The organism is Pseudaeromonas paramecii (assembly GCF_039540575.1).
Classification (GTDB): domain Bacteria; phylum Pseudomonadota; class Gammaproteobacteria; order Enterobacterales; family Aeromonadaceae; genus Pseudaeromonas; species Pseudaeromonas paramecii.
Genome location: NZ_BAABFC010000006.1, coordinates 1 through 115,343, shown reverse-complemented (window position 1 = coordinate 115,343; position 115,343 = coordinate 1). Strand labels below are relative to the sequence as shown.

Below are 115,343 nucleotides of genomic sequence, written 5' to 3'. Positions count from 1 at the left end.
GAGCTGGAGCTGGATGTGGAAGCCGAGTTGCGCCCCCTCACCCGCTCCCTCAACCAGTTGCTGGAGAATGAGCGTAAACAGAAGTTGCGTTACCAGAACACCCTCAACGATCTGGCCCACAGCCTAAAGACGAGACTCGCCCTGATTGAGGCCACCTTTGACGAGGCCAAGGTGACGCCTAAGTTGCGGGAGCAGACCACCCAGCAGGTCAAGCAGATGGATCAGATGATCCAATACCACCTGCGTCGTGCCGTGGCCGGCCGTCAGGCCCTCAACAACCAGGGCATAGACCCCATTCCCCTGCTGCAGAAGTTGCAGGCCACCATGAGCAAGGTTTACCGCCATAAGCAGGTGCAGATCGAGCTGACCTTCGAAGACGGGCTGCAGTTTGCCGGCGAGGCGGACGATCTGTTTGAGCTGATGGGCAATCTGCTGGACAACGCCTGCAAGTTCGCCATCAGTCAGGTGGTGGTGCGGCTGCGCCGGGTGGCCAATCAGCTGATCATCCAGGTGGAAGATGATGGCCCAGGGATCGGAGAAGCCCTGCGGGCCAGGGTGACACAAAGGGGCGTGAGGGCCGATAACTCAGGTGGTCAGGGGATTGGACTCAGCGTCTGTGCCGAAATCATCGACAGTTACGGTGGCCAGCTGCTGATCGGCGACTCCCCCTTAGGGGGCGCCAGCATCCAGCTCAACCTGCCTTGTCTGGAACCCAATAACAAAAACGCCGTCAGATGACGGCGTTTTTGTTTCCCCTTGCTGAGGCTCAAACCGGCTAGGCAGCCTGTTTGTTCAAGTTGGCGATGGTCTGGTTGATCTCCTGCACCGTGTGCTTGTGCAGGGTATCGGCTTGCATGGGCATCATCAGCTTGCCCTGTTCAAACTGGTAACCACCGCGCCCCTGGATATACAGACGACCCTTGAAGAAGGTTTTGACATAACGGGCGATCATCAGAGGCAGGTACTTTTTGAAAATTCTCATTATTGTTCCTTGTCACTGTCAGAGCTGGCTCTCACTCTGTTAGTCGCACTTTATGCCAAATAGTTCCCTCTGATGATTATTAAATCCTCATGACCACGCAAAAGTCCGATGAAAATCACAAGATTCAAACAATGTCATGGGGAGAGGTCATTCGGATCAGTCGTCCCTGTCCCTGCTGCAGAACCAGCTCGGCCAGCCCTGAGGTCACAAATAAGGGCGGCACCAGCCCAGGACACAGCTCGCTGGCGACATAGCCCACCAGCGGCAGGTGGCTCACCAGCAGCACATTCTCCACCCCCTGGGTGGCCAGCACCTGCAGGTAATCCGCCACCTGGCGGGCATGACCATGGGGCACCAGTTCTGGCTCCGGCTGGACCGCGCCTGGCGCAGGCAAGCAGGTGGCCATCACCTCCCAGCTCTGTTGCGCGCGCAGATAAGGACTCACCAACACCAGATCCAACCCCTGGAGCTGCGGCGCCAGCCAGCGCGCCATCTGCAGGGTTTCTTCCCGGCCTTTGGCGGTCAGGGCCCGCTGGCTGTCCGTATCGGCCACCAGCTCGGCCTCGCCATGACGCAGGATATAAATGTTCATCGGTAACCCGCCTTAACGGTTATGGAACCCAGGGGGATCTTACTGGCTTCCCCCGGGTCAGACAATCTTTGTCCCACAGAGAAACGGTTTGCGCCCAATCGGGGACAGGTCAATAATACTTGTTATATCAAGACTCTGGCGATGGCCCTCTCCTCATGCATCCTCATACCAGCCCGAATGATCATCGTCGATACCACTACTTTGTCCTGGCCAATCAGCTCAAAGTCCTGCTGATTGAGGATCCGCAAACCGATAAGTCTGCCGCCTCCCTGGCGGTGCAGGTGGGACACTTCAGCGATCCCCTGGATCGGCAAGGCATGGCGCACTTTCTGGAGCACATGTTGTTCCTGGGCACCGCCACCTATCCCGAGCCCGGCGAGTACCAGGCCTTCATCCAGCGACATGGCGGTAGCAACAACGCCTGGACCGGCACCGAATACACCAACTTCTTTTTCGATCTGCAGCATGAGTTTTTCGAGCAGGGGCTGGCGCGCTTTGCCCAGTTCTTCATCTGCCCCACCTTTGATGCCCGCCTGGTGGACAAAGAGCGGCAGGCGGTGGACTCGGAATACCGGCTCAAATACAAAGACGAGGTGCGGCGGGTCTATCAGGTCCACAAGGAGACGGTCAATCCGGCTCACCCCTTTGCCAAGTTTTCCGTGGGTAACCTAGATACCCTGGCTGACAGGGCCGGCACTGAACTGCGAGAGGAGCTGATTGCCTTCTATCGCAGCCACTACAGCGCCGATCGCATGAGTCTGGTGTTGCAGTCTCCGGCCCCGCTGTCCCAACAGGCCGCCTGGGTCGAGCACTATTTTAGCGAGATCCCCAACCAGCAGTTGGGCGCACCGGCCCCCTGCCCGCCCCTCTATCTGGCGGCACAGCTGGGGATCCGGGTCGAGATCAAACCCATCAAGGAAAGCCGCAAGCTTACCGTCACCTTTCCGCTGGCGGGGGTGGAGCAACACTACCGCAGCAAGCCGCTGACCTTTCTTAGCCACCTGTTGGGGGATGAAGGCCCCGGCAGCCTGTATGCCTATCTCAAGCGTCAGGGCTGGGTCACCACCCTCTCCGCCGGGGGAGGCTTATCTGGCCATGACTTCAAGGATTTTTGTGTCAGTTTCGGCCTGACCCGGGATGGCCTCCATCAGGAAGTCACCATCATAGAGAGTCTGTTTGCCTTTCTGGCCCTCATCCGTGAGCAGGGGTTGGCAGCGTGGCGGTATGACGAGAAGAAACAGGTGCTGGATGCCATCTACCGCTTCCAGGAGGGGATCCGGGCCATCGATAATGTCAGTCATCTGGCCATGAACCTGTTCCACTATCCTGCCGAGGAGGTGGTGCGCGGCGACTATCTGATGGAAGGCTTTGATGAGTCCTTGGTCGCCCACTATCTCGAACAGCTCACCCCCGATAACATGCGGCTACAGCTGGTGTCCCCCCTGGCAAAGACGGATCGCCAGGCCGCCTGGTACGACACCCCCTATCGGGTGGAACCCATCGACCCCATCTGGCTCAAGCTCTGGCGACAACCTCGGCAGGCGTTATTTTGTCAGCACCTGGCCCTGCCAGCGGTCAATCCGTTTATCTGTCAACAGCTGGAACCACAAGCCGTGTCAGAGGTTCATTCGCAACCGCAACGCCTGGTGGGCCGTCCCGGCCTGCGGCTGTGGCATCTGCACGATGCGGATTTTCGGGTGCCCAAAGGCAACCTGTTTATCGCGGTAGACAGTGAGCATGCGGTGCGCTCTCCCCGCCATATCGCCACCATGCGGCTTATCATCGAGTTATGGCTGGATCACCTCAACGAGCTGACCTATGCCGCCGGCATGGCCGGGCTCAACTACCACGCCTACGCCCATCAAGGTGGCTACACCCTGCAGCTGGGCGGTTTCAGCGCGCCCCAGGTGCGCTTGCTCGGCCTTATCCTGAAGAACCGCACCTTTGGACGGGTGGATCCACAGCGGTTTAACCTGATCAAGCAACAATTGACCCAGAGCTGGGAAAACCAGCTCAAGGGCCGCCCCATCAGCCTGCTGTTCAACCACCTCACCAGCGTGCTGCAACCCAACAACCCGCCGGTGGAGGATCTGCTGCCACAGCTGGAGGGCATCAGTCATGAGCAGTTGCCCGAGTTTGTGCAGCAGCTTTACAAGGCCGTGCACCTGGAGGTGCTGGCCCATGGCGACTGGACACAGCAGCAGGTGCGGGAGATTGCCGGCCTGCTGGAACGGGAGATGACCCCCCTGAGTCTGCCCAGCCGCGAGACCCGCCGCGCCCTGATGGACTTGCGTGGCCAGGGCAGCTTGTTACGTCAGCGCCACTGCCCTCATCAGGACTCCGCCGTACTCATCTATTACCAGAGCCCGGGTACCAGCCCCCGGGACATAGCGCACTTCACCCTGGCCAACCACCTGATGGGTCCGGTCTTCTTCCACCATCTGCGCACCGAGCAGCAGCTGGGCTATGTGGTGGGCACAGGCACACTGCCACTCAATCGCCATCCCGGCTTGATCCTCTATGTCCAGTCGCCTGTGGCCGGCCCCCAGGCGCTGCTGGATGCCATGGACATCTTTATCGATGAGTTCCCCACCCTGCTGCAGACCATGTCGGAAGAAGAGTGGCAGCAAAGCAAGGCGGGTCTCATCAGCCAACTGGCCGAAAAGGATGCCAACCTGCGTAGTCGTAGCCAACGGCTGTGGGTCTGCGTCGGTGGCCGGGACTTCTCCTTCGATCAAAAAGAGCAGGTGGCCCTCTATCTGGAACAGATCAGCCGGGCCCAGATGCTGCGCTTTTTGCGCAAGCTACGCGCCAGCTTTGCCGATCGTCTGGTGCTGTTCAGCCAGGGCGAAGCCCACCAGGAGGAGGCCCCCCTGGCGCAAGGGCGCTACATTGACGATTTGGCCGCCTTCCGCCAGACCAGCCAGTACTTCTTCAATCTCTAGTCTCTCGTGGCTAGAGGCAGCCCGAGGCCTACTCCTCGGGCTGCCCTTCCAGCCAGGCCCGTAATGCCACATTGGGGCTGAAACGCTCCCCCGCCTGGGCGGCCAACGCTGCCATTTGTGTCAGTAAGGTCTCGCCTCCCAGTTGCCCCATGGCGGCAAAGGGCCCGCCCAAGAAGGGCGGAAAGCCGATCCCCATCACGGCCGCCAGATCGCCTTCTTGGGCACTGCCGATCACCCCTTCGGCCAGGCACAGGGCCGCCTCGTTATACAGCGGGAACAGGCAGCGCCGCACCAGGGTTTGCCCATCCATGGGGGCAGCCTTGGGCAGATCCAACCGCGCCGGCAGGCGATCATCAACCCGCCGCTTGCCACCTCGGCCATCATAGCGGTAGAAGCCGGCCCCGCTCTTGCGCCCCTGCCGGCCAGCGGCTTGCAGCCTGGGCACCAGATCCGGCGGCTGCATCCGGTCGCCAAACGCCTCGGTCAACACCTGCGCCACCTTGGCCCCCACGGCAAATCCCACCTCATCCAGCAGCGCCAGGGGGCCTACCGGAAAGCCAAATTGCCGCAGACACTGATCTATGTGTGCCACCGCCTGGCCTTCGGCCAGCAGACGCAGCGCCTCATTCAGATAGGGGGTGAGAATGCGGTTGACGTAAAAACCGACACTGTCTTTGACCACCACAGGAGTCTTGCCCTGTGCCAGGGCCAGGGCCAGCACGGTGGCCACCACCTGGGGATCGGTGCCGGCATGGGGGATCACCTCCACCAGCGGCATCTTCTCCACCGGACTGAAATAGTGCAGCCCTATGATGCGCTCCGGGTGCGCGGCCTGGGCGGCCAGTTGCGCAATTGGCAGCGAGGAGGTGTTGCTGGCAAAGATGAGCGGCGTGCCCAGGGCTTCTATCTCCGCCACCATCTGCTGCTTGAGGGTCAGATCCTCAAATACCGCCTCCACCACCAACTGTCGGTTGGCAAAGCCGCGATAATCCAGGCTGCCGCTGTAGCGCGCCAGCAGGCGGCGCACCTGGGGCGGGCTTAGGCGCCCCTGGCGGGCCTGGGCCAGGATACGCTGCTTGCCATAGGCCATGGCCTGGGCAAGTCCCTCATGACTCAGCTCCTTGAAACGCACGTCCAACCCGGCCTGCTGCACGCTCACGAGGCCAATGCCGCCGCCCATCAGACCGCCCCCCAGCACGCCAATGGCACTGACCGGCAAGGGGCTCGCCTGCTGGTATTGCACCTGCTTGGCCTGCTGGCTGGCATGAAACAGCCCCCGCAGCGCCCGGCTTGGACCACTCATCAGCAGCTGACCAAACTGCCGGGCCTCCTCCTGCTGCCCCACCTCGGCCCCCTGCGTCAGTCCCAGCGTCACCGCCTGCAAAATGGCCGGGATGGCCGGATAATGCCCCTGACTCTGGCGCTGAGCTTGACGGCTGGCCAGCTTGAGCAAGAGAGGGCGCCAGGGCCAGCGCAGACTTTGCCGCGCCAGCCAGCGGGGCTTGGGCGCCGGCTGCCTCAGCAGGTCGGCCGCCACGCGGTGTAAGGACGCTACCGGCACCACAGCCTCCACCAGCCCCAGCCGCTTGGCCTGGCGGGGCTTGAGTGTGCGTCCGCTGAGCATCAGATCCAGGGCGGCAGGCAACCCGATCCGTGCTGGCAACCGCTGGGTGCCGCCCGAGCCAGGCAGCAGTCCCAGCTTCACCTCAGGCAGACCCAACCGGGTTTTGTCATCGTCGCTGCAGATCCGCCTGTCGCAGGCCAATGCCAACTCCAGCCCACCGCCCAGACAAGGACCATGGATCAGGGCCATGGTGGGGAATGGCAAGGCAGCCAGCCGCGCAAACAGCTGCTGCCCTTGGCTGGCCAACTCGCTCCCGGCCGCGGCGTCGGCGCAGGCGTCCAACATCTTGATGTCGGCCCCGGCGATGAAGCTGTCCGGCTTGCCAGAGCAGATGAGCAGCCCAGCCGGCGACTGATCGGCCAGCAGATCCAGCACGGCGGCAAATTCTGGCAGGAGCGCCATGTCCAGCACATTCATGCTTGCCCTGGGGTTGTCTATGGTCAGGATCAGCAGGCCATCGGGGCCCTCACTTAAGGTCAATGCCTGGTTCATCATGCCCCCTCCCATACCATGGCCACACCCAGGCCACCGGCGGCACAGGCACTGGTCAGTGCCAGGCCACCCCCGCGGCGTTGCAACTCCCGCAGGGTCTGGGTGATCATCCGCGCCCCGGTGGCGGCAAAGGGGTGGCCGTAGGCAAGGGAGCCACCCAGCACGTTGAATCGCTCGGCGGCAACCGGCGGCACGGGTTCCGCCAGCCCCAGGGTCTGAGTGGCATACCGCTCGTCCGATAGGCACTGCAGGGTACAGAGCACTTGGGCGGCAAAGGCCTCGTGCATGTCGACGAGCGTCAGCTCCTCCCAGCGGCAGCCGGCCAGCGCCAAGGCCTTGGGAATCGCCATGGCCGGCGCCAGCAGCAGATCCTCCTGCACCGTTTTGGCGGCAAAGGCCAGGCTGCGCAAGTAGCCTAGCGGCGTCAGTCCCTGGGCCCTGGCCAGGCTCTCCTTCATCAGCAGCACGGCGGCGGCGCCATCGGTCAGCGCCGAGGAATTGCCCGCCGTGATGGTGCCCCCCGGTCGCACAAACGCCGGCTTGAGGGCCTGATAATCCGCCAAGCGGGCCTCAGGGCGGATCAGGTTATCCTGAGTCAGCGGCGGCCCGTCCGCCAGCAGATGGCAGGGCGCCACTTCGTCATCCAACCAGCCCGCCGCCCAGGCCGCCGCCGCCTTCTGGTGCGAAGCCAGGGCATATTCGTCCTGGGCCTCGCGACCGATGCCATAGCGCTGGGCCATCTGTTCGGCACTCTGTCCCATGCTCAGGCCGGTGGCGTATTCGGCCACCGGCGGTGGCACCGGCTTGAAATGGCGTGGACGCAGCGTCTTCACCGCCTGCCAGCGCTGGCGCCAGCTGCGGGCTTTTTGCAGATCCAGCAGGGCCACGCTCAGGGGATCGCTCAGGCCGATGGGCAGCAAGGAGCACGAATCTGCGCCACCGGCGATGCCCGCCTGGCTCTGACCCAGCCAGATTGCCTGGGCCACATTGGCCACCGCCTGAAAGCTGGTGGCACAGGCGCGGCTGACGCTGTAGGCATCGGTGGTGGGAGGCAGGGGCGAGAGCAGGACGATCTCCCGGGCGATGTTGGGGGCGGCGGGCATCTGGATCACCTGCCCGAACACCAGCAGATCCACCAGCGCCGGATCCAAGTCCGAACGTCGGATCAGCTCATTGACCAAGGCCGAGCCCAGGGACAAAGCCGAGCAACCGCGATAGGCCGTTGCCTGTTTGGCAAAGGGAGTTCTGAGTCCCGCCACCAGGGCGATACGCTCATTTTTTACCGCTCGACTTGCCTGAGTCATGGTCAGACCTCCTACCCCTTGATTACTTAAGCTAGGTGTAGCTCATATTCTTCGCAGGCAATACTCGGCACGCCTCACATTGTGTCCGCCCTCGCCCCCCATCCACGAAAAATGCGTGTAGACTGCCCCCATCCGTTTCATAACTAAGATATTGAAATGCCGAAACAAGCGATCAATGCCGTGCGCAGTTACCTGCACCAGCAGGTACTGGGTCAACCGGAACTGGTGGAGGGGCTGATGATGGCCCTGCTGGCGGATGGGCATATCCTGGTGGAGGGCCCGCCGGGCCTGGCCAAGACCCGGGCGGTAAAGAGCCTGGCCCGTTGCATCGAGGGTCGCTTTCATCGCATTCAATTCACGCCGGATCTGCTGCCGGCCGATCTCACCGGCACCGACATCTATCGGCCGCAGGATGGCAGCTTTGTCTTCCAGCCCGGCCCCCTGTTCCACCATCTGTTGCTGGCGGACGAGATCAACCGGGCGCCGGCCAAGGTGCAAAGCGCCCTGCTGGAGGCCATGGGGGAACACCAGATCACCATAGGCCGCAAGAGCTACCAGCTGCCTGAGCTGTTCTTGGTGATGGCCACCCAGAACCCCATAGAGCAAGAGGGCACCTATCCGCTGCCCGAGGCCCAGTTGGATCGCTTCATGCTGCACCTGCAGCTGGATTACCCCGATGCCGCCACCGAGCTGGCCATACTGCGCCTCAATCACGATGAGAACCGCCATGCACAGGAGGCCGAGCCTCCCCGCCTCAGCCAGCAGGATCTGTTTACCGCCCGCAAGGCGGTGCTGGAGGTCGCCCTGGCCCCGGCGGTGGAAAACTACCTGGTGGCCCTGGTGATGGCGACCCGCCGACCCGCCGCCTACGATGCCGAGCTGGGACGCTGGCTGGCCTACGGTGCCAGCCCCCGCGCCACCATGGCCCTGGCCCGCTGTGCCCGGGTGCGGGCCTGGTTGGCCGGCCGGGAGTTTGTCACCCCGGATGATGTCCAGCATTGCGTCTACCCTGTACTGCGCCACCGTCTGCTGCTGAGCATGGAAGCCGAAGCCGACGGCATCGACAGCAACCAGGTGATTGAGCGCCTGTTGCAACGGGTTGTTGCCGCGTGAGTGACGATGGCATCCAGCTGAGCCTGGAGCAGCTGCTGCAGTGCCACCGGCTGGGCGGCATCCTGGCCGCCCGCTTTGGCGGTGGCCTGCGCCTGGGACAACACAGATCCCGTGGCAAAGGGCGCGGCATGGAGTTTGCCGAGGTTCGCCCCTATCAGCAGGGCGACGATGTGCGCACCATCGACTGGCGGATCACCGCCCGCACCGGCCGCACCCACACCAAGCTGTTTCGTGAGGAGCGGGACAGGGCCGTCTATCTGCTGCTGGATCTCTCCCCTGAGATGTATTTCGGCTCCCGTGGTCAACTCAAGGCCCGCCTGGCTTGCGAACTGGCGGCCGCCCTGGCCTGGCAGGCCCAGCAACACGGCGACAAGGTGGGCGGCCTGCTGCTGGTGGAGCAGTCGCGCATTCGCCTGGCGCCGGGGGGCAATCGCAAGGATGTGCTCATGCTGCTGAACCAGCTGCTGAGTGCCTATCAGCGCGGCTTGTCGCGCACCCCCCTGGCGACCCCCCTGGATCAGGGCCTCGCACAGCTTAACCTTGTCGTACGTCCCGGCAGTCAGATCCAGGTGATCAGTGATTTTTACCGGCTGGCCAACGAGGGCTGGCACTGGCTGCGCCGGCTGAACCGCCAGCATGAGGTGCGCTGTTGGCAGGTGCGGGATCAGCTGGAACTGCAGTTGCAAGGCCAGGGGCATCTGGCGGTGGACAACCTGCGCCAGCAGGGGATGATCCATGCCAGTGATCCCCAGTTTGTCCGCCACTACCAGCAGGTTGGCCACTTCCGTCAGCAACAGCTGCGTCTGCAGCTACGCAGCAGCTGTAGCCAGCTGTTTGAGCTGGATGCCAGCCTCACGCTGCCAAGCCAGTTGCGGGGGCTATGATGGGCTTTCCCTTGCAGCAACTCAGAGACATCCATGAAGCCCCGCTCCCCGATGGCGCCATGCCCAGCGGTGAGTTCTGGCTGCTGTTGGCCAGCCTGACCCTCTGCGGCCTGTTATTACTCTGGCTGGCGGTGAGGCTGTACCGTCAGCGGGCCTGGTGGCGCCATTACCTGATCTGGCGCCAGTTGCAGCGCACCGATAACCTGACGGCGCTGGCCATCAACCAGTTCCTCAAATCCCTGCTGCTGTGTTATCGGCCCCGGGAAGAGATAGCCGCGCTCACAGGGCCGGCCTGGCTTCTTTATCTGGATCAGCTGGGCCACACCCGCTTCAACCAGTTCGCCGCCCAGTGGGAGGCCTGGCTCTACGGCGGTCACCCCCTCACGCCGCCAGCGCGTGGGGCCCTGCTGACTCAATGCCACCTTCTCTTGTTTGCCTTGCGGAGACAGATCCCATGCTGATCCTCGCCTGGCCCTGGTTGCTGGGGCTCGTGTTGTTGCCCCTGCTGGTACGGCGCCGCCTGCGGGCCGTCCCCTCCATGCTGGGGGATCCCCTGGTGATCCCCACCCTGCCCTATGTGAGCGAGCGCCCGGTGGCGGCGCACCGCTGGCAACCCCTGCTGCTGATGATGGCCTGGCTCTGCCTGTGCCTGGCCCTGTCACGGCCCCAGTGGTTGGGCGAGCCGGTGGCCCTGGAGCAGGCCCATCGCGACCTCCTGCTGGCGGTGGATCTGTCCGACAGCATGCGCACCCAGGACATGGTGCTCAAGGGGGCACCGGTGGATCGCCTGAGCGTGGTCAAACAACAGCTGACCCAGTTCGTCAACCGTCGGCAAGGCGATCGCATGGGATTGATACTGTTTGCTGACCATGCCTATGTGATGATGCCCCTGTCCGCCGATCACGCCACCCTGGCCCAATTTATCGATGAGCTGGACTTTGGCCTGGCCGGCCATCTCACCGCCATCGGCGAAGCCATCGGCCTCAGTCTCAAGCGCCTGGAGCAGCAGCAAACCCAGCGGAAGGTGCTGATCCTGCTGAGTGACGGCCGGGATACGGTGGAGACACTGCCGCCGCTCACCGCCGCCACCCTGGCCGCCCAGGCGCAGATGCGCATCTACACCATAGGGCTGGGTGCCGAAGACCCGGAAGATCCCGAAGGCAGCAACAGCGATCTGGATGAACAGACCCTGACGCGGATCGCCGCCGTCACCGGAGGGCAATATTTTCGCGCCCGGGATCCCGACAGCCTGGCGCAGATCTACCGGGCCATCGACGAACTGGAGCCCAGCGAGATCAGCGCCCGCTTCTATCAGCCGCGGCAGGAGCTCTACCCCTGGCCCCTGGCGCTGGCCTTGACCCTCTGCCTGCTACTGCTAGTGAGGCGCCTGCATGAGTGATCTGGTGTTGTTGCGCCCCTGGTGGCTGTTGGCCCTGCTGCCCCTGGGACTGCTGTACTGGCAGCGCAAGCGGCTGCTCTTTCGCCGGCAGGATCTGATCCGGCCCAGTCTGCTGGCCTACCTGAGCCCGGAGGCGGCCAGCCCACAGTCCCGCCGGCGCCATCGTTGGCCCTGGTTGGCGGCCCTGCTGGCCCTGCTGGCGTTAAGCGGGCCGGCCGTCCAGAAAAACGATGCCTTGTATGAACAGGAGCAGTCCTGGTACTGGTTGCTGGATGTCTCCCATTCCATGCTGGCCGACGACCTGCCCCCGTCGCGCCTGATCCGCAGCCGCTACAAGCTGCTGGAGCTGTTGGAGCTGGCCCCCACCGCCAAGGTGGGCCTCATCGCCTTCGCCGGCGATGCCTTTGTCATCAGCCCGGTGACCGACGATCACGACACCTTGCGCCACATGCTGCGGGAGCTGGAACCGGGCGTCATGCCCCAGGCCGGCTCGGATCCGGTGGCGGCGGTGCGCCTTGGCCTGCGCCAGTTGACCCAGAGCCAAACGCTACGGGGGCGCCTGCTGCTCATCACCGACAACCTCACCGCCGCCCAGGCACAGGCCATCCGCCAGTTGATGGCCAACCAGCCCTGGCCGCTGGATCTGCTGGTGGTGGGCACCCCTCCCGGCGCCGCCATTCCCCTGGCGGATGGCCGCCTGCTGCGCAATGCCCAGGGGCAACTGGTGATTGCCAAGACAGACTACATTCAGTTGCAACAACTGGCCGACCAGGTGGGCGGTACCCTCTATCGCCTGGATGGTGATGAGAGTCAGTGGGCACGACTGCTGCGCCCGGATGCCGGCCAACGCCGCGGTGCACCGGTTGGTCGCCAGCAGGTGGATCTTGGCTACTGGCTGCTGTTACCCCTTATCGGCCTGGCCTTGATGTTCCGCCGCGGGCTGCTGTGGCTCTGCCTGCTGACACTGTTGGGACCGGTTTTGCCCAGACCGGCCATGGCGGATGAGGGCATCGCCCTGTACCAGGCCCAGCGCTATGCCGAGGCCGCGCAACATCTTGACGATCCCCTCTGGCGCGGCAATGCCTTCTACCGGGCGGGTAACTACCAGGCTGCCCTGGGGGCGTATGGACTGCTGGACGGGGCCCAGGCTCGGTTCAACAGTGGCAATGCGCTGGTGCAGCTGGGCCGCTATCAGGAGGCGTTAAGTGCCTATGATGCGGCCTTGGCGCTGGACGCCAACCATTTTGATGCGCGCTTCAATCGCGACCTGGTGGCCAACTGGCTGGCCAATCAAGATCAACACAGTGGTGAGGCCCCCCAGCCACAAGACAGCTCGCAACAGGATACGGATCCCCTCAAGGTGGTGGCCGAGGCACCGGGCAACCTGATGAAAAACCGTCTGCGGCTGCAGGCGACCAAGCGCCCCAGCCGATTGCAGGAGGAGCCCTGGTGAACCGCTGGTTACTGATGCTGCTGATGCTGAGCCTGCCCCTGCAGGCCGCCACCCGGCTCAGCCTCTCGCCGCCCCCCTATCGGTTAGGTCAAAGCCTGCAATTGACGCTGCAGGCGGAGGGACTGCTGCCCGCCGAAGCCCTGGATATCAAGCCGCTGTTTGCCAGCTTCGTCATCGGCCAGCTGCGCTGGCAGCAGGATCCGCAGCGCCAGAGTACGCAATGGCTGATCCCCCTCGTCCCCCGGCTCAGCGGTACCGTGGAACTACCCGCCCTGCAGGTCGGCCAGGAGCGCACCGCTGCCCAACCGCTGCAGATCGATTTGCCCCCTGCCCCCCGGCTGCCAAACCTGAACCGACAGGCTGCCCAACTGCAGGGACAACTGAGCCGTGATCACGCGCTGGTGGGGCAACCCCTCATCTATGAAGCCCGGATCTGGATGCACCCCGGGGTGCAGATGGCCAGCCTCACGGCCCCCAGCCTGGAGGGCGCCAACATCTCACTGCTGGGCGAGGACGAGCAAACCAGCGAGCTGATCCAGGGGCAACGAGTCTTGAGTCTGCTGCGCCGCTATCTGGTGGTACCCGAGGTGCCCGGCGAGGTACGCGTCTTTGGTGCTCAGGCCCAGGGGGAAGAGCTGGAGGATGCACAAGGTTTGCAACTCAAGGCCAGCCCGCTGCGGCTTGAGGCTGCCGCCCAAACCCTCAAGGTCACAGCCTTGCCGGCCGATGCGCCCGAGCTGGTGGCCAATGCGGTGAATCTAAGCCAGCACTGGGAGCCGGCCCAGGGGCCCTATCGCCAGGGCGATCCCATCATTCGGGTGCTGACGCTGGAATTGGTGCAGGCGGATCCGCGGCGCGTGCCCACCTTGGATCTGCCGCAACAGGCCGGCCTGCGCAGCTATGAAGATGGACAACAGACGCAGATCACCCTGCAAGGCGGCGAACTGCAGATCCGGCAGACCCTGCGGCAGGCGCTGATCCCGGTGGCCGGCGGCGACCTTTCGCTGCCCGCCGTAGAAATCACCTGGTGGAACGCACTCACACAGCAATCAGAAACCAGCCGCCTGCCGGCCATTAGCCTGCCGGTCCTGGCACTGCCTGCCGTCACATCGGCGACCCAAGACAGGCCAGCCCCCACCGTTTCTTTGGCCTGGTGGGGCGTCCTGCTGCCGCCCCTGCTGGCACTGTGGTGCTGGCGGCGCCGGGACAGGCTCCCCAAGCCCCGTTGGCTGGCGCTCCTCTGGCACAGCCTGAGTCTGCTCCAGGCCAGCCGCCAACCGGACGCCCGGCACCTGCACGCCTGCCTGCTGGCCTGGGCCAGATGGCGTTGGCCGCAGACGCCGCCGACCTGTGTTGAAGCGCTGCCTTGCTATGCCGATTTCGCCACCCAACTGGATCCGCTGCTGGCGGCTTGTTTCGCCAATCGCCCCACCGATTGGCGCTGGTCGCTCGACGTGACCCGCCGCCTGCTGATCTGGCAGGGGGGAAACAGCCGGCAATCCGAGGGGTTGAACCCGAACGCCCTCGACTAAATAGATTCGCTTGGTTCCCAAACAGGCATCGTCTTCACATTTTTACATTCACAGAGTGCGATAGCCTGCTTTTTAACCGCTGGTCTGATTTCCCACCAGTCAGCCCCCCCGTACAATCGCGCCTCCTGTTAATGATTATCAAGTTGTGAACCGATAATGCAAAAGACCAAGCTTGCGACTGTTGCCCTCGCCGTCTCTGCCAGCCTGTTGGCCGGCGGCGTTCAGGCCGCTGCGTTCAACCTCAACGAGCACTCAGCCTCTGGCTTGGGTCGCGCCTTTGCTGGCGAAGCCGCCATCGCGGACAATGCCGCCGTGCTGGCCCGCAACCCGGCCGCAATGACCCGCTTCGAGCGCGCCGAGATCAGTGTGGCGGCCACCTATGTGGCACCCAATGTAGACTTGCAAGGCAACGGTGATGCCCTGGGTGGACTGGTGTCCTCCAGCAGCCTGGATGCCAGCAATGTGGCCCCGTCTGCGACCATTCCGGCCTTCTACTATATCCAGCCCATCAATGCACAATGGGCCGTCGGCCTGGGCCTGTTCTCCAACTTCGGTCTCTCCACCGAATATGATGAGAACTATGTTGCCGGGGCCCTGGGTGGCAAGACCGAGCTGACCACCTACAACATCAATCCCAATGTGGCCTATAAGCTCAACGATCAGTGGAGCCTGGGGGCCGGGATCAGTGCCATCTATGCCGATGCCAGTCTGGTGCGCCGTGCCGGCGCCCTGGCCTACCTCAATCCGGCACTGTCTACCGATACCGCCATCGTGGATCTGAAAGGGGACACCTGGGCCTGGAACTGGAATGCCGGCGTCCTGTACGAATACAACGCGGCCAACCGCTTCGGCCTGAGCTATCGCTCCGGCACCACCTTGAAGCTGGAAGGTGAATATTCCGGCAGCAGCACCGCCTTTAACAAGGTGCCTGGCAAGCTGGATCTGGAACTGCCCGCCATCGCCGAGTTCTCAGGCTATCACCTGCTCAATCCGCAATGGGCCCTGCATTACTCTGTGCAGTGGACCGACTGGAGCGTGCTCAAAGAATTGCGGGCCACCAGCGATCAGTGCAGCGGCGACTGCTTCCAAAAGGATCTGGAGTTCCACGACAGCTGGCGTTATGCCATCGGTGCAAGCTGGTATCTGGACCCGCAGTGGACGCTGCGCGCCGGTCTGGCCCTGGATCGCCAGGCGGCCTACCACGTGATCAGCATCCCAGATACCGAGCGCCTCTGGTATAGCCTGGGCGCCAGCTACCAGGTCAATGAGGATTTGAGCCTGGATCTGGGCGTCGCCTACCTGCAAGGGGATGATACCCAGCTGCAAGAGAGCATCGCCACTGGCGTGGACGTAAACTACCGCACGAGTGCGTCTGCCTGGCTCACCTCACTGCAAATGAACTACCGCTTCTAAGCCCTTATGACCACCGGTGTTTTTCCGCCGGTGGTCTGTTTTTTGAGATTTGTGACAGCAGCGAATTATTGTATCTAGCACAGTTGCAGCCCCCTTCTGCCACTGTTACTTTGCCGACTTGAGTTCCTCGGATCAGCTCCCGGGCTGATCGTTTAGCACCCTGGTCGTCTATGTATTCATTTGTTGCCCGTCAACCCATTCTTAATCGTCAGCAGCAGCCAGTTGCCTACGAACTCCTGTTTCGTCAAGGGTTGGAAAACGTCTTCCCCAACATCAGTCCAGAGCAAGCCACCAACAAACTGATTGCCGAGCAGTTCCTCACCCAGCCCATAGAACACCTGATTGGCGATCACCCTTGTTTCATCAACTTTCCCGAGAGTCTGCTGCTGCAAGGACTGGCCGATAGTCTGCCCACCGATAAGGTGGTGATAGAAATCCTGGAGACGGCCACCCCCGATGCCCCCCTGCTGCAGAAGGTGCAACAGATGAAGCAACAGGGCTATCGCATCGCGCTGGATGACTTCACCCTGGATGCCCGCTGGCAGCCGTTTTTGCCCTATATCGACATCATCAAGTTTGACTGGCGAACCAGTCCGGTGGAGGAGATCCGCCAGTTTATCGATAGCCACAGCCACCTGAAGCTGCAATATCTGGCGGAGAAAGTCGAAGATCAGGCCGAATTTGAAGCCGCCATGGCCATGGGTTGTCACTTCTTTCAGGGCTATTTCTTCAGCCGTCCCGAGGTGGTGCAACAAAAGACCCTCAATGCCAGCCAGCTGACCCTGATGCGCCTGCTCAAGGAGGTGAACAAGGAGGAGCCGGATTTTGACCGCATCGAGGCGCTGCTGAGCAGCGATGTCAGCCTCTCCTACAAGTTGCTGCGTTACGTCAACAACATGCGCTATGGTGCCGGCAAGCCGATAACCTCGTTCCGCCAGGCCGCAGTTTTTCTGGGCAACCGCGAGCTGCGCCGGTTTGTCTCCTTGGTCACCACCACCAGCGTGGGCGAGCATAAGAGCCCGGAGCTGTATCATATGTGCCTGGTGCGCGCCCGCTTCTGCGAGCTGCTCTCCTTGCATCGGCCGCAGTGGACCAATCCGTCCGAGGCCTTCCTGTGTGGCCTCTTTTCCTTGCTGGAGGCCCTGCTGGAGCAGAGTTTCGAACACCTGCTGCAGGATGTACCTGTCTCGGCGGCCATAGTGCAGGCCCTGGTGCACAACCGCGGTGAGCTGGCCTTCTATCTGGCCTTTATCCGGGACTATGAAGCAGCTAACTGGCCACGCATCGCCAAGCGGGCGGAGAAGATGGGATTGAATGAAGCAGAAGTGGCTCGCCTCTACCTGGAGGCGAACCAGTGGGCCAACCTGCTCAGTCAGCCGGAGAAGTGACCGCGGGGTAGGCCTGCCCCGCCAGAAAGTGCTTGCGGCACAGGGAGACGTAGCGATCCGCATCGCCGATCTCCACTTGTGCCCCTTCCCGCACCACGTGTCCCCCCTCGCCCACCCGGGCATTCATGTGTGCCTTGTTGCCACACCAGCAGATGCTCTTGAGCTCTTCGACCTTGTCCGCCAGACATAAGAGGTGATAGGAGCCATCAAACAGCTCACCGCGAAAATCCGTCTTGAGCCCGTAGGCAATCACGGGGATCCGCAGCTCATCAACGATCTGAGCCAGCTGATATACCTGGGCCCGGGTCAGAAACTGGGCCTCATCCACGATAAAGACATCGGGTCGGCCAGGGCTCTGAGCCAACAGCGCAAACAGATCCGTCTGCTCGGTGAAGACAGGCACCTTCAGCTCCAACCCCACCCGGGCGGTGATCACTCCCACGCCAAAGCGATCGTCAATGGCAGGGGTCATGGCCAAGGGCGTCATGCCCCGCTCCAGATAGTTAAAATGGGCCTGAATAAGCTGGGTGGATTTGCCGGAATTCATGGCGGCAAATTTATAGTGCAGGGATGCCATGTTGCTCCTTGAGTACGACGCAAGGGCCGCATGATGTCAAAAAAAAGGGCGCCCGTCAGCCACGGGCGCCCGATTGAGATGATGAGGCTCAGGCCGGTTGCAGCACAGCCCGCCGCCCCCACCACAGCAGGCAAGGCAGCAAGACTAGGCCCGTCACCGCCAGCCCCAGCAAGGCCGAGCCGCTAAAGCCCAGCGCCAGGTAACCCAGCACAGAGGCCAAGGCGATCAAGAGTGCATAAGGCAACTGGGTCACCACATGGTCCATATGATGACAACCGGCACCGGTAGAAGAAAGGATGGTGGTGTCCGAGATGGGGGAGCAGTGATCGCCAAACACCGAGCCTGCCAACACCGCGGAGAGCATGGGCAGCAGCAGGCTAGGCTCGCTGGCCATGGCCAGATCCCCCGCCAGCGGCAGCATGATGCCAAACGTGCCCCAGCTGGTACCGGTTGAAAAGGCCATGATACCAGCCAGCACAAACAGCATGGCCGGCAGCAATGCCACCGACGGTCCGGATTGGGTGAGCGATGCCAGGTACTTACCCGTCTCGATGTCGCGGATCACGGCACCGATAGCCCATGCCAGGATCAGGATGCGGATGGCTGGCCACATGGCCAGCAGCCCTTGTTTGAGGGCCAGGCCCCAGTGGGCCAGCGGCAACCCCAGGCGCAAGGCCAAACCACAGGCCACCAGCAGGGCGCTTGCCCCGCCCTTAACCAGTGACAAGCCAACATCGGTATTCTCCAGCGCCTTCAACAGTGAGAAGGCCGTGCCATCGGCGGCCAGCTTGCTCGCCCCGCTCGAGATCATGAAGAACACTGTGGCCACTACCAGGGTAACGATGGGCCAGGCCAAGTCCTTGACCTGCCCCCGTTCGGACTCCGGCAGCTCGGCAGAGGCCCCCGGCGGTATGCCACGGGCGGCATCGAACAGCTGCCCCTGGGCGGCGGCCGCCTCATGACGGGCCATGCTGCCCAGATCCAGATCCCGCAACACCACCACTGCCACCATCAGCAGCGTAAAGACGGCATACAGGTTCATGGGGGCCATGGCCACGAAGGTCGCCAGTGGGCTATGACCGGTAAGGCCATGGGAGGCCAGAATGCCGCCGATCAAGGCGATGATATAGGCCCCCCAGGAGGAGACCGGCATCAAGACGCAAACAGGGGCCGCCGTCGAATCCAGCAGGTACGCCAACTTGGCGCGAGAGATGCCATGCCGATCCGTCACCGGCCGGCAGATGGTGCCCACCGCCAAGCTGTGAAAGTAGTCATCAATGAAAAACAAAAAGACCAGCAGCCCCGTCATCATCTTGGCCTGCCGACGGCTGCGGATCCGCTGCTCGGCCCATAGGGCAAAGGCCCTAGTCCCCCCAGAGATAGCCATCAGGCTGATTAAGCACCCCAGCAGCAACAAAAAACCGATGATATTGAGATTCCAGCTGTTCCAGCTCTCCTCACTCCAAACGATGTTGATAAATTTGTCGGCCAGATATTGGGTCGTAGCACCAGGGGCGCCCATATTTAACAGCATGGCACCGGCCAGTATCCCGACGCCAAGGGAAAGCAAAACCCGCCGCGTGGTAATGGCCAACGCCACCGCCAGTAACGGGGGCAGTAGGGACAGCACAGAATCAGAATATTGGGCTAAAGCCATGATCTCATATCACCTATATCTAGGCGGAGATCTACAGAAGAGGGATGCAAAAGCAACCTGCTAGGCAGGTGATATACAGAACCCCTTCGGTAGCGCTCCATAGTGTTCAACTATGACAGTGCCGTTCCTTTTCGAAACGGCCCCAGCAGGCGATGATGATGCATACACCCACTTCGGCGTCGACTCCTTTCCCGGAACTTCACAGGAATCACCCTCTGAACCGGTACTTTTAGGCAACGCGCCTCTACTAAAGGTAAATCGCAGTGATTCTATCCACTAAAGCAGCGGTGTCAAGATAATCATGCTAGCAAAATCAAGTCTCACATGAATCGCATTTCTGGGTTAATGCCAATTGAATTTATTAAGTTAATATCTACGAGACTTTATTAAGAGTGAATCCTTGACTAATTAATATATTGTTTATAAATTTCGTTTAAATCCCCGCATAACACCTATCTGAGAGTTTTGATCATGTCTGAATTTCTGAAAGTTTTAATGAACATTCGCAGCTTGCGCGCTGCGGCACGCGAAGTCTCACTAGAACAGCTTGAAGAAGGACTTGAAAAGCTGACCGCTGTGGTAGAAGAACGCCGCAATGAGGAAGCTAGCCAGCGCGAGGCCCAAGAGGAGCGCAAGCGCAAGATCAACCAATATATGGACATGCTTCGCGCCGATGGCATAGATCCGGTTGAACTCAAAGAATTGATGGGCGACATTGAAAAGCCGGCAGGCAAACGCGCTCCTCGCCCGGCTAAATATCGTTATACCGATGAAGCTGGCCAAGAGAAGACCTGGACCGGTCAAGGTCGTCAACCGGTTGCTATTCGCACGCACATTGAAGCCGGTGGCAAGCTCGAAGATTTTCTCATCGAGAAGAACTAATTTTTATTTCGTCATTAAGGCCGCAATTGCGGCCTTATTTTTTACAGTCGAACACCCATGCCCCTCATTGAGCATCGCCCCCCACAAATATTCAGACGACGGCATATCGACATCATCTTGATGCTGGGTTTTTCGCTGTCGCTGATACTGTTGCAGCTGATCCACAGTCAGGTGATGGATTTAGCCTATCAACGGCAGGCCATTCTCCACGGCGCCTGGTGGCGGCTCATGACCGGTGGGCTGGTGCATAGCAACAGCCTGCATCTGTTGATGAACCTCATAGGCTTGCTGCTGATCAGTTGGATTTACCGCCCCAGTTGCAACCTGCTACAGCAAGTTGGCTGCTTGCTGCTTCTGGTGCCCTTGATCAACCTGACCATCTTGGGCTTCGATGCCCATCTCAACCGGTATGTCGGACTATCCGGGGCCCTGCACGGCCTGTTCTGTTACGGAGCCCTGAGCAGTCTGCGCAGAGGAGATCGGCAGCAGATCTATTGGCTGCTGGGGCTGCTGATCAAATTAATATGGGATCACTGGCATCAGGATGGCATCACCGCCGGTCTGATCGGGGTGGCCGTCTATGATGGCGCCCATTGGCTGGGCGCACTGTTTGGTCTCTTGCTGGGGGGGGCTCAGTGGCTCAGATCAGGCTGGCGTTAATGGCTTGCAAGGTGGCAACGGGATCTACCGCCTGAGTGATGGGGCGCCCTATCACCAAATAATCCGCCCCGACAGCAACCGCCTCGGCTGGCGTCAATACCCGACGCTGATCGCCCTGCTCACTTCCCGCCGGCCGTATCCCCGGGGTGACCAGTAAGAACTCGGCTCCCAGTCGCGCCTTGAGCAATTGAGCCTCCTGTGCCGAACACACCACCCCGTCCAACCCGGCCTGGTGGGTCAGACTGGCCAATCGCAATACTTGCTCCTGCGGTGCCAGATCGAGCCCTATCTGGGCCAGATCCCCTTGTTCCATGCTGGTCAGCACGGTGACGGCTATCAGTTTGGGCGCTCGCGCCCCATAGGGTACCAAGGCCGCCTTGGCGGCTTCCATCATCCGCAGACCACCGCTGGCATGCACGTTGACCATCCACACGCCCAACTCGGCGCTGGCCGCTACCGCCTTGGCCACCGTATTGGGAATATCGTGAAACTTGAGATCAAGAAATACATCGAAGCCCTTGCCCACCAACTGGCGCACGAACTGAGGGCCAAACAGGGTGAACATCTCTTTGCCCACCTTAAGACGACAGAGGCTGGGATCCACCTTTGCCACAAATGCCAGGGCAGCGGCCTCGTCCGCATAATCTAGCGCCACAATCACCTTGGGATCTGTCATAACTACTCCTGCTTTTATTCCCCATCCAAACCACGGATGGGCTTGATGGTGCCCCACCCCTTACAGGAGGGACATTGCCAAAAAATCACGCGGGACGAGAAACCGCAACGCCGGCAGCGATGCACCGGCTTGACGTTGATCTGTTCCTGTACCAAAGAGGCCAGCAAACCGAGGCTTTCTCTCGCCTCCTGGCTTCTGGCCTCGGCCAATTGATAACGGATCAGTCGATGAAACCCCTTCATGGTGGGATGGCGTTTCAGCTCGTCCAGCACCAGCTGTTCCGCCGCTGCGCGGCCCAGCAACTTTTCTTGTTCATCGGCCAGGGCCAATAGCACACTGGCGGCATGGGTCTGTTGCAGCCACTGCTGCAGTATCACCCCCAGCTCGGTTTCATCCTGCTCGCTCAGGCATTCCAGCAGCAGAGGGAGCGCCTCAGGGGCAAAGTCAGCGTCCAGGGTCGGCAGGGGTTGCAATGTCTCGATGGCCAAGTCGGCATTGTGCTGCTGCCAATAGGCCCGGGCCAGCATGAGTCGCGCCCGAATACAGTGATCGTCCGTCTGCAAGGCACGCTTGAGCTTGTAGATAGCCTTCTTCTGTTCCTGGGCCTTAAGCAACTGTTCGGCTTGCTCGCAATAAAAATGGGCGATGGACGGAATCACCTTGTTTCCCAGCTTGCGCTTGCTGCGCTCGGCCACCGCAATGGCCTTGTCCCATTCCCGCATCTGCTGATAGATGTCGATTAGCAGATTAGCGGCAGACTCTTCATGTTCTGAGTCTTTAACAAGTTCAGGCAGTATGCTCTCTGCCCGGTCCAATAAGCCGGCAGCAATAAAATCCCGCGCCAACTCCAGCATGGCTAGATTGCGCTGTTCATAGGTTAAATGGGGACGGGCTACCAGGTTCTGGTGAATACGGATTGCGCGCTCCACTTCACCTCGTTGGCGAAACAGATTGCCGAGTGCCAGGTGAGTTTCGAGTGTTTCCTCATCCACCTGTAACATCTCGATAAAGAGATCCACGGCCTTGTCGGGTTGTTCGGAGAGCAAAAAGTTAATCCCGGCAACATAGTTCCGGGAGAGTTTGTGGCCTAGATTTTCTTTGTCTAGCCTGGCGCTTCGCTGGCCCATATACCAGCCATAAGCGACGGCTATTGGCAACAACAGGAACAGCAGTTCCAGCATGTGAAGATTATTCCTTGCCTAACTGGCCCCGGAGGCTATTGAGTTCCTTGGCCTGGCGTTGCAGTTGTTTTTGCAGCTTTTGCTGACGAAATTGCTGGCGAAAATACCCCCAGGACCAGACCAGACTCGCGAAGGCAAAACCGCCCAGAAAGACCAGGGCGAGCAGTGTGGAAAGATAGAATTCACCGCGGGCGATCAGGAAATTAACGCGGACGAGCTGGTTGTTTTCTGCCCCCAGCGTTAAGGCGATGGCACACACGACCACCACCACGAAAATAATAGCCAGATTACGCATGCAAAGACGTCCTCAGATAAACGAACCCAAACCCGGTGCGGTTGCTGAACCGCCGTTTATCAAGCAAGGTTCACGCGCTCTCTGAGCTCCTTGCCGGGCTTGAAGTGAGGCACCGACTTGCCTTGCAGCTCCACCTTCTCCCCGGTCTTGAGATTACGACCCACTCGTGGGGCCCGATAATGGAGAGAAAAACTACCAAAGCCACGGATTTCAATCCGCTCACCGACCTGCAATGTGGAAGCCATTTGTTCCAAGATCTCACGAATGGCCGCCTCCACCTCTTTGGCAGATAAATGCAATTGCTTGCTGGCAAGGCGCTCAATCAAATCGGATTTGGTCATAGCGAGGCTCCTGTATATGTCGAGGGCAAACAATGGTCTTAAAAAAAGGGCGGTCAAGACCGCCCTTTTTGTGCCGAAGGGGAACTTATTCGCCCTTGGCAGCCTTGAACGCTTCGGCCATGGCGTTGGTGAAGCCAACATCATCTTGTTGTTGGTTCAGAGTATCGATCGCAGCCTTCTCGTCAGCTTCGTCCTTAGCACGGACAGACAGGCTAACGGTGCGGTTCTTGCGGTCTACACCCATGAACTTGGCTTCAACGTCATCACCCACGGACAGAACCAGAGAGGCATCTTCCACGCGATCGCGGGAAACGTCGGAGGCACGGATGTAACCTTCTACGCCTTCTTCCAGCTCGATAGTGGCGCCCTTGGCATCAACGGCGGTTACCTTACCGGTAACGATAGCACCTTTCTTGTTGTCAGACAGGTACTTATTGAAGGGATCTTCTTCGATCTGCTTCACGCCCAGGGAGATGCGCTCGCGCTCCGGATCCACTTGCAGAACAACGGCTTCGATTTCGTCGCCCTTCTTGAATTCGCGAACGGCGTCTTCGCCGGAAGCGTTCCAAGAGATGTCAGACAGGTGCACCAGACCATCGATGCCACCGTCCAGACCGATGAAGATACCGAAGTCGGTGATGGACTTGATCTTACCAGCAACGCGGTCGCCCTTGGCATGGCTTTCAGCAAACTGCTGCCACGGGTTGGCCTTGCACTGCTTCAGACCCAGGGAGATACGACGACGCTCTTCGTCGATGTCCAGAACCATGACATCAACCAGATCGCCCACGTTAACAACCTTGGACGGGTGGATGTTCTTGTTGGTCCAGTCCATTTCAGACACGTGAACCAGGCCTTCCACGCCTTCTTCGATTTCAACGAAGCAGCCGTAATCGGTCAGGTTGGTCACGCGGCCAGACAGACGGGCACCTTCCGGATAACGCTTGGCAATAGCCACCCACGGATCTTCGCCCAGTTGCTTCAGACCCAGGGATACACGGGTACGCTCGCGGTCGAACTTCAGCACCTTGACGTTGATTTCGTCGCCCACGTTGACGATCTCGGAAGGATGCTTAACGCGCTTCCAAGCCATGTCGGTGATGTGCAGCAGGCCGTCAACGCCGCCCAGATCCACGAAGGCACCGTAGTCGGTCAGGTTCTTGACGATACCCTTAACTTCCATACCTTCTTGCAGGTTGGCCAGCAGGCTGTCGCGCTCGGTGGTGTTTTCGGTTTCGATCACGGCACGGCGAGAAACCACAACGTTGTTGCGCTTCTGGTCCAGCTTGATGACCTTGAACTCCAGCTCTTTGCCTTCCAGGTGGGCAGTGTCGCGCACCGGACGCACGTCAACCAGAGAACCGGGCAGGAAGGCACGGATGTTGTTCACTTCAACGGTGAAACCACCCTTGACCTTGCCGTTGATCAGGCCGGTAACGGTAGCCTGTTCTTCGTAGGCCTTCTCCAGTTGCAGCCAGGCTTCGTGGCGCTTGGCCTTTTCGCGGGACAGTTGAGTCTCGCCGAAACCATCTTCAACGGAGTCCAGAGCCACATCAACGTAGTCACCCACGTTGATTTCCAGCTCGCCTTGGCTGTTCTTGAACTGTTCGGCCGGGATGGCAGATTCAGACTTCAGACCGGCGTCAACCAGAACGATACCGTTCTCGATGGCGACAACCAGGCCCTTAACGATGGCGCCCGGACGGGTTTCGAGTTGTTTCAGAGACTCTTCAAAGAGCTGAGCAAAAGATTCAGTCATGTTAGATTAAGGTTTTAAAGTTAACATCCACATGGCAATCCGGCCGATGCGGGGTTGTTTCAGTAAGTCTTTTTCATCCTTGAGAAAGACACCGAACCGGACTAGTGCCCGGCGCGAAGTTTAGTTTCAGCGTAAGACAAAACCCGCTCAACCACCTCATCAATGCTCATCTGGGTGGAGTCCACCACCAGGGCATCGTCGGCGGGTTTGAGCGGCGCTACGGGGCGGTTCCGATCCCGGTCGTCCCGTTCTTTTATCTCGGCTAAAAGGTGCTCAAAGTTAACATCAAAGCCCTTGGCCTGCAACTGTTTACAGCGCCGGTTGGCTCGCTCCTCGGCACTGGCATCCAGGAAGATTTTGACCTGGGCATCCGGGAACACCACAGTGCCCATATCACGCCCATCGGCGATGAGGCCTGGGTCGTTGCGAAAGGCCCGTTGGCGGCGCAACAGGGCCTCCCGGACCGCCGGGTAAGCCGCGACCTTGCTGGCGGCATTTCCCGTCTGCTCGGTTCTGAGCTGCTCGGAGACCACCTCCCCTTCCAGCACCACCTTGACGCCGTCCGCCGTGGGCGTGAACTGGACGTCCAGATGTGACGCCAGCGCCATCAGAGCCCCTTCGTTCTCCAGATCCACCTCGTGATGCAAGGCCGCCAGCGCCAACACTCGGTAGATGGCGCCGGAGTCCAGCAGATGCCAGCCTAGGTGTTGCGCCAGCCGTTGACAGACGGTGCCTTTGCCGGCCCCGCTCGGCCCATCTATGGTGATGACAGGTGCCAAATCCGCCATGGGATTCCCCTTTCAATTGGATTGCCAAACAATGAGATTTCTCCCGACGGGAGAAAAGCGCGCGCAGTATACCCTAAGGGGGTCGGAGGGGGCACGATGATCGCCAGGAAAGACCGGCAAATGGAATCAACTATTGCCACCGGCGGATAAATACGGTGAAAATCCCCCATTACCCATGGCGCACACAGACGCCGTTTGCAGTTGAAGTCTTCAGAGGTTTTCCATGAGCAGTGTTACCCTCGTCGCCCAATCCAAACTTCCCACCCCCTGGGGCATCTTCACCCTGGTGGGCTTTGAAGAAATGGCCACTGGCAAGGATCACGCCGCCCTGGTCATGGGGGATGTGACCACGAATGAGCCCGTGTTGGCCCGCATCCATTCTGAATGCCTGACCGGCGATGCCCTGTTCAGCCTGCGCTGTGACTGCGGCTTTCAGCTGCAAGCCGCTCTGGAGCGCATCGCTAAGCAAAAGCGTGGCGTGCTGCTGTATGTCCGCCAGGAAGGTCGTGGCATTGGCCTGCTCAACAAGATCCGCGCCTATCACCTGCAGGACCAGGGTGCCGACACCGTGGACGCCAACGTGGCCCTGGGCTTTGCCGCCGATCTGCGGGACTACACCATCTGTGCCGACATGCTGAAGGCCCTGGGGGTCAATCAGGTGGATCTGATGACCAACAACCCCCGCAAGATCAAATCCTTGCAAAAGCTCGACGTCCAGGTCCATGCCCGGGTACCCCTGCAGGAGGGGCGCAACCCCTACAACAACTTCTACCTCAACACCAAGGCGGGCAAGTTGGGCCACATGTTGGAGCAGGATGACAAGGAGGCCTGAACGGCCGCCCTCTCCAGCCTGGCAGGCTTGGCTAAGTTGGCCAGATAGCAACAAGGCGAGGTTTCCCTCGCCTTGACTGTTTTTACGTCCCTGCCACAGGTAGTTAGTGGTGCAGGATTTGGCTCAAGAACAGCTTGCTGCGCTCGGACTGCGGGTTGTTGAAGAACTCCTCCGGGGTGTTCTCCTCCACAATCTGGCCGCGGTCCATGAAGATCACCCGATCGGCCACCTGCTTGGCAAAACCCATCTCGTGGGTCACGCACAACATGGTGATCCCCTCATTGGCCAGCTCCACCATGACATCCAGCACCTCACGCACCATCTCGGGATCCAGCGCCGAGGTCGGCTCGTCGAACAGCATCACCTGCGGACTCATGCACAGACTGCGGGCAATGGCCACCCGCTGCTGCTGACCACCGGAGAGCTGCCCCGGGTACTTGTGGGCCTGATCCGGAATGCGCACCCGTTCCAGGTACTTCATGGCCAGGGCCTCAGCCTCCTTGCGGGGGGTCTTCTTGACCCAGATGGGCGCCAGGCAGCAGTTCTCCAGCACCGTCAGGTGCGGGAATAGATTGAAGTGCTGGAACACCATGCCCACATCCCGCCGCACGTGCTCTATGTTGCGCAGATCGCCGGTGAGCTTGGTGCCCATCACATTGATATCACCGGCCTGATGCTCCTCCAGCCGATTGATGCAGCGGATCATGGTGGACTTGCCGGAGCCGGACGGCCCACAGATGACGATCTTCTCGCCGCGGCGCACCTGCAGGTTCACCTCCTTGAGCACATGGAACTCGCCATACCATTTGTTGACGTCTTTGAGCTCGACCACGATGTCATTTTTTTGCGTGTTCATGGCGTAATCCTTAATGCTTGTGACCGGTATGCAGCTTCTGTTCAAGGAACAGGGAGTAGCGGGACATACCAAAACAGAAAATCCAGTAAATCAGGCCGATAAAGACATAGGCCTCGACGGAATAACCCAGCCAGTTGGGATCGGCGAGCCCCGCCTTGCCTACTGCCAGCAGATCAAACAGCCCTATGATGGTCACCAGGCTGGTGTCCTTGAACAGATCGATGAAGGTGTTCACCAGCGAGGGGATGGTGATCTTGAGGGCCTGGGGCAGGATGATGAGTGCCATGGACTTCCAGTAGCTCAGCGCCAGCGACTCCCCCGCCTCATATTGCCCCTTGGGAATGGCCTGCATGCCACCGCGGATCACCTCGGCGATGTAGGAGGACTGAAACAGTACTATGCCGATCACCGCCCGCAGCAGCTTGTCCAGCTCCACCTCGGCGGACAGGAACAGCGGCAGCATCACAGAGGCCATAAACAGCACAGTGATGAGGGGCACCGCCCGCCAGAACTCGATAAATACCACGCACAGGCTGTGGATCACCGGCATCTTGGATCGCCGCCCCAACGCCAGCAAGATGCCGAGGGGCAAGGCGCCGCAGATGCCCACGGTAGCCAACAGCAGGGTCAGCATCAGGCCGCCCCAGTAGTGGGTGTCCACCACTGTGAGGCCAAGGCCGCCGTGCAGCAACCAGAGCACCAGCAAGGGGAAGGGCACGAAGAAGAACAGGGCGATCCAGCCCTTAGCCGGTGTCTTGGGATAGAGCAAGGCGGCCACCAGCAGAGCACTGACGGCAAAGACGATGTCCACCCGCCAGCGCTCGGCTTCGGGATAGAAGCCATAAATAAACTGGGAAAACCGGGTGTTGATAAACACCCAGCAGGCACCACCGGACTCACAAGCCTCGCGGCTGCTGCCCACCCAGTCGGCCTGAATAAGGCTCCACTGGATCAGATGCCACAAGGATGGCACCACCAGATAGAGCAACACCAGAGTCAGAATGCCGTTGGTCCAACTGGAAAACAGATTACGTCTGAGCCAGCTCACCAGCCCCCCTTGGCGACCGGGGGCCGGCTTGGCATCAATAGTGTCGAATACGGCCATGTTAACGCTCCACCAGTGCCTTCTTGGCGTTGTATACATTCATCAGATAGGAGATCACTAGGCTGATGAGCAGATAGACCGCCATGGTCATGGCGATGACTTCCACCGCCTGGCCAGTCTGGTTCAGGGTGGTCCCCATGAAGACGGACACCAGATCCGGATAACCGATGGCGGTAGCCAGGGAGGAGTTCTTGGTCAGGTTCAAAAATTGGCTGGTCAGCGGCGGTATGATCACCCGCAGCGCCTGAGGCACGATCACGAGCCGCAGGGTCTGGCCATGGCTCAACCCCAGGGATTCGGCCGCCTCATGCTGCCCCTTGCTCACCGCCAGGATGCCAGAGCGGACAATCTCGGCGATAAAGGCCGCGGTGTAGATGGACAACGCCACCAGCAGGGCTGCCAGCTCGGGGATAATCGTGATACCACCCTTGAAGTTGAAGCCCTTGAGGGTCGGCAAGTCCCACTGCAGCGGGGCGCCAAGCGCATAGAAGTGCAGCAGAGGCAGTACGACGATGATCGCCAAGCCCACCCAGAAGGAGGGGAAGGTCTGGCCGGTCAAACGCTGCCGCCGGCGTGCCCAGACGGACACGGCGATGGCCAGGCCGATGGCGAGCGCCAGGCTAACGCCCAGCCAGCCAAAGCCGACCTCGGGTACCGGCGCCGGAATGTAAAGACCGCGGATATTGAGGAAGACTGCCTCCCCCAGGCTGATGCTCTGCCGAGGCGTCGGCAGGGTGCGCAGCACAGCGAAGTACCAGAAGAAGATCTGCAGCAGCAGCGGAATGTTACGGAACAGCTCCACGTACACGGCAGCCACCCGGCTGACCAGCCAGTTGCGTGACAGCCGCGCCACCCCCAGCACAAAGCCCAGGGCGGTGGCCAACACTATGCCCAGTACCGAGACCAGCAGGGTGTTGAGCAGCCCCACCAGAAAGGTGCGGCCATAGGTATAGGTTTCGTCGTAGGGGATCAGGCTCTGAATGATGCCAAACCCCGCCTTGTTGTCGAGAAAGTGAAAGCCGGTGGAGATGCCACGGGTTTCCATGTTGTGAAAGGCGTTGCTCAAAAAGTAGTAGATGAAGCCCACCACGGCGGCGATGGCCAGCACCTGGAACAGGATGGAGCGCACCCGACTGTTGTAAAACCAGCGCTCACGGTGCGGCAGCCTGCTGATGAGGCCTGGCGTCAGTTCTATTGCCATCTTGGTTTCCTGCAGTTGCAAAGACAGGTTGAACTGAGGCCGGCCAGGGCCGGCCTCCATAGTACTTAACGAACGACCTGCTTAGCGAATGGGCGGTGCGTACATGAAGCCACCCTGATTCCACAGGGCATTGATGCCGCGGGCGATCTTCAGCGGTGAGCCGGCACCGACGTTGCGCTCGAACACTTCGCCATAGTTGCCCACCTGCTTGACGATCTGGTAGCCCCAGTCCGCCTTCACACCCAGCACGCTGCCGGTGGGTTCTTCCAGACCCAGCAGACGACGCACGTCGGCGTTGTTGGACTTTTTCATCTCGTCCACGTTCTTGCTGGTCACACCCAGCTCTTCAGCGTTGACCATGGCAAACAGAGTCCACTTCACCAGGGTCTCCCACTGATCATCCCCCTGACGCACCACCGGGCCCAGCGGCTCCTTGGAGATGACTTCCGGCAGCACCAGGGCTTCGTCCGGTTGCGACAACTTGATGCGCAGGGCATACAGCTGGGATTGATCGGAAGTCAGCACGTCACAACGACCGGACTCGAAACCCTTGACGGTCTGGTCAGAGGTATCGAACACCACGGGAGTGTACTTCATGCCCAGCACGCGGAAGTAATCTGCCAGGTTCAGCTCGGTGGTGGTACCAGCCTGGATACAGACGGCGGCGCCATCCAGCTCCTTGGCACTCTTCACCCCCAGCCCCTTCTTCACCAGGAAGCCTTGACCGTCATAGTAGTTGGTGGAGGTGAAGGTCAGGCCCAGGGTGGCATCGCGGCTCATGGTCCAGGTGGTGTTGCGGGCGAGCATGTCCACTTCGCCGGACTGCAGCGCGGTGAAGCGCTCCTTGGCGTTCAACGGGATGTATTTCACCTTGGTGGCATCACCAAACACGGCTGCGGCCACGCCGCGGCACATGTCCACGTCCATCCCTTCCCAGGCACCCTTGGCGTTGGGATTGGAGAAACCCGGCAGACCATCACTGACACCGCACTGCAGCTCGCCGCGCTTGATCACCTGAGCCAGAGTATCGCCGGAGGCAGCTTGTGCGCCGGAGGCCATAGACAGCAGGCCGGCTGCAACAGCCAGTGCCGCGAGAGTTTGCTTATTCACCATAGATTCTTCCCTGCAATTAATGAGTTGTAACCCAAGACACCCGGTAAGGCGTCGTTAGTGGCAGGCCATCAAGAAGTCGGGATTAGCGAGACTTCCACCAGGCTTGACCTGTCTGTGGCAAATAGTGGGCCAACTTTTTAGGCAGTTAACCGGGGGAAAACCGGCAGAACAAGACGAGATTGCACCAGATTGGCGCCCCACACCGATCCCAAGCTAACCAGGGTGATGAAATAGGGCATTCGGCGACGTTACCGGTCAAATATTCAGCAGCAGGGCGGAAATAAAACTGACACAAACTAAAGACACCCGCTTTATCAGCAGGAAATCAGGCCAGCCACCGGCAAGTGATGGCAACGGTGGCGTGAAAATGACAAATACGCCGCTGGAGCAGCAGCTTATCTCCGGGAACAAGGCGCGCATGGTCGGGGCCGCTAGCCGGCCGGCGCAGCCAGGATCCAGTCGGCCGGCAGCTGCGCAAACCCCTCGCCAGGGCCGGGGGCCACCTCGAACTGCCAATCCTGGCCGGCATAGGGAAAACTAATGCGCCAGGCATGCAGGTAGACCCTGTCGGCCGGACTGCCACCATAGAGGGCATCCCCCAGGATGGGGGCCCCCAGGCTCTTCATGGCCACCCGCAGCTGGTGAGTCTTGCCGGTCAGCGGGTTCAAGAAAAACAGCCGCCGCCCCGTCCCCAGGCTTAAGGAGGTGAAGCGGGTGATGGCCGGGTTCTCCAGCGTGCGGGTCAGCAGCCAGGCGCCGCGCCGCCCCTTGGCCATATCGCCCTGAATGAGACCCTGCTTCTTCTTCGGCTTATGATCGCTGATGGCCAAGTACTGCTTCTTCACCAGCCGCTGGGCGAAGGCCTGGCTCAGGGCCTGGTTCGCCGCCTTGTGTCGCGCCACCAGCAACAGGCCAGAGGTGACCTTGTCCAGCCGGTGCACGGGATAGAGTTCCAGCCCCAGCTGTTGTCGGGCCAGGTTGATGAGGCCCGGCTCGCCCTCTTCATCGTGGATGCCAATGCCGGGCGCCTTGTTCAGCACCAGGAAGTCCGGATGGGTAAAACAAACGCTGAAGGCCGAGTCCATCATCCTGTGCTCCCTCTGTGACTGTGCGGCGCCCATAGCAAAAGAGCGAGCCCTAAGGCTCGCTCTTGAAATCTGGCGGAGGGGGTGGGATTTGAACCCACGGATGGTCGCCCATCGACGGTTTTCAAGACCGTTGCATTAAGCCGCTCTGCCACCCCTCCGGCTTGGGGCGCATACTACAAAGCCCGTGGACGCTTGTAAATAGCCCCGCCGGTTTAGACCGACAGTTTGCCTACGCTTTAGACAAATGCCGACGGATCTGCGCCTTGGCGGTTGAAATCCCATCACTTCATCGCCACATTACTACATCTTCGCCACCATCAGCCTGTATGTCTCCATCTACAACATCTTTGTCAGCCTGCTCAGCTTGCTGGGCATGAGCCGCGACTAAGCGCCCATGGAGTGCCGCCTGTAGCAGGCGGCATCTTTGAGCCCGTCACCCAGGGTCGGTTCGCCGGCCCTTTTATTTGGCAGCATCATGTTCCCTATCCCTGAGCCGATTGCCGAGTTTTTGTTGCAGCACCATGTGCTGAGCCTGGCCACCCAGGATAAAGACGGCCTGTGGGCCGCCAGCTGTTTCTACGCCGCTGATCTGACCAAAGGGCGCTTGCTGCTGCTGAGCAGCCTCAACACCCGCCATGGCGCCGCCATGCTGGCAAGCCCCAGGGTGGCAGGGACCATCAGCGGCCAGCCCGAGACGCTCACCGAGATCGCCGGGGTGCAGTTCACCGCCCAGGCCACGCTCTTGAGTGATGGCGACGCCAAGGCCGCCCTGGCACTGTATTGCCGGCGCCATCCCCTGGCCCGGCTGGGACGGCACCCGATCTGGAGCCTGAGCCTGCACAGCCTCAAACACACCAGCAACCGCTGGGTGTTTGGCCAGAAGACCCATTGGCACAGGGATGCCGGAGAGATGCTACCTCAAGTGGTTGATGACGCTGGCAAAAGCCAGTAGTGTGAGGCCATGGCCTGCGGGCAGCCCAGCCCCCGAATTCGGATCTTCTTGTGTCGCACTCCGCCTCGCCGCAACCCGGCCCCCTTGGGGGGCTCGCCGCCGATGGCGTGCCCATGCCACAGCGCATCGGCGCCATCGTCACCATAGCCCTGGGGATCATGCTGGCGGTGCTGGATGCCAGCATAGTCAACGTGGCCCTGCCCACCCTCGCTGACGAGCTGCATACCAGCGCCGCCGCCTCCATCTGGATCGTCAGCGCCTACCAGCTGGTCATCACCATGACGCTGCTCTCCCTCTCCTCCTTGGGGGACATCATCGGCTATCGCAAGGTCTATCTGGGCGGGCTGGTGCTGTTCACCCTGATGTCCATCAACTGCGCCCTGTCCGATAGCCTAATAGGCTTGACCCTGGCGCGGGTGCTGCAAGGCCTGGGGGCCGCTGCCCTGATGAGCGTCAACACAGCCCTGGTGCGCCTCATCTATCCCAAGCGCCGCTTAGGACGGGGCATGGGGCTCAATGCCCTGGTGGTGTCGGTGGCGGCAGCAGCCGGCCCCACGGTGGCTGCCGGCATACTGGCGGTGGCCTCCTGGCAGTGGCTGTTTGCCATCAATGTGCCCATCGGCATCCTGGCCTTCGTGCTGGGCCTGAAGTACCTGCCCGGTAACTGTGGCGCCGAGAATCATAAATTCGACAAGCTCAGCGGCCTGCTCAATGCCCTCACCTTCGGCCTCTTCTTTATCGGTCTTAACGGCCTGGCCCATCATCAGCCCCTCTGGCTGACCCTCCTGGAGTTGCTGGCCACCCTGCTGGTGGGCCTCGTCTTCGTGCGGCGTCAGCTCAGCCGGCCCTTCCCGCTGCTGCCGGTGGATCTGCTGCGCATCCCGGTCTTCGCCTTGTCCATCGCCACCTCCATCGCCTCGTTTTGCGCCCAGATGCTGGCCATGGTGTCCGTGCCTTTCTACCTGCAGCGCAACATGGGGCTGAGTGAGATCGACACCGGCCTGCTGCTGACCCCCTGGCCCATCGCCACCATGTTGCTGGCGCCCATCGCCGGCCGGCTCATCGAGCGCTTCCATGCCGGTCTCTTGGGGGCCATCGGCCTAGGCGTCTTTGCCATCGGGCTGTTCGGTCTGGCCGCCCTGCCCGCCCAACCCAGTTATCTGGCCATCTGCCTGTGTATGTTCATCAGCGGTGCGGGCTTTGGCCTGTTTCAGTCGCCCAACAACCACACCATCATCAGCGCCGCACCGCGCCATCGCAGCGGCGGCGCCAGCGGCATGCTGGGCACCGCCCGCCTGGTGGGGCAAACCACAGGAGCAGCCCTGGTGGCCCTGGTGTTCAACCTGCTGCCATCCGGTGGCACCCACGCCTGCCTCATCACCGCCGGCGGCTTTGCCAGCCTGGCGGCCCTGGTGAGCAGCCTGCGGCTCACCCAACCCCGTCCGCTCTGATACGCTCTGCCCCCACGCAGGGGCAGAGTTGTGATCGAGCGCATGCTATACTGCCGCCCATTCTTTTCCCGATAGGATATTCCCGTGTTAGTCACCAGCAACATCACCATGCAGTTCGGCAGCAAACCGCTGTTCGAGAACATCTCCGTCAAGTTCGGCGAAGGTAACCGTTACGGCCTCATCGGCGCCAACGGCTGCGGCAAGTCCACCTTCATGAAAATCCTCGGCGGCGATCTGGAGCCCTCCGGCGGCAACGTCTCCATGGATCCCAACGAGCGCATCGGTAAGTTGAAGCAGGATCAGTTCGCTTACGAGGCCATGCGGGTGCTGGACGTGGTGATGATGGGCCACACCGAGCTGTGGGCGGCCATCGCCGAACGCGACGCCATCTACGCCAATATGGAAGCCACCGACGAAGACTACATGCGTGCCGCCGAGCTTGAAGGCAAGGTCGCCGAATACGACGGCTACACCGCCGAGGCCCGCGCCGGCGAGCTGCTGTTGGGGGTGGGGATCCCGCTGGAGCAACACAACGGCCCCATGAGCGAGGTAGCCCCCGGCTGGAAGCTGCGGGTGTTGCTGGCCCAGGCGCTGTTCTCCAACCCGGATATCCTGCTGTTGGACGAACCCACCAACAACCTGGACATCCACACCATCAGCTGGCTGGAGCAGATGCTCAACAGCCGCAACAGCACCATGATCATCATCTCGCACGACCGTCACTTCCTGAACATGGTGTGCACCCACATGGCGGATCTGGACTACGGCGAGCTGCGGGTCTACCCGGGCAACTATGACGACTACATGACCGCCGCCACCCAGGCCCGCGAGCGCCTGCTGGCCGACAACGCCAAGAAGAAGGCCCAGATCGCCGATCTGCAATCCTTCGTCAGCCGCTTCAGCGCCAACGCCTCCAAGTCCCGGCAGGCCACCTCGCGCCTGAAGCAGATCGACAAGATCCAGCTCGAAGAGGTGAAGGCCTCCAGCCGGCAGAACCCCTTCATCCGCTTCGAGCAGGAGAAGAAGCTCTACCGCAACATCCTGGAGATCGAAGCCCTGGCCAAGGGCTACGATGAAGGCCCCCTGTTCCAGGACTTCCGCATGATGATGGAAGTGGGCGAGAAGATTGCCGTGATCGGTACCAACGGCGTGGGTAAGACCACCCTCATCAAGACGCTGGTGGGCGAGCTGACCCCGGACGCCGGCAGCATCAAGTGGTCCGAAAATGCCAAGATTGGCTACTATGCCCAGGATCATGCCGAAGAGTTCGACTGCGATCTCACCGTGTTTGACTGGATGAGCCAGTGGCGTCAGCCCGGCGATGACGAACAGGCGGTACGCAGCGTGCTGGGTCGCCTGCTGTTCGGCCAGGACGACATCAAGAAGAAGGTCAAGGTGCTGTCCGGGGGGGAAAAGGGCCGCATGCTGTTTGGCAAGCTGATGATGGAAAAGCCCAACGTGCTCATCATGGACGAACCCACCAACCACCTGGACATGGAATCCATCGAGTCCTTGAACCTGGCGCTGGAGATGTACCAGGGCAGCCTGATCTTCGTCTCCCACGACCGGGAATTCGTCAGCTCCCTGGCTACCCGGGTGCTGGAGATCACCCCGGAGAAGATCGTCGACTTCGGCGGCAACTACGAAGACTACCTGCGCAGCCAGGGCATCGAGGGCTAAGCCCCACAGCGTTGCCAGAAACACAAAACGGGCGTCGTAGACGCCCGTTTTTTTTATGTCGCCAGCCTTCTGGCCCGACAGGGCGTCGTTTACCGAATATCCACACCACTAAGCCAGAAAAAAGACTGTGCTTATCTATACTTGTGCCGATAAACACAGGACGCAGCTAATCCGTCTGCCCAGTGAATCCCCCCACCTTGCAAGGATGTCCCCGTATGCAGATCACCTCGCTTAAGACCAAAATTCTGCTGGCCATGGCCACCGCGCTGTTTATCGTGGTGGCCCTGATGAGCTGGAACAGCTACCTCACCCTCAAGGGCCAGTTGATGCAGCAGAGCTTCCTGGCGGTTAAGGGCATAGGTGAGCAGAGTGCCATCACCCTGGAAACCTGGCTGGCGGGTAAGAAGACGGCCGTGCAGACCCTGGCCAAGTTTTATGACCAGGGGGACATAACCCAGAACCTGCAACAGGCCCAGCAGGCCGCCAACCTGGCCCTGGCATTCTACGGGGATGACAGCGGCAGGATGTTCGACGCCGACCCCAGCATAGACCGCACCGGTTATGATCCGCGCCAGCGGGACTGGTATATCGATGCCAAGAAGGCCGGCGGTATCCTGTTGACCAAGCCCTACGTCAGCGCCTCCTTGAAGGAACTCATCGTCAGCTATGCCCAGGCGGTGGACAAAGGAGTGGTGGCCGGGGTGGTGACCCTCTCCCGCCTGCTCAATACCCTGGAGAAGACCCCGTTGCCGGCCAACGGCCAGACCCTGGTGATCCACAAGGACGGCACCGTCATCGCCTTCGCCGACAAGCAATGGGTACTCAAGCCCGTCAGTGAGCTGGATCCCCAACTCTCCGCCGACCAGATCCAGCAGATTGCCCGTCAGCCATCACTGACTCCCGTCGAGTTTCTGGGGCAGAAGAAGCTGGTCTGGGCCATTGAGGAACCTTCCAGCCAGTGGGTGCTGGTGTTCCTGCTGGATGCCGACACCCTGCTCGCCCCCCTGAAAACCCAACTGCTGCTGCAGCTGGGGGTGGCCTTGGCTGTGCTGGTGGGCAGCATACTGCTCACCGGCCTGATGCTGAATGTGCTGTTCCGTCCCCTGGCCCAGGTCTCCCAGGCCCTGCGCAATATCGCCAGCGGCGCCGGGGATCTGACCCAGCGCATCAGCATCCGCATCAACGACGAGATAGGTGCCCTGGCCACTAACTTCAACCAGTTTGTGGAGAGCCAGCACCAGTTGATCGGCCATATCCGTCAGCAGGCCGGGGAAATCGGCGAGAGCGCCGGTCTGGGGCTGTCACGCAGCGAGCACTCGGCCGAAGAGGTCCGCCGGCAGCAACACGAGATCGGCATGGTGGCCACGGCGGTGACCGAGATGGCCGCCGCCACCCAAGAGATCGCCAGCAATGCCGAGAACACAGCGGCCATGGCTCTGGAAGCCTCGCAACACAGCGAACATGGCCGCAGCACGGTCGTGCAGACCGGTGAGTCCATCGGTCGCCTCAGCGACGAGGTCAGCCGCGCCACCGAGGTGATCGAGCTGCTCAACCGGCACGCCCTGGAAATTTCCGGCGTGGTGACCACCATTCAGGGGATTGCCGAGCAGACCAACCTGCTGGCCCTCAATGCCGCCATTGAGGCCGCCCGGGCCGGTGAGCAGGGCCGCGGCTTTGCGGTGGTGGCGGACGAGGTGCGGGTGCTGTCCAAACGCACCGCCACCGCCACCAGCGAAATTCAGAACACCATCAACACGCTGCAGGGCACCACTCAGGATGCGGTAGACTCCATGACCACCAGCCGCAAGCTGGCGGAGCTGTCGGTGGACGATGCCCGTCAGGCCCGGGATGCCCTGGAGCAGATCACCCTGGCGGTCACCCAGATCACCGACATGTCCGCCCAGATAGCCACCGCAGCCGAGGAGCAAACCAAGGTGTCGGATGAGATCTCCAGCAACCTCACCGCCATCTCGGATGCCGCCGACCAGGTGGCCGAAATCGCCACCCAGAGCGAACAAACCGCCCACGAGCTGCAAAAAATGGCCGCCGCCCTCAACGGCAAGGTGGCCCATTTCACCCTCTAACCCCAGGGGCCGGGAAACCGGCCCGTTTGGAACTTTTTCCGTTGATAAATAAAAAAGGTATCCTGCTCTCATCCATCGGCGGGCAGCCCAGATACACTCATCAGTAGCCCCCTCATGCCGATCGCCTGGGGGTACCATAACAAGAATGCATATTGCAGTGACAAGGAGTCGACACCATGGATGTCGAACCATTGAAGGCTTGGCAGGCAGACGCCCCCCAGCCACTTGAGCATGAAAAAGAGACCGACGCGGTTGCCATCCGCCCCGCCCGCACCCGACGGCGGATTCGGCTGCGGTTTATCCTCCCCCTGAGCCTGCTGCTCTTGCTGATCGGGGCCATCGCCGGCGAGATGATGACCGGTTGGGGCGAGGCTCACTGGCTGCACCAGTATGCCCAACGCCTCACCTGGCAGCTGGGTCCTGGCCCCAGCCCCCGCATTCAATTTCCCACTGAAGGCCCCTACGATGCGCGCCTGGGTTATACCCGGCTGCCGGATTTTCAACAGCGGCTGACCCGCAGCGGCTTCGCGCTGACCCAGCAGGTGCGCCACAGCCCGGCGCTGTATGGCTATCTGCGCCACGGCCTGACACCGCCCTATGCCGAGAAGGGCCAAGCCGGCCTGACCCTGCTGGAGGATGGCGGGCAGATCTTCTATCAGGCCCGCTTCCCGCAGCACCAGTTGGATGGTCAGGCCGCCGTGCCGCCCCTGCTGGCCGCCAGCTTGCTGTTTATCGAGCAAAAGGATCTGCTGCAGGATGACTATCCGCTGCGCAACCCGGCGGTGGACTGGCCGCGCTTTGGCAATGCCCTGCTGGCCCAGGGGGCCAAGCTATTGGGGGTAACGGTGCGCAGCTCAGGCGGCAGCACCCTGGCCACCCAGATGGAGAAGTTCCGCCACTCGCCGGAAGGTCGCACCGTCTCCGCCAGCGAGAAGCTCAGGCAGATGGCCGCCGCCTCGGTGAAGGCCTATGGCAGCAGTGTGCTGACCCTGGCCTATCGCCAGCAGCTGTTGCGGGATTACCTCAATGCCGTGCCCCTGGCCGCCGCCCCCGGTTATGGTGAAGTCCATGGCATCGCCGATGGCCTCTGGGTCTGGTATGGCGCCGATCCACAGCAGACCCTGACCGCCCTGGCTGCCCCGGCTGACGATGACCGTCAGCTAGCCGCTCAGGCCCTGGCGTTGCGCCAGGTGCTCAGCCTGCTCATCGCCCACCGTCGCCCCTCCTTCTATCTGCTCTCCGGCCGCCAGGAGCTGGCCCGGCTCACCGACAGCTACCTGCGGCTGCTGGCTCAGGAAGGGTTACTCTCCCCCGCCCTGCAGGCGGCAGCCCTCGCCAGCCAGGTAACCTTTCGCCAGTTTGCCCAGGCGCCGGCCTATCAGGAGGTGGCCGGTAACAAGGCGCTGTTTGTCACCCGCGGCCGCCTCAGCAGCCTGCTGGGGCTCTCCTTGTATGAACTGGATCGGCTGGATCTCAGGGTCCGCAGCTACCTCAAGGTACCCCTGCAGCAACAGATCACCGCCTACCTGCACTCCCTGGCGGATCCGGCAGTGGCCGAGCAGCTGGGCCTGTATGGCGAGCGGCTGCTGTCGCCGGAGAAGACCGACCAGGTGCGTTACAGCTTCACCCTGTATGAGCGCACCCCGGATGGCTTCCTGGTGCGGGTGCAGACCGACAACACGGATCAGCCGTTTGATATCAACGAGGCCAGCAAGCTGGAGCTGGGCTCCACCGCCAAGCTGCGGGTGCTCACCACCTACCTGCAGATCATCAGCGAGCAGCATCAGAGCATGAGCCGGATGAGCCGCGAACAGCTGCGCCAGTTGAAGCTCGATCCTCTGGATAGCCTCAGCCGCTGGTGCCGCGACTACCTGCTGATGCAACCCGATGCCAGCCTGGAGCAGATCCTGGCGGCGGCGCTGGAGCGACGCTACTCGGCCAGCCCATATGAGAGCTTCTTCACCGGCGGTGGCCTGCACACCTTCAGCAACTTCCGCAAGGAAGACAACCAGCGGCGCCCCACCCTGCGCCAGGCCTTGCAGGAGTCCATCAATCTGCCTTTCATCCGCCTGTTGCGGGATCTGGTACGCTACACCCTGGCCCAGGACCCCACCCGCCGCGCCCTGCTGGAAAATGACAAGGATCCCCGCCGGGAGCAGTACCTGCATCGCTTCGCCGACAAGGAGGGGACCGTCTATCTGCAGCGCTTCTGGCGCAAATACCGGGGCCAGGATGAGGCCGCCCGGCTCACCACACTGCTGCAAGGCTCACACCTGAGCGCCACCAAGCTGGCCGTGATCTACCGCTATCTCTACCCGCGGGCCGACGAGGCCGCCCTGGGCGCCTTTATCCAGCAGTGGCTGCCCGGTAAGGTCACGCCAAAACAGCTGGCGAGCCTGTTCCGCCGCTATGGCCCGGAGTCCTTCTCCTTGCCGGATCAGGGCTATCTGGCCCGCATCCATCCCCTGGAGCTGTGGCTGCTGGGCTACCTGATGCAGCACCCGGAGGCCGCCTTCAGCCAGGTGGTGGCCGACAGCAGTGAGCAGCGTCTGGAGGTCTATGGCTGGCTGTTCCGCTCCCGCCACAAGGGCGCACGGGACAAGCGGATCCGCATCCTGCTGGAAAACGAGGCCTTCCTGGATATTCATCAGCGCTGGCAACAGCTGGGCTATCCCTTCGACCACCTGGTGCCCTCCCTGGCCACCGCCATCGGCAGCTCGGGGGACAGACCCGCCGCCCTGGCCCAGCTTATCGGCATCATACTCAACGATGGCGTCCGGCTACCGGTACACAGGTTGGCCAAGCTGGATTTCGCCGAGAACACGCCCTACGAGAGCCACTTCACCACCCCCAGCGCCCAACCCCAGCGGGTGTTGCCCCTGGCGGTGGCCCGGGCGCTGCGCGACGTCCTGGCCCAGGTGGTGGAGGCCGGCACAGCCCGGCGCATCGCCGGCACCTTCGCCCAGGCCGATGGCACGCCGCTGCAGATGGGCGGCAAGACGGGCACCGGCGATAACCGCATCGAGACGGTGGGCCGCTACGGCCAGGTGCTCACCTCCAAGGCCATGAACCGTACCGCCACCTTCGTCTTCTACCTGGGGGAACGGCATTTCGGCACCCTCACCGCCTTTGTCGAGGGCAGCAAGGCGGACAACTTCCGCTTCACTTCGGCCCTGCCGGTGCAGGTGCTCAAAGGCATGGCCCCCCTGCTCGGCCCCTACCTGAGCGCGGCGCCCCCGGCAACAGCCGGCGATACGGACCCGCCAGTGACGACGCCCTAAAAAAAACAGCCGCGGCATGCCGCGGCTGTTTTTTGGCATCAAGTCAGCGCTAGTTGGCCTGCAGGCTGCGCAGGCGCAGCTCTTCTTCCTACACGGCGGCACTGGGGTCGCCGTAGACGGCCAAGTCCATCTCACCCTCGGACTTGGCCACCACACAGGTCACCATGCAGTCGCCGGTGATGTTCACCGCGGTCCGGGTCATGTCCAGCAGGCGATCCACCCCCATGATGAGGGCGATGCCATCCACCGGCAGGCCAACCTGCTGCAGCACCATGGCCAGGGTGATGAGCCCCACGCCGGGCACGCCGGCAGTGCCGATAGAGGCCAGGGTCGCGGTGGCGATCACCGTCATGAACTGGCCCAGGCTCAGGTCGATGCCGTAGACGTTGGCGATGAACACGGTGGCCACCCCTTGCATGATGGCGGTACCGTCCATGTTGATGGTGGCGCCCAGGGGGATGGTGAAGGAGCTGACGCTGTTGCTGACCCCCATCTTCTTGGTCACCGTCTCCATGGTCACCGGTATGGTGGCGTTGGAGGAAGAGGTGGAGAAACCAAACAGCACCACATCCCGCATCTTGCGCAGGAACAGCATGGGGTTGAGGCCCGACAACAGCTTGAGCAGCACGGGGTAACAAACCAGACCGTGGAGCAGCAGCACCCCCAGCACAACCAGGAAGTAGCTGGCCAGGCTGCTGATGGCCTCGAAGCCCTGGGTGGCGAACAACTTGGCCAACAGGCAGAACACGCCATAGGGGGCGATGTTCATCAAGATGGTCACCAGCTTCATGATCACCACGTTGAGATCATTGAACAGGCCCGCCACCCGCTCCCCGGCCTCGCCGGCGATGGCAATGGCCACCCCCACCAGCAGGGCGAAGACGATGATCTGCAGCATCTTGCCTTCGGCCATGGCCTGGATGGGGTTGCTGGGGAAGAGATCCACCAGCACCTCGGCCAGGCTCGGCGCCTGTTTGGCATCGAAGCTCACCGCCGCGGTCAGGTGCATGCCGGCCCCCGGGCTGAACAGCTGTGCAACAAAGATCGCCAGGGCGACCGCCAGGGCTGTGGTGGCCAGGTAGAGCAGCAGGGTCTTGACGCCCAGACGGCCCAGCCGGCTGGTGTCCTTCAGGGAGCCGCTGCCACAGACCAGGGAGACAAACACCAGGGGCACCACCAGCATCTTGAGGCTGGTGACGAAGATCTGGCCGACGATGTTGAACAGGCCATTGATCAGATAGTCGTTGGCGAAAGGACTGTCGGCATACAGTTGCCGCAGCAGCACCCCCACCAGGATACCGGCGATCATGCCCAGCACGATCCGGATGGTTAACTTGGTTTTATGGGCTTTTTTGACCATATTATCATCTCCATATCTCGCATTTTTCCAGGCGCACAGACTATGGATCTGGCGCCAGATAGCAAGGAATACCTATGCAAATGGTGAAGATGTGAACAATTTGCGGGGTCAATAGCGCCAATAACGGGGTGAGATCACGATGAGGATGGGCAAGATCTCCAGCCGGCCGAACAGCATGGCCAGGTTCATCAGCCATTTGCCTGCGTTGCTCAAGGGGGCAAAGCCCGCCGCCGTGACCCCGTAGCCGATGCCCATGTTGTTGATGCAGGCCGCCGTGGTGCCGATGGCGCTGAGCAAGTCCAGCCCGGTAAGGCTCAGACCCCAGATAAACAGCAGGGTGCAGACCAGATAGATAAATACGAAGGCCGACACAGATTCGAGTATGTCCACCGGAGCCTTCTTGTCCCCCAGCTTCAAGGGCGCCACCGCATAAGGGTGTATGGCTTCCAGGATCTGTTGATGCAGCTGGCGGTAGAGGATCAGCAGACGCATGATCTTGAGCCCACCACAGGTGGAGCCGACGCAGCCGCCAAAGAAGCTGGCCAGCACCAGCACCAGGGCGGTGGGCAATGGCCAGTCCGGGTAGCCCGCCGCCCCCAGGCCGTTGTCGGTCATCATGGAGGCGGCCTGGAAGAAGCCGTGCACCAGGGCCTCCTGCCAGCCAAACTGGCCGGCATGCCACAGCCAGAAACAGGTAAACAGGATGACAGCCGCCGCCAGCACCAAGAAGCCCCGCAGCTCGGAGTTACGCCACAACAGCACCAGACTGCGCCGCCGCAACGCCATGAAGTAGAGGGCAAAGTTGACCGCCGCCAACAGGGAAAACAAGCCGGCCACCAGCTCGATGCGCAGGGAATCAAAGTGCGCCAGGCTATCGCCATAGGTGGAGAACCCGCCCAAGGAGACGGTGGCAATGCCGTGGCACAGGGCGTCGAACCAGCTCATGCCCGCCAGCCAGTAGGCCAGGCAACACAAGAGCCCCAAGCCGGCGTAGACGGACCAGAGGCTGCGGGCCGTGTCGGCCAGACGCGGGGTGATCTTCTCATCCTTGGCGGCGCCGGGGGCCTCGGTCTGGTACAGCTTGGCGCCCCCGGTGCCCATGATGGGCAGCAGGGCTACCGCCAGTATGATGATCCCCAACCCACCACAAAAATTGAGCTGGGCCCGGTAATAGAGGAACGCCTTGGGCGCCCCGTCCACGTCCTTGAGGGCCGAGGCGCCCGTGGTGGTTATGCCGGAGATGGCCTCAAAAAAGGCCGAGGCCAGATCCAGCCCCAGCTCATGACTGAGCAGAAACGGCAAGGCACTGACCGCCGAAAACAGGCACCAGAACAGCACCAGCACCCAGAAGCCATCCCTGTGTTTGAGCCCCACCCTGTGCTGGCGCGTCAATTGACTGCCAATCCCGCCGACGAGGGCCACCAGGCCAAACGTCTGCAGGAAAGGCCAGATGGCCTGCTCGTGAAAGAAGAGCCCGATGAAGACGGGCGGCAGCATGGTGACGCTGTAGAAGAACATCAGGGTGAGGCTAAGATGCAGCCCCAGCATCAGCTGGCGAGTTTGCAGCACGGTTGGCTCCCTGGCAGGCAGATCGGGCAGCAGCTGCCCGGACCGAATCGCCCTCTTATACCCGATCTAGGGTCGTTTGAACCAGATTTTCCAACACATGGAAGTCCGACCGCAGCAGACGCTGACGGATCTGCCCCTGGCAAGGCCCCACCAGACTGTCCAGGGTGTGGCGGCTCAGGGCCGTCACGAAGGCCTCCATGGCTTCCGCCAGCACCCCCTTGAGACGACAGACAGGTAGGAGCGCGCAGCGGGGCTGCTCGCAATCAATCAGCGGTCCTTGCCCCTCCAGCGCCAAGACCACCTCCCCCAGGTTGATGGCCTCCGGTGGCAGGGCCAGACAGATGCCACCGCCCTTGCCACGTCGGGTCAACACCCAGCCCAGGCGCCCCATCAGATGCACTATCTTATTGATATGATTACGGGGTAGATCAAATGCCTGGCACACCTCCTCGATGCTGGCCAACCGCCCGTCTGGCAGCACCGCCAGGTAGATGAGGATCCGTAAGCCATAGTCGGTAAAGCGCGTCAGTTGCATCTGTCATTCCTGGATGAAGTGGGCTCGTTCATCACACCGCCAAAGGTGTCTTGCCATTGCATCTTACCCGTCCGACGCCCGGTTCAACAGCCTGATAACAAAACACCCCGCACCAGGCGGGGTGTTTTGCCCAAGGCGGGCTTACTTGGGCAGGCTGGCCACCCCGTATTGGGCGCCGTAATTGGCCACCACGAAGTCAATGTCCTTGTCGCCACGGCCGGAGAGGTTTACCAGCAGGCTGCCGGTCTCCCCCTGACGGGCCAGCTTAAGGGCATAGGCCAGGGCATGGGCCGACTCGATGGCCGGAATGATGCCCTCCATGCGCGACAGGGTGAAGAAGGCATCGATGGCCTCCTTGTCGTCCACCACCCCGTAGCTGACACGGCCTGCATCCTTGAGGTAGCTGTGCTGCGGACCCACCGCCGGGTAGTCCAGACCGCTGGCCACGGAATAGACCTCCTGGGGCTCACCCTTGGCATCCTTCAACATATAGGACTTGAAGCCGTGCATGATGCCGGGCTCGCCCTTGGTCAGGGTGGCGGCGTGCTCACCGTCCTGCGCCAGGCCGCGCCCGGCCGGCTCCACCCCATGCATCTTGACCTCGGTATCCTCCAAGAAGGCACTGAACAGCCCCATGGCGTTGGAGCCACCGCCCACGCAGGCCACCAGGTTATCCGGCAGCTTACCCGTCATCTGCTGGAACTGCTCCCGGGCTTCCATGCCGATGATGGACTGAAAATCCCGGACCATCATGGGGAAGGGATGGGGTCCCACCACGGAGCCGATGGCGTAGAGCTGGGTCACAGGATCCTGGAGATAGGCGTCAAAGGCCGCGTCCACCGCCTCCTTCAAGGTCTTGCGGCCATGGGTGGCGGGGATCACCCGAGCCCCCAGTATGCCCATGCGCACCACGTTGGGGTGCTCCTTCTTGATGTCCACCTCCCCCATGTAGATGTCACACTCCAGCCCCACCAGGGCCGCGGCGGTGGCCAGCGCCACGCCATGCTGCCCGGCGCCCGTTTCGGCGATCACCTTCTTCTTGCCCATCTTCTTGGCCAGCAGGGCCTCACCCAGACAGTGGTTGATCTTGTGGGCGCCGGTGTGATTGAGATCTTCGCGCTTGAGGTAGATGGGGGCACCAAATTCCGCCGACAGGTTGCGGGCATGAAAGATGGGACTGGGGCGGCCAACGAAGTGCTGATACAGGTGAGTCAGCTCCGCCAGGAAGGCGGGATCCTGCCGGATATCCAGGTAGGCCTGGGTGATCTCATCGATGATGGTCTGCAGCTGAGGTGGCACGAAGCTGCCACCATACTGGCCGAAATAGCCCTGGGCATCGGGTTGGGGAAAATCGAAACGGTTGTGCATGCTCACTCCTGACTGCGGGGATCCGACAAAGCAATCAGGATAAAAATAATCAGTAAATCAATTTGTTACGCATGACACACTTTCACCAAGCGGCTAAACGTAAAAAGCCCCCAATCGGGGGCTTTGCAAAACAATCCGAGTGCGGGGTCTGGCTTACGCCGGGTCGCTGACCTGGCTCAGGGGCGCGGCCTTGGCGTCGGCGCGCCGCTTCACCAAGTAGCCGACCCAGATCAGCAGCAGCCAGCACGGCATCAGGTAGACGGAGATCTGCTCGCCCAGCAGGTAGAGGATCACCAGCATACCGGCCAGGAAGGCCAGACACAGGTAGTTGGCAAAGGGGAACCAGAAAGCCTTGAAGCTGGGCTCCACGCCTTCGGCCTGCTTGGCACGGCGGAACTTGATGTGGGTCAGGCTGATCATGGCCCAGTTGATAACGAGCGCTGCCACCACCAGTGCCATCAAGAGCTTGAAGGCTTCACCGGGCATCACATAGTTAATCACCACACAGATGAGGGTGGTCAGGGCCGACAGGCCGATGGCCACCACGGGCACACCGCGCTTGTCGGTCTTGGCCAGCAGCTTGGGCGCATTACCCTGCTGGGCCAGACCATGCAGCATGCGACTGTTGCAGTAGACGCAGCTGTTGTAGACCGACAGGGCGGCGGTCAGCACCACCACGTTAAGCACGTGCGCCACCGGCGCCTCGCCGATGGAGTTGAAGATCATGACGAACGGGCTGCTATCGGCGGTGATCTGCTGCCAGGGGTAGAGGCACAGCAGCACGGCCAGGGCCCCCACGTAGAAGATCAGGATGCGGTAGATCACCTGGTTCACCGCCTTGGGAATGGTGCGCTTGGGATCGGCGGTTTCTGCCGCCGTGATGCCCACCAGCTCCAAGCCGCCGAAGGAAAACATGATGAGCGCCAACGACATGATGAGACCATGCCAGCCATTGGGCATGAAGCCGCCGTTGTTCCACAGGTTGCTGACGGACGCCTGCTCGCCACCGGTGCCGCTGATGAGCAGCCAGGTGCCAAAGCCAATCATGCCGATGATGGCCACCACCTTGATGATGGCAAACCAGAATTCCAGCTCACCGAACAGCTTGACGTTGGCCAGGTTGATGGCATTGATCACCAGGAAGAAGACGGCGGTGGAGACCCAGGTCGGCACCTCGGGGAACCAGAACTGGATGTACTTACCCACCACGGTCAACTCGGCCATGCTGACCAGCACATACAGCACCCAGTAGTTCCAACCGGACAGGAAGCCGGCAAAGCCGCTCCAGTAGCGATAGGCAAAGTGACTAAAGGATCCGGAGACCGGCTCTTCGGCCACCATCTCACCCAGCTGACGCATGATCAGAAAGGCGATGAAACCGGCCAAGGCATAGCCCAGCAACACGGCAGGACCCGCCATGGCAATGGTGGAGCCAATGGCATAAAACAGGCCGGTACCTATGGCACCGCCCAGGGCAATGAGCTGGACATGACGATTGCTCAACCCGCGGTGGAGCTCGTCAGTCTGGTGTTGTGCGTCCATCAAACTTGTTCCTCAAAATTTACCGATGGCCGGACGGACGGTCCCGGCGCCATCTTAGGCTGACGGCGATCTCCTCCCCCTACCCTCGCCTATCGGGGCAAGTGGACATCGTATCCAGCCTGGGTTCTCCTTCATCTGGCTAAACCGCCGGCTAGAATACCTATCCACAGAGGACTTTTCAGCATCCTTTTTGGGAGCCAGGCCAGATATCTAGTGAATTAGGGCAAGAATTGGTGCCTATTGGGGACATTCCTGTTGGCAACTGCCGACGCTTCGACACAAAAAAGGGCATCCCGCAGGATGCCCTCTGTGATGCTCCCATCTCGATCAGGCTCAGACCCTGACCTTGAGGCAGGAGACGGCATGCTCCTCGCTACCGGAGAGCTGCGGCCGCTGCCGGGCGCACTCGCCATCTGCCAATGGGCAACGGGTACGGAACACGCAGCCGGAAGGCGGATTGATGGGCGATGGCAGATCCCCTTCCAGCAGCTGGATGGTCTTGGTCCGTTCCAGAGCCGGATCAGGAATGGGTACCGCCGACATCAAGGCCTGGGTGTAGGGATGGGACGGATTGGCATACACGGCCTCACCGGTACCCAACTCCACCGCATTGCCCAGGTACATCACCAGCACCCGATCCGAGATGTGCTTGACCACCGACAAGTCGTGGGCGATGAACACCAAGGACAAGCCCATCTCCTTTTGCAGGGACTTGAGCAGGTTCACCACCTGCGCCTGAATGGAGACATCCAGCGCCGAAACCGGCTCATCGCAGATGATGAGCTTGGGTTCCAGGATCAGGGCGCGGGCGATGCCGATGCGCTGGCACTGACCACCGGAGAACTCGTGGGGATAGCGGTTGATGAGATTCGGCAGCAGACCCACCTTCATCATGATGGCCTTGACCCTGTCCATGACCTCCTGCTTGCCCAGCTTGGGATAGAAGGTCTGCAAGGGCTCGGCGATGATGTCACCTATGGTCATCCGCGGATTCAAGGATGCCAGGGGATCCTGGAAGATCATCTGGATTTCCTTGCGCTTCTCCCGCAGCTCACCCGCTGGCAACCGGGTCAGATCCTGGCCCAGCCACACCACCTGACCTTCGGTGGCCTCTACCAGTCCTATGATGGCCCGGGCGAAGGTGGACTTGCCGCAACCGGACTCCCCCACCACCCCCAGGGTTTCCCCTTCATAGAGCTTGATGCTGACCCCATCCACTGCCTTCAGGGAGAAGGGTTTGGCCCAAGGCCAGGCCTTGTCGCTCTTGATCTTGAAATGCACCTTAAGGTTGCTGACATCCAGCAACAGTTTCTTATCACTCATCCGCCTTACGCCTCCCAATCCCAGTGACAGGCACGACGACGGCCATCGCCGAAGTCCTGCAATGCCGGCGCCACCTGGGCGCAGCGCTCATGAACCCGATGACAGCGCTCCTGGAAGGGGCAGCCCACCGGCAGACGCAGCAGGTTTGGTGGATTACCGGGAATGGTGGCCAGCACCTCCCCTTCGGTATCCAGCCGGGGAATGGCCTTGAGCAGCCCTTCGGTATAGGGGTGGGACGGCCGGTAGAAGATGTCGTCCACCTTGCCGTACTCCATGGTCCGACCGGCGTACATCACCAGCACCTTGTCACACAGCCCGGCGATGACCCCCAGGTCGTGGGTGATCATGATGATGGCGGTGTTGAAGTCGCGCTTGAGTTCGTTGAGCAGCACCATGATCTGGGCCTGCACCGTCACATCCAGCGCCGTGGTGGGTTCATCGGCGATCAGCAGCTTGGGGTTGCACAGCAAGGCCATGGCGATCATCACCCGCTGCCGCATGCCACCGGAAAACTCATGGGGGTACATGCCCATCCGCTTGCGCGCCTCGGGGATCTTCACCGCATCCAGCATGCGTACCGAGGCCTCAAACGCCTCGGCCTTGCTCATGCCCTTGTGCAGCATCAGCACTTCCATCAGCTGGGGCCCCACCTTCATGTAGGGGTTCAGCGAGGTCATGGGGTCCTGGAAGATCATGGCGATCTCCTGGGCCCGAATGCGGTTGAGCTCCGGCTGCGGCAGGTTGAGGATTTCCCGGCCATTGAACTTGGCGGAGCCGGTGATGACGCCGTTTTTGGCCAACAGGCCCATCAGGGCGAAGGCGGTCTGGCTCTTGCCGGAGCCGGACTCACCGACGATGCCCATGGTCTCGCCGGCCGCCAGGGAAAAGTTCAGATCGTTGACCGCCACCACGTTGCCGTCCGGGGTCTTAAACTCCACGCGGAGATCCTGTACATCGAGCAATTTCATCCGTCTCTCCTCAGCGGTCCTTGGGATCCAGGGCGTCACGCAGACCGTCACCCAGGAAGTTGAAACAGAACAGGGTTACCACCATGAAGCCGGCCGGGAACAGCAGTTGCCACAGGGCCACCTCCATGGACTTGGATCCCTCGTCCAGCAGGGCGCCCCAGCTGGTCATGGGCTCCTGCACCCCCAGTCCCAGGAAGCTGAGGAAGGATTCAAACAGAATCATCCCAGGCACCAGCAGGGTGGCGTACACCACCACTATGCCCAGCACGTTGGGCACGATATGGCGGGTGATGATCTTCCACTTGGAGACACCACAGACATGGGCCGCCTCGATGAACTCCTTGCTCTTGAGACTCAGGGTCTGGCCACGCACGATCCGCGCCATGTCCAGCCAGCTCACCGCACCGATGGCGATGAAGATGAGCCAGATATTCCGCCCGAAGAAGGTCACCAGCATGATCACGAAGAACATGAAGGGGAAGGCGTAGAGGATCTCCAGGGTCCGCATCATCAGGCGATCCAGACTGCCGCCGACAAACCCGGCGGTGGCCCCGTACAGGGTGCCGATGACCACGGCCACCAGGGCGCCCAAGACGCCGACCATCAGGGAGATACGGCCACCGATCAGGGTGCGGACAAACAGATCCCGCCCCAGGCTGTCGGTACCGAAATAGTGTCCTGACGCCCAATCCGGCGCGCTCTGCATGGCGCCCCAATCGGGATCATCAAAGGTAAAGGGCGCCATCAAGGGACCCAGGATCACCAGCAGGGCGATCACCGTCAGCACCACCATGCTCAGCACGGCGGCACGGTTCTTCAGAAAGCGGCGACGGGCATCCTGCCACAAGGAGCGCCCCTCCACCTCCAGGCTATCGGCAAACTGACTGACCGCCTGTTGCTTTGCTTTGCTTACTACCATGGCTACCTCGGTCAGTATCGGATCTTGGGATCGATGAAGGCGTAGAGAATGTCCACCACCGCATTGAAGGTGATGGTCAGAGCCCCCACCAGTATGGTCAGCCCCAGCACCATGGAGTAATCCCGGTTCAGGGCGCCATTGACAAACAGCTGGCCGATCCCCGGCAGGCCGAAGATGGTTTCTATGACCACGGAGCCGGTAATGATCCCCACGAACGCCGGGCCCAGATAGGAGACCACCGGCAGCATGGCCGGCCGCAGAGCGTGACGCAGAATGATGTAGTGCAGCGGCAGCCCTTTGGCCTTGGCGGTGCGGATGAAGTTGGAGTTCATGGTCTCTATCATGCTGCCACGCATGATACGGGCGATGGCGGAGACGTAGTACATCATCATGCCGATGACCGGCAGTACCATAAACTGCAGCTGGCCGTGCTGCCAGCCTCCCGCCGGTAACCAGCGCAACGAGATGGCGAAGATCAGCACCAGTATGGGCGCCAGCACGAACGAAGGCACCACCACCCCGAACATGGCACTGGACATCAGGCCATAGTCAATCCATGTGTTCTGCCGCAGGGCCGCCAGGGTGCCGAAGCTGACCCCCACCAACACCGCCAGGCAGAACGCAGCCAAACCGATCTTGGCGGAAACCGGCAGCGCCTGCCGCACCAGATCGTTGACCGAAAAATCCTTGTATTTGAACGAGGGGCCCAAATCGCCCTGCAGCAGGTTACCCAGATAGGTCAGGTACTGCTGGTGAACCGGCTTATCCAGTCCGTATTTCGCTTCGATGTTGGCCTTCACCTCAGGCGGCAAACCGCGCTCGCTAGAGAAGGGATTGCCAGGGGCAAAACGCATCATGAAGAAGGAGACGGTGATCAGCACCAGCAAGGTGGGGATCGCCTCCAAGATTCGCTTGAAAATGAATTTTAGCATTATGAGAGTTCCAACCGGTTGCAAGTAGCGCCCGGCAGTGAGCCGGCAAAACAAGCCCGCCATCTGGCGGGCTTGATAGCACAGGCTAGGCCCGACTCTTAGTGGGCCAGAATGTACATATCCTTGGTGTAGAGGTTATCCAAGGGGTTGTTGGGGTAGCCACCGACATAGGGCTTCACCAGACGAGCCGTCACGTACTGATAGATGGGCGCGATGGGCATGTCTTCGGCCAGCAGGCCCTCCGCCTCGGCATACAGCTTGTTGCGGGCCTCGGTATCCATCACGGTACGGCTTTGCGCCATCAGCTCGTCGTACTTGAGATTGGAGTACTTGCCGTCGTTGTTGCCATGGGTGGTCTGTTTGAGATCCAGCATGGAGGAGGCTTCGTTGTAGTCGGCAATCCAGCCGGCACGGGCCACGTCAAACTGGCCACCAGACTTGGTCTCCAGATAGGTCTTCCATTCCTGGTTCACCAGGGCAACATCCACCCCCAGGTTCTTCTTCCACATGGCCGCCACGGCCACGGCCACCTTCTTGTGGTTCTCGCTGGTGTTGTACAGCAGCTCGAACTTCAACGGATGCTGTTCGTCAAAACCGGCGGCCTTGAGCAGCTCCTTGGCCTGGGCGTTGCGCTCGGCCTGGGTCAGCTTGGCCCACGCCGGCTCGGTGGCCACAAAGCCATCCACATACTCCGGCACCAGGGTATAAGCCGGCTTCTGGCCTTGCCCCATGACGGAGTCGGCGATCACGTTACGATCGATGGCAAAGGACAGGGCCTTGCGCACACGAACGTCATCAAACGGAGCCTTCTTGCAGTTGAACTCGTAGTAGTAGGTACCGACATAACCGGTGACCCGAACATCCTGCGGGTGTTCTTTCTGCAGACGCTTGAACTGCTCGATGGGAGTTTCGTAGGTCATGTCCACTTCACCGGCCAGGTAGCGGTTCATGTCCGCATTCTGGGATTGGATCGGCAGATAGGTGACCTTGTTGATGTGGGTATGAGCATCGTCCCAGTAGGTCTTGCTACGCTCCAGCACGATACGCTCGTTCACCACCCACTCCTTCAGGGTGTAGGCGCCGTTGGTCACCATGTTGCCCGGGCGGGTCCACTGGTCACCAAACTGCTCGATCACCTTCTGGTTTTCCGGATAGGTGGTGGTGTGCGCCAGCATGCTGACGAAGTAAGGCACCGACTTCTCCAGCGTGATCTCCAGAGTATGGTCATCGATGGCCTTGATGCCCAACTCCTCAGGCGCCTTCTTACCGGCAATGATGTCGGTGGCGTTGACTATGGTGGGGATTTCCAGATACCAGGAATAGGGCGAGGCGGTCTTGGGATCCACCACGCGACGGAACGCATAGACGAAATCACCGGCGGTCACGGGATCGCCATTGGACCACTTGGCGTCCTTGCGCAGATGGAAGGTATAGACCTTGTTATCCGGGGTATCCCAGGACTCGGCGACGGCAGGACGTACCTCACCGTTGGGGCCAGAAGTCACCAGGCCTTCGAACAGATCGCGTTGAATATTGGATTCCGGTACACCTTCGGTCTTCGCCGGGTCCAGGGTGGCCGGCTCGGTACCGTTGCCCTTCACCAGCTCCTGTACCGCGGCCAGGGCCGGGGTGGCATCCCCCTTGGCTTCCGGTGCGGCAGTTTCCTGCTTGGCCGGTGCGGCGGCAGTCTCGCTGGTTTGCTGGGGCTTGTCGCAGCCGAACAGGGCGAAGGCAGAGGCCACAGTCACGGCAAGCAATTTTTTATTATGGGTCATGTCCTTACTCCGAATGAGAAGATTCCTTGGTTTGAAGCATCACAGGTCAGACCTGGTCCGCCTGCGTTCAAACGTCTGAATAATTCCCTTCTCATCGTAATAATTCAACATATTTTGTTGTGAAATCCCCCACTAGCATTCTATTTACGAATGAAGCCCGCAATTTGACAGAAGATATGAAACACAACGGCGCAGAGGCACCATATTAAAGCTAGCAATGCGCCAAAATGGTGCCTTCAGGATGGCGGATGGGCTCAGGTCAAGGCCGGAAACATATGCTTAAGACCCGCCACGATAATCTCGATGCCCAGCGACATCATGATGAGCCCCATGATACGGGTGACCACATTGACCCCTGTCTTGCCCATGATGCGAAACAGCAAGGAGGCCGACCGGAAGATGCCCCAGGAGCACAGGGCGAAGATCACCACCACCAGGGCCAAGCCCAATAGCTCGGTGGGGCTACGATGTTGACTGGCATAGACGATGGTGGAGCTGATGGCGCCGGGACCCGCCATCAGCGGTAATGCCAAGGGCACCACGGCGATGGACTCCTTGGCCTCAAACTCTCCCTTTTCTTCCTTGTTGTGCCGCACCTCCCCCAGTTTGCCTTGCAACATGGACCAAGCAATCAGGGTGATCAGTGCGCCACCGGCGATGCGAAACGAGGCGATGGAGATACCGAAAATATCCAGAATGACCTGACCGAACAGCATGGAGACCCAAAGGATCACCATCACCGCCAGATTGGCGGTGGTATTGGTCTTCATCCGCTCCTGGGCTGTCTGCTGGCTGGTCAGGCTGACGAACACCGGCAGCAAGCCCAGCGGATTGATGATGGCCATCAAACCGATAAAAAATTTCAAATAGACGGGCAACACATCCAGCATGGCGCCAATATCCTCAATTTTGGAGAAAGTTGACTACAGAGTAGTCAATAAATGACGGCAAAAGATACGCGCTCAGTTGCCGGTTGACCAACGAGATTTAGTAATATCTCCCCAGCTTCTGATTAGTTATTTTTATCCGCCGCTGGCCGCCCTGGCCTGCTCGACTTACGGTTAACTTCGCCATAGATGGTTGATTACCCTGCTAATACCCGATTCGCCAGCTAGCGCCCCCACAGCAAGGTAAGCCGATAGGCCATGCCATGCGTAACGAGACGTCAGCTTTCCCACACCCTAAGAATGGGTTTTATGGCATGAAGCTGGCTAGAAAAAACCATGTGGAAACCGTAAGTTGCCGATTCCCGGCACCCGAAAAACCATGGCTTTATTGCAGGATTTACGACATGAAAAGATTTTTCTTTTGTCATTTTACAACAATTGATGCAAATCAAATTTCTCCGGTCTACCAACTCCTATAATCGCCGTGAAAGTTGTTTCCTAAGCACAAGAGAACATAAGGAAAGCGCTTTGAGTCCCGCTGGACTATACTGCGCAGACTTCATTGCTCCGCCTTGTTTTCTTGCAACACCTTAGTAAACAGTTTTCAAAACTCAGTAGGAGAAAGATATGGCAGTTACAAATCTTGCCGAATTGGATGATCTGGTTGCGCGCGTCAAGGCCGCACAGCGTGTGTTTGCTACCTACTCTCAAGAGCAAGTAGACAAAATCTTCCGCGCTGCTGCCCTGGCTGCCAACAATGCTCGTATTCCCCTGGCCCAAATGGCCGTTGAGGAATCAGGCATGGGTATCATCGAAGATAAGGTTATCAAGAACCACTTTGCCTCCGAGTACATCTACAACAAGTACAAGGACGAGAAGACCTGTGGCATTCTGAGTGAAGACGATGAGTTCGGTACCGTCACCATCGCCGAACCTGTGGGTATCATCTGTGGTATCGTTCCGACCACCAACCCCACCTCCACCGCCATCTTCAAGTCTTTGATTGCTCTGAAGACTCGCAACGCCATCATCTTCTCCCCGCACCCCCGTGCCAAGAACTCCACCAATACCGCTGCCAAGTTGGTACTGGACGCGGCCATCGAAGCGGGTGCACCGGCTGACATCATCGGTTGGATCGACCAACCGTCTGTTGAGCTGTCCAACGCGCTGATGAAGCACAACGACATCAACCTGATCCTGGCCACCGGTGGCCCCGGCATGGTGAAGGCTGCTTACTCTTCTGGTAAGCCGGCTATCGGTGTTGGCGCCGGTAACGTGCCTGTTGTTATCGACGAAACCGCTGATGTGAAGCGTGCCGTTGCCTCTATCCTGATGTCCAAGACCTTCGATAACGGTGTGGTTTGTGCTTCTGAGCAAGCCGTCATCGTGGTTGATGCCATCTACGACCAGGTCAAGGAACGTTTTGCTTCCCACAAGGGCTATGTTCTGTCCAAGGAAGAAGCTGACAAGGTTCGTAAGGTTATCCTGATCAACGGCGCCATGAATGCCGCCATCGTGGGTCAGCCCGCCACCAAGATCGCCGAAATGTCTGGCGTCAAGGTTCCTGCTGACACCAAGATCCTGATCGGTGAAGGCGTGAAGATCTGTGAAGAAGAAGAGTTCGCTCACGAGAAGCTCTCTCCGACTCTGGGCATGTTCCGCGCCAAGAACTTCGAAGAAGCCGTCGACATGGCTTGTGACATGGTCAACCTGGGTGGTATCGGTCACACCTCCGGCCTGTACACCGACCAAGACTTGAACGCCGATCGCGTCAAGTACTTCGGTGACAAGATGAAGACCGCTCGTATCCTGATCAACACCCCCACCACCCACGGTGGTATCGGTGACCTGTACAACTTCGCAATGGCTCCTTCCCTGACTCTGGGTTGTGGTTCATGGGGTGGTAACTCCATCTCCGAAAACGTTGGTCCGAAGCACTTGATCAACAAGAAGATGGTCGCTAAACGGGCTGAAAATATGCTGTGGCACAAACTTCCGAAATCTATCTACTTCCGTCGTGGTTCTCTGCCCATCGCTCTGAGCGATCTGGAAGGCAAGAAGCGCGCCATGGTGGTCACCGACCGCTTCCTGTTCAACAACGGTTATGCCGATGAGCTGGTTCGCCTGCTGAAGGGCATGTCCATGGAAGTGGAAGTGTTCTACGAAGTAGAAGCTGACCCGACGCTGTCCATCGTCCGCAAGGGCGCCGAGATGGCCAACTCCTTCAAGCCGGACGTCATCCTGGCGCTGGGTGGTGGTTCACCGATGGACGCCGCCAAGATCATGTGGGTAATGTACGAGCATCCGAACACCGCCTTCGAAGATCTGGCCATGCGCTTCATGGACATCCGTAAGCGTATCTACAAGTTCCCGAAGATGGGTCAAAAGGCCGAGCTGGTGTGTATCACCACCACTTCCGGTACCGGTTCTGAAGTGACTCCGTTTGCGGTAGTCACCGATGATGCCACCGGCGTCAAGTACCCGCTGGCTGACTACGAGCTGACCCCGAACATGGCCATCGTTGACGCCAACCTGGTTGCCAACATGCCCAAGTCCCTGTGTGCCTTCGGTGGTGTTGACGCCGTGACTCACGCCATGGAAGCCTATGTATCCGTTATCGCTAACGAATACTCTGACGGCCAAGCGCTGCAAGCCCTGAAGATGCTGAAGGAATACCTGCCTTCCAGCTACAAGAACGGCAAGGCTGACATGGTGGCTCGCGAGAAGGTTCACAACGCCGCTACCATCGCCGGTATCGCGTTTGCCAACGCCTTCCTGGGTGTGTGCCACTCCATGGCCCACAAGCTGGGTGCCGAGTTCCACATTCCGCACGGTCTGGCTAACGCCCTGCTGATCAGCAACGTGATCCGTTACAACGCTAACGACAACCCGACCAAGCAGACTGCGTTCTCTCAATACGACCGTCCGCAAGCTCGTCGTCGTTATGCCGAAGTCGCTGACCACCTGGGTCTGACTGCTGCCGGCGACCGCACCGCCGCCAAGATCGAGAAGCTGCTGGCCTGGCTGGACGGCCTGAAGAAGGAACTGGACATCCCCATGTCCATCCGTGAAGCAGGCGTACCGGAAGAGAAGTTCCTGGCCAAGGTGGATGCCCTGTCCGTCGAAGCCTTCGATGACCAGTGCACCGGCGCCAACCCGCGCTACCCGCTGATCAGCGAACTGAAGCAGGTTCTGCTCGACTCCTACTACGGCCGTCCTTATGTTGAAGGCGCTGTGGTAGAAGCCAAGGAAGAGAAGAAAGAAGAAGGCAAGAAGAAGAAGTAAGCTTCTGCCTGAGTAAATAAGAAGGTCCGCACAGGTTGCGGACCTTTTTTTTGCTGTTCTGCCAAGGGTTTGCTAATTTTGCTGAACGATCAGGAGAGTTTGAATGCCCGATATCAGCATCGCCGTAACCGACCTGCGCATAGGCCACTTCGTCAAGTTGCCAGGCAGCTGGAAAGATCATCCCTTCTTATTTAGCTCCTTTCGCATCAAGGACGAGGAGCAGCTGCAGATCATTCGCAATCTGGGCCTGGCTCAGGTGACCATAGACCCCTACCGCAGCACGGGCAACATTCCCGAGCCTGTCACTGGTGAGGTGGTCAGCGCGACGCCAAGTGAGGACGTTGCCCCCGCCCCTGCCGCCCCCGCAGATCCCATCCGTCAGCAACAACAGGATCTGCGCCGCTCCATGCGCTTTGCCGACCGGCAATTTAGCAATGCATTGAGTCCGCTACGGGAGTCCCTGGGGCAGCTCAACCTCAAGCCCGATGAGGGGCTGGCCACGGTCGCCCAACTTATTCGCACCGCCGCTGCTCACCTCACCCAGACCGAGGAGCCCATCGGCTTACAGCTGGTTCGCTCGGTACAACAAGGCGACGTACTCTTGTTGCACAGCCTCAACACAGCCTACATCGCCATGCTGATGGCCCGGGAGGCTGGCTGGTCGCCATTGGAGATTGAAAACGCCGGACTGGCCGCCTTGGTCCATGACATTGGTGAGTTAAAGATCCCGACGCAGATCAGTCGAAAGCGGGTGGAACTGACCAAGTCAGAGATCAACTTCATGCGCATGCATGTGCAGTATGGTTTCGATCAGCTCAGCCAACTCAAGGCCTTCAGCCCAGAAATCCGTCAGGCGGTATTGCAACACCAGGAACGGCTGGATGGTTCCGGCTACCCGAATGGTCTCAAGGGAGAACAGATAGGTGCCCTCGCCCGCCTGATCTCCGTCGCCGATTATTACGAAGAGCAGCTGCATCCCAGATCAGCAACCCGCCCAGGCCAGCCAAATCAGGTCGTCGCCAGTCTGTTCAAGAAGGCGGACATCTGGTTTGACGGTGGCTATATCAAGCTGCTTATCAAGGTGCTGGGCATCTATCCTCCCGGCAGTCTGGTGCGCCTGAGCGATGATACCCTGGCGCTGGTGATGGCCAGCGATCCCCAGACGCCACTCAAACCCATAGTCCTGCCCTATGAAAGAGGCCGAGTCAGCGAAGGCGTGGATCTGATCCCACTACAGCAGGATGAACGCCAGATCAGTGGCTTGTGCAAGCTTGAAGAGCTGAGCCAGGCCCAGCATGACTTCTTCAACCTCGGTAAGCACTTCTGCTACTACTACACCAGCTGAACCGCTCACCAGGATGACAAAGGGCTCCGAAGAGCCCTTTTTTAATCCCCGAACTGGGTCACTCAGTAGCGGAAGCGGCGGATCAGCTCCCGCAGACGGCGTCCAGCCGACGACAGAGATTGGGTGGTCTGCTCGGTGGACGCCGCCTCACTGGTGAGTTGATCCACTATCTGGCTGATGGCCACCAGGTTACGGTTGATCTCCTCAGAGACGGCATTTTGCTCCTCCGCCGCCGAGGCAATTTGCAGGTTCATGTCGTTGATGGTGCCAACCGCATCACTCATGCCGGACAGGGCCTCACCGATGCGCGCCGCCTCCGTCACCGTCTGTTCACTGCGCAACTGTCCGGCTTGCATGGCCTCTACCGCGTCTTTCACCCCGGCTTGCAGGCGTTGCAGCATATCGTTGATCTCGTGTGTACTCTGCTGAGTACGCCCCGCCAAAGAGCGCACCTCGTCCGCCACCACCGCAAAGCCGCGGCCCTGCTCGCCGGCCCGGGCCGCCTCGATGGCCGCATTGAGCGCCAGCAAGTTGGTCTGCTCGGCAATGCTGCGGATCACCTCCACCACAGAGCCGATGTTGGCGGTCTGCTGGGACAATTCACCGATCACCTCGGAGGCCGCATTCACCTCCGCCACCAGACCATGAATGCTGGCAACGGCGTTATCCACCACACTGCGGGCGCTATCCGAGGCCTGGGCGGCAGCGCCCGTGGCCTCGGCGGCCCGGGCCGCGCTGCCAGCCACCTCTTGGGCCGTACTGCTCATCTCAGTCACCGCCGTGACCACCTGTTCTGTCTCCTTGCGGTGAGCCTGCATCTGGCTGTTATAACGCTCCGCCACGCCGCTGAGCTGCTCGGAGACTTGCGCCAGCTCCTCACCGGTCCCCCCCACGTCACGCACCAGCGCCTGGATTTGCTCGACAAAGTGGTTGAAGGCCCCGGCCACCTGACCCACCTCATCCTGGCTGAGTACCGGCAGTCGCTGAGTCAGATCCCCATCCCCGGAGGCAATGGCCTTCAAGGCCTCGGCAATGCCGCTTAGCGGCCGGGAAATCCGGTTGGCCACCCAGAGGGTCAAGAGCACGGTGAGCAATAACAGCAGCAAGGAGACCAGCAGGCTGCGCAGCAGTTGCTGACGCAGCTCGTCATTGCGCATCTGCTGGGTGTTGGCCAGCTGCTGGTCAATGTCATCGATATAAAAACCCGTGCCCAACACCCAGCCATACCGATCCAGTGTCTGACTGAGGCTCAGCTTGAGCACTGTCTTGCCGGTGGAGGGTTTCGTCCACAGATAGGAGTAGAAGCCATCGCCCTGACGAGCAGCCTCTATGATGCCGCGGATAAAGGGACGCCCCTCTTCATCCTTGAGCCCGGACAAGTCCTTTCCCTCCAGCTCAGGCTTCGGGCCCAGTACTTGGTTGATCCCCTGGTAGTCGTAGACAAAGAAATAACCATCGGCCTCATAGCGCAGGGCCCGCAAAATCGCCTTGACCTTCTCCCGTCGGGCCGGCGTATCCTCGCCCTCATACTCGGCCGCGATGGCGGTGCGAGCCAGGGTCATGTAGTTGGTCAGTTGGGCACGCCGCGCCTCCATCAGCTTGCCCCGGGACAGTTGCAGTTCCTCTTGCAGAGCCCGTTGGCCGATCCAGTAGCTGGTCAGGTTGATCGCACAGACAGCCAGCACCAGCGGCAAGCTGGCCAACAGCATGATCTTTTGTTTTATGGTCATACTCGATTTCCTTGTTCACAACGAGTCATAGATCCAGAGACTCAGTGAAGGCAGTATGCACGATAGACTGGTTACATGCTGTTACAGGGATCGCCTAAACAACCATTTCCGCCCGCCGCCCCTTATAATCGACATTTTTGGGAGAGTTAGATGCAAACCTGCCCCTGCGGAGGAACCCGCCCCTTCGCCGCCTGCTGCGGCCCCTTCATTCAAGGTGATCAATGGCCGGCAAGGCCGGTGGAGTTGATGCGCTCGCGCTTTAGCGCCTTCGTGTTGGGCCACTGGGACTACATCCTGGCCAGCTGGCACCCCGATTACCGTCCTGATCTGACCGCCGAGGCGCTGGGCGCCGAGCAGGACGGGCACTGGGTACGTCTGCAGGTGTTAAACGAGCAGGGCGGGCCAGAAGATACCCAAGGCACGGTGGAATTTATCGCCTGGTACCGCCAGGCGGGCAGCCTCCACCCCCATCACGAACGTTCCCGTTTTGTCAGGCTGGCGGGCCACTGGGTCTATACCGACGGGGATCTGCTGCCTCTGCTGCAGGCCAAGCCCAATGCCCCCTGTCCCTGTGGTAGCGGCATCAAGTTCAAAAAATGTTGCGGACGGTAAAATCCTTGTAAATTCTGATAATTAGCTCGGCATTGTCATGGTGCTGTCATCTGCCTTGCCTAGAGTGCCAGGCCATGAGCCAAGTCATCCGAGGATGCCCCATGCAGGCCGAGCTCGAACGAATCCTAGCCAACCGCCAGATACAGACACTGCTGCAACCCATCTTCGATTGCCAGCAGCAGTCTCCCCTGGGTTATGAAGCCTTAAGCCGGGGCCCCTCGGACAGTCCGCTGCACTCGCCATTGGAGCTGTTCTTCCAGGCCGAGCAGCAAGGTCGCCTCAAGGAGATGGAGCTGTTATGCCTGCAACAGGCGCTGAGTTGTTTTGTCCAGCAGCGCCTGCCGGGCCGGCTGTTCGTCAATCTCTCCCCCCGCGTTTTGCTGGCCTGTCAGGTGCCCGAACTGGTGGCATTGACCCAAACCGCCGGTCTGAGTTGTCAGGATCTGGTGATCGAGTTGACCGAACACCACCCGGTCAACTGCTGGGAAGACATCCAAAGTCAGGTGGCCCTGCTCAAGCAGGCCGGCTTTGGCGTGGCCATCGACGATCTGGGGGCCGGCAACTCAGGCCTGCGTCTGTGGTCCAGCCTCAAGCCCGACTTCGTCAAGCTGGACATCTACTTCACGGCAGATCTGGACAAGGATCTCACCAAGCGTCAGTTCGTCGCCAGCCTGCGGGATCTGGCCGGCAACCTGGGCTGCGCCATGATACTCGAGGGCGTGGAGCGGGAAGAGGAGTACCAGTGTCTGCGTCAGCTGGGCATCCGTTACTGTCAGGGCTACCTGCTGGGCAAGCCCGCCCAGCGTCCCGGCGCCCTGTTTGGCGCGCGTAGCGATCCCGCCCCCAGCGAGCAGGAGGTCATTCACAAGGTGGGGCAACTGGCCCAAAGCGCCCCCGTGCTGAGTCCAGATCTGTTATGCGAGCAGGCGCTGCAGCTGTTCAAGCAGCAAAGTGAGTACGGCTGTCTGCCGGTGCTGGGCAAGGATGACAAGCCCATCGGGCTACTGCGGCGCCAGAGCCTGCTGAGCCATCTGGCGGAGCGCTTTGGCCACTCCCTCTATGCCAAGGCGCCGGTGAGCCGGTTGATGGACACCCAGCCCATACTGGTGGAAGCCGAACAGAGCCTGATCCAGGTCAGCCAGCAACTGGTGGCCAAAAACAGCGATGAGATGGATGCCTGGTTTGTCATCTGCCAACAGGGTCGCTACCTGGGCATGGGGCGGATCCGGGAGTTGATGCGCCGCCTCACCGACTACAAGCTGCAGATGGCCCGCCATGCCAACCCCCTCACCCTGCTGCCAGGCAACGTCCCCATTCAGCAGGCCCTGACCCGCGCCATTCACCGAGGCCGCCCCTTCTGGCTGGCCTACTGCGATCTCAATCACTTCAAGCCCTTCAATGACGTTTGCGGCTATGATCGAGGCGATCAGATGATCAAGCTGCTGGCACGCCTGCTGCGCAAGCATTTTACCCAGGCTGACACCTTCATCGGCCATCTGGGCGGGGATGACTTCATCCTGCTGGGGGAACATGGCGATTGGCGGAGTAATCTGGCCCAGTTACAGGCCGAGTTTCATCAGCTGAGGATCTGCTGCTACCGCCAGGAAGATGTGCGCCGCGGCGGCATCGTCGGCCAGGACAGGGACGGTCAGGAGCGGCAGTTTCCCCTGGTGGCCCTGGCCATCGGCGCCGTCTGCTGGCAACCCGGCCTGCCGCTGACCCAGGGACAGCTCAGCGAACGTCTCAGCCAGGCCAAGAAGCAGGCCAAACAGCAAGCCGATCACCTTTGGCTGGAGACGCCCCAGCAAACCGGCATCTGCGCCTGACTCACCGTCTGTTATCGTCAGGCGAGGCAGCAGACACGGCCGCCGAAACCGGCTGGGCCGTCAAGGCGCCACTGGCCGGCAGCGTCACCCCCGTCGGGCTGGTGTCACCGGCCTGTGCCTTCGCCACCTGCAGCATCAACGCCAGCCGGGGTAATCCCGCCTGGATCAGGTTCTGGCCGACCGCCAGTGTCTCCTCCCTGAGCAGGGGCGCATACTTGACGTATTTCTTGCCCGTAGGCGTGGCAAAAAACACATTCATCTGGGCCATCTCGTCGCGGGTAAAATGCTGGGCGTAGTGCAGGGCCAACCCCTGGCGCACCTCAGGCCAGCTCAGGGTCTCCTTGCTCCAGCGCTGCACCACCCCCTGATAGCGGGCCAGCTCGGGTTGCTGACGAATGAGGTCCTGCAGCACCTGTTGATTGAACTGGTTAAATTGCCCCGGATTGATGAGGTTATCCGCCAGGCTCAACGCCTCGGCAGGCAGCTCGGCCCGGCAGACACTCCCCCACAGGGCCAGACAGACCAGCCAGCACCACAGGCGTCCGCGGCCGGTGCAGCCGGCCCCGCTCACAGAGCCTGTTCGCTGCCACGTCCCATTGCCCACGCCCTGTCCCATAACGCATCCTTTTTGGTTGTTGTGGGTCCGGTGACCCTGCTCACAAGTTGGCGCAAAGAGGCCGCCCCGCCTGTCCGCTCTGGTTGGATTGGCATACCATGACCCCATCCTGCGGTACAGGAGTGGATCATGCCCCTCGTCTTCTCGTTGTTTCAACAGCTCAGCGTGTTTTTGGTGATCGCCTACCTGCTCTCCAAGACCCCCCTGTTCCATCCCCTGGCCAACTATTCGGTGCGTTGGCCGCATAAGGTGGTGATCTACTGTCTGTTCTCCGCCTTCTGTATCCTGGGCACCTATTTTGGTCTGGAGATCCAGGGGGCCATCGCCAATACCCGGGCGGTAGGCGCCGTGCTGGGGGGGCTGCTGGGCGGCCCGATCACCGGCTTCTTCGTCGGCCTCACCGGCGGCCTGCATCGCTGGAGCCTGGGGGGCTTCACCGATCTGGCCTGCGCCGTCTCCACCACCGCCGAAGGCTTGCTCGGCGGCCTGGTACACTGGTACCTGCTGCGCCGTGGTCGGCTGGACAAGCTGTTCAGCCCCGCCCTGGCCTTTGCCGTTACCCTGCTGGCCGAGCTGCTGCAGATGCTCATCATACTGCTGTTGGCTCAGCCGTTCGCTCAGGCCTGGGAGCTGGTGCAGCTCATCGCCCCGCCCATGCTGCTGGCCAACGCCACCGGTGCCGCCCTGTTTATCAGCATGATCCGCGATCAGAAGCGCATGTTCGAGGAGCTCTCCGGCACCTTCTCCGCCAAGGCACTGCGCATCGCCCAGCGCACCGTCGGCCTGCTGGATCAGGGACTCACCCCAGCCGCGGCTCAGGCGGTGGCCCAGATCCTCTATCAGGAAACCGGGGTCGGCGCCGTGGCCATCACCGACTGCCACCGCATCCTGGCCTTCGTCGGCACGGGTGAGGATCACCACAAGCCGGGGCGCCCCATCTCCTCGCCCCTGACCCTGGCCGCCATTGCCCATAACCGCTTGATGTTTGCCGACGGTCAGAGCGAGCCCTACCGCTGCAGCATCCAGGCCCACTGCCCGCTGGGCTCTGTGCTGGTGATCCCGCTTCAAGGCGAGAAAGGGGTCCTGGGCACCATCAAGCTGTATGAACCCCGGCAGCGCCTGTTTCTCAAGATCAACCGCACCCTGGGCGAAGGCATCGCCAACCTGTTGTCCCGCCAGCTACTCAGCAGCCGCTTGGCGCAACAGGAGAACCTGTTAACCCAGGCCGAGCTCAAGCTGCTGCGCGCCCAGATCAACCCCCATTTCCTGTTCAACACCCTCAACACCATCGGCGCCATCACCCGCACGGATCCCGAGCGGGCCCGCGGCCTGCTGCTGCACCTGTCGCACTTCTTCCGCAAGAACCTCAAGCGCCAGGAGGGGCTCACCACCCTGGCCGAAGAGCTGGAGCATTGCCAGTCCTATCTGGAAATCGAGCAGGCCCGTTTCGGCGAGCGCCTACAGGTGGATTACCAGATCCCGGCGGAGCTGCTGACCACCCGGCTGCCGGCCTTCACCCTGCAGCCCCTGATCGAAAACGCCATCAAGCACGGCATCGCCAACCTGCTGGAGCCGGGACGGCTGCAGATCCGTGCCGAGGCGCGGGGCAAGCAGGTGCTGTTGGAGATAGAAGACAATGCCGGCGCCTACGCACCGTCTGGCGACAGCGATGGCCTGGGGCTGACCATAGTGCAGCGGCGGCTGCACAACGCTTTTGGTAGTGAGGCCCAGCTTAGAATCCACAACCAGGCCGACTGTTACTGCCGGGTCAGCCTGACCCTGCCCAAGGAGGCCCCATGATCCGCGTACTGCTGGTGGATGACGAACCTTTCGCGCGCCAGGAGCTGATGAGCCAGCTGGCCGGCGAGGCAGACATCCAGATCCTGGGCCAGGCGGCCAACGCCATCGAGGCCCTGCAACAGATCAACGAACTCAAGCCCGATGTGGTGTTTCTGGATATCCAGATGCCCAAGGTCAGCGGCATGGAGCTCATCGGCCTGCTGGCCGATCCCCTGCCGCGCATCGTGTTTGTCACCGCCTTTGATGACTACGCCATCCAGGCCTTCGAGGAGCAGGCCTTCGACTACCTGCTCAAACCCGTGGCGCCGGATCGTCTGGCCAAGACGCTGCACCGCCTGCGCCAGAGCCTCACACCCCAACCGGTACGCCAGCTGGCGCCACCGCCCAGCCGGCTGCCGGTGTTTGTCCACAACCGGGTCAAGTTGCTGCCCTTGGAGGCCATCGACTTTGCCTATTCGGATCTGGGAGGCGTGCACCTGGTCAGCGGCAGCGAGCATTACCATACCCAACTGACCCTGAAGGCCCTGGAGGAGCAGACGCCCCTCATCCGCTGCCATCGCCAGTATCTGGTGGCTCCCCACGCCCTGGGGGAGTTGCGCCTGCTGGAGCACCAACTGGCCGAAATCCTCACCCCGGCGGGGCAAACGGTGCCGGTGAGCCGCCGCTTCCTGCCCGACATCAAGGCCCGTCTGGGGCTGAGCTGACGTGACCTGACTCACACCGTCTCGCCGCTGGCGCCGCCAAACCGCCGCTTAGCCGGTAGCGGCAGCCAGGGCGGCAAGCCAGGCCTACACTCCCCTACGATTGATAACCTTTCCAAGGAGTGAAGGTATGAGTTGGTTCCTGCTTGCTGTCGGCCTGTTGCTGGCCGGCTATTTCTTCTACGGCAAGTTCGTAGAAAAGGTGTTCGGCCCCCGGCCAGAACAGGCCACCCCCGCAGTCACCATGGCGGACGGGGTGGACTATGTGCCCATGTCCGACAAGAAGATCTATCTGGTGCAGTTGCTGAACATCGCCGGCGTGGGGCCCATCTTCGGCCCCATACTAGGGGCCCTGTATGGCCCGGTGGCCATGCTGTGGATCGTGTTCGGCTGCATCTTCGCCGGCGCGGTGCACGACTACTTCTCCGGCATGCTGTCGGTGCGGGCCAAGGGCGCCTCGGTGCCCGTGGTGGTGGGGGAGCATCTGGGCTCGGCCGCCAAGCACTTCATGAACCTGTTTGCGGTGCTGTTGCTGATGCTGGTGGGTGTGGTGTTTGTGCTGAGTCCGGCCGGCCTGCTGGCCAACCTCACCAGCAGTAGCGTGGTTTACTGGATCCTGGCCATCTTCGCCTACTACATACTGGCAACCATAGTCCCCATCGACAAGATCATCGGCCGCCTCTATCCCCTGTTTGGCGCCTTGCTGCTGTTCATGTCCGTCGGTCTGGTGGCCGCCATGCTGCTGTCCGACAAGCCCCTGTACAGCGCCGGCATCAGCCTGGCCAACCTGCATCCCAGCGAGCTGCCCCTGTGGCCCCTGCTGTTTATCACCATCGCCTGTGGCGCCGTCTCCGGCTTTCACGCCACTCAGTCGCCGCTGATGGCGCGCTGCATGCAAAATGAAAAATCCGGCCGCTTCATCTTCTACGGCGCCATGATAGGTGAAGGGGTCATCGCCCTGATCTGGTGTACCCTGGGCCTCTCCTTCTACGACAGCCCCACCGCCCTCAACGCCACCCTGGCCCATGGCGGTCCGGCCGCCGTGGTACACGAAGTCTCCATCGGCCTGCTGGGTCAGGTGGGGGGCATACTGGCCATCCTGGGGGTGGTGATACTGCCCATCACCTCCGGCGATACCGCCTTCCGCAGTGCCCGCCTCATCATTGCCGAGTTTCTGAAGATGCCGCAGAAGCCCATCGCCAAGCGGTTGCTCATCGCCGTGCCCATGTTTGTGGTGGGCTACCTCATCTCCAAGGCGGACTTCGGAGTGATCTGGCGCTACTTCGGCTGGGCCAACCAGACCACCGCCGTGATCATGCTGTGGGCCGCCGCCGCCTACCTGGCCAAGGAGGACAAGCTGCACTGGATCTGCACCCTGCCGGCGGTGTTTATGACGGCGGTGTGCATCACCTACCTGGCCAATGCCCCCATCGGCTTCGGTCTGGCCATGCTGCCCTCCAGCCTGATTGGTGTGGCCGCCACCCTGGCGATCACGGTGCTGTTCCTGCTCAAGTACCGCAGCGGCGCCCTGGCCGCCAAGGCACCCGCCCCGTAACCAGGGGAACGGCAAAAAAAAACACCCCGCCATGGCGGGGTGTTGTCGTTCTTGCGCCGGGGACTGGCTTCAGTAGTTGAAGCCCAGGCTCAGATAATGGCGCCACTCCAGATCATCCTCGGGGCGGATCTTCTGCCCCCCCGCCTCCAGCCACATGTCGTTCCAATCCACCTCCGAGCGCCAGGAGAGCCGCAGGTGTTTGCTCAGGGCATAACGTACCCCGAACTCTGCCTCGGCCTGCTGATTGAGCACCAGCCAATCGGATTGCTGCTTGACGAATTTGGCATACTTGCCCTGACTGAACAGGGTGAAACGGCTATCCCCCAACGGTTGTTGATAATCCCAGCCCCAAATAACTAAGGGGTAGGCCACCTGCCGTTGGCCAGGGAATATGAGCGAGAGTGACCCGCTGTCATCGCGCCAGCGCACCGCACTCCAGCCGGCCTGCAGGTTCATCTCCAGCCAGCTCTCCTTGCGCTTCCAGAAGCGGTAGCCCGGGCCACTGGCGTAGTCCACCTCCAGGTAAGTTTCACCCAACATGTCATAACGCAGATCCACCGAGCCGCGCCAGAACCAGTTGGGATGGAAGAAGTAGTCCAGCTTAGGGATGAGCTGATACTTGTGGGTGAGGGTCTGCCCTTCTGAGGTGTCGTACTCGTAGTCGCCAACCAGCCCCCAGCGCCATTGGCCCGCGGTCAGCTGGGTATCCAGATCCAGGTCGATGTCGTTGCGGCTATTCTCGCCGCGCTTGAGTTTGACGCTGGCATCTGCCGACACCTTGTATTCCCATGCGTCCTTGGACTTGGCCGGCGGTGTGGCCGCCACCAGGGTCTCGGGGCCGAGCAGCCGACCAGACTCATCCTGCCAGCGGGTCACATTGGCCCGCGGCAGGCGCAGCTGACCACCGTAGACGGTCTCCAGCACCAGCTCGCTGCCACTGATCTTCTTGATCTGGCCGCTCAGCCGGTCGCCATTCTCCATCCACAACACGGCCTGCGCCGAACCCAAGAGCGCCAACAGCAGACTCATCGCGGATCAGTTACCTCTGTGCACCAGGGCCAGGACGGACGCCGCCCCCACAAACAGGCTGGCAAAGCTGCGATTAAGCAGCCGCTGCTGGCGGGGGGTCCGCAGCAGTTGCAGCACCTTAGCGGCCAAACAGGTGTAGCCCGTCATCACCAGCACATCCACGCTGATCATGGTGATCAGCATCAGGCCGTACTGGGGCACCAGGGGGGCCGCCGGGTCGATGAACTGGGGCAGCACCGCCAGCATGAAGACGATGGCCTTGGGGTTGCTGATGTTGACCAGAAAGCCCTTGGCCAGTAGGGCAGGCCCTGGGATCTGCACCGGATCCGTCTGCGCCTTTATGGCCTGGGGTGCCTGACGCCATTGGCGATAAGCCAGGTAGATGAGATAGAGAACGCCGAACCACTTGATCAGGTTAAACGCCAGCTCGGAGGCCACCAGCACGGCGCCGACCCCGGCCGCCACGATCAGGATCTGTACCGCCAGGGCCAGCTGCAACCCCAGAATATTCCAGTAACCCCGCCACAACCCCACCTGTAGCCCGCTGGACATGGACGCGATGGCCCCGGCCCCCGGGGAGAGACTGATAACCCAACAGGCGGCAAAAAACGCCAGCCACATATCCAGTGCCATGTCGCACCTCCTTGTCAAAGCAGCATTAAACGCCAGTGGACGACACCGGGCAAGGGCCAAGTGCACTGTGCCGGCTAGACAGGCGGCGGGGATAACGGCAGGCGCATCAACAGGCTGCTGCCATGCCGTACCGCCGTGAAGCCATGCCGCTCAAACATGGCCACCGAGCCATGAAACTTGCCTGCCGCAGAGCGCGCCCGAGGGCTGGGATAGGCCTCGGCCCACCACCAGTCCTGTTGACGAGCGGCCACCAGCAAATGGGTCAACAGCCCATCGGCGATCCCCTGGCCGCGCCAGGCGGGATCCACCATAAAGCAAGTGATGGCCAAGACCCGGGTGGCCTCGACCTCAGCCAGGGCGGTGAAGGCGGACTTGCGGTTGGCATTGCACCAGCCCACCACCTGTCCCTCGTGCCAGGCCAGGTAGCCTTGTAACCGGCCCGCATCGATCAACCAGCGGGCATACTCCCGGCGACTGCGCCCGGCACCTGTGGCCTCCACCGGACGCGGCCGAAAAAAATAGGTGCAGTAGCAGCCGGCCCAGCCCGGGTTATCACCAAATGCCCGCTGGTCAAAAAACGCGAACCAGGCATCCACCGTGGCCTGCGTCAATGGCGTGATCTGGATCTCCATGGTCCCTCCTGATGGTGCGGGCGGGCAGCCCCGCCGCCGACCTGTCCAGCTGTAGGTTAAAACCACCCCAGCCGTCAACCGCAGCGCGGCAGCCACTGGCAGCTGCCCACGTCCAGACGGATTTTTACGCCTGATAGGTGACAGCCTCCACATAGGGAGTAAAGTGAAACCCATATTGGCCAGCCGGACGAGCCAACTACCAACCTGAGCGACCTCCGCACGGCCCCGCCGTTCAGCTGCAGGCCACCGTGACGTGTTGTTCGCTCCAATCAAGGAGTGACACATGATGCCATTACGTTCCCTTGCAGCGATCGGTCTGCTGTTGCCCGGCGTCTCGTCAGCCGCCGGCCTCTATCTGTATGAGCTGGGTACTGACGATGTGGGTCTGGCCAGTGCGGGCATGGCCGCCCGGGCCCAGGATGCCTCGACCATCGCCAGTAACCCGGCCGGTATGACCCGGCTCGCCGGTGACGATGTCACCCTCGGGCTGCAAGCCCTGTACGGTGACACCCACTACCAGATGGCCAATGACCATCTCAACAGCCCCGACGACAGCATCATCGGCTGGTTCCCCGCCGGCAGCGCCTTTTATAGCCATAGTCTGGATGACCGCTGGAAACTGGGTATCGGCCTGTATGGCAACTTTGGCCTGTCGCTGGATTTTGGCGACTGGAGCGGCAACGACATCTTGAAAGACTGCACCCTGATGGCCATGAGCCTGCAGCCCAGCGTGGCCTACCGTCTGAACGATGCCTGGTCCCTGGGCGTCGGGATCAACGCCAATTACGGCATCTTCTCCATCAAGGGCGCCCTGGATGACGGGCTGGATATCAGCGACACCGACTGGGCCGCAGGCTACAAGCTGGGACTGCTCTATCAGCCCAATGCGGATCTGCGCCTGGGGTTGGCCTACAGCAGCCGCGTCACCTATCGCTTTTCACAAGATGGGCTCGGTGAGGTGATACAGGCACTGCCCTTGTCCGGCAAGGTGGTCGCCCCGCAACAGCTGATGCTCAGCGGCGTGTACAGCCTATCCCCCCGGGTGGATCTGCTGGCCAACCTCGGCTGGCAAGACTGGTCCGTCTATAACAAGAACGAGGTCTGGATTGGCGAATACAGCAAGCCCAGCGCCAACCTGCTGCAGGACACCTGGCATGCCGCTCTGGGCATCCAAAACCACATGGCGCCCCGGCTCACCATGAACCTGGGCGTGGCCTTCGACAGCAGCATCTACAAGGATCAGGATAACGCCCTGCTGGCCCTGCCCTCCGGCGATACCGTGCGTCTGGGCGTCGGCGGTCGCTATACATTCGACGACCGCAACTCCCTGGGCATCGCCCTGGAGCTGGCCCAGGTGGATGGTTCCACCGTGCAGGGCAATCTGCTGGGCGGCCATTACAACCCCTCCACCCTCTACTTTATCGCCATCAGCTACGGGCATAAGTCCTAGCGTTCGGCCCGGCGCCGCGCCGTCGAGCAACAAAAAAGCCCTGGGTCATCCCTAGGGCTTTTTATCATCATCGCCGAGTCACTGCCCAGCTTGTCGGCCTGCTTACTTCACCACCTCCAGTGACGGGAAGGTGTATTTGCCTTCACGGATGGCCTGGTCTGGTCCATACATGCGCAAGATGATGTAGGCGTCCTTTTCCGGGATCGGCAGCCAGTTGGGATTATTGGCATCGCCCTTGGCGCTCAATTCGATGGTGTACATGCCATCGGCGTCGGGTTTGAGGGTTCTATCACCCCGGCTGTGCCGGTTGATCTCGTTGTGCGCCATCAGCTTGTTATCCGACCCATACACGGTGAAGGACCAGAACTGACTCACGTTGGGCGCCTTGAAGTGCATGCGGTACTGCTTGCCGTTGGCACCATTGATGTTCTTGCCATCGGACCCCGTCACCGCCTGCAGGTAGACGGACTCTTCCGGCGGTAGGCCCCACTGGCCAAGGAAGGTGCCCTCGGCAAACAGATCCCGCTGGCCGTTCTGTAACTGCTCACGGGTGCCAAGCAACTTCTCAGAATTCGTCATCTTGGGCGCCAGCTCGGCCAGATAGGCCATGCCGAGCTGCTCCCCGGTCTTGGCGGCGGCCAGCTGGGCGCGGGTAAATTTCTCGGCACAGGGGGCCAGCCCTATGGCCTGGTACTTAGCCAGCCACTGCTTATCCGCCGTGCCCATGTCGCCTTCACACAGCACAAAGTTCACCCGTTGCAGCCAGTTGGTCTTGGCCGGATCCGGCCAGTGATGGACCTTGGGCTTGGGCCCCGGCACCCCCAGGTAGGCTGACAGGGTACGGATGTTCCACTGATCCATGTAATTGAGGGCAACCTGCTCATCCTCTTTCCCGGTGGCCATGATGCGACCCATCAGCTTGAGAAAGTTTGAATCCACCCGGATCACCTCGGTGACGCTGGCCGGCACTTCTCCCTGCCAGCTGTTCAACGCAAACATGAAGCGGCCGCCCTGCTCGCCCCGCAGGCGGGAACCTATCATGGAGGTGGTGTAGTGCCCCATGTCCATGGTGTGCAGTATCCAGTAGCGTCCCTTATCCATGTCCGGCACACTGACGATCACGGGTTCGGCGCTCACATCCAGCCAGCCCTGCAGGTGCAGGGTGTCGTTGTTGATGGTCGGATGGGAGGTATAGGTATCGTCGGCGATGTGCCGGATATTCTGGAAGCGATTTAACGGCACCTCTTCCTTGATGGCGGTTTCGTAGAAGAACTTGTAAGCCTCGTCCATGGAATAGGCATAGATAAATGCCTCCTTGGCCAGCTCATCGGATATTTTTGCAGACGCGGGCAGCACAACGGCACATAACGACACTGCCAAAATAAATTTTTTCATAGCTCTCTCCAACATGGGAAGTTCAGCCAATCAATCGGCAATTCGAAGGAACTGGGTGTGACAGCGTGAGGCCCAAATGCACCTCAACTCAAGAAGTCTGTCACCGACGCCGGCCTGTGTCACATGCCTTTTTTGATGGACTAAGGGGCGAGGGAGCGTTGGCCCGATCGACGTCGTTTGGCGGTCGATTCCTGGCCTGGAAGCTGGCGAGGGTCAATGTGGAGGGAGCACCGACGATGCCATCTCGCACCATAGCCGCGAGCCGGCGATCCTGGCTCGGTCGGGATTGACGCGGCCCATCCCTGGCCAGCGCCCCACGGGCTGCCTGCGGCAGTCCAAAACGGCACTCCTGCCGTTTTGTCGAACAGGCTCCGAACCAGGACCGCCCATCACCGGATAAAAGAAAACCCCTGTCTTGCGACAGGGGTTTTCTTTTATCTGGCGGTGAGGGAGGGATTCGAACCCTCGATACGTTGCCGTATACACACTTTCCAGGCGTGCTCCTTCAGCCACTCGGACACCTCACCGTTTTTTGGTCTCTTGTTTAAGGCGTGAGACCTCACCTTTATCTCTTGGTTAAGGCGTGAGATCTCGCCTGGTCCGTCAGACTGGCTGACGACGGGGCGCATCATAGACAAGGCCTTGGGCAAACACAACAAAAAATCTTAAAAAACCATGCGTTTGCCTAGATTTGCAGCAGGGCCAGTGGCTTGTCACACCGCCGCCGGCTATGGCTATTCCACCTCGTGAATGGCCACCGGCTGCAACTTGGCGCGCCAGTGGGCCGGGCCCAGCTCATGGATGTTGTTGCCTCGGGCGTCCACCGCCACCGTCACCGGCATGTCCACCACCTCAAACTCGTAGATGGCCTCCATCCCCAGCTCCTCGAAGGCCACCTTGCGGGCCTGCTTGATGGCCTTGGAGACGAGGTAGGCCGCTCCCCCCACCGCCATCAGATAGGCGGCGCCGTGGGCATGGATGGCCTCCACCGCCTCAGGGCCCCGCTCGGACTTGCCAATCATGCCGAACAGGCCGCACTGCCCCAGCATCATCTCGCTGAACTTGTCCATCCGGGTGGAGGTGGTGGGGCCGGCAGGGCCCACCACTTCGTCGCGCACCGGATCCACCGGGCCCACGTAGTAGATGAAGCGTCCGTTGAAGTCCACCCCATCCGGCAAGGGCTCGCCGCTGGCCAGCAGATCGCTGATGCGCTTGTGGGCCGCATCACGCCCTGTGAGTATCTTGCCGGAGAGCAGCAGGGTCTCCCCCACCTGCCAGGTGGCGATCTCCTCCTTGCTGATGCCATCAAGCTGCACCCGGCGCGCCTGCTTGGCGCCCTCCCAGGCGATCTCCGGCCAGGCGGACAGGGGCGGTGGCGTGAGCTGGGCCGGCCCCGAGCCATCCAGGGTGAAATGAATGTGCCGGGTGGCGGCGCAGTTGGGGATCATGGCGATGGGCTTGGCCACCGCGTGGGTCGGGGCGGATTTGATCTTCACATCCAGCACAGTGGTGAGCCCCCCCAACCCCTGGGCACCGATCCCCAGGCGGTTGATCTTGTCGAACAGCTCCAGGCGCAGGGCCTCTTCGCCATTGGCTGGGCCGCGGGCCTTGAGATCCTGAATGTCGATGCTCTCCATCAGGGCTTCTTTTGCCATCAGGGCCGCCTTTTCGGCGGTGCCGCCGATGCCGATCCCCAGCATGCCGGGCGGACACCAGCCCGCGCCCATGGTGGGCACCGTCTTGAGCACCCAATCCACCACCGAATCAGACGGATCCAGCATGGCGAGCTTGGACTTGTTCTCCGAGCCACCGCCCTTGGCGGCGAGATGCACCTCCACCTGATCCCCCTTGACCATCTCCACGTGCACCACCGCCGGGGTGTTGTCCCGGGTGTTTTTGCGGCTGCCGGCCGGGTCGGCCAGGATGGAGAGGCGCAACGGGTTGTCTGGGTTCAGGTAGGCACGCCGGGTGCCCTCGTCCACCATCTCCTGCACCGTCATCTCGGCCTGCCACTGCACCTGCATGCCGATCTTCACAAAGCAGGTGACGATGCCGGTATCCTGGCACAGGGGCCTGTGGCCCTCGGCGGACATGCGGGAGTTGATCAGGATCTGCGCCATGGCGTCCTTGGCGGCGGGGCTCTCTTCGCGCTCATAGGCCTGGGTCAAGGCCTGAACGAAATCCAGCGGGTGATAATAGGAGATGAATTGCAGGGCATCGGCGATGGAATCGATGAAGTCCTGTTGTGTTATCACTGCCATAACATTTCTCCCGTGGCCGTCCGGCCGGAGCGCGGGCGACAAAGTTCATGAATTTAGCGGTGTTATGATACGCTCTGGCCGCCCGCCTCACCAATCCCGAGGCCAATTCTGTTGTCCAGGTTACAAATGAGTTACCCACTGCAATCGCTGAGTCTGCCCTTCGACGGGGATCTGTTTGCCTTCTTTGCTCCCCTGGCCCACCAGCCCTGGGCCATGCTGCTGGAGTCCGGCGGCACCGAGCATGTCGACAGCCGCTATCACCTGATCTGCGCCGACCCGCTGGCCACCCTGACCACCCAGGGGGAGATGACCCGCATTGACCGGCGCGGTGAGATCACGACGTCAAGCGAGGATCCCCTGGCGCTGGTGGCCCAGTGGCAGGCGCAGCTGTTGGGCACGCTGGATGACGCACCGACCGGCTGGCCCTTTAGCGGTGGCGCCATGGGGCTCTTTGGTTACGATCTGGGCCGGCGGTTTGAGCGCCTGCCCACGCTGGCCGCAGCCGATCTGCAGCTGCCCCAGCTGGCGGTGGGCATCTATGACTGGGCCTGGGTGCTGGACCCGCACGAGAAAGTGGCCCATCTGCTGGTGCGCGGCAGCCAGGCCGATCTGCAGCGCCGGCTGGCCTGGTGGCAGGCCCAGCAGGTGCGGCCGCAACCCGCGTTCAAGCTCACCGGCCCCTGGCAGGCCAACCTGAGTCAGGCCGAGTATGCCGAACGCTTCGCCCGGGTACAGGCCTACCTGCAGGCCGGCGATTGCTATCAGATCAACCTGACCCAACGCTTCGATGCCCCCTATGCGGGTGATGAATGGCAGGCCTATCAGGCATTAAGCCGGGTGAACCGCGCGCCCTTCAGCGCCTTCATCCGCCTGGGCGATGCGGCCGTGCTGAGCCTCTCCCCCGAGCGCTTCCTGCGCCTGGAAGGCAACCGCGTACAGACCAAGCCCATCAAGGGCACCCTGCCCCGGCATGCCGATCCCGACTTGGATGCCCAGGCCGCCGCGATCCTGTGCCAGAGCCCCAAGGACAGGGCGGAGAACCTGATGATCGTGGATCTGCTGCGCAACGACATAGGCCGGGTCTGCGTGCCCGGCTCGGTGGCGGTGCCCAGCCTGTTTGCCATCGAATCCTTCCCCGCGGTGCATCACCTGGTCTCCACCGTCACCGGCACCCTGATGGCCGGCTTGAGCGGCCTGGATCTGCTGCGGGCCTGCTTCCCCGGCGGCTCCATCACAGGCGCCCCCAAGATCCGCGCCATGGAAATCATCGAGGAGCTGGAGCCCCAGCGGCGCAACCTCTACTGCGGCAGCATCGGCTATCACAGCCAGGATGGCCGACTGGACTCCAGCATCTGCATCCGCACCCTGTTGGCCGAAGCCGGCCAGCTGCATGTCTGGGCCGGCGGCGGCATAGTGGCCGACTCCCAGGTGGAGTCTGAATATGCCGAGCTGTTTCATAAGCTGGGCAAGATACTGCCGGTGCTCTCGCCATGACGAACCACTGGCTGGCCCGCTATCTGCTGCGCCCCCAGAGCCAGCTGGGGGTGGCCCCCCGCTCCCAGGACAAACCGGCCGCCGTGCTGCTGCCCCTGCTGGAGCGGGAGGGTCAGCTGCAGCTGCTGTTGACCCGCCGCAGCCTGAGCTTGCGCCATCATCCGGGCCAGATCAGCTTCCCCGGTGGCCGCTTCGACCCGACCGATGGCGATCTGCGCACCACGGCCCTGCGGGAAACCCATGAGGAGCTGGGCATCCCTCCCGATGCGGTACGGCTGCTGGGCCAACTGCCGGGCTACCATACGGTGACCGGGTTTCATATCACTCCCTATCTGGGGCTGCTGGCCCCCGGCACCCGCTGGCAGGCCGCCAGCGGCGAGGTGGCGGAAGCCTTCACCCTGCCCCTCACCGATCTGCTGGATCCCGCCGCCTATGGCCGCTGGCGTTTTGTCCGCCATGGCCAGCTCACCAGTGCCTGGGGCATCAGCCTGCAGGGCCACCTCATCTGGGGCGCCACCGCCAGGATCTTGCAAGAGCTGGCTCGCCTCAGCGCAGAATGAATCTCTACTCTTTTAAAATCCACTGGCTCTTCACTCGATAAAAACTGTCACTTGCAGAATAATTACAGATGCCGGATCCTGGCGCGCCGTCTCAGCCCCTATCGAGGTCTTATGCTCAGCCTGTTTGATATCTTCAAGATCGGTATCGGCCCCTCCTCCTCCCATACCGTGGGGCCCATGAAGGCCGCCCACACCTTCATCGAGACGCTGCAGCAACGGGGACAACTGAACCAGATCACCCGCCTTGAGGCTCACCTGCACGGCTCCCTGGCCCTCACCGGCCGCGGTCACCACACGGATCAGGCCATCCTGATGGGGCTGGCCGGCTACCTGCCCGAGACGGTGGACACAGACGCCATGCCGGCCTTTCTGGCCCGGGTGAAGGAAGAGGGCGCCCTACCGCTGGCCCTGGGTGCCCACAAGATCCCCTTTGCGCCGACCGATCTGCAGTTTCATGCCCGGCCGCTACCGCGCCATGAGAACGGCCTGCGTCTGCAGGCCTTTGCCGGTGAACAGCTGCTCATGGAGCAGATCTACTACTCGGTGGGCGGTGGCTTCATCGTCACCGAACAAGAATTCGACCAGCCGCCGGCCCAGGGCCGGACTGTGCCCTACCCCTTCGACAGCGCCCAGGCCCTGCTGGATCACTGCCAGGCCCTGGGGGTCAGCATCGCCCACCTGATGCGGCAGAACGAGGCGAGTTTTCGGCCCGATGCCGACACCCAGGCCGGCTGTGAGCAGCTTTGGCAGGTGATGGCGGCCTGCATCCGTCGGGGCTGCCACACCGAAGGCCTGCTGCCCGGCCCCTTGAAGGTGGTGCGCCGCGCCGCCCCACTGTATCGCCACCTGCGCAGCGACACCGCCCTGACCCGGGATCCCATGGCGGTGGTGGATTGGGTGAACTGCTTCGCCCTGGCGGTGAGCGAGGAAAACGCCGCCGGCGGTCGCATGGTGACGGCCCCTACCAACGGTGCCGCCGGTATCATCCCGGCGGTGCTGGCCTATTACGACAAGTTCGTCCACCCCATGGAGCCGGAGCTGGCCTGTCGCTTCCTGTTGACGGCGGCGGCGGTCGGTCTGCTGTACAAGATGAACGCCTCCTTGTCGGGGGCCGAGGTGGGCTGTCAGGGGGAAGTGGGGGTGGCCTGCTCCATGGCGGCGGCGGGGCTCACCGAGATCATGGGCGGCAGCCCGGAGCAGGTCTGCCAGGCGGCGGAGATTGCCATGGAGCACAACCTGGGGTTGACCTGCGACCCGGTCGGTGGCCAGGTGCAGGTGCCCTGCATCGAGCGCAATGCCATCGCGGCGGTGAAGGCCATCAACGCCAGCCGCATGGCGGTGCGCCGCACCAGTGCCGCCCGGGTCAGCCTGGACAAGGTGATCGCCACCATGTACGACACCGGCAAAGACATGGACGCCAAGTACCGGGAGACCTCCCAGGGCGGCCTGGCGGCCAAGCTGGCAGACTGCGATTAACGCATCGGCAGCTGTATGTTCTCGAACAGCTGATCCACTTCGTAGTTGCTCTTCATGGCCAATGCCTTGTCCACCAGATCCCGGGTCAGATGGGGCGCGAAGCGCTCCATGAAGTCATACATGTAGCTGCGCAGGAAGATGCCGCGGCGGAAGCAGATCTTGGTGGTGCTGTGGGCAAACAGGTGACTGGCATCCAGCAGCACCAGATCCGTGTCCTTGTCCGGCTCCACCGCCATGGTGGCGATGACCCCTACCCCCAGCCCCAGCTTCACGTAAGTCTTGATCACGTCCGCATCGGTGGCGGTGAACACGATATGGGGCTCAAACCCCTCTCGGTTGAAGGCGGTATCCAGCTCGGAGCGGCCGGTAAAGCCAAAGGTGTAGGTCACCAGGGGATAGCGGGCCAGGTGGGCCACCGTCAGCCGATCCACCTTGGCCAGGGGATGCCCCTTGGGCACTATGACACAGCGGTTCCAGTGATAGCAGGGCAGCATCACCAGATCCTCGTACAGGTGCAGCGCCTCGGTGGCGATGGCAAAGTCGGAGGTGCCCTTGGCCACCGCATCGCTGATCTGGGACGGTGAGCCCTGATGCATGTGCAAGGAGACCTTGGGGTAGCGCTTCATGAAGTCCTGGATCACCCGTGGCAAGGCGTAGCGTGCCTGGGTGTGGGTGGTGGCGATGTTGAGGTTGCCCTGATCCGGATTGGTGTATTGCCCGGCCACCGACTTGATGCTCTCCACCTTGGCCAGGATCTCCTGGGCAATCTTGAGAATATCCCGGCCGGCCGGGGTGACCTGGGTCAGGTGTTTGCCGCTGCGCTCGAAGATCTGCACCCCCAGCTCATCCTCCAGCATGCGAACCTGCTTGCTGATACCGGGCTGGGAGGTATAGAGGCTCTCGGCGGTGGCGGAGACGTTGAGGCTGTGGTTGGCCACTTCGACAATGTAGCGTAGCTGTTGAAGTTTCATGTTTTTCCAGAATAAGGGCGCATGGCCTAATACTAACAAATAATGAGAAGCGCGCCTTAGGGAACAATCGACGTCGTTTGCTGCCGTCTACCAGTGACCCAGGGCACACTTCATCCTAAAGTTAGGTCAAGTGATGGCCCGGCCAAGCCAGGCCGGCTACCGCGTTCGCCAGGGATAAGGTAGTATCGATGGCAGTGCGTTTCTATTTAGGGAAGCTATTGAGGCAATTATGGTTTTAACACTTGTGCTCTTATCCATAGGCGCGCTGCTGTTTCTGATCATCGGCTACAACATAGTCCAGCAGTACAAGCAGAAACTCGAGGCGGATCGCCGCGCCCTGATGGCCAAGCAAAAGATCATCATCGAGGAGGCGGAGGAGATATTGCTCAACGCCAACCGGTTGCCCTTCAGCAAGACGCTGGTGCTCTTGATGCAGACCCGCATCCACGATGCCCTCAAGTCCATACTGCAAGCCGCCCCCGGCATGGACAGTGTGCGCCAGCGGCTGCAGGACGTGCAGGCCCAGATCAAGTACGTACAGGAAAACTACCAGTCCAACGACGAGAGCAGCTTCCGGGCGCCGGACTCGGATCAGCAGGCACTGCAGATGCTGCAGGTGGTGAAGAAGATCCGTGCCGTGGTGCGGGTGGAGCACAACAAGGGCAAGATAGACCCGCAGGCCTTCGTCACGGAAGACCGTCGGCTGGAGCTGATGCTGCTAAAGATCAACATCGCCAACCTGACCCAACGAGCTTTCGAGAGCCGGATGCAGCGGCAATTCGGCACCGCCAAACAGCTGCTCACCAAGGGCATCAGCGCCCTGGCCGCCATCCATGACAAGGATCCCTGGCTCATCGCCCGGGAGGACGAGATGCGCAATGCCCTGCGGGACATGAATCAGCAGATCGAAGAGGCCAGTCAGAAAGAGCGCAACGAGATGCAGGAAAAGAAGGACGATCTGGATGTCCTGTTCCAGCCCAAGAAGAAGTGGTGAACAGCTGCCCCACAACACAACGCCTCCTTCGGGAGGCGTTGTCGTTTAGGCCCTAGCGAACGGTTTAAGCGGCAGCACGAACACCGGCAACACCAGGGCGGCCATCACCATAAACACCAGACTGCCCAGGGTGGGGTAGCACCAGCCCACCAGGGCCGTCAGCACAGCGGTGAACATCCCCTGGGACAGGGCGGCATACAGGGTTTGTCCGGCGATGAGCTGCTCGCGTGGCAGCTGCTGGGTCAGATAACGGATGGCCGCCAGGTGGCTCACACAGAAGGTAAGACTATGCAGCAACTGGGCGCCAGCCAGCAGAGGCAGGCTGGTGGTGAGCCCCAGGGTGATCCAGCGCACCAGGCCGCCACCGGCCCCGATCAGCAGCATCTGCCCCGGCTGCAGGCGACGCAGAAGGCGTTTATCCAGAGCGAACATGCCGATCTCCGCCAACACTCCCAGCCCCCACAGGTAACCTATGGTGCCTTCGCTGTAGCCATTGGCCTTCCAGTAGATGGCGCTAAAGCCATAATAGGCGGCATGACTGCCTTGCAGCAGGCACATGATGAGCAGGAAGCGGCGAAAGGAGGCCTGCTTGAGCAGCCCCAACATACTGCCGCGCCTTGGCTGGCCCGGGCTCTCCTCCGGCATGGGGGACAAGGGCAGCCAGCTCAGCACACACAACAGCAGCAGCCCCAGCAGCATGACGTGCAGCACCCACTGAGCCCCACCCCAGCCGATGATAGCCCCCACCAGGCTGGAGCCGACGATAAAGGCCGCCGACCCCCACAGCCGCACCTTGCCGTAGTCCAGATTGACCTGAACTATCATGCGTGAGGCCAGGGCATCGCTCATGGGCAGCAGGGTGGGATAGATGAAGTTGGCCAGCAGCATCAGCAACAGCAGGGGCCAGAAGCTGTGGGTGAGATAAAACAGGGCGAAACTCAGCAGGCTCAAGATGGCCAGCACTCGCCCCAGCGGCAGCAGCTGCCGGGCATGGCGCACCTGGCCCATGATGGCCAGGTTACCGGGAAAGCGCACGGCCAGTCCCAGACCGATGAGCAGGCCAATCTGCTCCGGGCTCACCCCCACCGAGGCCAGCCACAAGGACCAGAAAGGCACATAGGCGCCATAGACGAAATAGAGGGCAAAGAAAAACAGCGAAAGCCAGGCAAAAGGACGCATCACAGACCGCCAGCGACAGAAAGGCCGCCAAGGTTAGCAGAAGCCGCTATGACTGTCAGCGCAGCCCTTACTTCAAGGCGAAGCCACGCCGCTTGAGGTAGTCAAACATGAAGGGTCTGGCCTCTTTGCTTAGAATTTTCTCCAGCTGATCGGTCCAGCCCCGCACCGGCCCCGTCTCCCCCCGGCCACGATAGTAGTGCGCCAGCAAGGCATCATAGGCGGCAAACTGGCAGGGATCCGGCGCCTGATACTGCTCTTCGTGCAGCACCAGCTGCAGCGGCAGGCGCGGCTTGAGATCCGGACTCTGAGCCGGATAGCCCAGGCAGAGGCCAAACAGGGGCACCACCAGCTCCGGCAGATCCAGCAACTGGCTGACCCCTTCCGGGTCATTGCGGATGGCGCCGATAAACACGCCCCCCAACCCCATGGACTCGGCGGCCAGCAAGGCATTTTGCCCCATGAGGCCGGCATCGATGGCCCCGATCAGCAGTTGCTCTATGTAGCCGGTCTTGGCCGTCGGCACCAGGCTGCGATGGCGGTGGAAGTCGATGCAAAACACCAGAAACTCTGCCGCACTAGCCACGTAGGCCTGTTCACCACACAGGCGCACCAGCTGATGACGCTTGGCCATATCCTTCACGCGTATCACGCTGACCGCCTGCAGGAAGCTGGAGCTGGAGGCGGACTGGGCCGCCAACAGGATCTGCTCCAGTTGCCCCGGGCTGATGGGCTGTTGGGCAAACTGCCGAATGGATCTATGGGCGCACATCAGTTCCACGACGGTGTTCATAATTGCTCTCCTCCTCCGGCCCTCGCGGGCTTAGAATGCAGCTCCAATAATGGATGTGGTATCCATGTTTTACAACGGGGATCCCGCCGCAAAAAAGTGAGCTTACCTATACTGGGGACATCAGCTCACAAGAGGAGAACGGCCGGTGAATGTTCTGATTTGTGATGACTCCGCCTTCGCCCGCAAGCAGTTAGCCCGTGCCCTGCCCGCCGACTGGCCCATCAAACTCCATCAGGCAGGTAATGGCCAGGAGGGGCTGGAGCAAATCTTGAGTGGCCATGGGGATCTGGTGTTTTTGGATCTCACCATGCCCATCATGGACGGCTATGAGGTGCTCAAGGCCCTGCAGGAGCAGGGGATCCGCAGCCGCGTCATCGTCGTCTCCGGTGATATTCAGCCCGCCGCCTACGAGACCGTCATGTCGTTAGGTGCCCTCGCCTTTATCCAGAAGCCCTGCTCCGCCGACAAGCTGCTGGGCCTGCTGCTGGAGCTGGGGGTCTATCAAAGCGGTGGCGGCATCCCGGAACAGGCCTCGCCCCTGGGGATGACTCTGGAGCTGCGGGACGTCTATCAGGAGTTGGCCAACGTGGCCATGGGGCAGGCCGCCGATCTGCTGGCCCGCCTGCTGGGCCAGTTTGTCATCCTGCCCATCCCCAATGTCAACGTGTTGGAGGTGAGCGAACTGCACATGGCCCTGAGTGCCGCCGCCGGCGAGGACACCCTGTCTGCGGTCTGCCAGGGCTTCATCGGTGCCGGCATCGCCGGCGAAGCCCTGGTGCTGTTTCACGACTCCAGCTTTGCCGATCTGGCCAAGCTGATGCGCCACCAGGGCCCCATCGACAAGGCGGTGGAACTGGAGCTGCTGATGGACATGTCCAACGTGCTGATCGGTGCCTTCCTGCGGGGCTTTGGCACCCAGCTGGACACCCCCTTCCACCAGGGCCAGCCTGTGGTACTGGGGCAGCACAGTGCCATTGACGATCTCATTCGCACCAACGCCACCCGCTGGCGGCGCACCCTGGCCATCGAGATCAACTACCGGATCCGCGATCACCGAGTGCAGTGCGATCTGCTGTTGCTGTTTACCGAGGAGTCGATCCGCTTCATGAACCACAAGATCGAGCACCTACTGTAAGGAGGCGTCATGGAGATTCGGGAATTTCATTGGCTGATGAGCATCATCCAGACCCTGGATGTGGGCCTGGTGGTGCTGGATCAGGAAGACAGGGTGCAGGTGTGGAACGGCTTCATGGAGAGCCACAGCGGCCGCTTGAGCCATGAGGTGAAGGATCAGGTCTTGTTCGATGCCTTTCCCGATCTCGACAGCGCCTGGCTCAGCCGCAAACTGACCATGGTCCGCACCCTCAACAACCGCGCCTTCATCAGCTGGGAGCAGCGCCCCTACCTGTTTCGCTTTGCCAACGGCCGGCCCATCACGGGACAGGCGGATCAGATGTACCAGAACGTCACCATCATGCCGCTGCCGGATTTCACCGGCCAGATCAGCCATCTGGCCCTGCTGATCTACGACGTCACAGATCTGGCTCTGGGTCAGCTGGCGCAGCAAGGCAGTGAGGTCCGATAACACAAAGGGCCGCAATTGCGGCCCTTTGACAGAGGTTCAGGCTAGCAGCATCAGGCCAGTGGCGACTCCGCCTGTTGCAGCAGGCGCTGCCACATCTGCATCACCAGTTTCTGATCCTTGTCAGAGAGCTCACCGCTGATGCAGGCCTCCTGCAGCCCAGCCAGCACCCTGTGTTTCACATCCCTGATGTGATTACGCCCGTCAATTTCACAATGGGCCACCGCCAACGAGATGTGCCCGCGGAGATAACCGCTGGCAAACAACTCATCGGCCGTACCCGTGCTGACCAGGGCATCAATCAAGTCCAGTAGCACGCGTTCAAATTCAAATATGGTTTTCATAGACACCAGATGGCAGGGGGCTGGATAAACCCCGCGAGGTCTTTGCTACGCCTTGTCGGCAACCGGCCCCGGGTAGGGGCGCGCAGATCCTGCCTTAAGCGACCGCCTTTGGCTAGTGTTCTTCGCCGCCTACAGATTATTTTTTGCGCCCCCTTTCCGGAACAAAACAACTGGCTAAGATAGCCACCTATCGCCCTTTCACAGGATACTCAACCTCATGCTATTGGACTGGATACAAGATCCCTCGGCCTGGATGGCCCTAGCCACCCTCACCCTGCTGGAGATAGTGCTGGGCATCGACAACATCATCTTCATCAGCATACTGGTGGGCCGTCTGCCCGCCGCGCAGCGCCAGCGGGCGCGACTGCTGGGGTTGGCTGGCGCCATGCTCACCCGGATCGCCTTACTGCTCTCCCTGGCCTGGGTGATGCGGCTCACCAGTCCCCTGTTTAGTCTGGCAGGTGAAGCCATCTCTGGCCGGGACCTCATCTTGCTGCTGGGGGGCCTGTTCCTGCTGGCCAAGAGTACCCATGAGATCCACCACAGCCTGGAAGAGCCGCACGGCGAGGAGACCTCTCCATCAAAGGTGCACAGTGGTTTTTGGGCCACCCTGGTGCAGATTGCCTTACTGGATATCGTCTTTAGCCTGGACTCGGTGATCACAGCCGTTGGGATGGCTGACCACGTGCCTGTGATGGTGCTGGCCATCGTCATCGCTGTGGGCGTCATGATGTTTGCCGCCCGCCCCATTGGCGACTTTGTCGAACGGCATCCCACCATCAAGATGCTGGCCTTGGCTTTTTTGATCCTCATCGGCGTGGCCCTGATGGCCGAAGGGCTGGATCTGCATATTCCCAAGGGTTACATCTACTTCGCCATGGCCTTCTCCTTGGGGGTGGAGATGCTCAATCTTCGCCTGCGCAAGGCCAAAGTCAGTTAGCCCAGAAAAAAAGAAGGCCGTGCAATGCACGGCCTTTTTGTCGGTTCACGCCTCAGCGCAGCTGCGGCGTCTGGGTCTGTACCCCCAGATTCTGCGCCCGGTGACGCAGCAGGTGGTCCATCAGCACCAGGGCCAGCATGGCCTCGGCAATGGGCACGGCGCGGATCCCCACGCAGGGGTCGTGGCGGCCGCGGGTCACCATCTCCTGGGCATGCCCCTCCTTGTCGATGGTGCGCCCTGGCACCATGATGCTGGAGGTGGGCTTCAACGCCAGGCTGGCACTGATGGTCTGGCCGGTGGAGATACCCCCCAGGATGCCGCCGGCATGGTTGCTCACAAAGCCGTCCGGCGTCATCTCGTCCCTGTGTTGGGAGCCGCGCTGCTCCACCACCGCGAAACCATCGCCGATCTCCACCGCCTTGACCGCATTGATGCCCATCAGGGCATGGGCGATGTCCGCATCCAGCCTGTCGAACACGGGTTCCCCCAGCCCTACCGGCACGTTTTCGGCCACCACCCTGAGCTTGGCACCGATGGAGTCACCCTCTTTCTTCAGATCCCGCATGAAGGCGTCCAGCGCCTCCAGCTTGGAGGCATCGGCAAAGAAGAAGTCGTTGCGGTTGATGATGTCCTTGTCCACCTGCTCGCCCTTGATGGAGCCCAGCTGCTCCAGGTAGCCGTAGATCTCGATACCATGCACCTGCTTGAGGTACTTCTTGGCGATGGCCCCGGCGGCGACCCGCATGGCGGTCTCCCGCGCGGAGGAGCGGCCGCCTCCCCGGTAGTCGCGGATGCCGTACTTCTGGTGATAGGTGTAATCAGCGTGCCCGGGGCGGAACAAGTCCTTGATATCACCGTAATCCTTGGAGCGCTGATCGGTGTTTTCGATGAGCAGGCCGATGGAGGTGCCTGTGGTCTGGCCCTCGAAGACCCCGGAGAGGATCTTCACCTTGTCCTCCTCCCGGCGCTGGGTGGTGAAACGGGAGGTGCCCGGCTTACGCCGATCCAGATCCCCCTGCAGATCCTCTTCGCTCAGTGCCAGCCCGGGCGGGCAGCCATCCACCACGGCGCCCAGGGCCAGACCATGACTCTCACCGAAGGTGGTGATACGAAAGAGGTGTCCGAAGCTGTTCCCTGCCATAAGTTCCTCAAGAAGGTTCGGTTACAAAAAGATCCCGGTGAGCCAGCAGCTGTGCCTTGGTCAGCACGAAGACGCCGTGGCCACCCTGTTCAAATTCCACCCAGGTGAAGGGCACCTGGGGATATTGGGCACTCAGGTGCACCTGACTGTTGCCCACCTCCACCACCAGCAGGCCGTCGTCGGTGAGAAAATCGGCCGCCCGCGCCAGGATCTGCCGGGTCAAGTCCAGACCATCGAAGCCGGAGGCCAGCGCCAGTTCGGGTTCATGATGGAACTCGTCCGGCAGATCCGCCATGTCTTCCTCGTCCACGTAGGGCGGGTTGGAGACGATGAGATCGTACTGATCTCCCGCCGGCAACGCCTGCCAGACGTCCGACACAATGGGGATGACCCGCTCTTCCAGACCGTGGTGCTGGATGTTGATCTCCGCCACGTTCAGGGCATCCACCGAGATATCCAGGGCATCCACCTCCGCCTCGGGGAAGGCATAGGCCAGGGCGATGGCGATGCAGCCAGAGCCGGTGCACAGGTCCATGATGCGGCGCGGTTCGCCCTGCAGCCAGGGCGTAAAGCGCTGGGCGATAAGCTCGGCAATGGGTGAACGCGGCACTATGACCCGCTCGTCCACATAAAATTCCAGGCCGGCAAACCAGGCCTTGTTGGTGAGATACGGCGCCGGCAACCGCTCCTCCACCCGACGCGCCACCAGCTCGGCCAGCAACTGTCGTTCGCTGCGGGTCAGGCGGGCCGCCTTGATGTCATCGGAGATGAAGGGCGGCAGGTGCAAGGAGGGCAGCATCAGCTGGACCGCTTCGTCCCAGCCATTGTCGGTGCCATGACCGTAAAACAGGCCGGCCTCGTTGAAGCAGCTCACCGCCCAGCGCATCATGTCGTTGACGGTGCGCAGCTCGCTGACTGCCTCGTCGATGAATAACTTGTCCAAAACCGCCTCCGGGTCGAGTAAACTTGCCGGCATATGCCGAGCCAATAACAGCCAGATACCTGATTAATGAAGAAAAAAGACGAACTCGATGAACAGGACAAGGCGCTGTTTCGCGAGGCCGCCCAGGGTACCCGCCGAATAAAGCAGGATACCATAAGTCCCACCTATCGCTCGGTCAAGCAGAAAGCTCTGGCCCGCCAGCAGCGAGAGGATCTGGGGCTGGCCCACCCCTTCTCCGACAGTTTCGAGCCCCATCTGAGCGATGACGGCCCCATGCGCTATGTGCGGGGGGATGTCTCCAGCTTTGAGGCCAAGCGGCTGCGCCGGGGCGACTATGTGCCGGACATGCTGCTGGATCTCCACGGCCTCACCCAGCAGCAGGCCAAGCTGGAGCTGGCCGCCCTGCTGGAGGCCTGCCGCCGGCAGCACATCCGCTGTGCCTGCGTCATGCATGGCCACGGCAAGCATATCCTCAAGCAGCGGGTGCCCATGTGGCTGGCCCAGCACCCGGATGTGATGGCCTTTCACCAGGCGCCCAAGGAGTGGGGTGGCGATTCGGCCCTGCTGGTGCTGATCGAACTGGCGCCCTAGCGGCCGCCAGCCTCGCTGTCGGCACGCCTGTGTGCCTGCAGCAAGAGATTGCGCGGCGTCAGCGGACGCTCGCAAAACTCCCCCAGGCTCACCACATAGCCCTGCTCCTCCAGATACAGGGCGTAGTCCAGTACCAGCCAGAGCTCCACCGGACGCCGAAACAGCCCCAACACCAGCTCCATGCGCAGCACCTGGGCCAGCCTCTCCTGAGCCTGCTGCTGATAAGGGGCCAGATCCAGCGGCGCCGGCAGGATCAGCCCCTTGGTCTGAGCCGCCCAGTCGATAAAGGCCGTCAGATCACCGACCAGCAGCCCCTTGGCAATGGAGGGTAAGGGCAGGTAGCTGTTCTCCCCTCGCAAGTCGCGCTGCAGGGCATCGAAGGTGAGCCGCCAGCTGAGCTCCTGCCAGCGCAGCCGCCGCACCCGGGCGCCGGCCGTCACCGTCTCCTGCAGCGGCAATTGCAACAGGCGGCGGTTTAGCGGCAGACCGCTGGCCTGCGCCGCCTGGCTCAGGGGCTGATAGTGCTCATGGGCATGCTTGTGATAGCAGCAGGGCGCCAGGCTCAGGCTGGCCACCTGCTGGGCCGCCCCCTGCCGTATCAGGTGGCGGTGCAGATCGCCGCAAGCATGCAGCGCCACCGCCTGCCGGGCACCGGCGAGCCAGCCAGTGGCCTCGGCGGCCATGACATCCTGCTGCACCGCCTGTTGGGGCAAGCCCGTCGACAGCTGACGGGCGGCCAGACACAGTTCGGCATCCCATTCCAGACTCACCACGCTATGCCCCTGGCGCGCCAGCAAGCGACCCAGGTGCCCTTTGCCGGCACACCACTCCAGCAGGTGCCCAGGCCCGCGCCCAGCCGCCAGCCCCAGTTGCTGGGCAAACGCCCAGATCTGCGACCACTTGCGCCCGGGAACATGAGCCGGCGCCGGCGGCGGCAACGTACTCGGCAGTCTGGGCAAGTGGCACAAGGCAGCCAGCTCGCTCGCCTCCGGCACCAGGGGCCATAACAGTGCTGCACGCGCCGCCTCATCCTGCTCCAGTGCCTGCAAGTCCGGCAGTGCCAAGGCCGCCAGCGCTTCACATAAGGCCGGATGGGTTTGCCACCAGGGCAGACGCAAATGATGAAATGGCTGAACCTGCCACAGGGGCTGGGTGTGCCGCAGTAGGCCATCGAGGGCAGAAAAACGTGACAGCAAGATCGACTCCCGAAAAAGAGGATGTCGAGTCTAGGGGCTCTGCGAAATAAGCACCAGAGGGTGGTCAGGCCGGCGCATAAAAATAAGGCCAGTCCGATGGGACTGGCCTTAGGGTCAGCAAGAAAACGCCCTACAGACGGATACCCAGAGACTGGCGCAGGTAGGCACCGGCCCCCAACAGCCCCGGATGAGCGTGAGTAATGAGATAAACAGGGATGTCCTTGAGATAGGACTGGAAGCGGCCCTTGTCCTCGAAGGCCACCCGGAAGCCGGATGACTTAAAGAAGTCGAGGAAGCGCGGCACTATGCCACCGGCGATGTAGACGCCACCGAAGGTGCCCATGTTCAAGGCCAGGTTGCCGCCAAAACGGCCCATCAGCACACAGAACAGGCTCAGCGCCCGGCGGCAGTCGGTACATTCGTCCGCCAGGGCCCGCTCGGTGACATCCTTGGGCTGCAGATCCTCGGGCTCACGGCCGTCAGCCTTGACCAGGGCGCGGTACAGGTTGACGAGACCCGGGCCGGAGAGCAGACGCTCGGCGGAGACATGGCCCAAGTCATGACGCATCACCTGCAGCACCGCATCTTCTTCTTCACAGTTGGAGGCGAAGTCCACGTGACCACCCTCACCCGGCAGGCTCAGCCATTGACTGCCGGTATGCACCAGGTGGGCAACCCCCAGGCCAGTACCGGCGCCATACACGGCAATCGGCTTGCCCGCCTGGGCATCACTACCACCAAATTGCAGCTTGTCCTCATCTTCCAGCACCGGGATGGCCATGGAGACGGCGGTAAAGTCGTTGATAATTTCCAGATGCTGCAGCCCCAGGTTGGCCTTCATCTCAGCAATGGAGAACTCCCAGGTGTGGTTGGTCATCGTCACCCAATCCCCCTTGATGGGACAGGCAATGGCGATGCAGGCATCATCTACCTGAGCGTTATGTTCTTCCAGATAGAGACGCACCACCGCCTCCAGGCTGGGATGCTCAAGACCGGAATAGGTCTTAGCTTGTGAAATGTCGCCAGTGGTCATGTCACACAATGCCAGGCGCGCATTGGTACCGCCGACGTCCCCTACCAGGGCAAAACTCGCCATAAACAACTCCTTACTGACCAAAATGAAATGCCGGATATTCTCGTTATTGTGGGGGCCGATTTTACCTGCTGACGGCCAGCAGAAATACTACCGGGATCACAGCCAGATCAATAAATGGTGAGATTGTAGTTGTTTTATTACAAAACCCTGCCTCCCCGGACAATAATCTGCTAGATTTAGCCTGATGTAAGTAATTTTAAGACAGGCCGCACAGTTTTTTGTCCGGCCTGTGCTGTTAGCCTGCAAATGGGTATAGGCTGTCAAGTCAATAAGTTAGCAACGCTAGCGGTCTGTTTGCCCTCAGCTAACCCAAACCTGTCTCTGAGTATTTCGTATGAATACGTTGGAAAAAATCAGTAAGTATCTGGATAGTTTCAGCAAATCTGAACGTAAGGTGGCCGAGGTGATCATGGCCTCGCCCCAGACCGCCATTCACTCCAGCATTGCGGCGCTGGCCAAGATGGCGGATGTGAGCGAGCCCACCGTCAACCGCTTCTGCCGCCGCCTGGACACCAAGGGTTTCCCTGACTTCAAGCTGCACCTGGCGCAAAGCCTGGCCAACGGCACCCCTTACGTGAACCTGCACGTGGAAGAGGACGATACGCCCGAGGCCTACACCGCCAAGATCTTCGAGTCCACCATGGCCTGCCTGGATGTGGCCAAGAACAGCCTGGATACCCAAACGGTCAATCGTTGCGTGGATCTGCTGACCCAATCGAAGAAAATTTCTTTCTTTGGACTGGGTGCCTCTTCCTCGGTGGCCCACGATGCCCTGAATAAGTTTTTCCGCTTCAACATCCCGGTGGCCTGCTTTGACGACATCATCATGATGCGCATGGCCTGCATCAATTGCAGTGAAGGGGATGTGGTGGTGGTGATCTCCCACACGGGACGCACCAAGGCGCTGGTGGAGATTGCCGCTCTGGCGCGACACAACGATGCCACCGTCATCGGCATCACCGCCAAGGACTCCCCCCTGGCCCGTGAATGCAGCCTGGTGCTCTCCATGGATGTGCCGGAAGATACCGATGTCTATCTGCCCATGGCGTCGCGCATCGCCCAGCTGACGCTGATCGATGTGCTGGCCACAGGATTCACTCTGCGCCGCGGCCTCAAGTTCCGAGAAAACCTGAAAAAAGTCAAAGAGGGCATCAAAGATTCCCGCTTTGAGAGCTTTCACCAATGAAGTAAAAAACGCCTCCTTCGGGAGGCGTTTTTTCTCCCTCCCCCGCGGTATCGCAAGCCGGGGCCTTCGTGTAGAATCCGCCTATTCGTTACGGTTTTTAACATTGCGCAGTAATGGTGTAACTCTGGGTAATGCCCGCACCTGTCGCTCATGCCGTCTCTGATTTTCATGCTCATACAACCTTTACTCTGGAGTGAAAGATGTTAAGACGCACTAAGATCGTGACCACGCTAGGTCCAGCCACCGACCGTGAGGGTGTTCTGGAGAACATCATCAAGGCCGGTGCCAACATGGTTCGCATGAACTTCTCCCACGGCGCCGCCGAAGACCATATTGCCCGGGCCAATCAGGTTCGGGAGCTGGCCGCCAAGCTGGGTCGCCATGTGGCCATTCTGGGGGATCTGCAAGGCCCCAAGATCCGCGTCTCCACCTTCAAGGACGGCAAGATTTACCTGACCCTGGGCGACAAGTTCATCCTGGACGCCAACCTGGGCAAGGGCGAAGGGGATCAGCAACAGGTCGGCATCGACTACAAGCAGCTGCCGGAGGATGTAGTTCCCGGTGATGTGCTGCTGCTGGATGATGGCCGCGTACAACTGCAAGTTGAGCGGGTGGAAGGCAGTCGCATCTTCACCTGTGTGACCGTGGCCGGCCCCCTGTCCAACAACAAGGGCATCAACAAGAAGGGTGGTGGCTTGTCCGCCCCGGCCCTGACCGACAAGGATAAGGAAGACATCAAGACCGCCGCCGCCATGGCGGTGGACTACTTGGCGGTCTCCTTCCCCCGCTCCGGTGCCGATCTTAACTATGCCCGTGAGCTGGCCCGCGAAGCCGGTTGTAACGCCAAGATTGTCGCCAAGGTGGAACGTGCCGAAACCGTGACCTCCGATGAAGCCATGGAAGATGTGATCCTGGCCTCCGACGTGGTGATGGTGGCCCGGGGCGACCTGGGGGTCGAAATCGGTGATTCCGAGCTGATGGGGGTGCAGAAGAAGTTGATCCGCACCGCGCGTCGCTTGAACCGTGTGGTGATCACCGCCACCCAGATGATGGAGTCCATGATCAAGGCGCCGCTGCCCACCCGTGCCGAGGTGATGGACGTGGCCAACGCCGTGCTGGACGGAACCGATGCGGTCATGCTCTCCGCCGAAACCGCCGCCGGCGACTTCCCGGTCGAGACCGTCAATGCCATGGCCAACGTCTGCCTGGGTGCCGAAAAGCACCCCAGCGTCAACGTCTCCAACCACCGCATGAACTACACCTTCAACTCCATCGAGGAGTGTGTGGCCATGAGCGCCATGTATGCCGCCAACCACATGGCCGGCATCAAGGGTATCGTCACCATGACGGAATCCGGTACCACGCCCTTGCTGATGTCCCGCCTGAGTTCTGGTCTGCCGATTTTTGCCATGTCCCGCCATCAGCAGACCCTCAACTGGGCCAGCCTGTACCGCGGCGTCACGCCGGTATTCTACGATGGCGATGACAGCCTGCCGGTGCTGCAGTTCTGTCTGGACGCCTTGAACGTGCTCAAGGAAAAGGGCTATGTCAAAGCCGGGGATCTGGTGATCGTCACCCACGGTGACAAACTGGAAACCACTGGCAGCACCAATACCTGCAAGCTGATCACCGTCGAGTGATCCGCCGTGATTGATGAAAACGCCCACCCTAAGGTGGGCGTTTTGTTATCCCCCGGGCCACGCGCCCCGTTCCAAGTCACTGGCCGCAAAGCTATCCACCTGCAGTGCCAGATAACGTAATCGTTCGGCCTCCTGCAGAGCAGCCGCTTCGGCTGCGCTTAGCAATCCCAGGGCGAGCGCCGGCTCAATCAGCTTGGCCATGGGCACCTTGGTGGGCAATTGCCCCTGTTTCTGCGCCTGCTGTAGCCGCTCATGGAGCGGTGCGACGGCGTACAACTGCATAAAAGCCAGCTCCACCCGCCCCACGGGATCCTGTTCCTGCTGTGGGCAATGATGCAATGTCAGCAGTCGCTGACGTAGCCCATCGGGTATCAAGAGGGCCTGTGCCAATTGGGCAATCAGTCGATCCCTGGGCCCGGCATAACCATTACCAAAGGGGAAGATCCAGCGCTTTAAAAGCCAGCCCAGCCATGGCCAAGGAAGATTGGCACAGACCCCCACCACGGCGAGCCCTATCTGCTGCAGGCTGTGCTGCATGGCGTAATCCAGCAACAGGCGATCCTGCTCTGCGCTCCCCTCGTCAGCGAAGCGCTTAAGGGTCGCCGAGGCCAGGTACAGCTGGCTCAACCAATCCCCAAGGCGGGCGGTCAGTAGCTCGCGACGTTTTAACCGGCCCCCCAGCAGCAACATCACCAGATCACTGGTTAAGGCCAGCGCCCGACTCATGCGCGTGAGTTGGCGATAATAGCCCGCCGGATACCCTTTGCTGGGAGCGGAGTCCAAGCGCCCCAGGGTTAACCCCGAGACCAGCGTCAATAGCAGATGGCGCGCAAAGCGGGAGACATGCTGGCGCAGCAGCCCATCAAACTCTGCCAGCCCCTCTGCTTGCTGCAGGCAGGCCATCTCCTGACGTAGAAACGGATGGCAGCGCACTGCCCCCTGACCGTAGATCATCAGACTACGGGTGAGGATATTGGCCCCCTCCACCGTGATGGCGATGGGAATTCCCATGTAGTGGTAGGCCAGATAATTGCTGCGCCCCAGCATGATGGCGCGGCCGGCATGGATGTCCATGGCATCCAGCAGGCAACGACGGGCGGATTCGGTGATGTGGTACTTGGCAATGGCGGTAGCGACCCCGGGCCTGGCCCCCAGATCCAGCGCCGTGGTGGTCAGTTGTCGTGCGGCATCCATCTGGTAGCTAAGACCGGCAATGCGTGCCAGCGACTCCTGTACCCCCTCAAAACGACCGATAGGTTGACCGAACTGCTGTCGCACAAAGGCATAAGCCGAACTGGTGCGACAGGCCAGTTGGCCACAGGCGGTGCCCAATGCAGGTAAGGAGATGCCTCGTCCGGCACTCAGGCACTCCACCAGCATGCGCCAGCCCTTACCGGCCCACTCGATACCACCAATCAGACTCTCCAGCGGAATGAAGACATCCTCACCGCGAATGGGACCATTCAAGAAGCGCTGGCCCATGGGCAAATGGCGATCCCCTATCTGAACACCAGGCAAATTAGCCGGGATCAGGGCGCAGCTGATGCCGTACTCTTCCTGCTCACCCAGCAGATGATCGGGATCGTTGAGCTTAAAGGCCAGACCGATGACGCTAGCCCGGGGCGCCAGGGTAATATAGCGCTTGTTCCAATTCAGTCGGATCCCGATCACCTCGTTGCCCTGCCACTGGCCGCGCGTCACCACCCCCAGATCGGGAATGGCACCCGCATCCGAGCCTGCCTCAGGCCCCGTCAGGGCAAAACAGGGGATCTCTTCGCCCCGGGCCAGCCGAGGTAGCCAATAGTCTTGTTGAGCCTGAGTGCCATAGTGCAACAGCAACTCCGCCGGCCCGAGGGAGTTGGGCACCATGACGGTGACAGCGGCGCTCAAGTTCGCTGCCGCAATGCGCGCCACAATCTGGGAGTTGGCATAGTGAGAAAATTCGCGCCCGCCATAGGCCTTGGGGATGATGAGGGCAAAGAAACCCTCCTGGGCCAGATAGCGCCATATCTCATCGGGCAAGTCCACCTGGTTGGGATTGCCTGGCAGGGCAGCCAGGCGTGAGAGAAGCTCATCGACTTGATGGGTCAAAAAGGCCTGCTCCTCCTCACTCAGGCTGGGTTTGGGCAGATCCATCAACTGGCGCCAATCCGGCTGACCGCCGAAAAGCTGTCCCTCCCACCAGACTGAGCCGGCGTCAATTGCTTCCTGTTCGGTGGCCGACAGTGGCGGCATGGCTCGTGCCAGATATCCCATCAGCGGACGGCTTACCAGCTGCAGGCGCCAGGGCCTGTGTAGCCAGATGGACAGCGGGATGCCCAGAATCAGCAACAGCAGCAGAATGGATAACATGCAGCCTCCCTCCCCTGGCGGGAACGGCGACCAGCACAGGCGCGTCTGGCGTGCCGTCCGGTCACCGAGCAAATGAGTGGTTTGACCAGTAGCTATGTGATAAGTAAGGCACAGGATGCGATGGCAGAGTTTTTTTTGTCTTTTTTTCTGCTGTAGGCGAACTTTTTGCGACAAACAGCACTCTATATAAGTGCCACTGCAATTAAGCATTAAGTCTTTGCCCAGCTAGCTTCCCTGTTATCTGGGCTTTTTTTTGTCTGTCGTTTAGCTAAGGAGTACAGATGTCGTTGGCGAATGCCCCCGTCGAAGTCAAGCTGGCAGTGGATATCATCCAGTGGCTCGAAGAAAACCAGATCCCCGCCGCTCAGGTGTTGGCCGCCCTGGCGCTGGTCAAACGGGATTACGAGCACAAATTGCAGGCCGAGCAGCTCCGTCCGACGGAAGAACAGCCGCCGTCTTAGACAGCACTGGCTTGGCCTGAAAAACAAAAGGGACCTTCATAGGTCCCTTTGATTTCTCAACCCGCTTAGGGTTATTCGTCATCTTCCAGGTAGGCGTAGCCCTGCAGCCCCGCCTCCAGATCCGCCAGCAGATCGGCCCGGATCTGTTCATCCACCGACAAGTCGGCGGCCAGACGGCGATAGTTGTGACGGATGCGATCCGGATTGATGTTCACGTAGCGCAGCAGGTTGTCTACCGTATCCCCCTTGGTGATATGGCTGATCACCGGCTTGCCCTCGGCATCCAGACAAACATCGGCACTGTGGGTGTCACCAAACAGGTTGTGCAGATCACCCAAGATCTCCTGATAGGCCCCCACCAGGAAGAAGCCCATGTAGCAGGTCTCATCCGGCCCGAATTCCGGCATCGGCAGGGTGGTTTCCACCCCAACCCCATCGACATAATGATCAATCATGCCATCGGAGTCGCAGGTGATGTCCAGCACCACGCCACGGCGTACCGGCGGACGATCCAGCCCAGTCAACGGCATGACAGGGAAGATCTGATCGATACCCCAGGCATCCGGCAGCGACTGGAACAAGGAGAAGTTCACAAAGCACTTGTCGGCCAACTTCTCATTGAGTTCATCCAGCATGGCCCTGTGCTGACGGTTCACCGGATTGAGCAGCTCCTTCACCCGCATGCACAGGTTGATATGCAGCTCTTCAGCCCAGGCCCGCTCGGAGAGGTTCATGAAGCCCATGGTGTATTGGGCATGCACGTCGGCCAGATCGGAGACGGAGTCATGGAATATCTCAAGCAGGCCCGGATCTTCGTCGTTAAGCTCCTCCCAGCTGCGCCACATGTTCTGCAGCAGCAAGGGCGCCGTCTCTTCCGGCGGATCCAGCTCCCGCTGTTGCACCGTCTCGGTCCCAATGATGTTGGAAACCAGCACAGCATGGTGAGCGGTCAGGGCCCGGCCAGACTCGCTGATGATGGTGGGATGGGGCAGCTCAAACTCGCGGCAGATATCGCCGATCCCCCAGACTACGTTGTTGGCATATTCCCGCAGGCTGTAGTTGGCAGAGCAGTGGCTCTGGGAACGAGACCCCTCGTAATCGACCCCCAGGCCGCCCCCCACATCCACCACCTGAATGTCTGCGCCCAGACGACGCAGTTCGGCGTAGAAGCGACCGCACTCGCGGATCCCGCCCTGGATATCCCGGATATTGGCGATCTGGGACCCCAGATGGAAGTGCACCAGCTGCAGACAACCCAGCTTGTCCTCCTGGCGCAGGCGTTCCACCATGCGCAGGATCTGAGCGGCACTCAGACCAAACTTGGACTTCTCGCCGCCACTGGCCTGCCATTTACCTGAGCCTTGAGAGGCCAGACGCGCCCGCACGCCGATGCAGGGCTCCACGCCCAGATTAGCGGCTTCAGAGAGCACCAGCTCCAGCTCGGAGGTCTTTTCCACCACTATGTAGACCTTGTGGCCCATCATGTTGCCCAGCAAGGCATGGCGGACGTATTCCCGATCCTTGTAGCCATTGCAGACGATGACGGAACCACGGGCATGACGGTGGGACAAGACAGCCAACAACTCGGGCTTGGACCCGGCCTCAAGTCCCAGGCGAGGCTTATCCTGATAGGCACGGGTGATGGACTCCAGCACTTGGTTCTGCTGGTTCACCTTGATGGGATACACGCACTGATACTGGCCTTCGTAACCATAGGCTTCGATGGCCTGCTGGAAGGCACCAAACAGCGCGTCGACCCGGCTCTTGATGATGTCGGGGAAACGCAGCAACACAGGCGCCGCATAGCCCTGGCTGCGGAGTTGCTCAATCACATCCTTGAGCACGATACGGCAGTCGGGACGGCTCTTGTCGGGCGCCACCACTACCTGTCCTTGTTCATCCAAATGAAAAAAACCACCGCCCCAGTAGGGCAGGTTGTACACCTTCAGGGCGTCCGAAGCGGACCAATTCGTCATGGAGAATGCCTCACAATAAGACAGCCAATCCGGCTGTCATTACTGCCAATCTAATCCAACCTCCTCGGGCAGAACACCGCGAGCACGCTGGTACAAAGAGCCGCTGCACATCAAAAGGCAAACGGCCTAAGGCCGGTCTTGCGACCTATCGCCATCCCCCGACACGGACGATGAACGAATACGTTGAGCATATCGCATCTGCCCCTTGCAGCACCGCTGTCAGCCCCGCAAAGGCAAAGCCCCAAGGATAAAACCTTGGGGCTTTGCTGCAACCACATGCTTTTGGGCGGAGTGTACACAGTCTGCCTTCTCGACGCCAAGGGAAAAAACCGTCAGATCCGCCATGAAAAGATTGATATTTGGAATAATTGATTAGCAGTTCACTACAAGTGCATATCTTTTCATTGTCAGAGGTATTGGTGGCCAGGTATTACCCTTTACCAGAGCAGACCAATAGCACAATAATCCAGGATGACGGAGGCTCTTTGGTCAATCGTGAGGCTGTTGCCGATAAAACAAGGGGCTTGGCAAACAGAGCGTCCAGAAGGCCTATGCAATCACAGAAAATAAAAAGCCCCTGGCGGGGCTCATTGATAATGACTGGAATGCGTCTGCCGCAGCTTAACGCTCAGCGGCGGTGAGAAACTCATGCCGTGTGGCCGCATTGGTCTTGAAGGAGCCCCCCAATGCCGTGGTGGTGGTAACGCTAGTGGCATCCTGTACTCCCCGGGCCTTCACACAATAGTGGGTTGCCGTGATGCTGATGGCCACATCGTCACTGCCCAGCAGCGTCTGCAGAGCCACCAGCACTTGCTGGGTCAGCCGCTCCTGCACTTGGGGGCGTTTGGCGAAAAACTGAACGATACGGTTAATCTTGGACAGGCCAATCACTTTCTTGCGCGGAAAGTAGGCCACGGTGGCGTAGCCATCAATGGTGACGAAATGATGTTCGCAAGTGCTGGTCAGGCTGATGCGACTGACCTTGATCATCTCATCCATGCCCATCTTGTTCTCGATCACGGTGATCTTGGGGAAGGCGCCGTAATCCAATCCGGAGAAAATCTCATCCACATACATCTTGGCGATGCGCTTGGGTGTCTCGGCCAGGCTATCGTCGGTCAAATCCAACCCCAGCACCTGCATGATCTGCTCCATGCTGGCAGTGATCTGCCGCCGCTTTTGCTCGGCCGTCAGACCGTTCTCCAGTCGTGGGGTTTCTAGTCCTCTCGACTCCAACGCAGAACGGACCAGCAGGGCTTCTTGACTCAGCTCGCTCATTACATCTCTCCAGCACCAAACAGCATGCGCGACAGTTCTGCGCATCAAGTCCAGGGAACCCTGGTCTTAGACCCAGGGAACCGAAACCGGCGAGCATTATAGCCTTCCTCGTCACCTGACTCGTTACTTAATTTTTTCGTGTCATCAATTTGCAATCTGCAACGATGCAAATGACACCCAATTTGCAAAATGCAAATCCAAATGGCTCTGCTTAATACGATCTTACGTTTGAGGTGCAATAACTAGGCATTTACGTGCAAAACCAGCCCTAAAAAAGTTGGCACGCAATTTTCATATATGAAGGAGTAAACCAGTTTTATCCCGTGCTCTCTTCGGCTTATTGCTGAAGTTTGGTCAACACTTCTTAGGGTTGACCATTTTTTTTATCTGTTGCCAGCAATCAGGAGCAATAGAGTCCACTATCCCTGCATCAGGCGAGGCTCGCTCACCAAGTCCTGAATCGCCATTAGGCTATGGGGTAAGCTGGTCTTAAGTTGGGTGACCCATTGCTGGATGATCAGCCAGTCACGCCGTCTACAAGCCTGCTCGAGACTCTGCGCATGATCGCGACAAACCAAGGCACCATAGGTAGCGCAGACCGATTTGAGGGTATGAGCCAGCAAGCAAAGCTCTTCTGCATCATGACTGGCCAGGGCATTATCGATGGCCAACAAATTTTGCTGCCCATCTTCTACAAAGATCTGAACCAGTGCTGGTAGCAGCTCTTCACCCGTGTCCTGCCCAAGACGAGCAAAGACCTCTCGTGAGATCCACTCCATGGTTAACTCCCGTGCTTATAATTCCCACACTTTAGTGGGGCTGATTGCGTCAGCGTTATGTTGATCATGAGCCCATGCAAGCATGCTGGCTCAGCCTCATTTGCATATAGGATAAAGTATCCTGGTGGTCATCGCCACGCAAAGCTCGGTGGCACGCCGACGAAAGCATCTTATGCTTAGAAGCAAGTGAAACTCCCCTGACCTACTCTCGGCTACCGAGGTTGCTGATGGATTTATCGTTCAGTCAGAAGATCCGATTTAGCATTATGTTGGCCGGATTGCTGCCCTGGTTGATGTTCAGCGCCTTGATGCTGCATTTCAGCGATGGGCCTGCCGAGCGCTTGGCACCGCAGCTTCAACAGAGCTGGAAACAGTTAAATCACCAACTGAGCCTGGTGATCGACGGGGCCATAGCAGCGGCACATCTGGATGCGCCGCTACCACCTGTCCTCAGCGGTTACTGGGAGAAAGTGCAAGGCCGCTGGCAGGGCAGTGGCTCCGCTCCCCCACTGGAGGATTATCGCTGCGAGCCGCAACCCCAGTTTGCCACCCAATCCCTGAAACCCGAGCAGCTCAAGTTGTTTGCCTGTCAACGTCAGGGCAGCAAACTACGCCTATTCATCTTTAACGTGCCGACCATGCTTCGTCAGATCAATGGTCAGGGTCATCAGGTTAAGCTGTTCTACCCCCTTGAAGACCGCGTCATCACGCTCAATGGCGTAAACAGTCGGCTGATCCAGCTTCCCATGAGCAAGAGTACCGGCATCGACACGATCGTATTTCGCACCTCCCATGGCTATCAGGCGAATCGGCAACAAGGTTACTACTGGGATAAGACAGTGTTCGACTGGACACTGTATCTAAGCAGTCCGTTACCCTCCAGCCGCCCCAACATTGAACAGATCGGGGTGTTCGTCGGTCTGACGCTGGGACTTATCTTGCTGCAGGGGTGGGTGATTGGCATCTTCTTGCGTCGTCGTCTCAACTACCTCAGCCATGCCTTTGCCCGCATTGTCCTGGGGGATGCCAGTTTCCGCCTCCCCTTTACCGGTTCCGGGGAATTTCACCAGCTCAACCTTGGCTTTAACCACATGCTGGATCACCTGCAACGCCAATACCAGCAGTTGGATGAAAGCCGTCAGGCCGCTTACGACAAGGTGGCGCGTCTGGAAAAGACCTTGAGTCAGGTGCAGCAGGTACACAATCAACTGTTCCAAAAGGCAAAAAACACCGCAGTCGCCACCGAGTTCTCAGCCCTGTGGAGTGAGCTGGCCCCCCGCCTGAGCCACCTTAGACAAATTCTGGACAAACTGGGCGCAAAGCAGCAGCAGATACAGCAACAACTGGAACGATCCAGCATGGATAGGAAGCAGCTCCGTCAACTGGCAATAGGCTGTGCCGACGACATAAGTAGCAGCCATGGAGCGGTGCAACAGGCCTGGCAGCTGGTCTCATCACGTATTGAGGCTGTGGCCGATGTCCAGATGTGCGAGCAGCAAGATATCAACTTGTATGAACTGTTACTGCAAATGCAACACCATTATGCACAAGAACTCAATGAAGCAGGGCACACACTCTACATTCGTGGCCCACATGATCTGCTGCTACACGGCAATCCGCTGGCCATACAACGTATCTTCGCCAACCTGATTGAAAATTCCTTAAGCTATGCCTTTTCCCCGCAAAAACCAGGGGAAATCATCATTAGTATCAAGGTGTTGGACAGTGATGAGATACAGATTCAGTATCGAGATAACGGCACCGGCATCCCGCATCTCATTCAGGAACACCTATTTGAACCCTTCACCAGCAGCCACGACAGCCAAACTGCCGGACTAGGTCTCTACCTGATCCATGAGCTGGTTCTTCACTTGCTGGGTGGGCGCATCGCCTGCAACTCAAGCTCGGTCGAGGGCACAGAATTTCTAATCTGGTTACCCCGTCATCCGCGCTAAGCCGGGTTGGGGATATCCAGGAAGCGCACCTCAATGCCATGCTGAGCCGCAATCCAGTCGCCCAGCGCCCAAACCCCATAGCGCTCCGTGGCATGGTGACCGGCAGCAAAAAAATGGATCCCCAACTCCCGAGCCACATGAATGGTCTGCTCAGAGACCTCTCCCGTGATGAAGGCATCCATGCCAGCCTCGGCGGCCTGTTGGATATACCCTTGCCCCCCCCCTGTGCACCAGGCCAGGCGCTCAATGGGTCGCCCACAGGGTGACGCTTCATACAAGACATCACGGCCCAATACATTGACCAGATGTTGTTGCCATTGCTCTCCCGTCACAGGTAGCTGCAGCTCCCCACAGAAAATCAGGCAGGAGGGCTCCTCAGGCTGGAGTGTGGTCACAGAGGCTATGCCCAATCGGCGGGCCAGCTGGGCGTTATTGCCCAGCTCAGGATGACCATCCAAGGGCAGGTGATAGGCAAACAGATTGATGTCGTGGGCCAACAGCGTCTGCAGGCGACGCTTCTTCATGCCGCGAATGGCGGCCGGCTCATTGCCCCAGAAATAGCCGTGATGAACCAATACCGCATCAGCCTGCCAAGCTACGGCTTCGTCCAACAAAGCCTGTGAGGCCGTGACACCAGTGAGCAGCCGGCGAATGGGCCGCCGCCCCTCCACCTGCAAGCCATTGGGGGCATAGTCCTTGTAACGACGGACAGACAGCAACTCGTCTAATGCTGCTTCCAATGCCAGGTTGGTGATCATGATTGGCTCCTACCCTGCCGGGCTATAGGCGATGATCTTACCGGCGGTGCCGCCAGCCTGATTGACCTTGGGCAGCATGGCCTCCAGTCGAGCACGAGACACGTCTGGCCCAACAACCACCCGGTGCAGCAGTCCCTGAGGATGGTTGACCAGTTGAATGCCCGCAGGATAGCCGGCAGCACGCAACCGGCTCACCAGGGAGCGGGCATTGTCCCCATTCTGGAATACCCCCAGCTGAATGATCCAACTGCTACCGGAAGTTGCCATGCTGGGGCTAGTCGCAACCGGTCGGCTGGTGACACTGCTGACCGCCGGCTTGCTGATGGTTGGCTGCGCCTCGACCACCTCAACCCCACCACTGCTTCGATTGCCGCTGGCGACACTGGCGGTGGCTGTGCTATTGACCGCCGGCTTCGCCGGGACCGCCGGTTTGCTTTCGGGGGCAAACGGCTTGATTTCATAGGCAGGCTTGGCAACCGGTTTGGCCTGCGCCACGGCCTGAACCGGCTCGGCAACCGGCTTGGTCGTGGGTGCCACCGGCTGGGGCTTTGCCACCGGGGTCTTGGCAGTGAGCGGCTGGCTGTCAACCGGCTTAACCGGCGCAGGCTTAGCCGCGACCGTCACAACGGTGGCCGCGGGTTTGGTCTCTACGGCTTTAGCCGGTTCAGGTTGCGGAGACTGGGCCGCCGCCACAACGGTACCGGCCGGCACCACCTGATTGGCATCTGGCTCGCGGCCATTGAGGGTGACAGGAGCGGCCACCTCCTCCATCTGCCAGGCTTCGGTCTGTGCAGGTGCAGCGGGGGCCGCCGCCACCAGGGATTGGGCCTCACTGGGGGCCTCGGGGCGGGGTAAGGGCGTCGCCTCAGGCTGCAAGGGGATGGCCGCCACCGGCACGGTAGGGGTCTTGGGCTTACCGGTGAGAATATCCGGCAAGAAGATAACCCCGAGGGATACCAGAATCACGCTGCCTATCAGGCGGTTTTGAAATTGTGAAGCCAAGACAACTCCCTATTTCGCTTAAGATTGCTCGCGAGCCAACACATCGGCAACCGTATAAAAAGAACCAAACACGAGGATCATATCCAGTGGCCCGGCAGCCGCCAAGGCGGCACCATAGGCCGAGTCCACATCGGCATGACAACTCAACTGGGCTGATGCGGGTAGACAGGCGGCCAATTGGGCCGCGCTGGCAGCCCGAGGCCCATGAAGATCGGCAATAAACCAGACATCAACCCATTCCTCCAGCTGCGCCAGGGTCCCGGCTATGTCTTTATCCTGCAGCATGCCCACCACCGCCAATCGACGGCCGAAATGAGGCTGTCGCTGCAAGGCTGACGCCAGATAGGCGGCCGCGTGGGGATTATGGGCCACATCCACCCAGACGCCGGGCGATTGCCGCACCTGTTGCAGGCGGCCTGGTAAACGCGCCGCACGCAACCCCTCTGCCACCGCCTCGCGGCTCACCGGCAGCCCCAGACTCAGGAGGGCGGCAACCGCAGTCCCGGCATTGACCAAGGGCAGCACCGGCACCGGGAGCTCAGACCAGCTCACCCCAAGCCCATCAAAGCACCAGGTCTCTCCGACCTCACGGATACGATAGTCACGACCCACTTGCAGTAGGTTCGCCTGACGCAGCAGCGCCTGCTCCTCCAAGGACGCAGGCGGTTGCGGCTCGCCCGAGATGGCCGGCCGGCCGGCCCGGAAAATCCCCGCCTTCTCCCGCGCGATACTCTGCCGATCCGGCCCCAGCCAATCACAGTGATCCAAGGCGATGCTAGTGATGACCGCCACATCGGCATCAATGAGATTGGTGGCATCGAGCCGGCCCCCCAATCCCACCTCCAACAGGGTGACATCCGGAGCGGCCTGGCGAAACAGCCACAGGGCGGCCAGGGTACCAAATTCGAAAAAGGTTAAAGAAAGTTCGCCTCTGGCCTGCTCCACCTGAGCAAAGGCCTGACACAGTGCCGCGTCGCTGACCAAGTCGCCGTCGATGCGGACCCGCTCGTTATAGCGCAGCAGGTGGGGCGAGGCATACACCCCCACCCGATAGCCGGCGGCAGCCAGCATGGACTCCAGCATGGCACAGGTGGTGCCTTTACCGTTGGTTCCGCCGACGGTGATCACCTTGCCGGGCAGACGATCCACCCCCATGCGGCGAGCCACAGTGCCCACCCGCTCCAAGCCCAGATCGATGGTCTTGGGGTGGATCTGCTCCAAATAAGAAAGCCAGTCGGCCAACGACTGGCTTTGAAACAAGGATGTCTGACTCACAGGATCAATCCTGAATCACCTGAGTGTGCATGAACTTGGCCACCAGTTGAGCCAATCTATCCCGCATCTCACGGCGATCTATGATGATGTCGACGGCCCCCTTCTCCAGCAAAAATTCGGAGCGTTGGAAACCTTCCGGCAGCTTTTCCCGCACCGTCTGCTCGATGACCCGCGGGCCGGCAAAGCCGATCAGGGCCTTGGGTTCGGCCACATTGATGTCCCCCAGCATGGCCAGACTGGCCGACACACCGCCCATGGTGGGATCGGTCAGCACCGAAATATAAGGCAGGCCAGCCTCGGACAAACGATTCAAGGCAGCACTGGTCTTGGCCATCTGCATCAAAGAGAACAGGGCTTCCTGCATGCGGGCCCCGCCGGAGGCAGAGAAACAGATCAGGGCACGCCGCTCCTTTAGGCACTCTTCCACGGCGCGCACGAACCGGGCCCCGACCACGGAGGCCATGGAACCGCCCATGAAGGAAAACTCAAAGGCACAGGCCACCACGGGCACGCCCTTGAGCAGGCCCTTCATCACCACCAGGGCATCCTTTTCGCCGGTCTCTTTTTGCGCCGCCTGCAAGCGCTCCTTGTAACGCTTGGAATCCTTGAACTTCAACGCATCCTGCGGCTCCAGCTCAGTACCCAGCTCACTGCGATGTTCGGCATCCAGCAACCGTTCCAGACGGGCCCGGGCAGTGATGCGCATATGATGATCGCACTTGGGACAGACACACAGATTGCGCTCCACTTCGGCCCGATAGAGCACCTGCTCACAGGCGGAGCACTTGGTCCAGACACCTTCGGGGATGCTATGCCGACGGGAGCTATCGCTCTTAGGAAGAATTTTCTCAAGCCAGCTCATGAAATACCTTCATGTAGTTGTTGGGATGGCGCCTTGATGCAGTGAGACCTAAGCCTCACTCTGCGCCCTGACGCCTAGCTAACGGACGATTTAACCATAAATGGCTGACATTGTTTACTGAAAACTGGTCATACCCGGTTCATTGTCCGGTAGCCACAAGGGCCCCAGACTGGGTCGCGGCAGGGCAAAGGTTTCCGGATAGGTGACATCCACCAGATACAAGCCACCCGCCTTGGCGGTCGCCCCTGCCTGCTCCCGATCTCGCATGGCCAGCAGCTGCGCCATCCAGGTCACGGGGCGCTCGCCACGTCCAACCAACAGCAGGCTGCCAACGATATTGCGCACCATGTGATGCAAGAAGGCGTTGGCGCGGATATCCACCACCACATAGGGACCGTAACGAAACACGGCCACGTGGGTCAGGTTACGAAAGGGGGTGCGGGACTGACACTGCACGGCACGAAAAGAGCTGAAGTCATGCTCTCCCAGCAGCTGCTGCGCCGCCAGATGCATGGCAGGCACATCCAGCTCACCATGATAATGGCTGATCCCCGCCCCCAGGATCCCGGGACGCAGGTTATCGTTATAGATGACATAGCGATAACGACGCGCCGTGGCAGAGAAGCGGGCATGGAAATCCTCCGGCACCGCCTTGGCCCAACGCACGGCGATATCCGCCGGAAGATTGGCATTCATCCCCAGGGTCCAGGCCGCCAGGTTACGGGGCTGCTGGCAGTCAAAGTGAATGACCTGACCGGTGGCATGCACGCCAGCATCGGTCCGACCGGCACACTGTACCTCGACGGCATGATCGGCGATACGGGAGAGCGCCCGCTCCAGTTCCGCCTGGACACTGATCACCTCTCGCTGTCGTTGCCAGCCATAATAGCGACTACCGTCGTACTCGATGCCTAATGCGATTCGCATCTTTGCCCCCTAAAAAGAAACAGGGCGCGATTATACGAAATCGCGCCCTGGAGTGAAGCCACGCCTCGCTCAGCTTAGCCGCTTCAACAGTTTGTCTGCCTCCGCCTGCTGTTGCGCATTGCCCTGGGCCAGGGCCTCCTGCAGCAGCTCACGGGCACTCTCCTTGTCATCGATCTCTAGATAGGCGCGGGCCAGATCCAGTTTGGCACCCACACCACCATCATCGGCATCCACGTCCACATCATTGCCTTGGGAGAGCAGATCTGGAAAATCATCCAGGCCGGTATCCAGATCAAAGTCGATCTCCTTACCCTCGGCACTGCCTTGGGCATCCGCTTCGGCCAGCAGTTCGTCAATCTCGAGGAAAGGCTCCTTCGCCTTTACCGGCGTAGGCGCAACCGGCTCGCTGGCCTGATCCAGCCGCGCAGTCTCATGCGGTGCCAATTCAATCTCAGCGTCCTGACTATACCAATCTGCCGCCTGCTCCGAGGCCGGGGCCGTACCGAACTGCTCGGCCAACTGGCGGAGCGACTCTTCCTCTACGCTGGGCGTTTTCATCTCCTTCGGCCACTCGGCCTCTAGAGGCGCAGCGGCCGGCTCAGCCAGGGTGATGTCAGCCGTACTGGCGGCCAAGGGGGCGGCTGGTTCCGGCGCTTCTGGCCGGGTCAGCGGCTCAAACTCCAAGGCCTCGGCCTGCGCCGCCTCCTCAGGGAGATCCAGCTCGTCCAGCCCCTTGAGGTCCAGTCCTTCAAAATTGCTTTCCACCGCCAGGGCTTGATCCTCGCCCTCCAGTGCAGAACTCTCCTGCTCAGAGTCTGCTGCCTGGGGCATCGCCTCCAGCGGAGCCTCTTTTGCCAAAGCCTCATCGAAGGAGGACAGATCCAGTTCACCCTCCTCATCAAGTTCCGGCAGCTCCAGCTCAGGCTCGGCGACCTGCTCCGTCACGCCCAGCTGGGCCAGGAGATCGTCAGCATCCGCCAGGCTGTCGTCGCCGTCATTCAGCGCGACAAACTCATCGTCCAACTCGTCAGTCTGCGGAGCCGATTCGCGCCAGCTCAGATCCGGTAACTCAATGTCGCGCAGATCGGCATCATCATCCGGCAACGACAGATCCAGACCGCTCAGGGCCAGCTCATCCTCATCGACCTGGCTGTGGGGCGCCTCTCCGAGTGGCAGCAGATCTTCATCTGCCTCATCCAGCTGAGTCACGCTCGGTGCGGTCTCTTCGCTCAGATCCACATCAAGATCCACATCGCCCAACGCAAAGTCCGCCTCATCCAGGCTGCTCTCCAACGAAGGCGCCGGACTCAGGGTCTCATCTTCGGTTTCCAGATCGGGCATCTCTTCAAGCGGCGCCATGCCTGCGGTCAACAGCTGGTCATACTGGCTGGCATCCTGCTCCATCTGCAAGGCGGTGGACTCCGCTAACTCAGCTTCACGGGCCTGCAACTCACGCATGGCCCGTGCCCGCAACCAGAGGCTACCCAGTGCCAAGATCAACAAAATGGGCAGCAGTATGATGAGCACCAGATTGACCGGCGACGCCAGCAGCTGACCGAAGAAGCCCTTGGTCGGTTCGCCCGCAGGCTGATTCGCCTGCAGCTCACTGAGCTGACTGCGCAACTGAGCGACCTGCTCCTGCAACTGGGCCTGCAGTTGCAGCTGGTTATTGAGATCCGCCAGCTGAGCATCCTGCTCCTGGACCCGCAGCTTGAGGCGGTTGTTATTCTCGGACAGTTGGGCAATCTCGGTTTCATATTCACCCAGCTGGGATTGCAGCTGATCCGCGGTGGAGGCAGTGCCGGTGGACACAGCCTCACTCGCCGCCCCCACCACCGCCTTGACGGCAGCGTCCACCTGAGTGGACTCCCCTTGGGACGGAATTTCTATCTTGCTGCCCTCAACCCCTTGTTCCGCTGCCGGTGTGGCCGCCACCGGTTCAGTTACCTTGGCTGGCGTCAGGGTACTGGCTTCCGGCGTCAGTTTGACCTCCGGCTTGACCTCAATGGGGGCCTGTTTGGCCACTTCAGCCGGCGGCTGGGGTTTAGGTTGGTCAACCGCGGCCACTTGCGGCTGGGGCTCGGGTTGTGCCTTGGGTGCGACAGCCACGGTGGAACGCGCCAGCAAGGCAGAGCTCACCCGCCCGGTCCGCACCGCCTCGCGGGCCGCCGCATCGTTCTCGGCCTGGGCTTCCTCCAGGGTCGGCAGCTGCAAGATGGCGCCCTTGTAAATCGAGTTCAAGTGCCCATTGGCAAAGGCTTGCGGGTTCTTGCGGTAGATGGCCATCAGGGTCTGATAGAGGGTGACGCCCTGCCCTGGCACGCTGCGCTGGGAGATGGACCAGAGGGTGTCCTCACTGCGTACCGGGCCATAGGTGCCCGCCGCCGCACGTGGCGTGGTCAAGAAACTGGCGGTCGGCGTGGTGCGGTTGGGCGTTGATGGTGCCCGTCCAGGTTGTACAGCTGCAGGCTGGGCGACGGGTTTGGGGATCAGGCTGGGGGCCGGCGCCGGTGCGTCAGGGCCTTTGATCTCGACATAGAATTCATCGAACTGCTGGGCGGCCTGTACGGTGGCCGAGAGTTCCAGGCAAAGCGCCACAGCCAGCGCCAGACGGGAGACAGGTAATCCCATAATCGTTCCTTCGTGATTGAGCCCCATTTGACATCAAATGAGCCTTGTCTGCATGGCAGCAATATAAACCAGCCACCCCGGGCATTCTAGGGGGCAAAGCACAGATAAGGTCTGGAAGGATTTTAGGAAAATTTTGATTTGGCAGATATTTATCGATGAAAACAGGGCCGCTAGATGCGGCCCGTGTCACATCAGTGCTGCGGCTGGATCCAGGCCTCTGCCAGTTGCAGACAATTGAGGGCACCACCCTTGCGGAGGTTGTCCGTCACCAGCCAGAAGTCCAGCCCCTGAGGATGGGTGGGATCCTGCCGCAGGCGCGACAGATACACCTGGGTATCATTGACCCCATGGGTCACCGGGGTCACCAGTTCGTCGTCCACCAAGGTCAAGCCCGGCACCTGCGCCAGACAGTGGCGCACCTCCTCCAGGCTGACCGGGTAGCGGGTCTCCAGATGTACCACCTGGCTATGGCCAAAGAACACAGGCACCCGCACACAGGTGGCATTCACGCCTATGCTGTCATCTCCCAGGATCCGACAGGTTTCTTGGGCCAGCCGCCATTCCTCCAGAGTAAACCCATCCTCCTGGACGGCATCTATGCTGGGCAACAGGTTGAAGGCGATCTGGCCGGCATAGGCGCTCGGCTCCACCGGTCGGCCGTTGAGCAACTGCGCCGTCTGGCGGGCTAATTCGTCTACCCCGGCCTGGCCCGAGCCGGACACAGATTGCAGGCTGACCAGATTGACCCGGGCGATACCCGCCTCATCATGCAAGGGTTTCAAGGCCATCATCAGCTCGGTGACGATGCAGGTGGGGCTGGCGACGATATTCCGACCCCGTGCCTCGGCCAGCAAGTCGCCATTCACCTCCGGGATCACCAGGGGCACAGAGGGGTCGGTACGATAGTGCAGGCTGTTGTCGATGACGAGGCAACCCGCCTCGGCCGCTTGCTCGGCCCAGCGGGCGGTGGCCGCACTGCCGGCCATGAAGAAGGCCAGTTGCACCTGGCTCCAGTCGAACGCGGCCGCCTCCTGCACCGCCAGGGTCTTGCCAGAAAAGCGCACACTTTCCAGCTCTCCCGCCTCACTGACCAGGGGGAAGAGGCGCGCGCAGGGAAAATCACGCTCGTCGAGTAACTCCAGCAGGGTTTGGCCCACCAGGGTATCGACCCCCAGCAGCGCGATATCAAACTGCTGACTCATGTCAGTCTCCTTATTACAGGCTCATTTCGATCAGACGATCAGGCAGGCGTAGCCAGGCTAAAGCCCAGCGCCGCCAAGTGTTCGCGGCCCTCGGCCGCCAGTAGGTGTAGCGAAGACCACTCCCGCCGCTCCGGGTAATGTTTGCGCAAGCGGTCGAAATCCGCCGGCGTGGTGAAGCCATGGCGAAACAGCGCATCGTCCCGGCGCACATCATAAACCAGATGGACCAGACGCTTGAGCAAATCCTGATCCGGCAGCTGCTGCAGCGCCAGCCGATCCAGCGCAGGTTTCGGCAGCAAGGGGGCAAAGGGCTGTTGCGCCGGCTGACCTATCCAGTCACAAAATGCCTGATAGATCTGGTAGGTGCCACGCATCTTGCCTTCCAGGCTATAACCGGCGATATGGGGCGTCGCCAGCTCAGTATGGGGGATGAGGGCGGTCAGCAGATCCGGCTCCTGCTCCCAGACATCCATCACCAGACGCAGCGGATCCGCACCCAGCTGGCGAGCCAGCAGGGCCTGGTTATCCCAAACATCGCCCCGGCAGGCGTTGATCAGGATCTGCTCGCCATCCAGAACAGAAAGGGCCGCCTCATCCAGCAGATGCCAGGTGGCATAGGGCCCCTCCCGGGTGAGGGGGACGTGGAAGCTCACCACATCGGAGCACAAGGCCACCTCATACGGCACAAACTCCCGCGGATCCCCGGCATCGGCCAGCGGCGGGTCGCACAGACAGACCTGCATGCCCAGGGCCAGGGCCCGCTCAGCCACGGCGGTGCCGGTATTACCCGCCCCAATCACCCCCAGGGTCATGCCAGACAGATGCAGCTGGTGACGCTCCGCCAGCACCAGCAGGGCACTGATGACATACTCCCCCACCGAAATCTTGTTGCAGCCCGGGGCACTGGCAAAGCGGATACCTCGCCGCGCCAGCAGGGCCTGATCCACATGATCCGTGCCAATGGTGGCCGACCCGACGAACTTGAGATGGGCCGCCTGGCTGAGCAACCGCTCGTCCACCTGCGTCACCGAGCGCACCAGCAAGACATCGGCCTCGGCCACGCTGGCCGGGCTCAGCTGCCGACCGGGCAGGCGCGTGAGCTCACCGAAATCGGCAAACAGGGGCTCCACCAGGGGCATGTTTTCATCTGCGATGATTTTCATGTTGTGTCCTAGGGACTTAGACAATGGAAAACGGGCAGGGCAATTGTAGGACGTCCGCCTCGCGAGTGCAGCCCCTGGCCCATCAATCAGGGCTGAGCCGACGGCTGTGCAGTCGTGGACGCCGCAGCAGAGGTGGCCAATGCCGATGAGGTCACGGCGTCAGGCTCGGCTGACAATAAGACAAACGGCCGTTTGAGCAACAGACGCCGATCTGCCACCTTGTCCCACAACTGGGCAACGGCAAGATATTCCCCGGGAGGATCATCGGTGGCGAAGGTCAGCCGCAGGCTGCCCTGCCCCAATTGCACACCGTCGCGCGAGGTGGGCGGCGGCCCCTGCCAGACGGCAAAGGGCTGGGGCTCCACGTAAACGGAGCCGTCCGGTCGGCTGATCAGCATCTGCACCTGGACATCACAATGACCCGTCATGTTGGCCTGACAACCGCCCAGCACGAACATCAAGGACACAGGGTCACCGGCCCGGATCTGGTGTGCCACCGGCACCACCACGGGCTCCTGAGGGGCCGCCCAGGCCGACAGCACAGCGGCCTCATCGGCGGTGGCCAACAAGGCAGCAAACACAGGGGCATCCTGTACCAAGAGCCCACGCTCAGCCAGCCAGGACTTATCCAGATGCCAGATGGGCTTGGCCCACAGGGTCAAGGAGTGCCCCAGCAGCAACGTTAGCAGCGCCATCTTGCACCAGCCGGTCATGTTTCTCCCCTTCATCAACCTGACGGTTGAGTCAAACCGTCACTATTGCGGGTTGGGCATCCCATTGCCCAGCATGGCCACGAGCTTACACTCGTCCACCGCCGGGGAGAAGACAAAGCCTTGTATCAGGGGGATATTCTGCGCCAACAGCCAGTGTTGTTGCCGAGCGGTCTCGACCCCTTCGGCCACGGCAATCAGATTGAGATCTGCCGCCAATTGACGGATATGCCGCAGCAGAGTGCAGGCGCGCGGTGAATCCGGTACCGCCTGGATCAAGGAGCGGTCCAGTTTGAGAATGGTCAGGGGGAAGCTAATCAGACAGTGCAACGCCGAATAGCCGGTACCAAAATCATCCAGCGCCAACCCCACCCCCAACTGACACAGGCGCTGCATCTGCGCCAAGGCTTGCTCGGGCGCCTGCATCAACTGGCTTTCGGTGATCTCCAGCACCAGCTGACGGGGATCAAGCTGATGCAGTGTCAGCAAACGGGCTAACAGCGAGGGCAACGCTTGGCCATACAGCTGACGGGTAGCCAGATTGACGTGCAGCTTGAGCTGGGGTTGTTTCAGTCTGGCCAGCATGGCCAGACTCTGACGAAGCATGGTCTCCCCCAAGCGCTCGATCAGCTCACTCTCCTCCGCCACCGGGATGAACTCGGCCGGCGACACGGTGCCCAGGGTCGGATGCTGCCAGCGGGCCAGGGCCTCCACGGCCACCACCTGACCACTGCGGCCATCCAGTACCGGCTGATAGTGGGCCACCAGGCTGCCATCGGCGATGGCCTGGGCCAACTCACGACGGATCACCAGGCTGCGCGCCGCGCCCCTGGCCTGCCGTCGACCAAACAGTTGTCGCCCGGCCTTGCGCGACTTGGCGCAGCTCAGCGCATAATCCGCCGCGCGCAGCAGATCCGCCAGGCTCAGCGGCTGAGCCCCCCCCACCACAATACCGACCAGCACCACGGGGGAGATAGGGCTGCCGGCTACCTGCATGGGCATCTGCAGTTGTTGTTGCAGATGCCGGGCCAGCCCCGCCACCCGGGTGAGCCTGCCGACATCGGGCACGAAGAGCGCAAACTCGTCCGCTCCCAGATGGGCGAGCCACTCCTCACGCCCCCCGCTGGCGAGCAGGCGACGCGCCAACTCCTGCTGTAGGGCATCGGCAGCGCCGTGCCCATATAGGCCGTTAATCTGGCGAAAGCCAGCCACGTTGAAATGCAAGAAGGCAAAACGTTGAGAGGGGATCCGCGGTGTGGAGAGATAAGAAGCCATCCGCGTCAGCAGCTGTTGCCGATCCAATAGGTGAGAACGAACGGTGGTGGGGCAACCACCTAGCGGGTTCTGCACTTCCGAAGACTCCTTTGGCTAGGCAAACGGATCTTCAGATACGCGCAACAAGCGGTGGGCGCCACGCGCCTACCTTGCCTTGGTGGCCCCGCTATCGTTCCCCACAGGGGGAGTAGACCGGAAGCTTTGCGTCCTGACCTTTCGGTACAGTTTGCCATTTCATGCAGTCATAAATATGCGCCGACTGTAATGGAGACGAATGAGAATTACAATGAAGCCATTGATATTTTCGGTTTTTTTCCACGACATGGCCAGAGAAAGGCCTTTCAACCGCGCAATCCCTGCCCATCGCCTCTACTGGTCTGATGAGATTATTGGCTAAATATGCACAGCAAGCCGAAGCGCCAGGGTGCCGGATGACTCAGCGCAAGGCACCAAAATGGTGCATTTGCCTAACAACGATGCCAGTTGAACCTGGTTTCTAGCCACGAAACGCCCATGTCGGCAAAATTTCTAATTGGCACACAGTTTGAATAACCCACTGTGCCACTGGGCGTCCTTGGGCTGGGGGCGGATCACGAAAGTGTCTTGTTCGAGTCACTTTTTTGTCATCCCTCATCGCTAGTTTGGTCGCCATCTTGGAGTCACGGGATAAAACAATCAGTAGGAGCCCACTATGGATATGGATGCCATCAATGCAAAACTGGGTCTGGGTGGAGTCTGGATTGTCGGCTTGGCCATCGGCGGCGCTGTCCAGCTGATGCTGCAATGGTTCAGCCTCTCCCTGGCCCAACTGTTTTAGGTTCAAGCGCCGTTTCACTATCTGTTGTTTCTTATATCTGTTCTTTGTCGTCACCTTTTTCGCCAAGATCAGCCAAGGCTGATCTTTTTTTTATCCGCTAGCTGTGTAAACCCACCAGGTTGTTCACGGATTGAAGACGACTGATTGGGGGCAGGTAGTCCAGACTGGC

General features: G+C 60.7%; 97 protein-coding genes, 2 tRNA genes, 1 pseudogene and 2 riboswitches (1 of these 102 running past the window's edge). Of the genes and pseudogenes, 40 read left to right on the top strand and 60 right to left on the bottom strand.

The annotated features are described in order from the left end of the window. On the top strand, positions 1–738 hold the 3' portion of the coding sequence (locus tag ABD847_RS04600; protein ID WP_345010519.1) for an ATP-binding protein. It extends 663 nt beyond the left edge of the window; the window shows 738 of its 1,401 coding nt (coding positions 664–1,401); its start codon lies beyond the left edge, outside the window; its stop codon occupies positions 736–738. A 37-nt stretch (positions 739–775) separates the two neighbouring features. Here the strand turns inward: ABD847_RS04600 and ABD847_RS04595 are convergent, their stop codons facing one another. Together ABD847_RS04595 and sixA are read right to left on the bottom strand one after the other, a co-directional pair. After that, a complete protein-coding gene (locus tag ABD847_RS04595; RefSeq protein WP_345010518.1) occupies positions 776–982 on the bottom strand; it encodes a DUF1107 domain-containing protein in 207 nt (68 codons plus the stop codon). A gap of 124 nt (positions 983–1,106) precedes the next feature. After that, a complete protein-coding gene (sixA, locus tag ABD847_RS04590) occupies positions 1,107–1,574 on the bottom strand; it encodes a phosphohistidine phosphatase SixA (RefSeq protein WP_345010517.1) in 468 nt (155 codons plus the stop codon). A 155-nt stretch (positions 1,575–1,729) separates the two neighbouring features. Here sixA and ABD847_RS04585 point away from each other — a divergent pair, with 155 nt between their 5' ends. Beyond that, the gene (locus ABD847_RS04585) at positions 1,730–4,519 is read left to right on the top strand and encodes an insulinase family protein (RefSeq protein WP_345010516.1); all 2,790 of its coding nucleotides are present in this window, start codon (positions 1,730–1,732) and stop codon (positions 4,517–4,519) included. Positions 4,520–4,547: 28 nt separating this feature from the next. On the opposite strand, the gene ABD847_RS04580 is transcribed toward ABD847_RS04585, so the two are convergent. Together ABD847_RS04580 and fadI are read right to left on the bottom strand one after the other, a co-directional pair. Next, positions 4,548–6,635, bottom strand: a complete 2,088-nt coding sequence (locus ABD847_RS04580; RefSeq protein WP_345010515.1) for a 3-hydroxyacyl-CoA dehydrogenase NAD-binding domain-containing protein — start codon at positions 6,633–6,635, stop codon at positions 4,548–4,550. Next, positions 6,635–7,939 (bottom strand): acetyl-CoA C-acyltransferase FadI, encoded by a 1,305-nt coding sequence (fadI, locus tag ABD847_RS04575; RefSeq protein ID WP_345010514.1) that lies wholly within the window; start codon positions 7,937–7,939, stop codon positions 6,635–6,637. Before fadI ends, ABD847_RS04580 begins: the two co-directional genes overlap by 1 nt. 156 nt (positions 7,940–8,095) lie before the next feature. On the opposite strand from fadI, the gene ABD847_RS04570 reads away from it, so the two are divergent. The 8 genes from ABD847_RS04570 (at position 8,096) to ABD847_RS04535 (ending at position 17,121) form a co-directional block, all read left to right on the top strand. Further along, the gene (locus ABD847_RS04570; protein WP_345010513.1) at positions 8,096–9,052 is read left to right on the top strand and encodes an AAA family ATPase; all 957 of its coding nucleotides are present in this window, start codon (positions 8,096–8,098) and stop codon (positions 9,050–9,052) included. Continuing rightward, complete coding sequence (locus ABD847_RS04565; protein ID WP_345010512.1) at positions 9,049–9,936, top strand: DUF58 domain-containing protein; 888 nt, start codon at positions 9,049–9,051, stop codon at positions 9,934–9,936. Before ABD847_RS04570 ends, ABD847_RS04565 begins: the two co-directional genes overlap by 4 nt. After that, entirely contained in the window at positions 9,933–10,397 is a 465-nt protein-coding gene (locus ABD847_RS04560; protein WP_345010511.1) for a DUF4381 domain-containing protein, read from the top strand. The genes ABD847_RS04565 and ABD847_RS04560 overlap by 4 nt, the downstream gene beginning before the upstream one ends. Continuing rightward, positions 10,391–11,335: a VWA domain-containing protein gene (locus tag ABD847_RS04555; RefSeq protein ID WP_345010509.1), complete on the top strand. Its 945-nt coding sequence runs from the start codon at positions 10,391–10,393 to the stop codon at positions 11,333–11,335. Before ABD847_RS04560 ends, ABD847_RS04555 begins: the two co-directional genes overlap by 7 nt. Next, positions 11,328–12,788: a VWA domain-containing protein gene (locus ABD847_RS04550; RefSeq protein WP_345010507.1), complete on the top strand. Its 1,461-nt coding sequence runs from the start codon at positions 11,328–11,330 to the stop codon at positions 12,786–12,788. The genes ABD847_RS04555 and ABD847_RS04550 overlap by 8 nt, the downstream gene beginning before the upstream one ends. Continuing rightward, a complete protein-coding gene (locus ABD847_RS04545) occupies positions 12,785–14,320 on the top strand; it encodes a hypothetical protein (protein ID WP_345010505.1) in 1,536 nt (511 codons plus the stop codon). The genes ABD847_RS04550 and ABD847_RS04545 overlap by 4 nt, the downstream gene beginning before the upstream one ends. Positions 14,321–14,476: 156 nt before the next feature. Continuing rightward, complete coding sequence (locus ABD847_RS04540) at positions 14,477–15,733, top strand: outer membrane protein transport protein (RefSeq protein WP_345010503.1); 1,257 nt, start codon at positions 14,477–14,479, stop codon at positions 15,731–15,733. A 170-nt stretch (positions 15,734–15,903) separates the two neighbouring features. Continuing rightward, entirely contained in the window at positions 15,904–17,121 is a 1,218-nt protein-coding gene (locus tag ABD847_RS04535) for an EAL and HDOD domain-containing protein (RefSeq protein ID WP_345010501.1), read from the top strand. Here the strand turns inward: ABD847_RS04535 and ABD847_RS04530 are convergent. Further along, complete coding sequence (locus ABD847_RS04530) at positions 17,102–17,698, bottom strand: thymidine kinase (RefSeq protein WP_345010499.1); 597 nt, start codon at positions 17,696–17,698, stop codon at positions 17,102–17,104. The two genes, ABD847_RS04535 and ABD847_RS04530, sit on opposite strands and share 20 nt — an antisense overlap. A gap of 88 nt (positions 17,699–17,786) precedes the next feature. Further along, on the bottom strand, positions 17,787–19,355 hold the full coding sequence (locus ABD847_RS04525) for a Na+/H+ antiporter NhaC family protein (RefSeq protein WP_345010497.1): 1,569 nt from the start codon (positions 19,353–19,355) through the stop codon (positions 17,787–17,789). Positions 19,356–19,437: 82 nt separating this feature from the next. Continuing rightward, a riboswitch (Lysine riboswitch) is annotated at positions 19,438–19,610 on the bottom strand. A 216-nt stretch (positions 19,611–19,826) separates the two neighbouring features. Between ABD847_RS04525 and ABD847_RS04520 the strand changes: the two genes are divergently transcribed. Next, positions 19,827–20,237 carry an H-NS family histone-like protein gene (locus tag ABD847_RS04520; RefSeq protein WP_345010495.1) on the top strand — a complete coding sequence of 137 codons (411 nt, stop codon included), beginning with the start codon at positions 19,827–19,829 and terminating at the stop codon, positions 20,235–20,237. 120 nt (positions 20,238–20,357) lie between these two features. Continuing rightward, positions 20,358–20,897: a rhombosortase gene (gene rrtA / locus ABD847_RS04515; RefSeq protein WP_345010493.1), complete on the top strand. Its 540-nt coding sequence runs from the start codon at positions 20,358–20,360 to the stop codon at positions 20,895–20,897. Here rrtA and pyrF read toward each other — a convergent pair. The 6 genes from pyrF to cmk all read right to left on the bottom strand — a co-directional run bounded on the left by pyrF (position 20,878) and on the right by cmk (position 25,937). Beyond that, on the bottom strand, positions 20,878–21,573 hold the full coding sequence (gene pyrF / locus ABD847_RS04510) for an orotidine-5'-phosphate decarboxylase (RefSeq protein WP_345010491.1): 696 nt from the start codon (positions 21,571–21,573) through the stop codon (positions 20,878–20,880). The genes rrtA and pyrF overlap by 20 nt on opposite strands. A gap of 14 nt (positions 21,574–21,587) precedes the next feature. Beyond that, on the bottom strand, positions 21,588–22,754 hold the full coding sequence (gene lapB / locus ABD847_RS04505) for a lipopolysaccharide assembly protein LapB (RefSeq protein ID WP_345010489.1): 1,167 nt from the start codon (positions 22,752–22,754) through the stop codon (positions 21,588–21,590). Between the two features lie 7 nt (positions 22,755–22,761). Beyond that, entirely contained in the window at positions 22,762–23,049 is a 288-nt protein-coding gene (locus ABD847_RS04500; RefSeq protein WP_345010487.1) for a lipopolysaccharide assembly protein LapA domain-containing protein, read from the bottom strand. A gap of 59 nt (positions 23,050–23,108) precedes the next feature. Continuing rightward, the gene (ihfB, locus tag ABD847_RS04495; protein ID WP_345010485.1) at positions 23,109–23,390 is read right to left on the bottom strand and encodes an integration host factor subunit beta; all 282 of its coding nucleotides are present in this window, start codon (positions 23,388–23,390) and stop codon (positions 23,109–23,111) included. An 85-nt stretch (positions 23,391–23,475) separates the two neighbouring features. Then, on the bottom strand, positions 23,476–25,149 hold the full coding sequence (gene rpsA / locus ABD847_RS04490) for a 30S ribosomal protein S1 (protein ID WP_345010483.1): 1,674 nt from the start codon (positions 25,147–25,149) through the stop codon (positions 23,476–23,478). A gap of 101 nt (positions 25,150–25,250) precedes the next feature. Continuing rightward, a complete protein-coding gene (cmk, locus tag ABD847_RS04485; protein WP_345010481.1) occupies positions 25,251–25,937 on the bottom strand; it encodes a (d)CMP kinase in 687 nt (228 codons plus the stop codon). Positions 25,938–26,160: 223 nt separating this feature from the next. On the opposite strand from cmk, the gene ribA reads away from it, so the two are divergent. Continuing rightward, positions 26,161–26,769 carry a GTP cyclohydrolase II gene (ribA, locus tag ABD847_RS04480; protein ID WP_345010479.1) on the top strand — a complete coding sequence of 203 codons (609 nt, stop codon included), beginning with the start codon at positions 26,161–26,163 and terminating at the stop codon, positions 26,767–26,769. Positions 26,770–26,872: 103 nt separating this feature from the next. On the opposite strand, the gene ABD847_RS04475 is transcribed toward ribA, so the two are convergent. The 7 genes from ABD847_RS04475 to ABD847_RS04445 all read right to left on the bottom strand — a co-directional run bounded on the left by ABD847_RS04475 (position 26,873) and on the right by ABD847_RS04445 (position 32,290). Then, positions 26,873–27,625, bottom strand: a complete 753-nt coding sequence (locus tag ABD847_RS04475; RefSeq protein ID WP_345010477.1) for an amino acid ABC transporter ATP-binding protein — start codon at positions 27,623–27,625, stop codon at positions 26,873–26,875. A gap of 10 nt (positions 27,626–27,635) precedes the next feature. Then, positions 27,636–28,730: an amino acid ABC transporter permease gene (locus ABD847_RS04470; RefSeq protein WP_345010475.1), complete on the bottom strand. Its 1,095-nt coding sequence runs from the start codon at positions 28,728–28,730 to the stop codon at positions 27,636–27,638. A 1-nt stretch (position 28,731) separates the two neighbouring features. Further along, a complete protein-coding gene (locus ABD847_RS04465; RefSeq protein ID WP_345010473.1) occupies positions 28,732–29,931 on the bottom strand; it encodes an amino acid ABC transporter permease in 1,200 nt (399 codons plus the stop codon). Between the two features lie 81 nt (positions 29,932–30,012). After that, positions 30,013–30,990 (bottom strand): amino acid ABC transporter substrate-binding protein, encoded by a 978-nt coding sequence (locus tag ABD847_RS04460; protein WP_345010561.1) that lies wholly within the window; start codon positions 30,988–30,990, stop codon positions 30,013–30,015. 309 nt (positions 30,991–31,299) lie between these two features. Next, on the bottom strand, positions 31,300–31,464 hold the full coding sequence (locus tag ABD847_RS04455; protein WP_345010471.1) for a hypothetical protein: 165 nt from the start codon (positions 31,462–31,464) through the stop codon (positions 31,300–31,302). 11 nt (positions 31,465–31,475) lie between these two features. After that, a complete protein-coding gene (locus ABD847_RS04450; RefSeq protein WP_345010469.1) occupies positions 31,476–32,132 on the bottom strand; it encodes a TIGR01621 family pseudouridine synthase in 657 nt (218 codons plus the stop codon). 70 nt (positions 32,133–32,202) lie between these two features. Continuing rightward, positions 32,203–32,290 (bottom strand) — tRNA-Ser (locus ABD847_RS04445). 143 nt (positions 32,291–32,433) lie between these two features. Between ABD847_RS04445 and ABD847_RS04440 the strand changes: the two are divergent. The 6 genes and pseudogenes from ABD847_RS04440 to ABD847_RS04415 all read left to right on the top strand — a co-directional run. Beyond that, positions 32,434–32,520, top strand: a pseudogene (locus ABD847_RS04440) (FtsH protease modulator YccA); the annotation flags it as partial. An 87-nt stretch (positions 32,521–32,607) separates the two neighbouring features. Then, positions 32,608–33,084 (top strand): pyridoxamine 5'-phosphate oxidase family protein, encoded by a 477-nt coding sequence (locus ABD847_RS04435; protein ID WP_345010467.1) that lies wholly within the window; start codon positions 32,608–32,610, stop codon positions 33,082–33,084. A 50-nt stretch (positions 33,085–33,134) separates the two neighbouring features. Then, on the top strand, positions 33,135–34,535 hold the full coding sequence (locus ABD847_RS04430; protein WP_345010465.1) for an MFS transporter: 1,401 nt from the start codon (positions 33,135–33,137) through the stop codon (positions 34,533–34,535). A gap of 84 nt (positions 34,536–34,619) precedes the next feature. After that, positions 34,620–36,215 (top strand): ABC-F family ATPase, encoded by a 1,596-nt coding sequence (locus ABD847_RS04425; protein WP_345010463.1) that lies wholly within the window; start codon positions 34,620–34,622, stop codon positions 36,213–36,215. Between the two features lie 215 nt (positions 36,216–36,430). Then, complete coding sequence (locus tag ABD847_RS04420; RefSeq protein WP_345010462.1) at positions 36,431–38,299, top strand: methyl-accepting chemotaxis protein; 1,869 nt, start codon at positions 36,431–36,433, stop codon at positions 38,297–38,299. Positions 38,300–38,475: 176 nt separating this feature from the next. Continuing rightward, entirely contained in the window at positions 38,476–41,580 is a 3,105-nt protein-coding gene (locus ABD847_RS04415; protein WP_345010461.1) for a transglycosylase domain-containing protein, read from the top strand. Between the two features lie 88 nt (positions 41,581–41,668). On the opposite strand, the gene ABD847_RS04410 is transcribed toward ABD847_RS04415, so the two are convergent. From ABD847_RS04410 to ABD847_RS04360, 11 genes are all read right to left on the bottom strand, one after another. Continuing rightward, positions 41,669–42,940 (bottom strand): dicarboxylate/amino acid:cation symporter, encoded by a 1,272-nt coding sequence (locus ABD847_RS04410; RefSeq protein ID WP_345010459.1) that lies wholly within the window; start codon positions 42,938–42,940, stop codon positions 41,669–41,671. A gap of 108 nt (positions 42,941–43,048) precedes the next feature. Next, positions 43,049–44,509 (bottom strand): TrkH family potassium uptake protein, encoded by a 1,461-nt coding sequence (locus ABD847_RS04405; protein ID WP_345010457.1) that lies wholly within the window; start codon positions 44,507–44,509, stop codon positions 43,049–43,051. Between the two features lie 55 nt (positions 44,510–44,564). Further along, entirely contained in the window at positions 44,565–45,044 is a 480-nt protein-coding gene (locus tag ABD847_RS04400; RefSeq protein WP_345010455.1) for an Rrf2 family transcriptional regulator, read from the bottom strand. Between the two features lie 141 nt (positions 45,045–45,185). Beyond that, positions 45,186–46,412 (bottom strand): tryptophan synthase subunit beta, encoded by a 1,227-nt coding sequence (trpB, locus tag ABD847_RS04395; protein ID WP_345010453.1) that lies wholly within the window; start codon positions 46,410–46,412, stop codon positions 45,186–45,188. Positions 46,413–46,565: 153 nt separating this feature from the next. After that, on the bottom strand, positions 46,566–47,954 hold the full coding sequence (locus tag ABD847_RS04390; RefSeq protein WP_345010451.1) for an amino acid permease: 1,389 nt from the start codon (positions 47,952–47,954) through the stop codon (positions 46,566–46,568). A 333-nt stretch (positions 47,955–48,287) separates the two neighbouring features. Continuing rightward, a complete protein-coding gene (oppF, locus tag ABD847_RS04385) occupies positions 48,288–49,277 on the bottom strand; it encodes a murein tripeptide/oligopeptide ABC transporter ATP binding protein OppF (protein ID WP_345010449.1) in 990 nt (329 codons plus the stop codon). A gap of 5 nt (positions 49,278–49,282) precedes the next feature. Beyond that, entirely contained in the window at positions 49,283–50,245 is a 963-nt protein-coding gene (gene oppD / locus ABD847_RS04380; RefSeq protein WP_345010447.1) for an ABC transporter ATP-binding protein, read from the bottom strand. A gap of 10 nt (positions 50,246–50,255) precedes the next feature. Beyond that, on the bottom strand, positions 50,256–51,164 hold the full coding sequence (gene oppC / locus ABD847_RS04375) for an oligopeptide ABC transporter permease OppC (RefSeq protein WP_345010445.1): 909 nt from the start codon (positions 51,162–51,164) through the stop codon (positions 50,256–50,258). 11 nt (positions 51,165–51,175) lie between these two features. Next, positions 51,176–52,096 carry an oligopeptide ABC transporter permease OppB gene (gene oppB, locus ABD847_RS04370; protein WP_345010443.1) on the bottom strand — a complete coding sequence of 307 codons (921 nt, stop codon included), beginning with the start codon at positions 52,094–52,096 and terminating at the stop codon, positions 51,176–51,178. Between the two features lie 98 nt (positions 52,097–52,194). Beyond that, complete coding sequence (locus tag ABD847_RS04365; protein ID WP_345010442.1) at positions 52,195–53,871, bottom strand: ABC transporter substrate-binding protein; 1,677 nt, start codon at positions 53,869–53,871, stop codon at positions 52,195–52,197. A gap of 254 nt (positions 53,872–54,125) precedes the next feature. Further along, positions 54,126–54,761 carry a YchE family NAAT transporter gene (locus tag ABD847_RS04360; protein ID WP_345010441.1) on the bottom strand — a complete coding sequence of 212 codons (636 nt, stop codon included), beginning with the start codon at positions 54,759–54,761 and terminating at the stop codon, positions 54,126–54,128. Positions 54,762–55,385: 624 nt separating this feature from the next. Between ABD847_RS04360 and adhE the strand changes: the two genes are divergently transcribed. Both adhE and ABD847_RS04350 read left to right on the top strand, forming a co-directional pair. Continuing rightward, complete coding sequence (gene adhE / locus ABD847_RS04355; protein WP_345010439.1) at positions 55,386–58,043, top strand: bifunctional acetaldehyde-CoA/alcohol dehydrogenase; 2,658 nt, start codon at positions 55,386–55,388, stop codon at positions 58,041–58,043. Positions 58,044–58,146: 103 nt separating this feature from the next. Then, on the top strand, positions 58,147–59,388 hold the full coding sequence (locus ABD847_RS04350) for a cyclic di-GMP phosphodiesterase (protein ID WP_345010437.1): 1,242 nt from the start codon (positions 58,147–58,149) through the stop codon (positions 59,386–59,388). Positions 59,389–59,450: 62 nt separating this feature from the next. On the opposite strand, the gene ABD847_RS04345 is transcribed toward ABD847_RS04350, so the two are convergent. Further along, positions 59,451–61,118 carry a methyl-accepting chemotaxis protein gene (locus tag ABD847_RS04345; RefSeq protein WP_345010435.1) on the bottom strand — a complete coding sequence of 556 codons (1,668 nt, stop codon included), beginning with the start codon at positions 61,116–61,118 and terminating at the stop codon, positions 59,451–59,453. Between the two features lie 150 nt (positions 61,119–61,268). On the opposite strand from ABD847_RS04345, the gene ABD847_RS04340 reads away from it, so the two are divergent. Both ABD847_RS04340 and ABD847_RS04335 read left to right on the top strand, forming a co-directional pair. Then, complete coding sequence (locus ABD847_RS04340; RefSeq protein ID WP_345010433.1) at positions 61,269–61,730, top strand: YchJ family protein; 462 nt, start codon at positions 61,269–61,271, stop codon at positions 61,728–61,730. A gap of 74 nt (positions 61,731–61,804) precedes the next feature. After that, positions 61,805–63,556, top strand: a complete 1,752-nt coding sequence (locus tag ABD847_RS04335) for an EAL domain-containing protein (protein WP_345010431.1) — start codon at positions 61,805–61,807, stop codon at positions 63,554–63,556. A gap of 1 nt (position 63,557) precedes the next feature. Here ABD847_RS04335 and ABD847_RS04330 read toward each other — a convergent pair whose 3' ends face one another. Further along, positions 63,558–64,172, bottom strand: coding sequence for a DUF2059 domain-containing protein (locus tag ABD847_RS04330; RefSeq protein ID WP_345010429.1), 615 nt, complete (start codon positions 64,170–64,172; stop codon positions 63,558–63,560). A gap of 129 nt (positions 64,173–64,301) precedes the next feature. Here ABD847_RS04330 and ABD847_RS04325 point away from each other — a divergent pair, with 129 nt between their 5' ends. The 3 genes from ABD847_RS04325 (at position 64,302) to ABD847_RS04315 (ending at position 68,228) form a co-directional block, all read left to right on the top strand. Then, a complete protein-coding gene (locus ABD847_RS04325) occupies positions 64,302–65,972 on the top strand; it encodes a LytS/YhcK type 5TM receptor domain-containing protein (protein ID WP_345010426.1) in 1,671 nt (556 codons plus the stop codon). Next, positions 65,969–66,676 (top strand): two-component system response regulator BtsR, encoded by a 708-nt coding sequence (gene btsR / locus ABD847_RS04320; RefSeq protein WP_345010424.1) that lies wholly within the window; start codon positions 65,969–65,971, stop codon positions 66,674–66,676. The genes ABD847_RS04325 and btsR overlap by 4 nt, the downstream gene beginning before the upstream one ends. Positions 66,677–66,803: 127 nt before the next feature. Then, entirely contained in the window at positions 66,804–68,228 is a 1,425-nt protein-coding gene (locus ABD847_RS04315; RefSeq protein WP_345010423.1) for a carbon starvation CstA family protein, read from the top strand. A 69-nt stretch (positions 68,229–68,297) separates the two neighbouring features. Here ABD847_RS04315 and ABD847_RS04310 read toward each other — a convergent pair whose 3' ends face one another. From ABD847_RS04310 to ABD847_RS04300, 3 genes are all read right to left on the bottom strand, one after another. Next, positions 68,298–69,257: a DUF481 domain-containing protein gene (locus ABD847_RS04310; protein ID WP_345010422.1), complete on the bottom strand. Its 960-nt coding sequence runs from the start codon at positions 69,255–69,257 to the stop codon at positions 68,298–68,300. A 6-nt stretch (positions 69,258–69,263) separates the two neighbouring features. Continuing rightward, positions 69,264–69,890 (bottom strand): LysE family transporter, encoded by a 627-nt coding sequence (locus tag ABD847_RS04305; protein WP_345010420.1) that lies wholly within the window; start codon positions 69,888–69,890, stop codon positions 69,264–69,266. A 74-nt stretch (positions 69,891–69,964) separates the two neighbouring features. Further along, positions 69,965–70,522: a GNAT family N-acetyltransferase gene (locus tag ABD847_RS04300; protein ID WP_345010418.1), complete on the bottom strand. Its 558-nt coding sequence runs from the start codon at positions 70,520–70,522 to the stop codon at positions 69,965–69,967. A 283-nt stretch (positions 70,523–70,805) separates the two neighbouring features. Here ABD847_RS04300 and ABD847_RS04295 point away from each other — a divergent pair, with 283 nt between their 5' ends. Beyond that, positions 70,806–71,972, top strand: coding sequence for an OmpP1/FadL family transporter (locus ABD847_RS04295; protein WP_345010416.1), 1,167 nt, complete (start codon positions 70,806–70,808; stop codon positions 71,970–71,972). Between the two features lie 102 nt (positions 71,973–72,074). On the opposite strand, the gene ABD847_RS04290 is transcribed toward ABD847_RS04295, so the two are convergent. The 3 genes from ABD847_RS04290 to ABD847_RS04280 form a co-directional block, all read right to left on the bottom strand. Continuing rightward, positions 72,075–73,367 (bottom strand): DUF1254 domain-containing protein, encoded by a 1,293-nt coding sequence (locus ABD847_RS04290; protein WP_345010414.1) that lies wholly within the window; start codon positions 73,365–73,367, stop codon positions 72,075–72,077. Between the two features lie 439 nt (positions 73,368–73,806). Further along, a tRNA-Ser gene (locus tag ABD847_RS04285) sits at positions 73,807–73,894 on the bottom strand. A 207-nt stretch (positions 73,895–74,101) separates the two neighbouring features. Beyond that, positions 74,102–75,628 carry a fumarate hydratase gene (locus ABD847_RS04280; protein ID WP_345010412.1) on the bottom strand — a complete coding sequence of 509 codons (1,527 nt, stop codon included), beginning with the start codon at positions 75,626–75,628 and terminating at the stop codon, positions 74,102–74,104. A gap of 126 nt (positions 75,629–75,754) precedes the next feature. On the opposite strand from ABD847_RS04280, the gene pabB reads away from it, so the two are divergent. The 3 genes from pabB (at position 75,755) to ABD847_RS04265 (ending at position 79,158) form a co-directional block, all read left to right on the top strand. Then, positions 75,755–77,122: an aminodeoxychorismate synthase component I gene (gene pabB, locus ABD847_RS04275; RefSeq protein WP_345010409.1), complete on the top strand. Its 1,368-nt coding sequence runs from the start codon at positions 75,755–75,757 to the stop codon at positions 77,120–77,122. Further along, positions 77,119–77,682: a CoA pyrophosphatase gene (locus ABD847_RS04270; protein WP_345010407.1), complete on the top strand. Its 564-nt coding sequence runs from the start codon at positions 77,119–77,121 to the stop codon at positions 77,680–77,682. The genes pabB and ABD847_RS04270 overlap by 4 nt, the downstream gene beginning before the upstream one ends. A 111-nt stretch (positions 77,683–77,793) precedes the next feature. Then, positions 77,794–79,158 (top strand): L-serine ammonia-lyase, encoded by a 1,365-nt coding sequence (locus ABD847_RS04265; protein ID WP_345010405.1) that lies wholly within the window; start codon positions 77,794–77,796, stop codon positions 79,156–79,158. Here the strand turns inward: ABD847_RS04265 and cysB are convergent. After that, positions 79,155–80,129, bottom strand: a complete 975-nt coding sequence (cysB, locus tag ABD847_RS04260) for an HTH-type transcriptional regulator CysB (protein ID WP_345010403.1) — start codon at positions 80,127–80,129, stop codon at positions 79,155–79,157. The genes ABD847_RS04265 and cysB overlap by 4 nt on opposite strands. A gap of 229 nt (positions 80,130–80,358) precedes the next feature. Here cysB and ABD847_RS04255 point away from each other — a divergent pair, with 229 nt between their 5' ends. Further along, positions 80,359–81,123: a DNA repair protein gene (locus ABD847_RS04255; protein WP_345010400.1), complete on the top strand. Its 765-nt coding sequence runs from the start codon at positions 80,359–80,361 to the stop codon at positions 81,121–81,123. Between the two features lie 45 nt (positions 81,124–81,168). On the opposite strand, the gene ABD847_RS04250 is transcribed toward ABD847_RS04255, so the two are convergent. Continuing rightward, the gene (locus tag ABD847_RS04250; RefSeq protein ID WP_345010398.1) at positions 81,169–82,302 is read right to left on the bottom strand and encodes a 3-phenylpropionate MFS transporter; all 1,134 of its coding nucleotides are present in this window, start codon (positions 82,300–82,302) and stop codon (positions 81,169–81,171) included. Positions 82,303–82,369: 67 nt separating this feature from the next. After that, positions 82,370–83,092, bottom strand: a complete 723-nt coding sequence (nfsA, locus tag ABD847_RS04245; protein WP_345010396.1) for an oxygen-insensitive NADPH nitroreductase — start codon at positions 83,090–83,092, stop codon at positions 82,370–82,372. A 145-nt stretch (positions 83,093–83,237) separates the two neighbouring features. Here nfsA and ABD847_RS04240 point away from each other — a divergent pair, with 145 nt between their 5' ends. Both ABD847_RS04240 and ABD847_RS04235 read left to right on the top strand, forming a co-directional pair. Continuing rightward, the gene (locus ABD847_RS04240; RefSeq protein ID WP_345010394.1) at positions 83,238–84,227 is read left to right on the top strand and encodes a response regulator; all 990 of its coding nucleotides are present in this window, start codon (positions 83,238–83,240) and stop codon (positions 84,225–84,227) included. A 9-nt stretch (positions 84,228–84,236) separates the two neighbouring features. Next, a complete protein-coding gene (locus ABD847_RS04235) occupies positions 84,237–84,677 on the top strand; it encodes a PAS domain-containing protein (RefSeq protein WP_345010392.1) in 441 nt (146 codons plus the stop codon). 50 nt (positions 84,678–84,727) lie between these two features. Here ABD847_RS04235 and ABD847_RS04230 read toward each other — a convergent pair whose 3' ends face one another. Next, positions 84,728–85,018 carry a YfcL family protein gene (locus tag ABD847_RS04230; protein WP_345010389.1) on the bottom strand — a complete coding sequence of 97 codons (291 nt, stop codon included), beginning with the start codon at positions 85,016–85,018 and terminating at the stop codon, positions 84,728–84,730. 217 nt (positions 85,019–85,235) lie between these two features. Between ABD847_RS04230 and ABD847_RS04225 the strand changes: the two genes are divergently transcribed. Next, on the top strand, positions 85,236–85,958 hold the full coding sequence (locus tag ABD847_RS04225; RefSeq protein WP_345010387.1) for a TerC family protein: 723 nt from the start codon (positions 85,236–85,238) through the stop codon (positions 85,956–85,958). 52 nt (positions 85,959–86,010) lie between these two features. On the opposite strand, the gene aroC is transcribed toward ABD847_RS04225, so the two are convergent. Together aroC and prmB are read right to left on the bottom strand one after the other, a co-directional pair. Further along, positions 86,011–87,099 carry a chorismate synthase gene (aroC, locus tag ABD847_RS04220; protein ID WP_345010385.1) on the bottom strand — a complete coding sequence of 363 codons (1,089 nt, stop codon included), beginning with the start codon at positions 87,097–87,099 and terminating at the stop codon, positions 86,011–86,013. A gap of 7 nt (positions 87,100–87,106) precedes the next feature. Next, positions 87,107–88,042 carry a 50S ribosomal protein L3 N(5)-glutamine methyltransferase gene (gene prmB, locus ABD847_RS04215; RefSeq protein ID WP_345010382.1) on the bottom strand — a complete coding sequence of 312 codons (936 nt, stop codon included), beginning with the start codon at positions 88,040–88,042 and terminating at the stop codon, positions 87,107–87,109. A gap of 66 nt (positions 88,043–88,108) precedes the next feature. Here prmB and smrB point away from each other — a divergent pair, with 66 nt between their 5' ends. Continuing rightward, entirely contained in the window at positions 88,109–88,633 is a 525-nt protein-coding gene (gene smrB / locus ABD847_RS04210) for an endonuclease SmrB (protein WP_345010380.1), read from the top strand. On the opposite strand, the gene ABD847_RS04205 is transcribed toward smrB, so the two are convergent. Further along, on the bottom strand, positions 88,630–89,829 hold the full coding sequence (locus ABD847_RS04205; RefSeq protein WP_345010377.1) for a methyltransferase: 1,200 nt from the start codon (positions 89,827–89,829) through the stop codon (positions 88,630–88,632). The two genes, smrB and ABD847_RS04205, sit on opposite strands and share 4 nt — an antisense overlap. A 130-nt stretch (positions 89,830–89,959) precedes the next feature. Next, entirely contained in the window at positions 89,960–90,925 is a 966-nt protein-coding gene (gene glk, locus ABD847_RS04200) for a glucokinase (RefSeq protein ID WP_345010375.1), read from the bottom strand. Positions 90,926–91,259: 334 nt separating this feature from the next. Between glk and ABD847_RS04195 the strand changes: the two genes are divergently transcribed. Further along, positions 91,260–92,111, top strand: a complete 852-nt coding sequence (locus ABD847_RS04195) for a MurR/RpiR family transcriptional regulator (protein ID WP_345010372.1) — start codon at positions 91,260–91,262, stop codon at positions 92,109–92,111. 200 nt (positions 92,112–92,311) lie between these two features. Further along, positions 92,312–93,751, top strand: coding sequence for a pyruvate kinase (gene pyk / locus ABD847_RS04190; protein WP_345010370.1), 1,440 nt, complete (start codon positions 92,312–92,314; stop codon positions 93,749–93,751). A gap of 45 nt (positions 93,752–93,796) precedes the next feature. Here the strand turns inward: pyk and ABD847_RS04185 are convergent, their stop codons facing one another. After that, positions 93,797–96,094, bottom strand: coding sequence for an acyl-CoA dehydrogenase (locus ABD847_RS04185; protein WP_425568397.1), 2,298 nt, complete (start codon positions 96,092–96,094; stop codon positions 93,797–93,799). Between the two features lie 290 nt (positions 96,095–96,384). Between ABD847_RS04185 and ABD847_RS04180 the strand changes: the two genes are divergently transcribed. After that, complete coding sequence (locus tag ABD847_RS04180) at positions 96,385–96,564, top strand: DUF2496 domain-containing protein (RefSeq protein ID WP_345010366.1); 180 nt, start codon at positions 96,385–96,387, stop codon at positions 96,562–96,564. A gap of 71 nt (positions 96,565–96,635) precedes the next feature. Here the strand turns inward: ABD847_RS04180 and speA are convergent, their stop codons facing one another. From speA to ABD847_RS04165, 3 genes are all read right to left on the bottom strand, one after another. Next, positions 96,636–98,540: a biosynthetic arginine decarboxylase gene (gene speA / locus ABD847_RS04175; protein WP_345010364.1), complete on the bottom strand. Its 1,905-nt coding sequence runs from the start codon at positions 98,538–98,540 to the stop codon at positions 96,636–96,638. 621 nt (positions 98,541–99,161) lie between these two features. Continuing rightward, complete coding sequence (folE, locus tag ABD847_RS04170; RefSeq protein ID WP_345010362.1) at positions 99,162–99,818, bottom strand: GTP cyclohydrolase I FolE; 657 nt, start codon at positions 99,816–99,818, stop codon at positions 99,162–99,164. A 419-nt stretch (positions 99,819–100,237) separates the two neighbouring features. Further along, a complete protein-coding gene (locus ABD847_RS04165) occupies positions 100,238–100,597 on the bottom strand; it encodes an Hpt domain-containing protein (RefSeq protein WP_345010359.1) in 360 nt (119 codons plus the stop codon). A gap of 227 nt (positions 100,598–100,824) precedes the next feature. Here ABD847_RS04165 and ABD847_RS04160 point away from each other — a divergent pair, with 227 nt between their 5' ends. Further along, a complete protein-coding gene (locus ABD847_RS04160; protein ID WP_345010356.1) occupies positions 100,825–102,552 on the top strand; it encodes an ATP-binding protein in 1,728 nt (575 codons plus the stop codon). On the opposite strand, the gene ABD847_RS04155 is transcribed toward ABD847_RS04160, so the two are convergent. The 10 genes from ABD847_RS04155 to ABD847_RS04110 all read right to left on the bottom strand — a co-directional run bounded on the left by ABD847_RS04155 (position 102,549) and on the right by ABD847_RS04110 (position 114,432). Further along, the gene (locus ABD847_RS04155) at positions 102,549–103,310 is read right to left on the bottom strand and encodes a Nif3-like dinuclear metal center hexameric protein (RefSeq protein ID WP_345010352.1); all 762 of its coding nucleotides are present in this window, start codon (positions 103,308–103,310) and stop codon (positions 102,549–102,551) included. The two genes, ABD847_RS04160 and ABD847_RS04155, sit on opposite strands and share 4 nt — an antisense overlap. 9 nt (positions 103,311–103,319) lie before the next feature. Beyond that, entirely contained in the window at positions 103,320–104,312 is a 993-nt protein-coding gene (locus tag ABD847_RS04150; RefSeq protein WP_345010348.1) for an SPOR domain-containing protein, read from the bottom strand. Positions 104,313–104,330: 18 nt separating this feature from the next. Further along, positions 104,331–105,587 (bottom strand): bifunctional tetrahydrofolate synthase/dihydrofolate synthase, encoded by a 1,257-nt coding sequence (gene folC / locus ABD847_RS04145; RefSeq protein WP_345010347.1) that lies wholly within the window; start codon positions 105,585–105,587, stop codon positions 104,331–104,333. 4 nt (positions 105,588–105,591) lie between these two features. After that, positions 105,592–106,449, bottom strand: coding sequence for an acetyl-CoA carboxylase, carboxyltransferase subunit beta (gene accD / locus ABD847_RS04140; protein ID WP_345010345.1), 858 nt, complete (start codon positions 106,447–106,449; stop codon positions 105,592–105,594). A 114-nt stretch (positions 106,450–106,563) separates the two neighbouring features. Next, positions 106,564–107,376 carry a tRNA pseudouridine(38-40) synthase TruA gene (gene truA / locus ABD847_RS04135; RefSeq protein ID WP_345010343.1) on the bottom strand — a complete coding sequence of 271 codons (813 nt, stop codon included), beginning with the start codon at positions 107,374–107,376 and terminating at the stop codon, positions 106,564–106,566. 69 nt (positions 107,377–107,445) lie between these two features. Then, the gene (locus tag ABD847_RS04130) at positions 107,446–110,007 is read right to left on the bottom strand and encodes a FimV/HubP family polar landmark protein (RefSeq protein ID WP_345010341.1); all 2,562 of its coding nucleotides are present in this window, start codon (positions 110,005–110,007) and stop codon (positions 107,446–107,448) included. A 191-nt stretch (positions 110,008–110,198) separates the two neighbouring features. After that, complete coding sequence (locus ABD847_RS04125; protein ID WP_345010339.1) at positions 110,199–111,209, bottom strand: aspartate-semialdehyde dehydrogenase; 1,011 nt, start codon at positions 111,207–111,209, stop codon at positions 110,199–110,201. A gap of 38 nt (positions 111,210–111,247) precedes the next feature. Beyond that, complete coding sequence (locus ABD847_RS04120; protein WP_345010337.1) at positions 111,248–112,372, bottom strand: 4-phosphoerythronate dehydrogenase; 1,125 nt, start codon at positions 112,370–112,372, stop codon at positions 111,248–111,250. 86 nt (positions 112,373–112,458) lie between these two features. After that, positions 112,459–113,085, bottom strand: a complete 627-nt coding sequence (locus tag ABD847_RS04115) for a hypothetical protein (protein WP_345010335.1) — start codon at positions 113,083–113,085, stop codon at positions 112,459–112,461. Between the two features lie 42 nt (positions 113,086–113,127). Then, positions 113,128–114,432 (bottom strand): putative bifunctional diguanylate cyclase/phosphodiesterase, encoded by a 1,305-nt coding sequence (locus ABD847_RS04110; protein ID WP_345010333.1) that lies wholly within the window; start codon positions 114,430–114,432, stop codon positions 113,128–113,130. Between the two features lie 78 nt (positions 114,433–114,510). Then, positions 114,511–114,598: riboswitch (cyclic di-GMP riboswitch) on the bottom strand. Positions 114,599–115,048: 450 nt separating this feature from the next. Between ABD847_RS04110 and ABD847_RS04105 the strand changes: the two genes are divergently transcribed. Beyond that, positions 115,049–115,174: a hypothetical protein gene (locus ABD847_RS04105; RefSeq protein WP_345010331.1), complete on the top strand. Its 126-nt coding sequence runs from the start codon at positions 115,049–115,051 to the stop codon at positions 115,172–115,174. Positions 115,175–115,343 lie beyond the last annotated feature (169 nt).

What these genes read in the sequence shown, in the direction of transcription:
- pabB (WP_345010409.1), top strand. Translation starts at nt 75,755, where the DNA reads ATGAGTTACCCACTGCAATCGCTGAGTCTGCCCTTCGACGGGGATCTG.
- ABD847_RS04595 (WP_345010518.1), bottom strand. Translation starts at nt 982, where the DNA reads ATGAGAATTTTCAAAAAGTACCTGCCTCTGATGATCGCCCGTTATGTC.
- adhE (WP_345010439.1), top strand. Translation starts at nt 55,386, where the DNA reads ATGGCAGTTACAAATCTTGCCGAATTGGATGATCTGGTTGCGCGCGTC.
- ABD847_RS04455 (WP_345010471.1), bottom strand. Translation starts at nt 31,464, where the DNA reads ATGCGCGCCTTGTTCCCGGAGATAAGCTGCTGCTCCAGCGGCGTATTT.
- ABD847_RS04270 (WP_345010407.1), top strand. Translation starts at nt 77,119, where the DNA reads ATGACGAACCACTGGCTGGCCCGCTATCTGCTGCGCCCCCAGAGCCAG.
- ABD847_RS04295 (WP_345010416.1), top strand. Translation starts at nt 70,806, where the DNA reads ATGATGCCATTACGTTCCCTTGCAGCGATCGGTCTGCTGTTGCCCGGC.
- ABD847_RS04300 (WP_345010418.1), bottom strand. Translation starts at nt 70,522, where the DNA reads ATGGAGATCCAGATCACGCCATTGACGCAGGCCACGGTGGATGCCTGG.
- ABD847_RS04400 (WP_345010455.1), bottom strand. Translation starts at nt 45,044, where the DNA reads ATGCAACTGACGCGCTTTACCGACTATGGCTTACGGATCCTCATCTAC.
- ABD847_RS04315 (WP_345010423.1), top strand. Translation starts at nt 66,804, where the DNA reads ATGAGTTGGTTCCTGCTTGCTGTCGGCCTGTTGCTGGCCGGCTATTTC.
- pyrF (WP_345010491.1), bottom strand. Translation starts at nt 21,573, where the DNA reads ATGACAGATCCCAAGGTGATTGTGGCGCTAGATTATGCGGACGAGGCC.
- ABD847_RS04475 (WP_345010477.1), bottom strand. Translation starts at nt 27,625, where the DNA reads ATGAACACGCAAAAAAATGACATCGTGGTCGAGCTCAAAGACGTCAAC.
- ABD847_RS04120 (WP_345010337.1), bottom strand. Translation starts at nt 112,372, where the DNA reads ATGAAAATCATCGCAGATGAAAACATGCCCCTGGTGGAGCCCCTGTTT.
- ABD847_RS04465 (WP_345010473.1), bottom strand. Translation starts at nt 29,931, where the DNA reads ATGGCAATAGAACTGACGCCAGGCCTCATCAGCAGGCTGCCGCACCGT.
- ABD847_RS04230 (WP_345010389.1), bottom strand. Translation starts at nt 85,018, where the DNA reads ATGAAAACCATATTTGAATTTGAACGCGTGCTACTGGACTTGATTGAT.
- ABD847_RS04305 (WP_345010420.1), bottom strand. Translation starts at nt 69,890, where the DNA reads ATGGCACTGGATATGTGGCTGGCGTTTTTTGCCGCCTGTTGGGTTATC.
- ABD847_RS04460 (WP_345010561.1), bottom strand. Translation starts at nt 30,990, where the DNA reads ATGGCCTCCGGCGCACAAGCTGCCTCCGGCGATACTCTGGCTCAGGTG.
- btsR (WP_345010424.1), top strand. Translation starts at nt 65,969, where the DNA reads ATGATCCGCGTACTGCTGGTGGATGACGAACCTTTCGCGCGCCAGGAG.
- ABD847_RS04250 (WP_345010398.1), bottom strand. Translation starts at nt 82,302, where the DNA reads ATGCGTCCTTTTGCCTGGCTTTCGCTGTTTTTCTTTGCCCTCTATTTC.
- cmk (WP_345010481.1), bottom strand. Translation starts at nt 25,937, where the DNA reads ATGGCGGATTTGGCACCTGTCATCACCATAGATGGGCCGAGCGGGGCC.
- sixA (WP_345010517.1), bottom strand. Translation starts at nt 1,574, where the DNA reads ATGAACATTTATATCCTGCGTCATGGCGAGGCCGAGCTGGTGGCCGAT.
- oppF (WP_345010449.1), bottom strand. Translation starts at nt 49,277, where the DNA reads ATGAGTGATAAGAAACTGTTGCTGGATGTCAGCAACCTTAAGGTGCAT.
- ABD847_RS04530 (WP_345010499.1), bottom strand. Translation starts at nt 17,698, where the DNA reads ATGGCATCCCTGCACTATAAATTTGCCGCCATGAATTCCGGCAAATCC.
- ABD847_RS04390 (WP_345010451.1), bottom strand. Translation starts at nt 47,954, where the DNA reads ATGGACGCACAACACCAGACTGACGAGCTCCACCGCGGGTTGAGCAAT.
- ABD847_RS04165 (WP_345010359.1), bottom strand. Translation starts at nt 100,597, where the DNA reads ATGGAGTGGATCTCACGAGAGGTCTTTGCTCGTCTTGGGCAGGACACG.
- ABD847_RS04115 (WP_345010335.1), bottom strand. Translation starts at nt 113,085, where the DNA reads ATGACCGGCTGGTGCAAGATGGCGCTGCTAACGTTGCTGCTGGGGCAC.
- rpsA (WP_345010483.1), bottom strand. Translation starts at nt 25,149, where the DNA reads ATGACTGAATCTTTTGCTCAGCTCTTTGAAGAGTCTCTGAAACAACTC.
- ABD847_RS04160 (WP_345010356.1), top strand. Translation starts at nt 100,825, where the DNA reads ATGGATTTATCGTTCAGTCAGAAGATCCGATTTAGCATTATGTTGGCC.
- ABD847_RS04255 (WP_345010400.1), top strand. Translation starts at nt 80,359, where the DNA reads ATGGTTTTAACACTTGTGCTCTTATCCATAGGCGCGCTGCTGTTTCTG.
- ABD847_RS04500 (WP_345010487.1), bottom strand. Translation starts at nt 23,049, where the DNA reads ATGCGTAATCTGGCTATTATTTTCGTGGTGGTGGTCGTGTGTGCCATC.
- ABD847_RS04195 (WP_345010372.1), top strand. Translation starts at nt 91,260, where the DNA reads ATGAATACGTTGGAAAAAATCAGTAAGTATCTGGATAGTTTCAGCAAA.
- ABD847_RS04585 (WP_345010516.1), top strand. Translation starts at nt 1,730, where the DNA reads ATGCATCCTCATACCAGCCCGAATGATCATCGTCGATACCACTACTTT.
- ribA (WP_345010479.1), top strand. Translation starts at nt 26,161, where the DNA reads ATGAGCAGTGTTACCCTCGTCGCCCAATCCAAACTTCCCACCCCCTGG.
- rrtA (WP_345010493.1), top strand. Translation starts at nt 20,358, where the DNA reads ATGCTGGGTTTTTCGCTGTCGCTGATACTGTTGCAGCTGATCCACAGT.
- truA (WP_345010343.1), bottom strand. Translation starts at nt 107,376, where the DNA reads ATGCGAATCGCATTAGGCATCGAGTACGACGGTAGTCGCTATTATGGC.
- ABD847_RS04520 (WP_345010495.1), top strand. Translation starts at nt 19,827, where the DNA reads ATGTCTGAATTTCTGAAAGTTTTAATGAACATTCGCAGCTTGCGCGCT.
- oppB (WP_345010443.1), bottom strand. Translation starts at nt 52,096, where the DNA reads ATGCTAAAATTCATTTTCAAGCGAATCTTGGAGGCGATCCCCACCTTG.
- ABD847_RS04325 (WP_345010426.1), top strand. Translation starts at nt 64,302, where the DNA reads ATGCCCCTCGTCTTCTCGTTGTTTCAACAGCTCAGCGTGTTTTTGGTG.
- ABD847_RS04130 (WP_345010341.1), bottom strand. Translation starts at nt 110,007, where the DNA reads ATGGGATTACCTGTCTCCCGTCTGGCGCTGGCTGTGGCGCTTTGCCTG.
- ABD847_RS04330 (WP_345010429.1), bottom strand. Translation starts at nt 64,172, where the DNA reads ATGGGACAGGGCGTGGGCAATGGGACGTGGCAGCGAACAGGCTCTGTG.
- ABD847_RS04580 (WP_345010515.1), bottom strand. Translation starts at nt 6,635, where the DNA reads ATGAACCAGGCATTGACCTTAAGTGAGGGCCCCGATGGCCTGCTGATC.
- oppD (WP_345010447.1), bottom strand. Translation starts at nt 50,245, where the DNA reads ATGAAATTGCTCGATGTACAGGATCTCCGCGTGGAGTTTAAGACCCCG.
- ABD847_RS04555 (WP_345010509.1), top strand. Translation starts at nt 10,391, where the DNA reads ATGCTGATCCTCGCCTGGCCCTGGTTGCTGGGGCTCGTGTTGTTGCCC.
- ABD847_RS04525 (WP_345010497.1), bottom strand. Translation starts at nt 19,355, where the DNA reads ATGGCTTTAGCCCAATATTCTGATTCTGTGCTGTCCCTACTGCCCCCG.
- ABD847_RS04435 (WP_345010467.1), top strand. Translation starts at nt 32,608, where the DNA reads ATGTTCCCTATCCCTGAGCCGATTGCCGAGTTTTTGTTGCAGCACCAT.
- glk (WP_345010375.1), bottom strand. Translation starts at nt 90,925, where the DNA reads ATGGCGAGTTTTGCCCTGGTAGGGGACGTCGGCGGTACCAATGCGCGC.
- ABD847_RS04550 (WP_345010507.1), top strand. Translation starts at nt 11,328, where the DNA reads ATGAGTGATCTGGTGTTGTTGCGCCCCTGGTGGCTGTTGGCCCTGCTG.
- oppC (WP_345010445.1), bottom strand. Translation starts at nt 51,164, where the DNA reads ATGGTAGTAAGCAAAGCAAAGCAACAGGCGGTCAGTCAGTTTGCCGAT.
- ABD847_RS04560 (WP_345010511.1), top strand. Translation starts at nt 9,933, where the DNA reads ATGATGGGCTTTCCCTTGCAGCAACTCAGAGACATCCATGAAGCCCCG.
- speA (WP_345010364.1), bottom strand. Translation starts at nt 98,540, where the DNA reads ATGACGAATTGGTCCGCTTCGGACGCCCTGAAGGTGTACAACCTGCCC.
- ABD847_RS04340 (WP_345010433.1), top strand. Translation starts at nt 61,269, where the DNA reads ATGCAAACCTGCCCCTGCGGAGGAACCCGCCCCTTCGCCGCCTGCTGC.
- trpB (WP_345010453.1), bottom strand. Translation starts at nt 46,412, where the DNA reads ATGCACAACCGTTTCGATTTTCCCCAACCCGATGCCCAGGGCTATTTC.
- ABD847_RS04225 (WP_345010387.1), top strand. Translation starts at nt 85,236, where the DNA reads ATGCTATTGGACTGGATACAAGATCCCTCGGCCTGGATGGCCCTAGCC.
- ABD847_RS04335 (WP_345010431.1), top strand. Translation starts at nt 61,805, where the DNA reads ATGAGCCAAGTCATCCGAGGATGCCCCATGCAGGCCGAGCTCGAACGA.
- ABD847_RS04280 (WP_345010412.1), bottom strand. Translation starts at nt 75,628, where the DNA reads ATGGCAGTGATAACACAACAGGACTTCATCGATTCCATCGCCGATGCC.
- ABD847_RS04365 (WP_345010442.1), bottom strand. Translation starts at nt 53,871, where the DNA reads ATGACCCATAATAAAAAATTGCTTGCCGTGACTGTGGCCTCTGCCTTC.
- ABD847_RS04125 (WP_345010339.1), bottom strand. Translation starts at nt 111,209, where the DNA reads ATGAGTCAGCAGTTTGATATCGCGCTGCTGGGGGTCGATACCCTGGTG.
- ABD847_RS04570 (WP_345010513.1), top strand. Translation starts at nt 8,096, where the DNA reads ATGCCGAAACAAGCGATCAATGCCGTGCGCAGTTACCTGCACCAGCAG.
- ABD847_RS04345 (WP_345010435.1), bottom strand. Translation starts at nt 61,118, where the DNA reads ATGACCATAAAACAAAAGATCATGCTGTTGGCCAGCTTGCCGCTGGTG.
- nfsA (WP_345010396.1), bottom strand. Translation starts at nt 83,092, where the DNA reads ATGAACACCGTCGTGGAACTGATGTGCGCCCATAGATCCATTCGGCAG.
- ABD847_RS04470 (WP_345010475.1), bottom strand. Translation starts at nt 28,730, where the DNA reads ATGGCCGTATTCGACACTATTGATGCCAAGCCGGCCCCCGGTCGCCAA.
- fadI (WP_345010514.1), bottom strand. Translation starts at nt 7,939, where the DNA reads ATGACTCAGGCAAGTCGAGCGGTAAAAAATGAGCGTATCGCCCTGGTG.
- ABD847_RS04450 (WP_345010469.1), bottom strand. Translation starts at nt 32,132, where the DNA reads ATGATGGACTCGGCCTTCAGCGTTTGTTTTACCCATCCGGACTTCCTG.
- ABD847_RS04415 (WP_345010461.1), top strand. Translation starts at nt 38,476, where the DNA reads ATGGATGTCGAACCATTGAAGGCTTGGCAGGCAGACGCCCCCCAGCCA.
- ABD847_RS04105 (WP_345010331.1), top strand. Translation starts at nt 115,049, where the DNA reads ATGGATATGGATGCCATCAATGCAAAACTGGGTCTGGGTGGAGTCTGG.
- lapB (WP_345010489.1), bottom strand. Translation starts at nt 22,754, where the DNA reads ATGCTGGAACTGCTGTTCCTGTTGTTGCCAATAGCCGTCGCTTATGGC.
- smrB (WP_345010380.1), top strand. Translation starts at nt 88,109, where the DNA reads ATGAAGAAAAAAGACGAACTCGATGAACAGGACAAGGCGCTGTTTCGC.
- pyk (WP_345010370.1), top strand. Translation starts at nt 92,312, where the DNA reads ATGTTAAGACGCACTAAGATCGTGACCACGCTAGGTCCAGCCACCGAC.
- cysB (WP_345010403.1), bottom strand. Translation starts at nt 80,129, where the DNA reads ATGAAACTTCAACAGCTACGCTACATTGTCGAAGTGGCCAACCACAGC.
- ihfB (WP_345010485.1), bottom strand. Translation starts at nt 23,390, where the DNA reads ATGACCAAATCCGATTTGATTGAGCGCCTTGCCAGCAAGCAATTGCAT.
- ABD847_RS04180 (WP_345010366.1), top strand. Translation starts at nt 96,385, where the DNA reads ATGTCGTTGGCGAATGCCCCCGTCGAAGTCAAGCTGGCAGTGGATATC.
- ABD847_RS04350 (WP_345010437.1), top strand. Translation starts at nt 58,147, where the DNA reads ATGCCCGATATCAGCATCGCCGTAACCGACCTGCGCATAGGCCACTTC.
- ABD847_RS04535 (WP_345010501.1), top strand. Translation starts at nt 15,904, where the DNA reads ATGTATTCATTTGTTGCCCGTCAACCCATTCTTAATCGTCAGCAGCAG.
- ABD847_RS04155 (WP_345010352.1), bottom strand. Translation starts at nt 103,310, where the DNA reads ATGATCACCAACCTGGCATTGGAAGCAGCATTAGACGAGTTGCTGTCT.
- ABD847_RS04410 (WP_345010459.1), bottom strand. Translation starts at nt 42,940, where the DNA reads ATGGTCAAAAAAGCCCATAAAACCAAGTTAACCATCCGGATCGTGCTG.
- ABD847_RS04235 (WP_345010392.1), top strand. Translation starts at nt 84,237, where the DNA reads ATGGAGATTCGGGAATTTCATTGGCTGATGAGCATCATCCAGACCCTG.
- folE (WP_345010362.1), bottom strand. Translation starts at nt 99,818, where the DNA reads ATGAGCGAGCTGAGTCAAGAAGCCCTGCTGGTCCGTTCTGCGTTGGAG.
- ABD847_RS04540 (WP_345010503.1), top strand. Translation starts at nt 14,477, where the DNA reads ATGCAAAAGACCAAGCTTGCGACTGTTGCCCTCGCCGTCTCTGCCAGC.
- ABD847_RS04265 (WP_345010405.1), top strand. Translation starts at nt 77,794, where the DNA reads ATGCTCAGCCTGTTTGATATCTTCAAGATCGGTATCGGCCCCTCCTCC.
- accD (WP_345010345.1), bottom strand. Translation starts at nt 106,449, where the DNA reads ATGAGCTGGCTTGAGAAAATTCTTCCTAAGAGCGATAGCTCCCGTCGG.
- aroC (WP_345010385.1), bottom strand. Translation starts at nt 87,099, where the DNA reads ATGGCAGGGAACAGCTTCGGACACCTCTTTCGTATCACCACCTTCGGT.
- ABD847_RS04310 (WP_345010422.1), bottom strand. Translation starts at nt 69,257, where the DNA reads ATGAGTCTGCTGTTGGCGCTCTTGGGTTCGGCGCAGGCCGTGTTGTGG.
- ABD847_RS04290 (WP_345010414.1), bottom strand. Translation starts at nt 73,367, where the DNA reads ATGAAAAAATTTATTTTGGCAGTGTCGTTATGTGCCGTTGTGCTGCCC.
- ABD847_RS04420 (WP_345010462.1), top strand. Translation starts at nt 36,431, where the DNA reads ATGCAGATCACCTCGCTTAAGACCAAAATTCTGCTGGCCATGGCCACC.
- ABD847_RS04360 (WP_345010441.1), bottom strand. Translation starts at nt 54,761, where the DNA reads ATGCTGGATGTGTTGCCCGTCTATTTGAAATTTTTTATCGGTTTGATG.